Genomic DNA, 115,343 nt, shown 5'->3' on the forward strand with positions numbered 1-115,343 from the left:
CGAAAATATCCAGATGCGCGATTACATTGACTCTAACCGTGCCATCAGCCCCCTGCGCCAGGCTAAAGACGCTATAGTGCTGGACAATACGAACCTGACGCCTGAAGAACAATTAAAGAAATCGCTGAAGCTGGTAAAAGAAAAAACGGGGTAGCAGTACAGTAGCAAGGTGCTGAACGCGGAGAAGACGACCGCACATCTGCTATGTTTTAAAATCAGTTGCTATGCATACACGTCGTAAATTTATCCGGGAAATGAGCTTATCGGCTTTAGGGCTTTATACGGTTAACAATTGGCCGGCAACTGCTTCACCTTTTTCAGTTGTGAATAATGAAGGGCCTGTTCTTAAAGTAGCGTTGATGGGGCTGGGAGGATATGCCACAAGGGTTGCTGAAGCAATGCAGCAATGCAAACGGGCAAAGATCACCGGTTTGGTAAGCGGTACCCCGGAAAAATTAAAGAGCTGGGGAGAAAAATACGCAGTTCCTGAAAAGAATCGCTATAACTATGAGAATGCTGACGCCATAAAAAATAATCCGGATATTGATGCTGTATATGTAATAACACCGAACGCCCTGCATCACGACCTGGTGATCCGGATGGCCGGTGCCGGTAAACATGTCATTTGCGAAAAACCCATGGGCCTGAACGCCCGGGAAGGGAAGGAAATGGTTGCCGCCTGTAAAAAGGCAGGTAAAAAGCTGCTGGTTGGCTACCGGATGCATTTTGAGCCGGCAACACTGGAAGTCATACGGATGCGGAATGCGGGGGAGTTCGGCACCCTGCGTTTTTTTCAGGGATTATGCGGTTTCAGGATCGGTGATCCTACGCAATGGAGGCTCAACAAGGCACTGGCAGGAGGCGGGGCTTTGATGGATATTGGCATCTATGCGCTGAACGGCGCCCGGTATATGGTAGGCGAAGAACCGGTTTGGGTTACGGCCCAGGAAACAAAAACAGATCCCGTAAAATTTAAAGAGGGCGTTGATGAAACCATTACGTTCCAACTGGGTTTCCCCGGTGGCATCATGGCTTCCTGCCTGTCTACCTACAATATGAACAATCTTGACCGTTTTTTCCTGGATGGGGATAATGGTTTTGCAGAGCTGCAGCCGGCCGCAGGGTACGGCCCTGTTAAAGGACGTACCCATAAAGGGCCTTTGCAGGTGCAAGCAACGCTGCCCCAGCAAACCATTCAAATGGATGCAATGGCGGCTATCCTGCTCGATGGCACTGATCCGGTAGTTCCGGTGGATGGAGAAGAGGCCGTCAGGGACCTGGTCATTATTGATGCTATTTACCAGGCAGCAAAGACCGGCGAAAAGATAAAGCTGGGTTGATGATTGTGTCTTGCAGCAGGTATGCAACAGGAGCACCTGCAGCTATTCTTTGCCTTGTTCCAGATCAAATATCCCCGCTCAATGTTCGGTTCTCAATTCTGAAAACTCAAAATTGCTGCTCTTATTTCCCTGCTCCATATTATTTTTATACAAAATTTTAACCGATGCCTATACGAATGACAGATGATCCCAACAGCGGGAATGATGATTTTAATGATGACCAGGGTGGTGGAAGCGGGCCCGGCGGAGGCGGGGGCGGTGGTCTTTTAGGCCTTTTACCCTTGTTGCTTGGCCTTTTCAGGGGCAAGGGCATCATTGTATTGATCGTTATTGCCGCCGCTGCTTATTTTCTGGGAGGCCGTGGAGGCTGTGGAAATATCGGCGGTGGCATTTCGGATGCCGCAAAGCAGTTGTTTTCACAAAGCGGGTACAGTTATAACCCTGCCGAGTTTGATAAGGCAAAGATCTATGAAGGGCTGGCTGATAATAACACCAAAAACCCTTTGCCGGAAGCAGTGTCGCTTTTGCGGTTTGCGCCCAGGGCGGGCGACCAGGGGCAGCAGGGCAGTTGTGTGGCATGGAGCAGTGCCTATGCGGCTCAAACCATTCTTACTGCTGCGGCAACCGGGCAGGATCCCAATGCCATAGCCTTTAGTCCTTCTTATTTGTATAACCAGATCCGGCTGGGCAATGATTGCCAGGGCTCTTATGTGCAAAGGGCTATGGAGGCTATGAAAGCCAATGGAGGAGTACCTTTACGTGATTATCCTTATAACGACCAGGATTGCAGCCGGACACCCGGCAGTGCAGCCATCCAGGAAGGCCGGCAGCATGTGATCCACGGTTTTACCCGTTTAACGCAGGGCGATAACCTGAACCAGATCAGCATACGGGCCATTAAAGAGCATCTGGCAAAGGATGCGCCCGTGGTCATTGGCATGATGGTGGGGCAGAGCTTTATGCAGGATATGATGGGCCAGGAGCTTTGGCGGCCACAGGGAATGGACCAGGCACAAATGGGTATGGGCGGGCATGCCATGTGCGTGATCGGGTATGATGACCGTAAGTATGGGGGCGCCTTCCAGATCCTGAACAGCTGGACGCCTCAATGGGGAAAGAACGGCGTGGCCTGGGTGCGCTACAGCGACTTTCAGAATTATGTGCGCGAAGCGTATGGGATAGACCCGCTGCCAAAGGCGGCAAACATCGCTGCCATGCCTTTGGAGTGCACCATAGGCCTGGTAGATAACACTACAAAACAATATATTAAATTAAAATCAGCCGGCAGCAATACCTTCCAGACAGTAACCCCCATAAAAGCGGGCACCCGTTTTAAAATGGAAGTCAGGAATACTACCGAATGCTATATTTATATTTTCGGGCAGGAAACTGATGGCAGCAGCTATGTATTGTTTCCCTATTTAAAGCCGGGGCAAACCGTATCCAAGCATTCTCCCTATTGCGGTATTACCGGGTACCGGTTGTTTCCCAAAGACCAGTCTATGGAAGCCGATAACCAGGGCGCCAAAGACCAGATTGCTGTTATTGCCAGTAAAAAGGAGCTCAATTATAACGATGTTAATAACGCTATTAATAATAGTGCACAAGCTACTTTTGCCGGTAAGGTCAATGATGCTGTCCGGTCCATACTGGCGCCGGGCGCAGCTTATAACAGTTCTCCTGATGGCCGTATGTATTTTAAGGCAACAGCCAATGCCGGCCAGGCGGTAGCAACAGTGGTGGCGTTTGATAAAGTACCTTAACAGGAAAAACACTCTGAGCTTATATTGTTACGGCTGCACTGCCTTTATTGTTACCGGAAACGGATGAACGGGCCTGTACTAAGGAAGGTACGTTTAAATCCAGATTCTTTCCAGAATTTAATAGCACTTTTACAGCTTATTTTAAATTCGGGGTATGAAAGTGTTAATCATCGAAGATGAAACGGAACTGCAGGGGGTTATTCAGCATTCCCTGGCTGAAGAAGGCTATTTAATGGAAACGGCCGGTAATTTTGACCAGGCGCTTGATAAGATCATCTCCTATGAATATGATTGCATCCTGTTACATTATGCTGCCGGGAGGCAATGGTCTGGAATTGCTTTCTGAAATTAAAAAGAACAAAAAGAAAGAAGCAGTCATTATTATTTCGGCAAAAGATGCTGTAGATGATAAGGTCAATGGCCTGGAAAAGGGAGCAGATGATTACCTGGCAAAACCCTTCCACCTTGCTGAATTAAATGCCCGTGTAAAATCTGCCATCTGAAGAAAAAACCAGAGTGGAGCCGACAAAATACAGTGGCGCAACATCATCCCCGATCCGGATAACAGAACTGTTCTGATCAATAAAGCAGCAATCAGCCTCAACAGAAAGGAATTTGACCTGTTGTATTATTTTGTCACCAACCCTCAAAGGCTTATTAATAAAACCGCAATAGCCGAATAGGTATGGGGCGACTATATGGAACAGGCATCCAGCCCTGATTTTGTATATTCCCAGAACAGGAACAATGCATTATCAATTATTAATGAGTTTTTTTAAGGTTCGTGGAACAATGGGGGAGCAAATTTTTAAGTTTTACTCACTTTTGGACCATTATCTATCCCTTATAATAAAAGGATGCTTATTTTAAAGGTGAAACAGCGTCCTGTAAATGATGCTTATGAGGTTAGTTCGTTTATGGTAAGGGCAAAATAATCCTGCTCTGTAACCGCCCGGCTCTCAGTCGGCAATATGTCTTAATGAGGCATACCCCGAAATATTGGATTATTGATGCTCCGTCTTCGTTTTGCAATAGTGATGAATTTTTAAACATTCAGGAACAGATAACGGCTGCTACGCAGACGAGGATGTGGCCACGGTTAGTTTTCATATATCAAGTTCTCAACCCACATTGGAATTTCTATATTATCAATATTAGTTATTGTCTTTTTTGTATTATCTATATATTGAATTGTTGTTTATTTTATAATAATCTACAATATCAGCAGGCCACACATATTCAAATTCGTATGATCCTGTTTCGTCTGGCGCAACTGGCCCGCAGATTTTTGAAATCAGATAGCCCCGGAGGCCATTTTTACCAGCATAAGCGGGCATTTTCAGGCAATCGCCTGCTTTTTCGCCAGTTGTTGGATCATACAAAGGGCAACGATGTTTATACTTACAGTTCTTACAGCTATTGGGGTCACTTTCTTTCAACTGCTGTGCTTTATAGGCAACCCTGTTAGTTAATCTTACTGTTTCATAAGCTAATTGCTGCGCTTCCTCCAATTCCTTCAACGGACGGGCCGGGTTGCCTTACTGGCCTTGTAAAAACGGGCGCAAAACAGGCCCGCTGCTTCTGGCGTTCCTTTTAACCATTTTCCGTTGCCTTTTATTTCATTCAAAGAAGTAAGGCGCTGAAAATACCGTCACTGGCGTGATTGTTGAAGGGGTAGCTATTGATACGGTACGCATTGCGGATCGGATATTCAAAAGGATCAGCGTAGCTTTTTATAAGTTACATTGTTCTTAGCTTAAAAACTGATGAACCATGAACATTCTTAGTGTTGCAGCCCATCCGGATGATACAGAAATCCTTTGTGCAGGTACACTTATAAGATATGCCCGGGAAGGCCACCGGGTAACGATAGCTGCTTTTACAAACGGAAGTATGGGAGACCTGGTCATTAAGCCGGAGGAGATGGGCGCTATCCGGAAAAAAGAGGCACAGGCTGCGGCAGACCTGATCGGCGCAAAATTAATCTGGCCGGCGGTTGCCGATGAGCAGGTTTTTCCTGATCAGCAGCACCGGGCCATTATGGTGGATATACTCCGTGAAGCCGATCCGGATATTATATTCACCCATTCCCCCAATGATTATCACCCGGATCATCGCTATGTAAGCCAGCTGGTATTTGATGCCTATTCCCAGAAAGGGCTGCCGTTTATACCCCATCAATCCTTACCGCCCTGCCGTTTGGACAATGCGCAGATCTATTATATGGACAATGTATGCGGCATCCGTTTCATGCCTTCAGAGTATGTGGATATATCGGATACTTTTGAGCTGAAGAAACAGATGCTGTGCTGTCATAAGAGCCAGCTCAAAGACATGAAGGATGAGGCAAATACGGATGTGCTGGAGCTGATTGAAACGCAGGCAAGGTTCAGGGGCCTGGCAGCGGGCTGTAAATATGCAGAAGGATTTAACCGGCTGGAGGCCTACCAGCGGGGTTTAACAAAGCGCGTTTTGCCTTAAAGAGCACGTAAAGCAGCTGTAACTGGGGCGGCCGGTAATAATATTGCCCGCACCCTGGTTGTTCCGGTCGCCCGAATCGCTTAAACTGTTTCTTTAACCCTTCCTGCTATTATTTCTGGATCTTTTTATATATTTAACCACCTAAAATTGACTATAATGAAACAACCCCTGAAGATCCTTATGCAGGCAGGTAAGAAAATAATTTTCTGGACTTCACTCATTTTAATATTCATTTTTATTATAGCGCCTTTTGTTATACGGTTTACACCATTGGAGTTTACCAGTAATAATTCCCTGGATTCATTTGAAGAATTTCGTTTTTCCGGACTCCCTGCAACAATCTTGCTGACACTTTTTGGCACATTAAAAAAAAGACCCGGTTGAAACGAAGGCAACCAAAATCATCTGGACAATCTGTATTTCCCTTTTTTCAGTTTTTATTCTTTTTATAACGGTGTTTACAGGCATGTGCCGCTGGGCAAATAACAAAATTCTTTTTGAAAATATAAAGGATAAAACAGCAAAAATAGTTTTGCGGGACTTTGGATGCGGGGCAACAGACAGTGGAAGCCCCGCGTATAAAATCTGCAAAATAAAAAATATTTCGTCATTGTTCATTTGGGTAACAAATGTTGATACAACAAAAATTGACAGGCAGATCTGGCAGCGGTAGAGCGCAAACACTGAAGAGCGGCATTAGGCCACTGCCAATGATGTGAACTTCTTTAAAAGCCGGAAATAATGAAGCGCAATTAACAGCACTTTATAAAAAAGCTTCTATAGTTATTCACATCTTTAAACTAAAATACAATCTGCATTACTAATACGCTGCTCATTTGTTTAAGCCTGATTAACATAAATAGTTGTTTTATGATCAAAAACAGGATGCAGTATTTAACTGCAACAGGATTAATCCTTATAGCCTTAACTATAAAAGCTCAAAATAAAATGCGGGCGATTGACGACCTGATAAATAAAACAGATCCCGGTTGGGCACTTGTAGACGGGTGGATCAAATCAGCTAAAAATAAAGTTGAAATTTTAGCAGCAGATAGCCTGCAAGTAAAAGAGGCTTTATACAAAATTCAGATAACCACCCGCTCACCAATGGGGGCCATTGTATACATGACTGGCGGGCTTTTAATTGATGATGGCTGGATCAGGGTCCTTGGTTCCGGAAACCCCAAACTTAACCGGACACTTCCGGACTGGAATAAAGGAAGAACATTCAAAGAGTTTGGAGATGCTTCGCCCTTCTTATTGATTGCTGACGATGCTATTGGCGGCTTTTATTTGCTAAATGGAGGAGGGCTTGGAAAAGACTTGGGGAAAGTATATTATTTTTCACCGGATAATCTAGAATACGAACCGCTTGGCCTGACCTATACTGAGTTTTTACATTTTTGCTTCAACAGCGACCTGGATAAATTCTATAAAGCTAAGCGGTGGAAAAACTGGCGGGAGGAAGTTTCCAAACTGGATGGTAATAAAGTTTTCAATTTTTACCCTTTTCTTTGGACAAAAGAAGGAAAAGACATAAACAAAATTTCAAGAAAAATTATTTCCATTGAAGAACAATATAATCTGAACCTGGCTTTCCGGAAACAACCGGGTCCTGATCATTGAAACCACTGGTAACAGGTGCCTCGTGTAAAGCGCCCTGGCCGGCCTCTTAACTATATTATAACCTGGTTGCAATAACCGTTTCCTGTTCTTTAAAATCAATAAAAAATAATTAAATTGCCCGGTAATTTCTTATGAACTGCTATAGTGGAAATGACAGGCCGGAACGCTTATAGTAGTTGAAGAGGAGAATTTTTAAAGATAAAATCAGATCCCGGTTTTGCCGGCAAAAGCACTTGCAAATACCAGGATTAAAAGGAACATATGAGGAAAATTATATTGTCATTAGCGGTAAGTTTAGACGGTTATATTGCTAAGCCGGACGGGGATGTGGCATGGCTGAAAAAAGTACCCAACCCCGATAAATTAGACTATGGATTTAGTGAGTTTTACAGGACGATCGACACAACGATCATGGGAAACAATACCTATAAGGAAATTTTAGGGTTTAATATCCCGTTCCCGTTTCAGGACAGGCAGAACTTCGTGATAAGCCGGGCAGCCCTCCCTGATGCAGCATTTGTGCATTTCACGTCTGATGTTGATCATCTTGTGAAAGATCTAAAATCAAAAAAAGGAAAAGATATCTGGCTGATTGGCGGCGGGCAGATAAATACCCTGTTTTTAAATAAAGGGTTTATCGACGAGCTGCTGATACGGATCGTGCCCGTTGTAATCGGAGCAGGGCTGCCGTTATTTGCAAACAAGCCCGGTGAAACGCTTTTTGAGCTGATAAGAACGGAAACATTCAGCACTGGGGTAACCCAGCTCACTTACCGGCCATTAATAAATACATGAATGCACCGCCAACTGCTGTGCGCAAAATACGGCAGGGGCGGTGTTTGTTAAACCTAACCCGGGGAGGAGATCGTTGACTGGTGAAAAAAACGAATGGGTTGAACCAACTCCGAGCAACAACTATTCTTCCATTATAGCACCTGCCAGCTGAAGGGAATGCTCTGATCATTAAGTTTAAAAATAACAAGAGGTTCCGGCTGCCCCGGCACACAGTTTATTACAGGGAATATCAAAAACCAAATGATATTACAGGTATCCACAAGGGAACAATAAAGATTAGGCAAAAAAAAACTTTTGCAAACAGGATTTGTAAGACCGGATAGCTTTGGGGAATTAAGCCTGGTACCCTGCTTGCGGATAAAAAACAGCAATATTATTTTCGTTGTTAAAGTTTTTAGGCGCTCAGGTCATCGCACTCAATTCTGCATACCGGATTTTCAAACCCGGATATGCACGCGGCGCAGGCTTATTCTATACTGCCTGAATATTGCGCTTTATCTTCTGCCGCCAAAGATGCTGTTTGCTTTTTATGCTGAAACAGCCCTTTATATTTATTACTGCGTCCGAGTATCAGGTCACAAATAATTTTAGAGCCCAAAGCAGCCAGTATCATCCCGTCCGGGTTATAACCGGCAGATATATAAAGATTTTCGTATTCGCTTTTAATTTGCTCGATCACCGGTGAACCGTATTGTGATTTATAATATACATAAGACCACTTGGCAAGGACCACGTCAATAGTATAGTTTTCTTTTAATAGTTTTGTCAGTTTCTGAAAATAGTCTTCCCGTACCTTACCTTTTACCACCCGGTGATCTTCGCCACGTATCACCATAAAATCCGCTCCTCTATGCCTGTTAGATATAAACCGGTGACAGGGCTCCTGCAAATCATATGATATGGCTAATTCATTTGCATTGGTTACCAGTTTGGAGGATACGGAGTAATGGATATAAGGAATAAATTTATAAGGAGACAAATTCAGTAAACGGGAGGTCTGTGGTGTATACAGTATTTTTTCACCAGAGATTTTGCCTCTGGAAGTAAGCAGCTGGTTTATTTTACCAAATTCAATTTTCAGAACCCGGCATCTTTCAATAACAAGCCCCCCCGCTTTCCTGAACTGCTCAAGCAGCCCCAGGATGTATTTTACGGCATTGATGGTATGCTGGTTACTGATCGCTGCAATTTTCGTGGTCTGGAATTTAAAGGGAGAGGCAGCTGTCAGTTTTGCCGGCAGGTTTACGCGGTTACAGGACTCGATGATTTTTTCCAATAGTTTGTCCTCATCTCCGTTTGTTGAATAAATATAACTTTTTGCTTCTTCTAATTCACATTCCAGTCCGAATCTGTTGATATTATCTTTTATCTGCGTCAGCGCTTCCAATCCTCCTTTTGAATACAGGTCCAGATCCCGGGCAGAAAATGTTTGTATAATGTCATTGTTCAATGCATCAAAATAGGTATTCAGGTGCGTTGTATAACATCCCGATGTCAGAAACCCGATCTCGCTATATTCCAGTAATGCCACGTTCAGCCCGTTCTGCTGCAGCGTGAGCGCAGTTGTTACTCCCGTTATACAACCTCCAATGATAATTACATCATAAACCGCCTTGGTTTTCCTGGTTTTTAATTTCCCGTTTACACCTTCTTTTTTTTCCATAAATCACAAAATTATGGGTTGTAACAGAATTGAATCGTTTTATTACTACCCATTTAATAGGGCACACTTATGGTCAAAATGATTTATATGACCTGATATTTTATTGAAAATCAATAGATAAAAAGTGCTTGATTTCTTAATGCCCGTTTTCTGGCTTCAGAATTGCCTTTTGATGGTATCCTTTGTTTGTAAGTTTTGATAAACATGCGGATCACTTATAATCATTTTTTAAATGCTGTTGATATATGAAAAATGGGTTTAATAACAAATCTTTATTAAAAGTGCTGTTTCAGAATGTTGAGCTGACCGGGGCTCCCAATATCAGTTTTACAGGGGATGCCATAGCTCATTGCGGGCCTTATTTAAAGGACGCCACTCATCTGAATCTTGACGAATGGGAATGGTATAAAGAGATGCGTGGAGGCGAAGAATTTTACATCATAACCAATTTAAAGCGGGCAATGCATTAATCCGATCAGGAACAGGTGCTGTTGCAGTTAAATCCTTTCATTAGGGTGGGCACGGGACGGCTTTCTTATGTTATTGATTATGGAATGCTTCAGAATACATGCAATTCCCGGCCCGGCATTTTAAAAATCCGGTGTAACTTTATTAAGACAGATTATGCAATTCCTAATTTAAAAACAACCAACATGGCTAAACGTTCTTCAAAAAAAGATCTGAAAACGGCAGATCTGCAGTCGTATACCACTGATGCTGCCAACCAGTTCATGACCACAGACCAGGGGCTAAAAATGAATGACGACCACAATTCCCTTAAGGCAGGAGACCGGGGAGGTACCCTCCTGGAAGACATCATCCTGCGGGAGAAGATTACGCATTTTGATCATGAGCGCATCCCTGAACGTATTGTTCATGCACGGGGCAGTGGCGCGCACGGTGTGTTCAGGTTAACCAAATCATTAAAACAGTATACAAAGGCTGCGTTTTTAACTGATACCACACAGGAAACCCCCGTGTTTGTCCGTTTTTCAACAGTAGCAGGCTCCCGCGGGTCTACAGATCTGGCCCGTGATGTACGGGGTTTTGCAGTCAAATTCTATACTACGGAAGGGAATTATGACCTGGTAGGAAATAATATTCCGGTGTTCTTTATTCAGGATGCTATGAAATTCCCGGACCTGGTGCATGCCGTAAAACCGGAACCCGATAATGAGATCCCCCAGGCGGCTTCTGCTCATGATACTTTCTGGGATTTTATTTCCCTTATGCCGGAAAGCACGCATATGATCCTGTGGGTCATGAGCGACCGGGCCATTCCGCGCAGCCTCCGGATGATGGAAGGATTCGGGGTGCACACTTTCCGGCTGATCAATGAAAAAGGAGCGGCGTGTTTTGTAAAGTTTCACTGGAAGCCGGTATTGGGCGTACATTCAGTAGCCTGGGACGAAGCGCAGAAAATCTCCGGCAAAGACTCCGATTTTCACCGGCGCGATCTTTGGGAAGCTATTGAAGAAGGCCGCTTTCCGGAATGGGACCTGGGCGTACAGATCATCCCGGAAAAAGAGGAGCACAGATTTGAATTTGACCTGCTGGACCCTACCAAGCTGGTGCCCGAAGAACTGGTACCGGTACAGATCATTGGCAGGATGACGCTGAACCGGAACCCGGACAACTTTTTTGCAGAGACAGAGCAGGTCATGTTCAGCCCTGCGCACCTGGTGCCGGGTATTGATTTTAGTAATGACCCGCTGCTGCAGGGGCGACTGTTTTCCTATACCGATACACAACTCTCGCGCCTGGGTGGGCCTAATTTTCACCAGATCCCCGTCAACCGGTCGGTGAACACGATTTATAATAATCAACGTGACGGGCACATGCAGATGCAGATTAACAAAGGGAAAGCGGCTTATTCGCCAAACAGTATTGGTGGCGGCTGCCCCTTCCTCTCCAGGGAAGCTGAAGGAGGGTTTACCAGTTATGCAGAGCGGATCGATGCCCGCAAAATAAGAGGCCGCAGCAAAAGCTTTCTGGATCATTTCAGCCAGGCGATCCTGTTTTATAACAGCCAGAGCGCCCCGGAGCAGCAGCACATAAAGGATGCCTTTAGTTTTGAATTATCCAGGGTAACCATTCCGGAAATACGGCAGCGGATGGTAAACACGCTCACCAATGTAAATAGGGAGCTGGCGCAATATGTAGCATCCAGATTAGGTTTGCCGGTTCCTAAAAAAGTAATGCCCGTTACAAATGGTGCGATACCGGCAGATGGGCTTCCGAAAGATTATAACCCTGTAAAGAAAAATCCGCCTGTTAAAAAATCAGCGGCTTTAAGTATGGCACAGGTAAAAAGCGGCACCATTGCTACCCGTTGTATTGCGGTACTGGCTGCCGATGGCACAGATGCGGCTATGGTGATGGAATTAAAAAAGAAAGCGGGAGCGAAAGGAGCTAAAATTAAAGTGATCGCGCCCCGTCTCGGCGCATTAAAAGCGTCTGATCATTCCATAATAAATGCAGATGAAACACTGTTTAACACGGCATCGGTTTTGTTTGATGCCGTTTATATACCCGGGGGAGCAAAAGCCATCGAAGCGCTCCTGGCTGAACCGGATGCCATTCATTTTGTCAATGAGCAATTCCGTCATTGCAAGGCAATCGGCGCCGCACCGGATGCGGCCCCGTTTATACAAAATACATTTGTAAAAGAGGGGGCCGGTATATCACTGAACGGAAATGTTGACCGGTTTTTAAAAGATCTTGGGCTGCACCGGTTCTGGGAGCGGGAAATGGAACGGAAAGTGCCGGCTTAAAACCGGCACATAATACAACAACTATTTTATGAACCAGATATAAATTCATCATTATGGCTAAAAAAACAAGCACTGCCGGAAAAGTGCCCGCAAAAAAAGAGGCAGCAGAAGCATTACAGGATTTTTTTGCAGATGGGCTTAAAGACATTTACTGGGCAGAAAAAGCACTGGTAAAAGCACTTCCTGAAATGCAGAAAAATGCATCTTCCGGAAAATTAAAAACAGCAATCGGGGATCATCTGGAAGAAACAAAGGGACAGGTGGCCCGGCTGGAAGAAGTGTTCCGGCTGATCGGGAAAAAGGCACAGGCCGCAAAATGCGACGCTATGGACGGCTTATTAAAGGAAGGCGATAGTATATTAAAAGAAACAAAACCAGGTGCCGTAAGGGATGCGGGTATCATTGCCGCCAGCCAGAAAGTGGAGCATTATGAAATAGCCACTTATGGAACACTGGCCACTTTTGCTGTTCAGCTGGGCCATAAGGAAGCGGCCAGATTGCTGCAGGATACCTTAAAGCAGGAAAAGAACTGCGACATCCTGCTTTCAAAGCTGGCAAAATCAGAAATAAACTTAAAAGCAAAATGATTCAATCCCCATGCCTTTGAAACAGAAAGCAACTGATCCGGCCGTATAGGCATTTTAAACCTTTGCCCGGTTGATAATTCAGGAATGTATGGGGTTGTGATAAAAGAGGCAGCCTATCTGTTAGGGTTGAGTACGCATACCGTTAAAAGTTATTATAAAAACATAATAAAAAAATTTAACGTAAACAGAACAGCCGACCTTATTGTATTTGCTATAAAAATGGATTCTATAGCTTCTCAAAATAACAGGGAGCCTTTCAACCACAACTTCATATGCTCTGCTGGCTGCCGCACCTGCCGGTAACTGGAATGAAAAAAGTAATCACCAGCAATTTAGCCCCGTACCGGATGTATTGCTGGTGAATCCGGCGTATATGATCTTACCGGTAAAAAAACTGGCTGGATCCGGTATCTGATTTCCCCCTCAGACTGTCGCAATCTGCCACCCTGCAAATCTGCCATGCCGCATACCTTTGAAAGTATAAATGTGTACAGAAGGCAAAGGAGTCCTGCTCAAAAGGGGAAAAAATAGCGGCAAAGATTACCGCACTATACCTGAAAATTTCTGCGAAGGAAAAAAACTTAAAAATAAAGCCATGGCACTTCAATCCACACATCAACTTCAACGGAAATGCCGAAGAAGCGTTCAATTTTTACAAATCAGTATTTGGCGGAGTGTTCACAAAGATTATCCGCTTCAAGGATTTATCAAATACGGAACATCCATTGGCAGAAAATGAAGCAAATAAGATAATGCACATTGCTTTACCAATTGGTAACAGCAGTTTAATGGGCAACGATGTTCCGGAATTTATGGGCCGGGTAAATGAAAATGAAAACAGGTCTAAAATATTTGTTAGTACAGAAAGTCGTGAAGAAGCAGATAAATTATTTAATGGGCTTTCAGCAGGCGGAACTGTTGAAATGCCAATTGGTGACAGCCCGTGGGGCTCCTATTTTGCTATGTTCAGAGACAAATTCGGTATTGAATGGATGGTAGAGTTTGCCCAAATATAGGAAACAACCGGCCTGTTTCAGGGAGGGTATTCTTATCTGTTTGCCGGAGCACATAAAATACTGTTGCCGCGGCAATGAATTGTTTGCGGGTACCCGGGCTTCCGGGCGGCATGCGCCTGATCAGTTTCCATAATAAAAAATGATAAGAACTGCCGGCTTCTGGTCATATAGCCGGCATTCAAAACCTGCAAAACAACTAAATCGGGCCAGGTATGATTAATAAAAGAATTGCTCGGAAATGATTTTTCCGTCCTTTACCTCGTATAATGCAATTTCATTCATCTGCATGCGGCCTTGTCCTTTTAAGGTAGCATCAAGCCCCATGGCGCAGGCAAAAAAGTTCCGCGCAACAATGGGAGGGGTGGTGTGCCCGCCATGCATCTCCTCAATCGCTTCATTGAAATTCTTTCCTTTTTCGCGTATGGCGTCCACGCCCTGAACAGAATTCCACGGGCTGTGCGCCGGCTCAATGCTTTTGGCATCAGCGGCGTATAACTCCGAATAAATAGTTTGGGAATCATGCTTTGAATCCAGTTCGTAAAAGCGATCGGCAATTTGTTGTGTTGTCATTGTAATATGTTTTAAACTGTTTTATAGTTCAAAATTAGCAGTGCATGGTGACAACGGTGTGTCAGGAGCCATAAGCAGGTTCGTTTGTAAAAAACAAGCAGCTTTCAATCCGGAAACCGTTTGTGCCTCAGCCGGGAACTATAAGTATTCTTGAAAAATAATTGTTTATAGAGGTCGTGCGCCCAATAAGTGTATTTTTAAAGGCAGTCCCATTCCCCGTGCTTTTTTACAGGGAATACAAATCTGAATGGATTTTCCGGGCTTTTGATGGCATATAAATGGTGGATAGTGCTTTGGACTGAATAATAATATGCAAGTGAAATTTATTATAGACCTATACAAAGCGTTACGGCTAAGTTGCCGGGCATTAAAAATTCCTAAAAGCGGATTGGATCTATTTTAGGATATAGCATTCCTGATACCCCCGGATTTCCAGGCAGCACCAAAAAGAAAGGGCCCGTGCCATTCAATGCTTCCGCAGAATTCGCAGAACAGCGCAGGCACCGTCCATCTGTGCTTCCGCCAATGGCGGAAGTCTGCGTTCCGAAGGTTCGGAACAGCGGGACGTAACACGACCAACAAAAAATCGTTGGTCTTCGGGAAACTTTTCGGTCTGATTAAAATGTCATTTCCGTATAAGATGGCGCTTTATTAAAAAATGGGTCAAAACAACGTCAGCTGTCCCAGCGTGAGCGGAACGCTGGAATGAGGCGCCTTATTACCTGAAACCCTGTACACCGGTGTTTCTTCGTACCGCGAGGCAATTACAATATGGGTAGTTGTTGCCTGCTTATGAAAAAGGTCATGAACCAGATCCGGGTGGTTATTGTCCGCAGAAAGATGGGAGAGGAACAGGTGGCTCATATGCGCCGGTCTGCAGGAAAGAAAAAGATCCAGTGCTTCTTTATTGGATAAATGCCCCAGGCCGCCGCGGATTCTTTTTTTAAGGTAATAGGGATACCGGCCCTTCTCAAGCATCTCCTCATCATAGTTGGCTTCCAGGAAAGCCGCATGACATCTTTTGAAATGAGCACTGATCTTTTCGCAAACTTTCCCGATATCTGTAAAAATGCCGATACAGGTATGATGATCCTCTACCGTAAAGCTGTGCGGGTCTGCGGCATCATGATATTTCAGGAAGGCACTGACCACGAGCGCGCCGATGTGGACGGGTGTTCCTGCGCACAGTGGCCGTACCAGGTCCGGGTCCAGCTGCAAGCCTGCCTGACGCAGCGTTCCCGGAGAAATGTATACGGGGAGCTGGTGCTTACGGGATAGCACTTCCAGGCCCCTGATATGGTCGCTGTGCTCGTGCGATATGAATATCGCTTTTACTTTTTTCATCGCCAGCCCCAGCCGGTACATTCTTTTCTCTGTTTCCCGGCAGGATAAGCCGGCATCAATCAATACCGCCTCCTCATCGTTACCAATATAATAACAGTTGCCATTGCTGCCGGAATTAAGCGCCGTAATATAAAGGCTGGTCATGCTGCAAAATACGCTGTTTTAGTTAAACAGCTGCAACCTTGCCTGACCCAATAATACCATTCAGACTTTTAAATGGCGCCAGGTGAAGGCATGTCAGGCTGAGATACTCAAAAGAGCGTTGGGGCGACAATTTTTTCAATCGTCATCCCGGGCGTAGCCCGCGATAACGGGAGAAGCCGGTGGAATCTCTGTATTACCAGAGAGATTCCACCGTTCCATCCGGCCGGAATAACGTTCCTTATGTAGAGTCATTTCCAACAACTTCCAATACTTGTCATTAACAGCCTGACGAAGCCTGATCACCCTTCGTCAATCCCGATAGATCCGGGACCGGGTAACCGTGTTCTTTTAATGTCGAAATAGTATAACATTTCAATTAAACAAAAAAAAGATGGCGATACCTCTTTTTAATAAGGCCAAGGCTGCAAATGCCGGCCTCCCGCACTTATCCACCCATTCACATGGGAAGTAAAAAAAGTAAACCCGGAATAGATTCCTCATAATGAGAACCTGTTGTTCATAAAATGCACGGCTACCAGCTTTTGCAGAAAAGTTGCATTGCTGCGAAGACCGGAATGCTGTCGGGGCACATTACCGGATGAATGTTGCTGCTTAATGATCCGGATACTTTTGCTTCCATTCGCTCAGGAGTTGTTCTGCTTTTTCCGGCTCCAGTTTGCGAATAATATAATCCAGCTTTTCTTCTTTGCGCTCATCTCCTTCTTTCGATTGCGGCGACCCGCAATACCATAAAAATGAGAGCCCTGCTACCTGCCAGATCAGTTGCAGAAACTCTGATTGCCAGTTTTCCATGGTATCTCTTATCATTTCAACAACGTATCCGCTTATCTCCGGCTGCCGGCCATGCTCCATCTGGTCACTTATATACGCTTTCCAGCCAAATCCCCAATGAAGGGCTAATGAAAGAATAAATAGTGCAAGCGTTACCCACAGGTAACCTTTGCGTTTCAGGACCGGATATCTTTTATTTGTTACCATATTTGTTTATTGATTCGTTTTAAAAGCTTTGACGACGGTCCGATATCAAATCGGCATCAGGAAACAGCTACCGGCGGCCTGGTATTTTCTGGGCCTTTTCCTTCTTCATTCTTTCCCGGATATCTGTTTCGACCTGCGTTGGTGGCAGGGATTGAAACAGATTTCCGGGTGAAGGCGGCATTGCAGGCGCTTCCTTCATTTGGTATTTGTATACAATATTGGCCGAAATTCTGTGAGCAAGCGCCGGGAATAATTGATGAACAGCATAAGCAACCTTTGTTTTCCACCCCACGGCTATATCCCGGCTTCGGGATGATACGGCAGCCTGCAGTACCACATTTACCACTTTGGGAACCCTGTCCAGTAAACCCATACGGGGCGCATGCCCGCTATAGCTGGCTGCATGATCCCAGATGGGTGTGTTCAATGCCCAGGGATCTATAGATAGTACCTGAATCTTTTGCAACCCGGCCAGGCGCAACTCCTGGCGCAGACCAATGTCCATGTTTTTTATGCCTGCCTTTGCAGCAACGTATGCCGCCTGGTAAGGCGTTGGCAATACACTTTCTGCTGATGCTATATTTATCAGCTTTCCATAGCCCTGCAGCCGGAATTGCTGTATAGCTTCATAACTGCAGTACAGCGTGCCTTTCAGATTTACATCGATGATGCGGCTATGGTCCTTTAGGGGAACATCCCAGAGGCACCCGATGGCTGTAACGCCAGCATTGTTTACCCAAACATCGATCTTTTTCCAACGGGCAACGGTGCCGGCCCGTAACTGCCTGACGGCTGTGGTATCACTGATATCTGTTGGCGCTACCCATGCCTCACCGCCATAACTCCTGATCTGCGTGGCCACCGCTTCCAGATCTTCCCGGCTGCGGGCGGCAAGTACCACCCGCGCTTTATATTTAGCTGCTTCCACGGCTATTCCCCGCCCCAGGCCGCCTGAAGCTCCAGTAATTACCCATACCTGATTGTCAACCCTGCGTTGTTTAGAACGGCTTAAACGATGCGTCATACAACCTGTTGAAAGGGAATACGCAAAAAAGAGCATTATTAAGATATGGTATCTGTTAAGTGGCATATATCAACCTGCAGGCGAGCCTTTGCAGAAGATTTAAATGAAACATCTAAATAACTGGCTGATGAGTAACATCTCTGCTGCTTTTGCTGATACTCTGTATAGTTAAGTAAAGCCTGAAATTGTCATCTGTTTAACTGCCGTAATTTTTTTTGAGACGGTCCGTTCAATACCGCGCCTGTACTATCAAAACGGGATCCGTGGCAGGGACAATCCCAGCTCCGCTCTGCATTGTTCCACTGCACCAGGCAGCCGGCATGTGGACATACAGGGTCCAATGCAAAGATGTTGCCTTCTTCATTTTTGTAAACGGCGATCGGTTGACCTCCCTGTTTGACCACACGCCCTTCCCCGATGCCAAGCCCTGCAAATGCTTCCGGTACTTCCACAGATAAGCGGTCTCCTATAAAATGCCGCACCACGTCCGCGTTTTCTTTAATAAAATTGCTGAAGCCCGCCACTGGCTTAATGCGGGATGGAGCCAGCAAGGTCTTATAAGGGTTGTCATTGCCGGTAATAAGATTGCAAAGAATGCGGCCGGCCAGCGTGCCAAAGATCATCCCGTTCCCGCTATAGCCGGTTGCTGTATACAGGTGATCGTTGTTCCCGGGCAACCGGCCGATATAAGGCAACCCGTCGGCAGGTTCATAATACTGTGACGACCACCGGTAGGGGATAGATGCTATCCGGAAAAACTTTGCAGCATAGGCTTCCAGTTCACGAAAGAGCTGTCCGGTATTGTCCGCATGCCCGGTTTTATGGTCGCAGCCGCCCACAATCAACAGCGGCGCTCCCTGGTGCCGGGCCGTTCTGAAATAATGATAGGGATCTTCTATATCATAGACCAGCGCATCGGGGTAGGAATGATCTGCAAGCCGGATTCCCAGAACATAGGAGCGGTAAGGGGCACACCGGAAATGCAGCAGGTTGATGCCCGGAGGAATATGGGTAGCGTATACGACGTCTGCCGCGCTATACCTGCCGTTCGCAGAATATACTTCCTGGATTCCTTCCTTTTGCACAACTTTCTGAACCGGGGCTCCCGTTCTTATTGCTCCTCCCGCCTCCAGGAATTGATGCAATAAGGCCTTTAAATATTTTAAAGGATGCAACTGCGCCTGCCCCGGAAATTGTATAGCTGTTGTAAAAGGTACCGGTAACGGGATTGAAGAGCCGGGCGCTGCTTCGATCCCTGCCGTGCGCATCCCTTCCAGCATTTTTCCCAGCTCATCATCTTCCTTTTCGTTTTGCGCATATAAATAACCCTTTTTTTCTTCAAAATCACAATCGATCTCGTATGCTTTTATATGTTCTTTAATCAGGCCAATAGCCTCTTTAGCGCCTTGTGCCACCAGCCGGGAGCTCGCTGTTCCGAATTTTTTAATAAGCTCCGGATAGGAGGTGTCCAGAACGGTATTCAGATGTGCTGTGGTAGCGGAAGAAGTGCCAAAGCAAACCGTATGCGCTTCAAGGATCAGGCATTTTTTTCCGGCCTGTTGTAAGAATAAACCCGTTGTAATGCCCGTGATCCCTGCGCCAGCAATAATGACGTCGAATGGCGCTTTTGTATCCGGGCTTTGAGGAATACGGATCTCGAAATTGTCCTGCCAGGGGGTGGTGGTAAAAGCGTCTCTGTCCATAACATAATGATTAAAGGATTAGAGGAAAAAAGCAGTTCAGGAAAGCATCCCTGCTGTCAGAGAACGGCCGGTAAAATACCTCTAATAGTAATGTCCGGGTTCATTAAAATTTTTCAAACATTATACCATAACTGAACCGGCCGGCGATGTGCCTGTAATGGACAGAAACAAACGGCGCTGATTCACGTATTGTAGAAAACGTTTCCCATTTATTGGCTTTACCGGCCCCAATGATCCGCAGGTTCCGTTAAAACCTGCTGTAAACAGCCTTGAATAATCCGGGTATGGTAATTGCCTGTACCGTTATGTATTCCGGGGTTAAAAATCATTCAACAAAAAAGATATGAAAATTGTCATAAAGTCGCTGGTCACGGACCCAGGAGTAAAAGCGTTCGGTAAAATGATGGGAACAGACCATTCAGAGCCCAATAACGAATTGAACAGGATTGCAGCAGGTCTTTCTTCAAAGAGCGGAGCCGGTTTGGGCAGGCCCTGTATAAAACAAATGGCCGGAAGTCATGAAAAAAAGGTCCGGCTTTTGAAAATGCCCGACAGCAGGTACAGGATAGCGCTGCCGGGGCATTTGTAATAAATACACTGCCCGTATTACGATCTCATTGTAACATGCCCGGGGCTGCAAAAGGCAAAGTAATTCCGGGTGTTGAACCTTTTATTTTATTGTGTAAAACCTGTTCTGATGAAGCGGATACTAATGGTAGTAACCTCTCATGCCAAAATGGAAAATACAAAAAGCACCACCGGCGTTTGGCTGGGGGAATTTACTGACCCGTATTACGAATTTACCGATGCGGGGTGGGAGGTAAGGCTGTGCAGCCCGGCAGGCGGACGCCCGCCGGTTGACCCGCTCAGTACACTGACCGGAAATATTACAGCGTCTAACCGGCGCTTCAGTGATGATCCGGAGGCAAGGCTTGCCTTTGAAAATACTTATATGCTCGATGAAATTGACCCTACACAATATGACGCCGTTTTTTATCCGGGCGGCCATGGCCCGCTGTGGGACCTGGCATCTAATGAACTCAGCGGGCGTTTGATTTTATCTTACCTGAAAGCAGGTAAACCTGTGGCCGCTGTTTGTCATGGCCCTGCGGCTTTGATTATGGCTGCGGAATTACAACCCGGACTGTTAAAAGGAAAAAAAATCGCAGCTTTTACCAATGAAGAGGAGGTGCTGACATTCCGGGTAAATCACATACCTTATAAATTGGAAAACAGGCTTAGAGAGCTGGGTGCTGATTTTAGCAGTGCTGCTTTGCCGTTTGCCGGTCATGTGGTGATGGATGGGTTATTGATCACCGGCCAGAACCCGCTTTCAGCAGCGCCCGCTGCCCGCCGGCTCATCAACCTGATGAGCGACCGGGCTGCATATGTGCAGCATCAGGTATAAATACAACTTTCGTTCTGTATCAGAATAAGTAATAGTTGTTCCCGGATCCGGCCGGCGAAGTGAGGGCTGCAGGTTGGTGGCGTATCAGTAATGAGGGCTTCAGCAGGCGCGCCTGCTACAGGCCGGTTGCGCTGGCACATACGGTTTATCTGCGCTTCCGCCAGAGGCGGGAGAGCTGCATTGTCAGCGGGCTGTTCGTGATCATGGTATTAACAGTGCCCGCATTACTGGTGCAGCGGCCATCGTTCTTTTTGAGCGCACGTTAATAGATAAACAGATCTTTTGTGTTTTCACAGCTGACTGACCGCATAATTACTGCAACGACCGGGCACCTGAGCTGCAAAAACGCTTGCAGCTATTTATCAGTGCCTGCACATTCTATGTTGCAAAATGCAGTGCCGGAGGCACATTTGTGAATTAGCGGCAGTTAAACAGCAAGCCCGGATTAAGAGCTCAGTTGAAAATAAAGCAGCGCAATGATTGCCAGGGTCATTATAATGAATGTAAGAATACCCATCACATTAGAGAACGTGCCGTTGGTATATGCTTTCATAATCTTCCTGTTGTTGCAGATATGCACAATCACTGCAATCATAACCGGCGCTGTGATCCCGTATAGCACGGCAGTATATACCAGCATTTTTAAGGGGCTTATTCCTGTCAGGTCAATGGCCAGGCCAACAAGGAGTGAAAAAATCACCACCAGGTAAAACCCCGGGGCCTGATAAAACTTTTTATCCAGCCCTTGCTTCCAACCAAAGGTTTCTGCCACAATATAAGACAGGGAGCCGGAGAGTATGGGTATTGCAAGGAAACCGGTGCCGATAACGCCAACCGCAAATATGATATAGGACATGCTCCCTGCCAGTGGCTCCAGGGCTTTGGCAGCCTGTTCTACTGTATCAATTTGTTTAATATGACCGTGCAGCACCATGCCCGTTGTAAGTATAATAAAGAACATGACCAGGTTGGAGGCAAACATACCGGTTCTTACGTCCTGCTTCATATCGCTGATTACCTGTTTGTTAACGAAGATTTTTGATGCCGTTTTTTTCTTGTCTTCTGCCTCCATAGTGGCCTGCCAGAAAAATAAATAGGGTGAGATCGTGGTGCCCAGAATGGCAACAAATATTTCCAGGAAGTCTTTATCAAACCGGATGGCCGGTACAAAAGTGTGTTTTATTACGTCCATCCAGTCAGGTTTTAGCAGGAAAGGAACAATAATATACAGCAGCATACTCAGGCAGAGCCATTTCAGGATATTTGCTATTCTTTGATACGAAAATTTTACAATGGCGAATAATAATAAAGCCGTAAACAGAATACAGAATACAAAGGAAGGGATAAAAGGAAACAATAAATGGCTTACTGCGCCCATGCCTGCAATATCGGAACCAATATTCAATACCGTAGCCGGCACACTGAATATGAGCATCATGTACAGAATAAATTTTGGGTAATGCTTCTTCAGGGTGGTGGTTAGCCCGGCAGAGGTAACGATCCCGATTTTTGCGCACATTGCCTGTACTGATGCCATGAGCGGGAACGTGATTAACGCTGTCCAAAGCGTTTGAAACCCGAAAAGCGTACCAGCCTGGGAATAGGTTGCAATTCCTGACGGGTCATCGTCTCCGGCGCCGGTTACAAGGCCCGGGCCTAAAATTTTAATAAAATGCCTGAAACGCGATTTTTTTTCCTGATCCTTTTTTTTCTGCTGCATATTTAAATAGTTGACATGATAACGCCTACTAAAAAAGCACCCTGTTTCAAAGGTGCTTTTTAACGAACCGGTACCTGATTTCAGCTGTTCATTTTTGTTTTAATTATTTCTGCTCTCACCTGTTTGGGTAATGATCAGTTTGGGAAAAAGCCGGTCAGTTACTCCCGGAATGCGCTTTGGTTTTTTAGTTTTTCCTGTAATAATTATTCCGGATCAAAGCGGCTGATCCCGCCTTTCAATTCATGAGCCGGCAGGCACCGGATCCTATTCCCCGGCTTTACTGTTGCGGCCCATAAAAAAGGAAATAAGCAGGAGAACAATAAATATATAAAATACGATTTTTGCAATACCCGCAAAAGCGCTGGCAATTCCGGTAAAACCCAGAACGGCTGCAATAAGCGCAATAATGAGGAAGGTAATTGTCCAGCGTAGCATAAGGAATCATTTAAGGTAAAAGAATTTGCTGTTATAAGATCAACAATCATACCATTATATAATCATTTAAGTATAGATGCCGGCTTCCGTTTGCCTGATTGATGCTGGCAGCATTTTTGTTTTTCTGTTCAACAAAACAGGTTAAAATTTTTACTGTGGCCGGGTATTCAAAAAAAGCAGGCGATGAGGTAGAGAAAGCGATGCATGAAAAAAAGAAGGAAAGTTACCAGCCGTAAACAGGCCATCGCAATGGAATGGCCCGAAGCCAGAAAAGCAGGTGCCCAAAAATCAAAAGAATGATAAACCGGCAATACCTGGTTCAATTCAGGAGATCTTTTCTTATTATTTCAAACAACCATAATTTGAACAATCTGTCTCCGGTTTTCCCAATAGTGTCATAAGTTATTGGCGTAAACAATCTACAATCGGGGAAATAATTCCTCATTTTAGAAATGTTTTTAAATAAAGGCCGGGCGTAATATTTTAAGTAAACTCTAAATTAGCCTGCTCTAAACACAAAAGAGGTTATCCGTTTTCTGGATGACCTCTGCTTTTTAACTTTTAAATTAACCAGGCCGGTACCCCTCTGTATTTAAGCATACACCCTTAACCACTTCACCACCATTTACATGGATCACCTTGCCGGTGATAAAGAAGCGTCATCTGATGCCAGGAAAACACAGGCGGGGCCTAATTCTGAAGGTTGGCCGGCACGTTTCATGGCCGTTTCACTTCCAGATTCCTTTATCTTTTTGCTGTCGAATGATGAAACGATGAGCGGTGCCCACACCGGCCCCGGCGCCACTCCGTTTACCCTTATTTTCTTTTGGCTCAGATTGTTGCCAATGAGCGGGTAAACTATGCTAAGGCGGACAGGGAGCAAGGCTTCCCGCTGCAGGAAAAGATCAGCTGTTTACGTGCAACGGTTTCTGTTTTACTGCATTTGTGCGTAGTATTTTTCACCTTTCTTTCTTCATATGGTCCCTGTTTTCCGGGGCAATGGGATTGATAAGGGGCTTTAAAAATATTTTCAGTGAAAGGCCCCCGCAAAATTCTGTAAAGTATAACCTTTTTTATAAGGAATCCCTAAACCTGGATTTTCATAAAAACAGCCAAAGGGGCAGCGGAGAGCTCTGCAGTAACCAGTGCAGGAAAAATTTGCAGATTTAAATAGGGGCGCTATTTTTAATGAGGCGCTGACAGCACGTGGAATATTTTTTGCGCCAAATATCAGCGTAGGTAAGAATAGCTTCGTCGGTTTGGATATCCGTTGCAGGTTATGCGCAGGCCTCCGGCTGTCATATAGATTTTTATAAAATGCATATTCAAAATTCTGTTTTATTGGCTGAAGAAAAGCAGGCCCTCCTGGCGGCGATTGTATCCTCGTCTCAGGACGCCATCATAAGCAAAACGCTGAAAGGCATTGTTACCAGCTGGAATCCTGCTGCTGAACGCCTGTTCGGCTATCAGGAATATGAAGCGCTGGGAAAGCATATCTCACTGATTATACCGGAAGACCACATACATGAAGAAGATTTTATTCTGCAGCAAATATCCAAAGGGTTGCGTATAGAGCATTTTGAAACAATACGGATAACAAAGGATGGTAAGCGCATCCCCATCTCGTTAACTGTATCGCCGGTACTTAACCAGCGCGGGGAAATTACCGGGGCGTCTAAAATTGCGCGCGATATCTCCGGGGATATTGCTGCCAAACAGGAAAAAGAGCAGCTTTATGAGGAGATTAAAATGCTCAATAAAAAGAAAGATGAATTTATTGCATTGGCCACTCATGAGTTAAAAACGCCTATAACCTCTTTGCGCGGATTTTTGGAACTGTTGCAGCTAAACGTTGCCCGGAACAGTACCACCGCAGGTTTGCTTGAAAGATGTGCACGGCAGGTAAATAAATTAAACATATTGCTGAATGATCTGTTAGATGTTTCCCGGCTCCAGCTCGGGAAATTGCAGCTTCGGTATGAATATTTTGATATTGTTGCAATGGCAGGGGAAGTGCTTTCCGGCTTCCATCATTTTAACAAACATACATTCAGCTTTAAGAGCCAAAAGCTGGTAATTGTTTATGCGGACCGGATCCGACTGGAACAGGTGCTTACCAACCTACTTGGTAATGCAGTAAAATATGCCCCGAAGGGAGGGAAAGTTCAGGTAAAAATATGGGAATCGGGCAGTAATGTTTATGTATCAGTCAGCGACGAAGGAATTGGTATTGACCGTGAGCATTTGGCTGGGATTTTTGACCGGTTTTACCGCGCTGTTAATTCCCGTTCCAATATTTCCGGGTTAGGTATCGGCTTATACATCAGCAGAGAAATCGTGGTGCGGCATGGGGGAACTATAGAAGTAGAAAGTCAAAAAGGCATTGGATCTGTTTTTACTTTTTCGATTCCTCAAAAACGCCGTTAAAAGTAGTTTCAGCAAATAATTTATACGTGTGAAAAAAGATGTTTTAATTATAGAGGACGATAATGATACAGGCTATCTGGTAGCGTATGTCCTGAAAGGTGCACACTACGAGGTCAGGAGGGGGGCTTCTGCCAGTGACCTGGAGTTTGAACTTTCTGCAAAGCTCCCTGATGTTATTCTGCTGGACATCATGCTTCCGGACGGCAATGGTATTGATCTGTGCAGGAAGATAAAAAAGAGCAAATTAACCAGCCATATACCGGTGATCATCATGTCGGCACACCAGTCCGGTAATTTGGAAGCGGCCCGGGCCGACGGGTTTATTAATAAGACGTTTCGTATCATGGAAGTTATCGCATCTGTTAAAAGGGTTTGTTAAGGAAGGATGCACTTTATGTGTGCCTATGGCGGTAAAGGGTTTATAGCAGCGTTGAATGCCACGGCAATGGTTGCAGCAAGTGACGCACCTGCATCCTGCGCCCTCCCGCTATAGTAGCAAAGCCGGGCTAAAGTAAACTTGTATGCCTCTGTTGATTTTTGTATTTTTAATTTTACGGAAGTATAAGAAATTCCGTTTCATCCCCTGGCGATGAGAAGATTTATAGATATTGATCAATGATACAACAGGAATTTGCAACTAAGGCGAAGACAATTTTAGAGAAGGATGCCACTGTTCTTGGTTTGGCTGTTGGCGGCTCCTGGCTGACAAATGAAATGGATGCGTTCTCTGACCTGGACCTGATTCTTGTAACCCGTGAGAACGTTTCAGGCAATAAGGAGCTAATGCTTGATTATGCAAAAAGATTAGGGAGCTTTTTGTCTGGGTTTACCGGTGAACATGTGGGGGAACCCGGCCTTTTAATTTGCCTTTACGACCAGCCCCTTTTGCACGTTGACCTGAAATTTGTAACACCTGAAGCCTTTCGGACACGTATTGAGACGCCGGCCCTGCTATTGGACAAGGAGGGGCAACTTAAAAAGGCGATTAACCATTCACGCGCAACGTTTCCATATCCGGACTATCAATGGATTGAAGACAGGTTTTGGATCTGGATCCACTATGCCTTACTAAAAATCGGGCGCGGCGAGTATCTTGAAGCATATGACTTTTTGGGATTTCTGCGGAGAGTGGTTTTCGGGCCTTTGCTTCATATAAAAAATAAAAACCTGCCCCGTGGTGTCAGAAAAGTGGAAACAGGGTTAAGTACCGGGGATTTAGCCAAACTAAAGCGCACCCTTCCTATATACGACAGGCAATCCCTGTTAAACAGTTTCCGGAACGCTGTGTCCTTATACAGGCAATTAAGAATTGCGCTCTATGACAACAGTATAAATTTACAGGACAATACAGACAAAAAAGTGATGGAATATTTTGAAGCCATTGAAAACCGGAAATAGACAAAGTGCGCCGGTTATTGGAATCCGGCTTTATTGAATGGCTGAGTGAAGGATAAAGGCAACTGCGGCCCACAATGACCTGAACCTGGCAAAGCCTGTTTATTCTGAGCAGGAACACTGATTAATTGATATATGAAGTGTTGTTACTTAAAATTATACCGTTTAGGCTTTTAAATGGTTCAACAAGCTGTTAATGACAAGTGTTGTAAGTTATTGGAAATGAATCTACATAAGGAACGTCATTCCGAATGGAGCAGAGCGGAATGAGCGGAGGAATCTCTCTGAGAATACAGAGATCCCTCGGCTGCGCTGCCAATGACATATTATTTAATTCATTGTATTTCAATGATCTTTAATCCGTGTTTTAAAGCCAGTTTTTGTAAATAGTTTTGTTCACGCTGTTTTAATTGCTGTTCATATTTTGCAATACCCTGTTCCACGTATTGCGTTCCCTTTGTTAGCAGGTTATAAAAGGCTTCCGCTATTTTTCTGGCACCTGCTTTGATCGCTATTCGTGCATTCTTTCTGCTCTTAAGTTTTCTGATAAAAGCTCCTATTGCCACATACTTACTATTGAGTAATGCCTGGGCTATTTCCCGGAAGGTCTGACCGGCATTAGAATGATTGTTCATTTTCGATTTTCTGCTTTTTAAACCACTTTGGTTATGGCCCGGACAAAGGCCACACCAACTTACAAAATGTTTTGCCGTTGGGAATCGGCTCATGTCTGCTCCCACTTCTCCCAACAATTTCAGCAGTGTATAATCGGTGATACCAGGAATACAATTGGCATCTGCACCATAAATATTTAGTAATTTCTGATGCAGGCCGGTTATCATGGGCTTGTGATGCCGTATTGGCTTGGCTTTGTGTTCACTTGTAATGAACTGTTTGCCATGCTCAAGATTACACAACAAGCCTTCGATATGTTTATCAATAAGCAACAGTTGTTGCTGATGAACCTTCCAAAGATTTAAGCTTTGTTCTAATAGAAACAACCAGCTTTCATTATAATGGCCTTCCAGCGCATTGATTACCTGCTGTGCTTTCTTTTCACGGATGCTTACGTGACACAGAGACAGCAGCTTTTCTTTATTGCGTTCTCCGTTTAAGATGGCTTCGATCATCCGGATCCCGCTTGTCCCATTTATCTGACAAATCACTTCTGTGAGTTTTATATTCATTAACTCCAATGCTTTTTGCATCTTATTTACATAGGTACTTCCCATACTAATAAGATCTTCCCGCTCCCGGATCATCATGCGCAACTCCTTTAACTTTCCTGAGGGTATATAGCTTTGCCGTACCAGGCCTGCACTAAACATTTTTTGCATCCAGCACGCATCTTTTACATCGGTTTTTCTACCCTTTACCTGTTTTACTTCTTTAGGATTTACAAGGCAGACTTCCATGCCTGCTTCCTCCAGCATCTGGTGTAAGGCTATCCAGTAAATACCCGTTGCTTCCATACAAACCCGTTTTATTTTCTGTTGCAGGAGCGCTTCAATGCATTGCCGATAGCCAGTCGTAAATGTATCATAGCTTTTTACCGTAACCCCGTCAGTGGAAACGAAAATCTTTTTGGAGCCGATATCTATGGCTGCTGCATCTGGATTTTGTTGCTCAAACTCAATTACCTTTGACATAACAACTTTTTAAGAGTTAATAAAAAGCAGGCTACAGCCCAAAGAGGTTCTTAAAAAGGCAAGCTGCCAAACGGGAATACTGCCTGATACAGTATCACCAAACATTGATGGACCATTCTTTGAAGCAATGCTCAGGGTCAGGTACTAAGACACTAAGTTTATTACTGCTACACTGCTGTAGCCTGCTTCTTCAAAGTTATTACATGTCATCGCCTCATTGATTTGGGCCACCAATAGTTTACTCGGGATGACGATTAAAAAAAATTTGTCATCCGAATGAACTTAAATGCAATGTTTTTATGGTTGCCTCATCACGACATTGCTTATTGAACGGATTTTAATCTAAAGGTATTAATTCCGGGCTGCCGGATCAACTATTGCATACAAGCCAAAAAACCGGCAATAGCACCGGTCTGATACGTTTTTTCTGTCTATATACAACAGATAAATTTTAATGTTTACTTTCCAAACTCCTGATAAAAGCAATAATCTCCTTTTTTTCTTTTTCAGTGAGCCGAAGCTTTTCATCAGGAAGTGTCTGGTTCGGAAGATTGAGCCCCAGGCCCGCGCCTCCTCCATTATTATAGAATTCCATAACCTGATCCAGGGTCTGATATACGCCATTATGCATATAAGGGGCTGTTTTATCAATATTCCGGACAGTAGGGACCTTAAAGGCATATTTATAGGCATCAACACCAATAATATCATAATAGCCCCTATCCGGATCCGGCGTGGTGTCTGTCAGGGACCTGGGAACACCTAATACTTCCGTTTCGCTTGCAACATACTTGGGTGGAGTGGCTCCGTTAAACAAAGGTATAAAATGGCAGGTGGCACATTTTGCTTTTCCCATAAACAGATTAAATCCTTTCAGTTCCTGTGTTGACAGGGCCTGCTCATTGCCCTGCATATATTCATCAAACCGGCTGTTGAGCCGGGTCAGGCTGCGGATATAGGCAGCAAGGGCATTTGTGACTTCATCTGCACGAATGCTATTTTCAGTCTTTTCAGGAAAAGACTTTGACGGATAAGTACTCGGAGAAAAACTATCCGGTGAATAAGTATTTGCAGAAAAAGTATTTGCCGGAATACCTTCCGGAAACGCTTTGGCGAATAAGGACTGATACGTTTTATCTGCCGAAACATATTTTATGATTGCCTCCATCGAACCATCCATCTCGGCTTTGTTACTGATCACATCCCACACCTGCTCCTCCAGCGTTAACGCCCGCATATCGTAAAAATAATTAGACTGTAAAGCCGCATTGAGCAACGTGGGCACATTCCGCTTTAATAATTTTGCCGGATCATGGATCTCCGTAGGTTTAGCCAGCCCGTCCGTAAATGCTAACTCGGGGCGGTGGCAGGAGGCACAGCTTCTTGTACCGGTACCGGATAGCGCTGCATCATAAAAAAGTTTTTCCCCTAATGCCACTTTAGCGGCTGTAATATGAAATTCAGGGCCTGGTGAAAATGCATCCACATTGAATGCATCCGGATCAAACAGGGTCTTTGCTTCCTGTTTCAGCATCCGGTTGTACCTGATTTTTGGGCCGGGTATATTTTGCTCCAATTGCGCTATACCCGTGCTGATCTTATTGGCAAAACGGGTAATAAATACCGCTCTGTCAAAGGTGGCAAAGTCCGGATGTACATGCAGGTACCTGATGGCTGTATCCAGCTCCTGCAATAAGGGAGTTTGCCGGTTTTTACCGGTATAGTAACTGAGCACCTTCCGCAGGCTTTTTAAAGACGCAGCCGATTCCTCCATACTGTTCAGCGAAAGCGCATTGTCGAACCCGGTAATACCCAACGTAATGATCCTGAAAACCTCCAATTTGGCAGCGTCCAGGATCCGCCAGTCGGCAAGCTGATGATCAGCAAAATAAGCCATCAGGTACTCCGTATTTTTTATTAGGTGGGCCACTTCACGGATCAGTTCCTTTTTACCGGCAGTATCATATTTTGGGTAGATCAGCGGCTCAATCACCTGCAGGCCCATTGGGTCAATGGCCCGGACCAGGGAGGAGTCCTGTAAGTCTGCATTCTCAACTTCCTGAACAGGAGGGCCATTTAACCGCTCCGTCAGCTCCGAATCAAAATATGCGGCAGCCCATTCAAATTCCTTAAACAGCAACCTGGATCTTAGAAAGGCCTGCCGGACCCTTTGTGTGTCTATATTTCCATTACGGATATCTGAAAAAAAGGAGTCCTTTACATAGTCATGAAAGGTTACGATCTGGCTGAAGACCTTTTTCTGAATGCTTAGTTCCCGTTTACGGGATTTCGTTTGCGCTCCATGATCCGTATAAAAGGGAGTAAAGCTTGCAATAAATAGCCCCGTAAACAAAATGGCCACTATCCACATCTTCTTATGCATAACACATCTCCCTGCTGTTCAACAGCAATTATTTAAATATCAGCGCATTCCGGAAGGGGCTTGCATTTTTATCCCTTTCAGCCAGTGGTTTTATTCCCCACCGGTGCTCTATAAACGAAAGAATACTCACTGTTTCATATTGGGTATGATCAACATATCCCTTTTTTGCAAACGGCCCGATAACAATGGCAGGAATACGGCTGCCCGGCCCCCATCTGTCAATAACCGGTGGGGGCACATGATCAAAAAAGCCACCAAATTCATCATAGGTCAGAACAACCAGTGCATCTTTTGCATTGGGCCCTTCCAGCACTGCATTAATCAGGCTCACTGCCAGTTGTTCAGAAGAATACACTGCAGATGCGCCCGGATGCTCATCATTTCCTCCGCCGGGTTTTACAAAGGACACACTGGGCAGCGTACCTTCCTTTGCTGCTTTAATAAAATCATTTTGGTCTTTCATATGTTCCCTGCCAGGTGTTCCTTCCTGGTATTGGGTAAAATACAAAAAGGGCTCATGGTTATAGGCAAAATTATTTTTTCTTCCCGCCACTGCATCGTCCCAGCCTTCAGAATACCAGGCCCAGGATATATTTTTTTCACTCAGCCGGTCGCCGATGGTTGGCATTGTCTGCGAGGGCAATAATCCGGAGGTATCCGATTTTGCAGGGTATGGTTTATTCCGGGAAAGAACATGGTTCACGGCATAGCCGTCAGGAGTAACGATGCCATCTTTTATCATTCTGCCATTATCATCCAGCTTTGCGATCAGTGATTGCGGGGCATCCGGCCAGACAGGCACGGCAGCAGATATCAGAAAAACGTGGTTAAAATAAGAACCGCCAAAAACGCTTTGAAAAAAGTTGTCGCATAAAGTGTATTTTGCGGCAAACGGATACAAAGGAAGCTTTTGAGTAGTGTAATAGCCCATTGCCAGCCCTTTAGACTCATTATATGCCGCAAATTTGTCCATTTTTCCCCCGTTAATCTGTAGCTGGTTGTGAAAAAAACGGTGTGTGACATCAGGCGTTCTTTTATCAGATGTAACATATTGGTCTATGTTAAAAAGTTGATTCGGCAGGTTAGCAGGGAAAGAGTTGTTCCTCGGGATCTCCGGCAGGTACTTATAGGGCGTTCCTTTTTCGTCAACCTGTATAAAGTTTCCTTTCCGGGCGTTTTTAATCCCGTTCGCTCCCTTGAACGCTCCATAGAGGTTGTCAAAACTGCGGTTTTCCATGTAAATAACCACCAGGTGCTTGATCCGGTGGATGCCCTCATCAAACGCTACTTCCTGCCGCTGTGCCTTTTTACCGGTTCCACAACTGCTGGCCACCAGACTAATAAGAAGGATAAAAAAAAGTCGCTGCACAATCATTCTGTATTTTTTAAATTCAATTATAAATAAAACCGTTAACCAGGAGGGGCTTATCAAAACCGGGTTCATTAAAAACGGGTATTCAGGCATTGACAGGCAGTATTGCAATACCCTCTTATTAAGGTTCTTGCTACATCACTTAAATTTCTGAATATTTCATAATCGCTCTTCCAACCGCAGTCTCCGCTATCCGTTACAAACTTACCATATTTTGTTATAAACAACCGTTAGTAATCAATCGAATCAGCGTATCAGTAAAAAATTTTTAATTGAGAAGCATACAGGAGGTAAAGAAAAGGAATCGTATATCCGTATACAGGTACAAAATATTTTAAAGCCCTGTAATTATGACATCAGCCCAGCCGATTTTAATTTTTCAAGCAAAGCATTGAAATCTGTCTGCAATGTGGCTATATCAGTAGCTGTACTATTTGCCTGTGAAGTGGTCCTGTAATCAACCCATGCGGAACCGTTCCAGAATACATGCTTGTCTATAGTTGTATCATAATACAATGCTCCAAACTGTGTACTTGTTAGGGTAGTAGGACGTTGAGCGGTAGTGCCTGTTTTAAGATAATTAACCAGCTCATATTCAGCGGCAATAAACGTAACTGTCGCCGTAGTAGGGCTGGTAATTAAGTTAGTTTGTACATTTATTGTCAAAGCTGTAGTGTCCATGGATTTAATCTTGTAGACAGTACTATCTCCAGCTATAGTGAACTCCGCACCTTCAATAAATTTTGTCATATCACCAGCATTAACAGTAAGTGTTGATGTACCACTTGTACCTGTAACTGTTAGGCCTGAATATTGTAATCCAACGCCTGATTTTGTAATTCTATATAGCTGGTCTGTGCTTGTTATATAATATTTATCCTCTTTTTCCCAGTTAGTAACTATAGTATTAGGTAACCCACTAAAATACCAATAGGCATCGTTAGGCCTTACTCTGCCTTTAAAAGATATTTTATGCATTTTCTTAAATGACAGCCTTTGTACCTGTATTTTTATTGCATTATCAGGATCAATAGTATTATGGCAGAAAAATATATATTTAGCGGTTGGTATGGTTAATATATTTACCTGTTGATAGCTTGTTGCTGCATCCCCACCTGATCTGATTAAACAGTTATTAATGACTGTAAATGTGATTCCAGTGCGTACTATATTATCTATTTGCGATGTAAGTAATCCATCATTATTGGTAATAATATTCATGTTCTCATCGCAAATTCCAAAAAAGATCCTGCCATTTGCATATACACGTATTGAGACCTGTTCATCTAATTTATAAAGATGCATTGGGAAATAGGAACTAAAACTGGTAGTGCTGTTAAATAGCCCTGTATTACTTCTATAATGAAATGAATCCATATTTTTAATAAGATATATAGCGCCTGCTTTTTTTAGATTATTAGCAATGGAGCCGGTATCTAATAGAAAAGCATCGGCAGCGGTATTAATATTCTTACAACCATTGGTGAATGTCAGTGTGTTACTATTAACATCACCAATTGCGAACATAAAATCTACCTGGACATCAGCATAAGAATCGGATGTATTGCATAGGATACCAAGCCTCATAGTGTTATCATGAGCTTCATATCTTATATCTCTAAATCTCCATCCCCGGATTAATGAATTGGAACAGTTAATACATTCAATATGGGAATTATTAGCTAAACTGCCGCCTTCAAACTGGCAACCATAAAATGTCCATGCATTAGAATGATATTTTCCGTCACTTATGGCTTTCACAAAAGACATTATATTGCTGTTCAGTCCTGTTATATCATTGGAAGAATAGCCAAATGATCCACCATATACAAGATTGGCGTTTGGCCAGCCATTATTTACCGAACTTACAACGAAATAATCGATAGCTCCCCACATTTGGTTTAACCAGATATTATTCCATGCAAAGGATTGACTTAATTGCCCATCTGCCTCACAAACGATTAACGTTTTAAATCGTGCAGCTATATTGATTTTAATATTGGACCACATAACAGACCGGAATATTATACCGGTGACTGGTGTCAGTTGAAGCATTTACTGCTGAATTACCAATAACAGAAATGGTAAAATCAGAGTTGCTGTAATTTTCAAAAACGATACAGGGCCGATCTTTTACGCCATTGTAAAAAAGCTGACTGGTGTTGTTAAAACAAATAGACCTGCCACCTACAGGAGGTTTAAAATATATAGTATCGGTAATTACGTATCCGTGCGCACTGCAGGCATTTAATTTTGGTACTGCGTGGGAGTGTATAAATCCGGGCGATGGTATTGTTTGCAAAAACGATGCAGCCGCCTGAAATGCTGTAGTATCATCAGTAACACCATCTCCTTTAGCGCCAAACCAGCTTACTTCAAATGCGCCTGAAATTATTCTTTTCCACCGACCTGTAGCTGTTCCTGTTTTCTGAAATATCGTTCCTCCATTTTCGTTGTCAGTTGATGTGGAATCCCAGTAAAATTCTCCACCACCACCATCTCCTGTAGAATGATATCCTAATACATTTGCGTAATTTTCGGTTGGCAGGGCAGCTGATTTTAAATCAGCTATTGTATTTACTATCATAGGATTATTTTTGTATAGATAAAGATAGATTATTTATAAAGGTCTTTATTGGGTGAAGTATCCTTTCCTGCCTTCCGGAAATTTTCAGTTAAAGTATTAATCAGATTTCCTGTTTTTCTTCCGCCGGGCATATAATATCCTCATTATAGCAGTCAATTTAAGATAGGAAGTACAATTTTAGCATTCAGTAACATCAAAAGGCCATAGAAAATACCAATCGATATAATTCCGTATCCGGTCAGGGACGGAAGTAAGAGAACGTTGTGTAAAAACAATTAATATAATAAGCCCGTCCTGGAAAAGACAGGCTGTTGCTAACCTATGAAAAACACCATTGCTAATTTACAATATTTATTGCGCATCATAAAATATATGTTTTGGCAGAAAAACAAGGCAGGAGTACTGGTCGGTTTATGATTGTTTTAGATCACAATCTTAAATAAATTTACCTTTATGTTTAAAACACAATATCTGTGACTATAGATGATTTGATAAATAATGCATTAAAGGGTAAGGGCGGAGCTCTTGATGCTTCGGGGTTATATGCTTTGGTGGCAATATTTTTACGCAGGAACTGTTTGTACTGAACCTGCAGGATTTTTTTGTTGATAATTTAGGATATTTCCGGGATGGAGAAAAAAGCGAAGTTATTTTAATCGGGGTTTACCAAACAGAAGAGGCCGCACAGGACGCAGCAAACTATGTGATGGAAGATAATAACCTTGGCCCTGAGCTGGTAGTAGCGCCGGAATGGCATATTCTCCTAGGTAACACCACTGAAAACCGGTTATTTGTTTTGCCTTTATCGGAATATTATGTTGGGTATCTTGGCTTTTTCCGGTATAAAGTCAACTCCGGTAATGTGGTATTAAGTATTTTTAATAGTATGGATGCAGCGGAAGAAGCCATTGATATTATCCGGTATAGGGTTAAAGATGAAAAAGGAAATATCCTTTAAGAATGATATAGAATAGGCCATTCACGAAACAATCCACAACATAAAATGGTTAATAATCTTTCCAGGGTGGGCGTAAAACTTTTGTTGATTGTATGCACAACGTGTAGTATGCAATACCAACGAATGAGGGACTGTCATCGCCATTGGCTTTTTCTGATCAAAGAGGGATACTGTTTAATTTTTAATAAGGTATTACCAGACGACTGGGTGGCTTCCTCACGAAACCATTCTCCAGGAAATTGGCTTACCCATGAGTCTCCGTTACCATTTTCGGCCGCTGTAATTATATACTTGCCATCTAATGTATTTGTTATAGAATTAAAAAAGCGATAATAATGATATGCAATGGGCGTTTGGCTATTCGTAAAATCAAGCACTTCAACATACCCGTTCCACGATCTGAATCCAACTATTTTATTTTTTTGACCATAATCAAAATCAAAACGCGCTGCATCAAGCGCATCCAATGTTGCATTTGTGTTTGAGCCCGTTTCAATATTTACAACAGACTGATAGTATACCTGCTGAAAATAAACATTTGCATCTTTCCTGGAAGCTACAGTAATATCACCCTGATTCCATGTGTTTTTACTATATACTTTATTGAAAGCCATTGTTTTAGAATCGAATACAGTGAAGTATTGTAAGCTATAATTTGTGAAAATAATTTTAGACTGATCATAGTTCACATCCATAGTATAGGGATACCATTCCATTTCCTCTGCATTTGTATACCATGTTTTATGCCCATGAGCCGCATCAATAAACCAAAAACGGGAATTACCAACGTCTCCGTTATAGGATAAAGATAAAAGACCAATACCAGACTTTGTAAAAACTAAATTTACAGGATATAATTCCGGGGTTAGTTCTTCGTATTGGTTGTATTTTAACCTTGTTGAATCTAGTTTTATAGGAATAGTTTTATAAGTGAAATCCGGATTCAAAATATATAATGCTGCTACTCCCGAATATCCGATGTAAATCTTATCATTATAAGGGTTAACAGTAATCATTCGGGCATTAGTGAATAATGGATACTCTTTTATTATTTTCAAGCTGCGCATATCAATCTTATAAAGAATATCCGGATTTTCCATTAATAGCCAAAAACTATTATCCTTGTCATTCACAAAATGAGTAACTATATTTCCTTTAAAGTGAAGTTGTTGTAAATAAAAGCCCACATTAATTGTTTCTGCAAAAGTATCTCCAATTGTATTCTTTACAGAGATGCTGAAAGGATATTCTCCCCCTAGTTCGCCACAACTATAGTTAAATGATAATATATTACTGTCAACCACAGGTTGTAATGGTGTGCCACTTATACAGTAATAGTACAGAGACTGAAGATTATTTAAAATAACCGGCTGATTAAACTCAATTTTTATTGAACTGGGGGTTTGGGTCATTACATTGCCTGGTATTCCTATAGTTTTTTTTATACGGATGGGTGGGTATTGAGTAATAACTACTTGCTGCTCATGATCTCCTGCCAATATTTTAATAGTTGAACTCCGGATGGAATCGGACAGGTTTGCCTTTGTCTGAACGTAAAATTCATCATCACCAAATGCTTCCGCTTTTGAAATTTCAATCCAATCAGATGTGTCTTTGGTAATCCATTTGGTATTACTTTGTATTTTTACAATACTGGATAATGAAGAGGATGGAAGCCTTAAAATTGAATCAGAGTTGAGTTTTAAATAAGCCTCACCGGCTTTTAGCACTATCTGCATTTCTTTAAGTTCATCTGCATTTAACTGAATTTTTTCTGTAAAATCAATGAAGCCGGTTTTATTTATCGTTAATGTATAGCCCCCCGCTTCATAAGAGGCCGTATAAATATCGCTTTCGCTAACTTTCGATATTGATCGCGATCCGGTTTTTAACGATATCGTAAATCCTGAAACAGGTTGTTTGTATTGATTAGTAACAGTAACTTTCAGTTTACTATATTGCTTAACTTCAGCTACCTCTCCTTTTTTACAGGAATAAAAAGCAAATAGGATTGTTGGTAAAGTAATATAAAGTAGCAGTTTCATAAGTGATTTTGGTTTAAGTTGATTCTTTGAAAAACTTTTTTTAATAGAATTGTATTCTTATTGTGTATTTCTTAAAATGAGCCTTCAGGATCGGTTTTTATAATAACTATTTGAGGATTATTACCAACAATACCTACAGCGCTGTTTCCTGCCACCATAAAACCACCATCATTTTGCGATAAAATGGCATTTGTTCTTAAAAAAGTAGCAACTTTATTGTAAGATTTCTGCCACAAAAGACTTCCATTTCTATCGAGCTTTGATAAACCCCAATAATCAAATGTCGTTTTAACGTCAATACTGCCTGTTGCCATAAAACCGGAATCCTTCGTTTCACAAATTGAAGTAATAGATAGCTCAGGTACATCTTCACTCCAGATTTCATTGCCATTCGCAGGATTAATTTTAAAAACCCTTCCATCACTATGATCTCTGTATCCCCAGCTGTAACCTGCAAATAGCAGATTTCCATCGCTTGTTGGAATTATTTGCCTGGCAAAATCATATCTTTCATCTCCATACCTCTTATTCCAAATTTCATTGCCATCCCCATTTGTCTTCAAGAGCCAAAAGTCATCTCTTTGGTTAATTTCAATCGTGCCCAGAATAAAAAGAGTATTGTTTTTGTCAATATACAAATCATTGAAGAAGCTGCGATAAGAATATTTGAATACTTTTTCCCAGATAATATTGCCACTTTTATCGAGCATCGTTAATGCCGACTCCTGTGCTATATCAGGATCGGGCGAACCTCTTCCGCCAACCAAATAAATATTACCTTTTGAATCTTCCCGGATCGATTTTATTTCTGACGATGCATCTCCATTATCATAGTTGACTATCGTTTTGTACCAAATGATGCTGCCATTTTGGTCCAGTTTTAATACATGATGACTACCCACTAATAATAACCCGTCTTTAGACGCTGTTATCTTAAAATTCCATGAGTCTCCCAATTGGTAGCCATAGGCTCTTTTCCAAAGTTCTTTCCCTGTAGAATCGACCTTTAAAACAACAAATTGATATCCATCTCCATTAAAGCTTGTAGAACCTGCAATAGCATAATTATTATCTGCCGTTTTTATCATTGAATAAATACTTCCTGCAGGATACGAGGATGGCGGAAAATTATAGCCTTTGATATATTTCAGATAATATTTTGGTGTAGTAACAGAAAGCGTCGCTATTTTTTCATTTTGCTTACTATCTCTTGCTATTACTTTAACACTATATGTGGTTTGTTCTTGAAGACTTGTAAGCTCATATTTTTGACCAGGCACATTTTCTTTAATAAGAAGGGTGTCAATATATACAGAATAAGTAACAGAATCTCCGTCGGGATCTTTTGCTGCGGACCAGGAAATAATTACTTCATTACTTAAAAGTTGTTCGATAGAGATTACAAAATCTTCAGGTGGATGATTGATTTCAGTTTCAGGCGTTTTTTCCTGATTTTGCGGGTCCTTTTTTCTGCAGCTAATAAGCAGGATTATGCAGGTTATGGTTAGTATAAAACAGTTGGTTTTCATACAGTTGATCATTTAAGGAAATGATTTGTTCAGCAAAAATAGTAACAAAAAAGATTGTACAAACACCTTTCACATGAAAAAGAAAAATATTCCTTTTCATAGATTCCTCTATCCTTAAAAGTTTTCTGCCACTTTTGGTGTTTTCTCCTGTAGGTAACCCAATGCGGTATTATATGTATGCTGGATCAGACCATGGCCATTTTCCGGCAAAAGCATCTGATAAAATAAAAACAGCTTTTTATTGTTTTTATGGTTTCCCGTAAAGACAATTTTTTCAGATGTTTATTTTTACGCAAAAAACCTCAAGTAAATTTATTAATCTTTTTATATATTTATTGCACCAAACAAATTTAACGATGCAACCCATAACTGCATATAACCCATTAGTCAATATTTTTATCTTATATAGAAATTATGAATGATAATAAGATTACGGATTTTCTACATAAGCTTCAAAATGATTATATAAATCTTGAGCTTCCTTACAAATTAAATATTCTTTGGTCACACATTCATTGGAGTAGATTTTATTGGAGTCTAAATGAGGAAAAATATGCTATTTTGAACAAAGGCCTGATAAATTGTGCTTTGTTGGAATCATCTATTTTATTTGGACGACTGTTATTAGAATTCATAGGAATAAAGCATAACAAACATGGTTTTGTTACGATGAGCAAAAAATATAAAGATGATATTTTGATTAATGATGTTTTTCCAACAATAAATTTATGTAGTACCGAAGAAGTCTCGCTTTTAAATAATAGAGGTCATATCCTTTATCTGTTAATGATTTCAAGCAAACGTGTTGCTCACAATACTTTTAATGATTTTGGAAAAACCGAAATTGATCGAATTCATAGTGCACAAGAATTAATTCACCAAATTATTGAAAAAATGTTACCTGATATTTCAAGAGAAAATTTATTGAAATATAATGAACTTGCAAATATGACAACTTGATGGATTATTTCATTAATATATTTCGCCAATTATTACTGCATAAGTACAATATAAAAATATAAGCGAAGAAGCAGAGGCAAAAAATCCTATCAATGGATTTTTTTGCAGTAGAAAAAGCTTCTGTGAAATTCCTAATCTTTTATATATTTGTTCACTACAAAATAAATGTACCCATAATTACTTACAACCTGCTAATGAATTGTTTTGTAACATATAGGAAATATGATAGTGCTGTTCAAAAAGTTAAAGTTTTGCAGAAACTAAGCCATTAAATAAAAAATTGTCAATGATGAATCCTTATAAGAAATGTCTTGATAAGTACTTTGAAACAATTACGGATTTCAAACATTCATTAAACCGGTTAAATCAAGTTCTATTAAACGATGTTGCGAAATATACAGAAGTGGACGCAACGTATTTTTTGGGAACAGCTCTCATAATTGGCGATTGGACAGGCCCAACAGATAATGGCTGGAAAACTAATTTTCATACAGGTGTTCGGAAAACAACACTTAAAGAAAATTACACTAATTAAATTGAAAAAGTGCTTTCTATAGAGTTTGGGTTAGCATATTCTCAATGTTATAAGGCGCTTGAAACGTTATTAAAAGATTTAATACATTTAAAAATTGAATCTGATAAAACTTTTAAATGCTTATGGCTTGATGATAAAGAATATTCAAGGGAACATTTGAAAGGGGGTGAGGAAATATTTAAATTAGTTAAAAAGGCTGGTGGAGATAGATTTAAAAAGTACTCAAAGGAAAATGCCCCTAATTTTAGATTTAAAGAAATGTTTAAAGTCTTCTCGGAAGTACGGCACTCTATTATTCACTCAAAAGGCGTTTTCAAAACCTCTAGACTCCCCGGAAATGAATATTACAAGATGCTTTTTGAATTCTTGCTGCCACTAAATAAGTTTGAAGGAGAATTTATTCCGTTAAAATTTGAATATAAAGTTGTCGATCGTATCTTAATGTATCTAGCAGAATTTGGATATCAAATATTTAAAATACTTAGTGAAGAAGATAATTATGAATGGAATTATAAAAAGCTTCAACCAAAATTCGAAATTTGAGAGTGTAAAATAAGTTGTGTAAACAAATGTAGTAACTGTCTTTAGAGCCGGCATCTGTTGTCAAAGATAGTTAAGAACTGATGGAGTATGAACCCCCAATTTTGGATGGGCATACTCCGTTTTTTTTCGATATTGGTAATAGCCATATAAACTGCTTTCAATGCGGCCTGATCATCGGGGAACTGTACTTTTGTTTTTGTATATTTTCGGATGCCCCGGTTCAGGTTTTCGATGGTATTGGTGGTATAAATGATTTTGCGGATTTCCAGCGGAAAGTCAAAATAGCTGGTAAGGCAGTCCCAATTGTTGCGCCAGGACTCAATGGCGTGGCGGTACTTATGCCCCCATTTTTCGGATAATTTTTCCAAAGCAGCTTCTGCCGCATCCCGGTTTACAGCCCCATAAACGTCCTTTAAATCAGCGCAGAAGGGCTTTCTGTCTTTCCATACCACATACTTGCAGGAGTTACGGATCTGGTGTACCACACAGAGCTGGGTTACCGTATCAGGGAATACCCCTTTGATGGCATCTGTAAAACCTTTAAGATTATCAGTGCAGGCGATCAGGATATCTTCCACGCCCCGGGCTTTTAAATCGGTCAGTACGCTCATCCAGAAAGAAGCTGATTCTGTTTCAGCCATCCACATGCCTAAAACTTCTTTCAGTCCATCGTTTTTCAGGCCAATAACCAGGTAAATGCACTTGTTGATATACTTGCCATTCTGCTTTACTTTCAGTACAATACCGTCCATCCAGACCGTATAATACACCACTTCCAGTGGCCGTTGCTGCCATTCTTTGATGTGCTCTATGATACGATTGGTGACATTAGAAATGGTGCCTTCACTAACATCCACACCATATACCTGCTTTACCTGTTCAACGATATCGGAAGTTGTCATTCCCCGGCTATACATGCCGATAATGGACTCTTCAAGCTTATCGCTCATGCGCTGACCTTTGGGGATCAACTGCGGCTCAAACTCGCTGTTACGGTCTCTGGGAATGTTGAGCACCATGTCACCCAGAGACTGGGTTTTTACCTTTTTGGGGTAGGTACCGTTACGGCTATTGCCGGTATTGTTGCCATCTTTGGCATGCTTCTCATAACCGAGGTGGCTATCAAGTTCGGCTTGTAACATCTGCTCTACGCCCTGTTTGTAGAGCTCGCTAAAAAATGATTGGAAATCTTCTTTACTGGTAAATTGCTTGAAGAAATCTTTGGGTAATTTGTTGTCCTGTTCCATAAAACTGTATTTAAAGTTAAAAAATCCGGGCCAAAGCGCCGGCCGCAACCCGGGCAGGTTCGCTTCGTTCGGCTCCGCTACGCTCCGCCTCACTTCGCTTCACCTGCCCGGGGGTTAACTCTCGAATACAGTTACTTAATATTTATTTACACAAAAAAATAGTATAAGCAATCTTTTGTTTCGTGTTATATAACTTAGAGACCGCTTCTTGCAGCTAAGGCCTTCTTAGTTCATTGAACATTAGTTCATCACAAAGTCTGGTTCCGTAGCCAATTATGTTTCAAATTGGGACAATTTATTGAGCCCGCATAGTAGAGTAAATATAGACAGGCGATCGGGCAAGGAGCTTTCATTAAATAAACAAAAATTATGAACAAACAAGACAAAAAGAAAGCAAAGAAAAAATTAACCCCATCTGATATGGTCCGTATGCCAATAGTCAATAGCGATGCAGCAGGCATTGATATATCGGCAACCATTCATGCGGTAGCTGTTCCTATAGATCGGGATGAGGAGAGTGTAAGATTGTTTGGAGGATTTACGGAAGACTTGAAGGCTATTGCCGAGTGGTTAAGACAATGTAGTATCACAAGTGTTGCTATGGAAAGTACAGGCGTTTATTGGAAACCTTTGTATATGATTTTAATAGAGAATGGATTTGAGGTATTACTGGTAAATGCTAAACATGTAAAAAACGTAACGGGTCGCAAAACAGATGAAGAAGACGCTCGCTGGATACAAAAACTACATTCTTGTGGGTTGTTAAAAAGTAGCTTTATACCTGATAATGCTACAGAGCAGCTACGTACGTTGGTTCGACATAGGAAGAGACTTTTAGAAGATAGCAGCAAATATGTGCAGAGAATGCAAAAGGCCCTAGAATTAATGAATATTAAAATACACTGTGTCATTAGCGATTTGATGGGAAAGACCGGTACAGCGATTATAGAAGCCATACTTGCAGGGGAACGAATGCCTAAAAATTTTTTAATTCATGTTGACGGCAGAATAAAGGCTGACTCAGAAAAAATTACCCAATCCCTAACTGGTAACTGGCGAGAAGAACAATTGTTTTTACTGGAAGAAAATTATAGTCTTTATCAGTATATCCAACAACGAATAATATCATGCGAATCAAAAATAGAAAAATATTTTAAAAGCGTTATCACCAACAGTGAGGGCATACACCAGAAACAAATTTCTACTGAACGACAGACTAGGAAAAGCAGACAAAAAAAGAAAAATGATCCCCTATTCGACGTTAGGGGGTATTTATATAGAATACATGGTGTGGATGTGACTGAGATATTTGGAATAAGCGAAACGTCCGCGTTAGAAATACTGGCAGAGACTGGGACCGATTTATCAAAATGGGAAGATGAGAAGAAGTTTGTCAGTTGGCTCAATCTTTGTCCAAATAATAAAATATCTGGGGGAAAATTGATTAGCAGCATGGTAATGAGTAAAAAATCAGGTTATGTAGCACAATCCTTTCGAGCTGCAGCCAATGGTTTACAAAGAAGCGACCATTGGTTAGGAGATTATTTTAGGCGTATGAAGACTAAAGGCGGCAACAAATATGCAATTATAGCAACTGCCAGGAAATTGGCCATCATTTATTATAAAATGGTTCGTTACAAACAAGAGTTTAACCCCATTGATGCGGAAACATACCGTCAAAAATATAAGGCCGTCAAAATCGCTTGGCTAGAAAAGCAATTATCCAGATTAAAGGTAGCTTAAGTGAAAGTTATATAGTAGAACTAAACACTACCCGAAATTTCGAATAGCTTATAAGCTTAATTTTCCCCAAGTTCCTGGTAACGGAATATACCTGAATTCACTGTTTATGAATGTAACACAAGTTTTAGCCTACTGGGGAGCTGGTTTATCAACGATAACTGCTATTATTAACGGATCATTATTTCGATACTGTAGATTCTAATGACGACATAATTGTTGTAACGGGTATTTCATTGGCTTCAATAAAGTACCCTGGTTCAAGCTTACCTGTTTGATGAAGATTTAGTGCTTTTCCTGTTTACCGCATCTCCCTTTTAGTGCTACTTCTGCAATCTTACTTTGCAAGATATACTGGCGGCTGGGTGCGTCTGAACCAATACTGTTTTTACAGAGCAGTAAAAATAAGCATAACCTATTGTCTAAGATTTTTAGGGATTTTATAACACCTGTTTCGTATCAGATTTGACTATTATGGGGAATTTAGAATAGTAAAACTAATATACAATGAATTCACTATTAATTAAGAACACTATGCAGGAATTGAGAACGCTTTCTGCAAGTGAAATCAACAACTTAAAAAACAACGTATACACGGGAATACTTCTTCTTGGCTATTATCAAAAAGGTGATACCCCCTTAGCTATTCAGAAAAACAGCACTGCCGCTCCCGGATAAAACATAACCTGTATCTGCCAGCCTTTATTTTCAGTCAAAACCCGATGCTATGCTACATGTTCAAAAACGCTTCTGCCTGGTACTGTATAGCCCCCATAACGCCGGTACAACTGCTATAACCTGTCTGATGCTTTAACAATACCGGGCAGATGCGGGTAACCTGCGCAAAACACTGTGACAATTTTTTAGTGACAAAAAAAAACGGGCACCTAAAAAATGACACCAACCTATTTTTTCTGCATACCAAAATGTAATCATATGAAGAAGATCAGAAAAGCCCTCAACCTGAGCCAGCAGGAGCTGGCCCTGCTGCTGAATGTATCGCGCAGCACCATTGCCATGTATGAAAAAGGCCTGCGCAGCCTGCCTTCCAAAGCCTCGGAAATATGGTGCCGCGTGCAGCTGCTCTGGCAGCAAAGCCTTATTCGAACAGTGCCGGCAGCTGCCATGGCAAACAGCCATCACCTCCAGCAACAGCAGCAGGCCCTTTCACAGCTGAACGCCCGTGTACAAAGGGCTGCAGCCCGCAGGGTACGGCTTACGCAACAGCTGACCTATATGGAAGAGCAGCACCAGCGCCTGGGTTTTAAGCTCTATGTGCTGCGCCACCTGATGGAGGATGCCCTGCCCGGCAGCCGGCAGTTGCAGTTGCTGAAAAACCGGGAGCTGATGACCCTTATCCGCCTGGCGGGATGCTGCTCCTCCCGCCGGCAGTTGCTGGCCTTTCAACTACAGGTATTAGCTACTGAACAAAAGGCGGCGCTCTCCGGCATTATTACCCTCGGGCAGGAGGGAGCTTTGTTAAAGATTCCGGAAACTGCGGCTCCCGCCTTGCAAACAGGGGGTACGGGGGGCTAAGTTTGGCCTATTGTTTCACTTTTAAAATTTTAATTATGCCAAATTATTCAGTAGACAAGCTCACAACCACATTTGATTGTGATGCCGTATTAACCATTGCTGCCAGCGAGCAAAAAAACCTGGAATGGAAAAAACTGTCCCTGGAACGCCAGGAAGAACAGTATGAAAAAAACGCGGTGGGCATCGCCGCGGAGCTGGTGGGCAAGCAGGCGGAAAAGGCCGCTTTGGACACGGTGATTGACAACCTGCCGGACGGCCCCACCAAAAATGACAACATCATAAAACGCACCAAGGTGGAGTACAGCATTTTCCTGCTGGAAAACCGTAAGGCCAATTATGGTGATGTGGCCCTCCTGGAAAAGGAGCTGGAGCTGCAGCGCGCCGGCAAGGAGCTGGAGGAAATAGCCACCTTCATTGCTGAAGTGGAAGCCCGCAAAGCAGCCATCTGAGCCTGCCTCTTAACCCCTGCTGTCATATGGAGGCAGGGGTTTTTTCCGGAAGAGAAAGGATAGCAGCCGGTGAACGGTGAGCAATAACAAACAGGGAAGATTTTCACCCAACCCCCGGGTGCCCGTGCCGGCCCCAATATTCCCTTTCTTATTCCTTATTTCTAATTTTTTATTTTCTCTTTCTTATTTAAAATTTCATAAAATGAACCACTTTATTCAATACCGGCCCAATGCGCCTTTGCTGGTATGGCTGTTGGTGGTTTTTATACTGGATTTTATTTTCGGCCTTTCCAAAGCCATCTTCAGCAAACTGCCCCGTACCTCCAACAACCTGCGTAAAAGCATTACCAAGTTCCTCCAATACGGAGGCTGTATCATCGTATCCATGGTGATCCTTAATATTGTGTCTGCCTCTAATGAAACATTTGGCCGCTCCTTTGCCTGGTTTTTTGGCGATGTAATGTTATATATCATGATCTATACAGAGGTGGTTTCGGTATTTGAGAACATGGAAGCCATGGCGCCTGGCAGCACTTTTGTAAAAGTTTTTGTTCGGCCGGTGCGGAAGGTAATCACTTTTCAGCTGAAGCAGCTGTTCCGGGAAGACCGGGCGGCCCCGGATGGTACGGGTGGAACCGATAATGAAATAAGCAGCAGCTGTTCTGCCAGGGATCAGTGCCGGAATTAAAGTTTGAGCATTGAGATCTCAGGCAGTCCGGTAGTAAGTTATCAGTGCATTATGACTTCGGTCTCCCGTCTTTCACTTCCCGGCTATTGAACATCTGTCTTCTCCTTTCTTATTCCTTATTTAAAATTTCTTATTTTTTATTCCCTGTTTCCAAAGATCAGTCGCGATAGATCGGATCAGTCTCCGGTCTTTCAACTCCCGACTTCCAGCTCTTTTCTCCCGACTTCCCAACTATTAAACATCCGTCAGGACATCCGCAACAAAACATTGCCCCGTATCATTCCGGACTTGTTCCGTGTCATCCCGGACTTGTTCCGGGATCTATTAGCAGTATTCATTCCAACAGATGCTGAAACAAGCAGATGCTGAAACAAGCAGATGCTGAAACAGGCAGATGCTGAAACAAGTTCAGCAGGACATTGTAAAAATAGCAAAATACTCTTTACACAAAATGTCACCTTTTCCCAATCATGCTGGAATGTTGCTAAGAATGTCACTCTGCCCCGAATGTTCGGGGTGTTTCGGGGTCTGGTCTTATCCAGAAGCCTTGTGTCTATAGATGCTGAAACAAGCAGATGCTGATCCGCCAGCCGGCGGACAGCACGACATCCGTAACGAAATGTCATCCCGGACTTGTTCCGTATCATCCCGGACTTGTTCCGTGTCATCCCGGACTTGTTCCGGGATCTAAAAATTCAAATCACCATGCCCATATTCAGCACAAGAAGCAGCAATAACCTTAAGGGAATCCATCCCCGCCTGGTAAGGGTATTGAATGCCGCCATAAAAACCACACCTGTTGATTTTATCATTGTTGAGGGCGTACGATCGCTGAGCCGCCAGCAGCAACTTTATGCGCAGGGAAGAACAAAGCCCGGCCCGGTGGTGACCTATGCAGATGGTATTAAAAGCAGATCCAATCACCAGGTGCATAAGGATGGTTACGGCTATGCCGTGGATCTATACCCGTTTATAAACGGCAGGGTGGAACTAAACGCCGATAAGGAACTGAAAATAATAGCCGCTCATATAAAACAAACGGCTGCGGGAATGGATATTAAAATTACCTGGGGCGGCGACTGGAAACGCCCCTTTGACCCACCCCACTTTGAGCTTATGGAAGAGGGCTGATAGTGTTCTGTGAGAGTATCTTGCACCTTTATTGGTGTTGCGCAGGGACTTCGCAACGATGGCGGAACACCAACAAACACTGCTATGTCGTTAGTGCCCTCCCGTATAACTGTGCACAACACCAACAGTGGCAGTGAGATTCTGAAAACTAACAACTGAAAACTGATATCTTAATCCTGACGTCTCGGACCTGCAGGGCTGAACGCAACACTAACAACAGCGAGGGCGGCGAAAAAATTTGCGGGCCGCTTGGCCTTTTAATTTATATTGTGATAAACCGATTACAGGAATTACTCTTTTAATCGAGCATTGTTGCATTGAAACTGGATACAACCATATGTCTGGACAGAAATACCTGGTGTTGCATGAAAAAGGATGGAAGCGGATCGTTGCCATTGCTGTTTTTGGAATCTTCGTCATGTTTGCCGGTTTTTCTTTTTGGTGTCACCCGCAGGCGGATGATTTTATAGGCGCTGTTTTAAACAGGAAATATGATTTCCGGGGTTTTCAAAGCTATGTTTACCAAACAAATTCCGGGCGGTATGTGGCCAGCTTCCTGGCGGATTTTTTTTTTCGTAACGGATTTCTTTTCAGGCATTATTACCTGTCTCCGCTTTTATTCATTGCGGGCACAATAGCCGCGCTTTGCTATCTTTTAAAAACCATCGCTTATACGTTATCTTTTCAAAAGATTCCCTTTCTTCAATTGTTATTTGCTGCTTTCTGTATTGGGGTAGTGGTATTGTCTGTAATGCCTGAGCCGGTCAGTGCCTTTTTCTGGTTTTCAGGCGCAGCTACCTATCAGACAGGCAATATCCTGTTCCTGGTTTTCCTGTCGCAATTATTACGAACAGCACCGCCCGGCAGGAAACAGCTTTGGAACAAAGAGGTACTGCTATTGATGGTCATAACGGTTTTACTATGCGGCTGTAATGAGCCGGTCGCGCTTTTGGCGTTTTGTTGTACACTGATCATCATCAGCCCCTTACTTTTTAAATCCGGCTATCCTCCATTATTTGTTGGAGTATTATCAGGTGTATTTATACTTGCAATCATTATTTTGCTGGGAGCGCCCGGTGTCAGGAACCGCGCAGGAGCATTGCATTTCAATTTTTTCCATATTTTAAAGGCCGGAGCCTATACCATTTACTGGATGGCCCGGGCACTGTGGTACCTGTTTAAAACGCCCCTGTTCTGGTTTTTTGAATTGGGCGTATTTATTTTTGCCGGCAGCATTGGCAGTAATACCGCCTTATGGCAATGGTTCAAAAAAGTATCTGTTGCCCGTCTTTTTTGGAGTCTGCTGCTGGTGAACATCGTTGCGCTGTATCCTGTTCTGTTCGCCTCCAATGGCAGCTTCCCGTACCGGGCATTAAATACGGTGGTCTTTGTAAATTTTATACTGCTTTCTTTTTTTACCGGCAGAGTAGGGGTGGAATACCCGGGCATAGTAAAGCTGTCTTTTTATGAGCATATCCGTTACCCTGTTTTTTTCCTCCTGATCTTTTGCAATGGGTTTATGACCGGGCTGCTGCAGACGGCTTTGTCTGGTTATTTTTACAACAGTGTAATGAAGCAGCAGGAAACAGCACTTCAACGGGCTGCAACAACGGGTGTGCGGCAGCTTAACATGGATAGTTATGAACAGGAGCGTGTAACAGTAAGGCAGCTGCTGTTGCAGCAACCTGAATTCCTCTATTTTAAACCTCTTGAGGATGATAAAACCTATCAATACATGCTGGAATATTATCATATGGATACGCTCAGGGAGGGGAACAGGTTGTATTATAAATAGCTGCCAATGACAGATTACATTATATGTTGAGACCAATCCTGCTTTAGTCATGGTGTCCCGATAGCTATTAAACTTTTTGTAAGCCTGGTTGATTTTACACAGCATATTGAATCTTAAATGTAAAAGGAGGGCAAGCGGGAAGAATCGGATTATCTCAATTCTCAACCCTCAACTCTCAAATCTCTCTTCAAATTGCACCTTGTTAGGTGTTGCGCAGGGGCTTCGCAGCGATGGCGGAATACCAACAAACACTTCTATGCCGTTGGTGCTTTTACCTCGCGCATAGTTTTCGGTTTTCAATTTTCAGTCTTCAGTTCTCAATTCTCAATTCAACCCATAACCAGGAAGCACAACAGTAAGATCCATTGTAAGCCGATTGTATACTTATAATAAATGCCTTTTCTTTTCAAAACAGAGCACTGTGCAAGCGTTGCCGCACCTATAAAGAGCGCATTGATCCATGTGATCTGCTGCATGGACAAGGGGTATAGCAGATGGACGGTCCAAAACGTTGCGGCCATCAGCAGTACGATCATTGCCAGCACTTTTACATAAGCGCCCAAAAGATTCTCCCGGTACAGGACCAGGTCCATCAATGCAAAGCCGGTCCAGAGCACTGCCTGGAAAAGTACGGTATGCCATAACGCACGGTTGTGCAAAATGGTTACTATTAGCGGGTAACGGGCTCCTTTTAATAACTCCGGCAAAAAATAGCCTGCCGCTGCAAAAAACAGCACTGCTGCCAATACGATGGCAAAGAGCCGGTCCAATCGCTGATGGGGGCTGGTGTAAATATGGGTATAGAAAAGCGTCTGGATCACCCGGTGAAAAATAATAATGACAGAAGCAATACGGATCAGGTAAGAGTATACACCGATCTGTTCCAGGCTGGTAAAAAATTCCGCGAAAATGCGGGTGCTGGTGGTGAGCAGGGAAACCAGTAACAGCACCACGGTGGAATAAACCCCGTACCGGAACACCGGCTTCCAGTCCTGCCGCGTTAACCGGCGAACGCCTTTTATTTGGCGGAAATGAAAACGGAAATTCATTAACAGCAGGTAGGCTAATACGAAGACGGTCCACCGGCTGTACCGGTAATCCAGGATACCCGAATAGATCAATGCCGTAAAAAGGAACAGGAGCAGGTAAATGCCGGTATCGGCAATGGTAGCTTTAATATTCTGATGCTGCAGTTTATAAAAGGTTACGGCAAACAATTGCTGCGCAAAAGCAAAGCCGATGATGATACTGCCGGTAAAGGTATTTTCCAGCAGTGCCGGTACTGCCAGTACCAGCAGTAATAACAGCAGCGGCGGCACCAGGTATACCAGGTGCAGCAGGGGTTTCAGCTGCTGTTTTTTTTGTTTGTATATAAAAAAAGTGTAGGCCCCGTGCATGCCCAGGCCCGCCACCGTGGCAAGGGTCTGCCCTAAATTGAGCGAATATTCAAAAGCGCCAAAAGCAGCGGTATCCTTAAGCGTGCTATATAAAAAAAGCGGGGCAAAATAAATGATGGATTTGGTAACGCCATAAATGAAAAACAGTCCTATATAGGCCCTTATATAGGAGCGATACCGGTTGGCCGGTAGTTGTTTTATTTTTGCAATCCATTTCAATGTCACGGATACACGAATCCTGTTTTGCCGGACGGTTTTAAAATTTGTGAAATGATTATCTCAACGGAATTGAAAATACAAATTCTATGGGATCCTGCAAGCTTTTTAAATACTACCTATATTGATATCATTAAACGGGCTCTACTACTTTTTTAGATAAATGAAGCTTAGAGGTTTTTCATTATCTCATAAACTGAACTGCTTTTCCGGAACATAACTGCAAGTGCTATATCCAGCCGACTTCGTAGCGCCTCTTTTGGTAGCTCCCGGCGGGCAGGCTCGAATAATGTCTGTAACTTATTGCATCAACATGCGCTGTACAGCTGAATCCGGAAAAATGGCCGGCAGCGGATCAAATGGTCAATACCTGCTCCAGGGTTTCTTTCCAGATCTGTTCCTGGTGAAAATATTCCTGTACAAAACGCCTTCCTTCCTGCCCGTGCTGCACGCGAAGATGGTGATTTTTATAGTAAAAGTCCATTTTAGCCGCTATTTCTTCAGGGGCTGTTGTTGTAAAAATGCCCGTTTTGTTTTCAAGGATAGCATCCACACAACCGGTAGCCCGGGTAGTAATAACGGGCAGCTCCATTGCTGCGGCTTCCAGTAATACCGTGGGCAGGCCCTCCCGGTGAGAGGGGAGAATAAACACATCCAGCAGTGAATAGTAGGAAACCATATCTTCCAGCTCGCCCAGTAGGGTTACAGAAGGCTCCTTTTCGAGGTACCGCCGCGTAGCCTGGGGAAGCGCATCCCGTTGCTCATAGCTGCCAGCCACCAGGAGCCTTGCTTTTTTACCGTCTTTTATAAACAGCTGCCAGGCTGCGGCCAGTTCATTTAAACCCTTATCATTCACCAGCCGGCCGGCAAAGCCAAAAATCACTTCGGGGTCTTTTATACGGGCACGTTCCCTTAAGGCGCTGACTGCTTCCGGGATCTGTTTTGACCGGTCAAACTTTATAGCGTTGATACCATTAAAAGATCCTCTCGGGCCGATCAGTTTATTTTTTCCGGGCCGGTTCAGCCGGTAACGGATGCTTTGCTCCAGCACCGAAGGGCTGATGCAAATAACTTCTGTAGCACAGGCTGCCGTTAATTTTTCAATAGCGATCAGTAATTTCCTTTTCAATCCTTTTGCCGTTTCAAAGAGCAGCCCATGGCGGTAATATACCCGCTTGGGCACACCAGCCAGGCGGGCGGCGATCATGCCGATCATGCCACCCTTGGGGGTGTGAGCAATAGCGATATCAAAATGTTTATTGCGCATAGCCTTTATAAGTCTTACAATAGCAGCCAGGTCCTTCAGGGGCGTTATTTTTCGCAGGATATCAACCGGCAGGGGTATATAACCAGATTTTGCGGCATCATTCAACAATCGTTCATCCTGGGTACAGGCCATGGTCCAGTATACGTTTTTTTTTCTAAAATAAAGCAATTGCTCTTCTAAGAAGTCTCTTAAAAATTTGCTGGTGGAGAATATTTGTATGATTTGCATCTGGAGGCAAAGTATTCATGTTTAATATTTAAATCCTGCTAAAATAACACAAATAATATATAGTGAAGCTAATTTCTACATGTTAAGAAATATTCACCTTATATTCTTAACATCTAACAGTAACAATACTTCGGCATTTTTATAGTCCGGAAAAATGTGGATAAAGTAAAATTTTCTTGATTTTGTAGGGATTTATTCACAGGCGGTGAAAGAGAAGAAAAAAGACGGTTGAATATTTATTGTGTGAAGAATAAGACCACCGTCCTTAATAAAGCGATAAGCTTTATTAGTGCAAGAATAAATCAAGTTTGTGAATTGACCAAGCCTTATAAGAAGTTTCTGTGTTGGGTCTTTGAAAAATGGATCATGTTGCCTGTACGGCATAATTTTCTGAACTGTTTCGGGTATTCGGGTGGTCAATATGCTGAGAAAAGCATTGGAATCAGTTTAGTCGGAAGATGAATTTTCAGTCTTTGTTTGATGTTTCTTTCGAGAATCCTAGACGAAAAGTGTGTGATCTTAAAACGAGCAAAAGTGGTATACCGTAGAAACAAACAGGGAACTGGGCATACCGTATTCTTAAGTACAGACACAAATATTGTATCTACAACAAAGCGTATATAAAATATTGAATATCAATTTATAAAAAATAAATGTATCTAATCTAGAAATTTATTTATAATTTACAAATTATTTAACACAAAATCTATTACCATGAAAAATCTACTTCGCTCTAATGTTTTGCTGTTGCTTCTTCTTTTGATAGCTTGCCAAAAAGAACATCAAAATCAGTCGTACAATACAGTCAATAATAGCCAAAAGAATATGGTTACGCTCAGTGTTTTTAATGATAAGAAGAACCACCTTTCAAGTGATTCTCTGAAACAATTTTTAAGTTTAATTGGCTTATATATAAAGCCTCTTTCTGCTTCTAATAATTATTATCCATACCAATACCAAGACAGTAATTCTGCAAATTTTGGAACATTTACTGATTCTCTTCCGGAGGGAACCTATAAAGCCTATTTCTATGCGTTTGGTCGTGACGCAAAATTGTATCCGGCATTCCTCAATCCAGATGCAGGGTACCAATTGCTTGATTACTTGCCAAATATAAATTTCCTTTTAAGGTATTCCTTAGATTATTATGATATTTCTAACTCTGATTGTTTTGTGGGCGATAGTGTTATTTTTACAGTAGGCAGCTCTGGAGAGCAGGTATGTAAACAAACAAATATGCGAAGAATTGTGGGGCTTTTGAAAGTTAAAATTCAGGATGCGGATCCTAGTACAAAATTTAGGGTAAAAACTTCAAGAGGATTAGTGGCAGGGACATACACTTATTCTCTTGATCAATATGATACTATTCATGTAGACGAATCTATTCCCTATTATCTTGGGGGAGGGTTTCAGAATTTAGGGAATGGAGAATTTCAGTTATACATGCCATATGTTGCGGGAAATTTTCCAATAATAATTGAGCAGCTTGCTGCAGATAGCGCTACAGTTCTAAGTTCAAAAACAATAAATAATGTTTTCTGTCAAAGAAATAAAATCACCTTGGTTTCAGGGAACTTCTTTGGAAAAGGCTCTTCTGCTAACACTTCCCATAGTTTGTCCACTGTAAATTCAAAAAATACGAAGAGCCTTAGTTCAAATATCAATACGTCACTTTCCTTAAACTTCAATCCTCAATGGAATGCTGATACTATCCGGATTAACTTTTAGAAATCTTTGTATATCTGAGATATTGAGGTATAAAAGAGTTACGAAATTTGCTTAAAACCTGTTCTAAAAATGTGTGGGTAGAGATTTTGAGAAAATCAGTATAGGCGAATATTAGGTATACATTCCATTATTTAAATACTGAATTTCACATGACTATCGAAGATGTGGCAGGCTATAGTTCGGGCTTAATCTGGACCAAACCTGAGATACAGATATAATTAGAATAAATTTTTAGGTACTATTGCACAAGTATGCTTCATTTTGATGTATAGCCAAAAAGTCAGGCATATTGGTTTTTATTTTCAGGATTTCCTGAAACCTGTTTTTTCAAAGAGCATTTAAATGTTCTTACAGTTTAAATGTAATGAAATGTTTATATATCAGACAAATCCTTCTGTGGTAATCCGTTAAAAACTTTGTGTGGTAGTTTTGTATCCGGATTAATGATCGACCAGGCCGTCAAGAAAATGATCCAGAAATCTACCCGGAGGCTTTTATTTTTATTGTACCACATTTCCAGCTCGCCTTTATAAGGCGCGATCACTTTTTCATAGTATTCTGTCCGGTCCATTTTTGTATTGGTAAGCAGGTCTTCTTCATCCCTGAAAATAATGGAACCGATCCCTGTAATTCCCGGAACTGAATCATATATCTTGTTTCTGATTGCTTCAGGATAGGCATTAAAGGTCTTGTCTACCAACGGGCGGGGCCCCACAATGCTCATGTCTCCTTTAATAACATTTAAAATCTGTGGCAGTTCATTGATCTTGGTCATTCGTAAAAAACCGCCAATAGGCAGCAGGCGCGGATCCTTCCGTATCGTGATCAGCCCTGTGCCCATATTGGGGCTGTTCTTGAGCATGGTGGCAAACTTGATGATATTGAAATACCGGTTCTTGTAGCCGATCCTTTTCTGCAGATAAAATACATAATGTTCCCCTGTTAATAATAATATGATTACAATGGGAAGCATAAAAGGCAACAGGATACAAAGGACGATCAATGACACAAAAAGATCGATGAGGCGTTTGAAAAATGGATACACGGTTTTAGAATTGAGATTTGAGTATTGAGATTTGAGTATTGAGAACAGCCAACTACATCTTCTGATCCAGGTTCATGCCGGTTTCAATGTGCTCAAAGCCCGGGATCATGGTGTTTAGCACTGACACAATGTCCTTCTTGGTGGCCTGATGGTTTGTAAATACCTGTTTGAGGCCGTCGATCACTTTATCCAGTTCATCCAGTGATCTCCGTTCTGCATTTTTTACAATACCAAAGGATTGATAACTTTCGAGGTCCAGATCCTCCGCCTCCGTATAGAACTCTTCGTATAATTTTTCCCCGCTGGTATTACTGCTGAAAAAGTATACCGGGTATTTGCCACCGGGTATACCAGTAACTGCAGCTCTCGCCTCATCTTCTGAAGCACAGGTATTTACTTCGTAGCCCATTTCCTTTAAAAAGGGGGCTACCACATCTGCAAATTTTACCATGGTTTCTTCTGCGAGTTTCGGAAAGAAGATATCGCCGGAAGTTCCCAGGATGCATGCGGATAGACAGATCTGTCCGGATTCATCCGGCGATACAAAGAAGCGTTTTACATCAGAAGGGCAGGAGAGCGGCTGCTGTTTGATCAGGCGCTCAATAAAGCCCGCCAGCAAACTGCCATTAGAGAAGGCCACGTTGGCAAAACGGGCAGTGGTGATCTTTATTTTCTGGGAATAAGCCAGGATCACCTCCTCCATCAGTTTTTTGCTGGCTCCCATTACATTTACCGGGTTGGCAGCCTTATCTGTAGAAACACAGAAAAAATGCCTGGGCGAATGCTCCAGCAACAGGTCCAGTAATTTCTTGGCGCGGATCACGTTATTGTCAATCATCGCTTCAATCGAAAAGATATCTTTTTCTGAGCGTACATGCTTATGCGCGGCAAAATTGGCTACGATATCAAAAGGGCCTTCCTGTTTAAGGATCTTTTCAAAGACGGCATCATTAAAATTAATAGGGTAGGTCTTAAAATCAGCCGGCAGTTTCAGATCGCTCCGGCTCCGGCAGTCGCGTACTAATTCAGTTAATCCGTTCTCGTTAATATCCACTACGATCAGTTTTGCCGGCTGGTATCTGACCAATGCGCGGATAAAAGAAGATCCGATGGTTCCTGCTCCGCCAATTACCAATGCGGTTTTACCCTTTATTTCCTGCTCAAAGAGTTGGCTATGCTTTTCCATATCCGGCAGGAACAAACTTTGCCGGCGGTGGGTAATGTGCTCCCCTATAAATTTTTCAATATTAAAGTTTAATGACATAGTTTTACTTATTTTGAAAGCTTTTAATTGTTTTTTGAAGACCTTCCACAGAACTAACCGGAAGCCTTTCTATATTGAGCTCTTTTTTGATTTTTTGATTGGATACAACATAGCTCTCTGTTAATTTTTTTAAGCGCTCTGAATTCAGTGGCATAAACCGAAGCGTATCTCCAATTTTTGCCAGACCATTTATAAGACCAGGAGGAATGGCCCAAAGACGAGGCCGCTTGTCCTCAAGTTTAGCGATCAGCGTGATTAACTCATTTGTTGATAACGGTATATCATCTGCAAGATTATATATCCCGGACCTGATTTCAGGATTATTGAGCATCTGTATAACCAAATAGCATAGATTATCAATACTCAGAAATGACCTTTTATTTTCAAAAGCGGCTAAGGGCCACGGTACCCCTTTTTTTGCAAGTTTATAAAGTAGATTCAGATTACCTTTATTTCCTGGCCCGTGGATCATACAAGGGCGAAGAATAAAAAGTCGCTTATCTTTAGGGAGATTTTGTGCTGTTAAATAGTTTTCAGCGGCTAGTTTCGATTTCCCATACGGAGTAAGAGGACTCGGTATGTTTTCTTCTGAAAGGGATTGATCTACCGTATCTGCCACAGCTTTAACAGAGCTAAAAAAAAAGAAATCTGTAATATTTGAATCAAGGAATTGCTTAAAAATCCTGATTGTAAGATCACGATTAACATGAAAATATTCTTCTTCTTTATGCGACCTGTTAGTAGTATCGTGTGCCTTCCCTGCAAGATGGATTATAGCGTCTCCATCTTTTGGAATTTGATTTTTCCAGTCAACATTGCGTAAAGATACTGGTTTAACAGCTTTACCTGAGCGCTGTAAAGACTGCACAAGATTATTGCCTACAAATCCAGAAGCCCCTGTTATTATTATTGTCATTTAATTTAGAAGTTGCTGTACAAGTTGAATATATTGTTGAGAGACAGCTTCTTTTGAATAATTTTTTTGAACTTCATTAAAACCATTTTCTCCCATTTTTTTTAGCTCATCTTTAGATATAGTTTTTAAAAAAGATGTTATCTCATTAATCTTGTTATTATTATCATTTGTAGTAATAAGCTTTGCACAGGTGAATTGACTCAGAAAATTTACGATCGGAGTTTGTTCTCCTGAACAAACGAGTAAAGGCTTTGCGCTGGCCATTATAGTATATACCTTTGAGGGAAACCCATGGTTTTCCATCTCCTTGGACATAAAGATAAATTGAATATCAGAAAAAGCAAGCAGATGAGGCATTAGTTCCCTAGGCTGGTAGGGAAGAACATGTACTTTATTCAGGCTCTTTGTCTTGACCTGGCTGGAAAGATATTCTTTCATTACGCCTTCTCCAATAACATAAAATTCAATCGGATCATCTTTAAGATATAGGGCTGCTTGTATAAGAGGATCCCAATCTTGGGCATGCCCTATATTTCCGGCGTACATTACTTTTAGAGCATTACTATTTTTAAATACGTCCCTGCAGAGTTTAATGGTTTCTTTGGAAAGGGGACGGTAAAGTGCAGTGTCTACAAAGTTTGGAATAATGTGTAACTTTTTTGGGCATACAAATCTGGGAGATATAATATTGTAAAATATTTGGTCAATTGTAGTAACAGCATCCGACTTATTGTAAACAAAGCGCTCCAGCCATTTTAGAAAACGTATAATTATGCCAGATTTGAGATTTCCCTGCTCTATAAGAAAATCCGGGTAAATTTCCTGAACATTATATATTACTTTTGCCTTCTTTAATCGACCAATGATCAAGTTAATAAACCCAATTGATAAAGGAGGGGATGGAGATAAAATAAGATCTATACGTTTTTCTTTTAACCCAAGTATTAATGAAAGTGTATGCCAATAGACAAAACCTAGCATTCGAAGAATTGTAGATTTAAACTTCTTCTGTGTTACGTGCAATACTTTAATACCATTGTACTCACTAGTATAGTATAGTCCTAAAAGATGTTTCGATAACGGTTGCTTCTTAATTACCGCTGGTACTATATTGTAGTGGGGGGTTGTTGTTAATACCACCACTTCATATCCTGCGTTTTTTAATGCTATTGCAATATCATTATAAAGATAGGCGGTTGATACACCGTCGGGACTAAAAGCAATACTATGAATTAATATTTTTTTTTCATTGATTAAATGGCTTCAGACCACACTATCCGTTTTACATAATCAGTGTAACTTAATATAATCCTTACTACTTTTTCTGAAACATTAGGCATACAATAATCCGCTACTTGCCGAAAATTACGATTGATACCTGTTTCCTGTTGTTGCAATTGTACCAGGCCTTGAAGGATACGTTCTGTATTTAACCCTACCATCATTACAGCTGCCTCTTCCATAGCTTCCGGACGTTCATGCGCTTCCCGGATATTCAGTGCCCGGAAATTTAATATGGAAGACTCTTCCGAAATGGTACCGGAATCAGATAGCGTGGCAAAAGAATGTATTTGTAAAGCATTATAATCATGAAAACCGAGCGGTTTCAGAAACTGTATTTCGGGCCGTACCTGAACTTGTTTTTTCTCAATCATGTTTCGCGTGCGGGGATGGGTAGATATAATAACAGGATAGTGGTATTGTTCTGCAATTGCATTCAGCGAATTGATAAGCCCTGAAAAATTCTTGTCCGAATTAATATTCTCTTCTCTATGGGATGATACTACAAAGTACTTATCTGCTTCAAGTCCCAGTTTTGTTAAAATGTTAGATTTTTTAATGTCTGGCAAGTAATGATTCAATACTTCAAACATAGGAGAACCCGTTTTAATGATTCGATCTGCAGGTAATCCTTCACGCAAAAGGTACTCCCTGGCAATATCACTGTAGGTAAGATTAATATCAGATGTATGGTCCACAATACGGCGGTTGGTTTCCTCAGGCACCCGCTGATCAAAACATCGGTTTCCGGCCTCCATATGGAATATAGGGATATGCCGCTTTTTAGCAGGAATAGCACAAAGACAAGAGTTGGTATCTCCTAAAACTAAAAAGGCATCTGGTTTTAATGATTCTAACAGTGGGTCTATTTTTATAAGAATATTACCAACTGTTTCCGTAGCGGTTTTCCCAGCCGCTTCCAAAAAGTGATCAGGCTTGCGAATGCCTAGGTCTTCAAAAAATATTTGATTTAACTCATAGTCGTAATTCTGACCAGTATGAACTAATATGTGATCAATAGCTTGGGAAGCATCCAATGCCACCAAAACTCTGGACAACCGTATTATTTCTGGACGGGTTCCAACAACCGTCATTACTTTTAGTTTCTTCATTTCTTCTGTTAAACTGTTTCAAAATAAGTGTCTGCATCTTTAGGATTATAAGGCTCATTGATCCAAAAGATGGTATATAATTCCTGGTCACCAATGTTTTTAATATTATGCGTATACCAGATCGGCATGTCCACATAAGCGGGCTCGTTGCCATCTAATTGAAAATTCAATACTTCATCTGTACCGATCTTTCTTAGTTGGATCAAGGCTTTTCCCCTGATGACTGCAAATCGCTCAATTTTCCGGGTATGGAAATGATTACCCCTGGTAATGCCGGGCATAGTGGTGGAAAAAGAACACTGCCCACCAATACCTAACCGGATCACCTCTACAAAGGCGCCTCTTGGATCCGTATGTTGTACAAGTTTTACGGGGTAATGATTTTTTATGTCGAAATAGCTACGAAAGGTATTAAAGAGATTCAGTTCAAAACGATCAGTAATAATAGGTATCTCGCCTTTTAAAAAATACAGGTCCTTATATGCGTTCAGCAATTTCAATACGTCCGAAACTTTGCGAGTGGTTGTATAGGGTACTATAAACTCCGGTTGGGTTTCATCTTTCCGGATTTGGTCAATGATAATTTCAGTCAGCTCATCTACATAAATCAGGTTTACATCGGCATCCTGTCTGACTTCAGGAGTTTCACCATGTGTCAATTTATGACAAAAAGTGGCAATAAAGGAGTTATAATTGGGTTTACCAAAGGGACCAAAAACATTTGGAATAAGCAAACCTGTAAACTTTCCACCGGATCGTTCTGCCCATGCATTCAGCAACTCTCGGCCTTCTTTCTTTGATTGCCCATATATATTGTTCAACTGTTCCTGGGAAGAGGATGAAAATAATACATGTGCTTTGGAATTGACAGCTTCTAATGCACCAATTAATTTCTTAACCAGGGATACATTGGTTTCGTATACTACATTAAGATCGGGATGCCGGTTCATGGCTGCCAGATGTACAATAACATCACATTGAGCAACAAATTTTTTTAACTTTTCGATATTCTCAAAATAATTGCGTTCAAATGGAACTAACTCAAACTCTTCCTTATACAAAGCAAGTGTATTAAACAAGTTGGAGCCGGTAAAGCCATTTTGACCAGTAATTCCAATCCTTATCATAAATCGTAAAATATATTTTTAAAGTACTCTAAGTCAAACCCTTATTCGTCTTTTAATCCCCTGAGTAAATAATTGCTCATGACCAACTACTACTTGGTATTAAAGAATGAATACCCGTAATATGGCCCGAAGGTATATGTAATACATCCAATTTTTCCTGTTCTAAGCGAAATTGTTGATGTGCCAGGCTGGGCGGTGGATGTGCCCAGTCGTCAATTGTTATAATATCAATATCAAATGATCCGCTTATTGTAATAAACCATCTTTGCTCTATTTTGTGCTCCTGCCAGCCACGGATGGAATTGCTTTCACTATTTTGAATAGTGTGGATACGTTTTACTGGAGTTGTATCGAAATCATTATTATAGTTTAATATACCTCCACCACCTTTATAACAGGTACCCTCAATAATATTTGGACTTTTGAACATTATACAGGATAATGGATAACATCGATTTCTCCTAAAATATCTTCTCTTATTACAGGTAACTTTTTAAGCAGTTCTTTCATACCTTCCACGTCCAGGCGATGCGTATTATGTGAATGATATTCTTCTATTTGAGCCTCTTCTTTATTACCTTCAGAAAAATACTGTTCATAATTTAGATCCCGGGTATCTGCTGGTATACGATAGTAATTGCCCATATCTTCGGCCTTTAACATATCTTCCCGGTTTACCAGCGTTTCATATACTTTTTCTCCATGCCGGGTACCAATAATTTTTATTTGGCTATCAGATTGGTACATTTCAATCAGTGCTTTTGCGAGGGTTTCAATAGTAGCTCCGGGCGCCTTTTGTACGAATAAATCACCCTGTTTGGCATTTTCAAAAGCATACAGTACCAGATCCACCGCATCTTCCAGCGTCATCATAAAACGGGTCATACCCGGATCTGTAATGGTTAGTGGCTTTCCTGCTTTGATCTGATCAATAAACAGGGGAATAACGGAACCTCGGGAAGCCATCACATTCCCATAACGGGTAGCGCAGAAAATGGTTTTTGAATCATCCAGGTTACGGGATCGAGCTACAGTAACTTTCTCCATCAATGCCTTACTCATGCCCATTGCATTAATCGGATAGGCCGCTTTGTCTGTACTTAATACCACAACCTTTTTCACGCCGAATTTCTCGGCTGCATTCAGCACATTATCGGTACCCAATACATTGGTTTTAACTGCTTCCAGCGGAAAGAATTCGCAGGAGGGCACTTGCTTTAAAGCTGCGGCATGAAAAATGTAATCCACACCATTTACAACAGTTTCAACACTTGAATAGTCGCGCACATCACCAAGATAAAATTTGATCTTGGCATTGTTATAACGTTTCCGCATATCATCCTGTTTTTTCTCATCACGGCTGAAGATACGGATCTCTTTAAAGTGATCTGTATTTAAGAATCGGTTCATAACGGCATTGCCAAATGAACCTGTACCACCTGTGATTAATAGGGCTTTACCTTGTATACGCATAAGATTGTCAATATTTATATTTTTTATTTATTAAGCTGCAATTATCGGAAATGAGTATAAATTGTTAAAAATGGTTAAAAATTATCGCTTTTTATAAGATACATGTTATTCATTACTTTTGTTATTTTTATTAATACTATTAAAGATTTATATTAATATCCGGATTATCGAAGTTTTTAAATCTGCACTAGTCTTATCTGTTGAATAGCCTAATAATAGGAATAAAAGCATAGAAAGGTAAAGTTACCTGACAAACGATTTATACAGTTTAATATTTTTGCTTCTTAACCTAAATGCGATAATCCGTTCTTGTATAAATGGGATACACCAAAATACTTTCCCAAAAAATTCTAAGGTACTTTCTTTTGTTTTAAAAGATTTCTTTAAAGAATTCAATATTGTATTGCCGATAACATACTGTTTATAGATGAATAATATACTGGTTGGTACATTTTTATATTGTCCTTTTTTAATTTTCGAATAAATAATTGATTTAGCATTAAAACGTACCACTGCACGTGAAGCTGCATTTGTTCCACGTTGCCTAACTTTCACTAGAGGTTCTTTCAGAAGTGCTAATGGGTAATAATAAGCAATCCTGGACCATAACGCGGCGTCCTGTGCATATCTCATATCTTCATAAAATGTGAGCTCAGGATGAGCATCAAAACAACGTTTATCAATTACTAAAGAAGGTGTATTAATCCGTAATGAAATAAAACTTTGAAGGTATACATTCCCATAATCCGTTTCATTTTTTGTTAAAACGAATTTATCTAAACTCGGATACCAATTATAGCAGCAAGTGTGAGACCACATGGCGCCAGTTGTTTCCATAAAAGATATCTGCTTTTCTGACTTAAGAGGGAGCCATACGTCATCAGAATCAAGAAACGCTATATAATCTCCTGTTGCACATTTAAGTGCTAAATTACGAGCACTTGCTGGCCCTCCATTTTCTTTGAACTTATAAATTATGTGTCTTTCATATTTTGAGAGAAAAGATGCTATATTTTCTGGAGAACCATCATTGACAACAATTATTTCATGATCGTAATGCGTTTGATCTAACACACTTTGAACAGCTTCTTCTAGCCAATCTACTCCACTATAAAAAGGTATTATGACGCTTATCTTCTTTTTAACTGCCACAATTTTTATTTTATTCGTATTTCTTTTCCACTTTTAAAATCTTTACTCAAACTATTTGTAATAGCAGAGGAAATAAATTGTTTATTGCTGTTTATGTTGGATACTCTAAGCTCAATATTGTTTTTTTTGCTTACCCCGCTTAAAAAACCTGCCTTTTTATTATAGTAATACTCTGTTTTGCTTATTGAAATATACCCGGAATTCTGATTGGGTAATTTGTTTCCGTTTCCTCTATCAGAATATATTTCTAACCCCGTTGGTGAATAATAATCTTTATGATTATTGATGTCTATTGATATTGCTTTTTTGTTAACACCATTTAGGTAGTCCAGTGCTACTAATATTCCTCGAGAGCCATTGTTATAAGTTGTAATGTTTGTTAATTCAATATTTTTAAGTTCATTGTTATTAGCATTTGGCTCAATATCAATCCCTCCTGAGGGGCTAACCCCATTGGTATTTGAAATAAAACAATTCTTGACATAAATTCCATTCCCAGATACTATTGATATTCCGTTTCTTCTATTATCATCCAAAAAGGCATTAGAGATTGTTATATTAGTTGATATCTTATTTTGTTGTTGTCCAATGTAAATGGCATCTCCCCACATTTTCGAAATTATGGGATTATAAATGTTTATGTTATTACTACTCGTAATAAATAATCCCATTCCCCATTGACCTTTCGAAGACAAATGATTGTATTTATCTCCAATCAGTTTAGGGTAATAAATGTCAACATTTTCAATATTATCTATCCATATCACGCCATATTGAGCCAGGTTAGTGGGCTTTAAATTAATCTGAGAATTGGTTTGAAATAAAATACTCGAATTTGATTTTAGTTTTATGCCTTTTGCATTTATTAAAATGGGGAAGTTTGGCATTATCACTTTGCGATTTTCGTCTAACCCTTTCTGAATATATGAGGTATAATCAACATTACCGCTTTTTGAATAATTTGGAGGTAAATATTTAGTTAAATCAACGGCAGTTTTAAAAGTGGTACTTTTAAGTGAATTAATTTTTGACGCATTACTTGTATAATTTGATTTGGTCTCTTGGTTAATATTCTTATATAAAAATTGAGCGTATGTACTGCTACTGCATATTAGAAAGAAGTATAAAAGTCCTTTTTTCATAAATTCCAAAATTTATTTATTAACAGTTATATATTTAATTATTCTCGCTGGATTGCCCGCAACTACTGCATAATCAGGTACATCTTTTGTTACAATTGCTCCAGTGCCAATGACCGCCTTTTTCCCTATTACAGAAACATTGTGAAGAATACAAGAATCTGAACCAATAAACGCGCCTTCTCCAATTTCTAAACTTTTGCCCACCGGCGGATTTTTATAATCATAACCATGGTCGTGAGTAGATATAGAAACTCTATGTGCGATATGAGCATCCTTTTTAATGATTATTCCTCCTGAAAAATCAATGTGGCAGTAGCCTCCAATGCTGACCCCATCTTGGATTAATAAACCTTTGCTCGGAATATTTTCTGCAAAAAATGATGTGTTTTTTCCTATGGTAATATTGCTTTCCATTTCTATATTTTTGGGAAATCTATATGAAATTCCTCTTATGATAGACACATTTTCCCCTGCTTTTTTGATATTTGAGATAAATAAAATTGTTGAAATTTTGTTAAATATTTTTCCAAGAATTATTTCAACTAAAACTAATAGTGTACTAATTAATCCTGATAATTTTCCATTCCAAATCTTATCCATTAGTTAATTCTTTTATTTAATGCCTGAGCATGGGTTAATTTATTTGTGTCTAAAATTCGTTCAATAGTTGTTGTCGCATTTTTTGTATAACCAATAACCTGAGAGTAATTGGTTATTAATCTTTTTACAACATCAACGATGGACTTTGCCGATTGCGGTATTATTTCCAAACAATTAAATTCATTTTTCATTATGGACGGAATTCCTCCCACAAATGTAGTAACAATAGGTGTACCATATACCATTGCTTCATAAAGTGTTCGTGGAAAACCCTCGCTATATGTTGGAAGTATGTAGATATCAGCATTCAAATAATATTTTACGATTAGACGTTGGTCATAACATGGGCCTTCAAATGACACAGTATCCAGCAGATTTAATTGTCGACATGTTTTTTTTAAGCTATTAATTTCATCTCCATCCCCTACAATTTTTAACTGTAAATTAATTCCATCCGATTTTAACTCATTAATGGCCTCTAAAAGCTCATAAAGTCCTTTTTCTTTCGTTATTCGTCCCAGATATAGTAATTTATACTGATGTTTTGCATTATAAACCCTATCCCTAATAATGTCTTTATTGGTTAGAGCTATCATAGGTCTAATTGTTTCTGCTATATTTTTTCCAACTACTTTATTAACATAAGCTGTAAAAAAATTGGAAACTGTAAAAACAGCGTCTGAATTTTTGTATAAAATTCTTGAAAACTTTCCTTTTAAATGGTTCATGCCCCTAATGTATAATCCGTATCTTTTTCTGAGCAGAATTGCTTCTAATCCGGTGAATTTTAATGCATTAGGGTAGAATATGTATATATAATCAGCAGAAAATATGGGTTTTAAGCTTTTTATATATAAACATATATAATTTAATAGTTTATTTTTTTTTCTATCTAAAGAAATAACTTCTATTCCGTTTTCTTTTAGTTTAAATGTATGAATAATTGTATCCACTTTTACTGCTTGCCCAAAAAAAATTACTTTATTTCCTAAATTTTGGAGTTCCAAAGCAAATTTTCCAGTTCTTTCATCTACATAAAAATCTTCCTTAATCTTAGTAAGACCTGAATTAGGAATGATTAATACTTTTTTTTTCTTCATTTCATTTCTTTTAAAGAAATAATAAATTTAACTAATGCATCCGTGTATGTTGCTGCATTAAACTTCTCTTTGGCAGTCCGCATTCCATTTTTTCCTATTATGTTTGCTTCTTTAGGATGCTGGTGCACAAATAAGATATTCTTAGCAACATCATCCAGATCTCCTACCTTGGATAATAGAATATCATAGCCATTTGTAACATAGTCTGATATTTCTCCCGCGTTTGTTGCTACTACAGGAACACTTGAAAGTAGGTATTCTCCTAGTTTAGTTGGAAAACCACCGGACGAAAATTTAGCAGGGGTTGTTAATAGGCAATTTGCGGAGATTAAAATTGTTGGTACTGTATCTATGGGTTGTTTTCCTAATATTTGAACATAATTATCAAGACCATTTTCATGAATATATGTTCTTATTCCCAAACAAGCTGGAAATTTTTCACAGAGTTTCTCAAAATCACCTACTAAGTATAATAAGAATGGGCTATCTTGTATAAGTTTGCAATAGCTGTTATATGCAATTACACTTTCAAACAATCCATCTCTATTATGAGTTCCGAATGTTAAAGCTATATATGGGTAAGGGCTAGGAGTTTTACTAATACCTTGAAATCGATCAGGCGCGATTGTCATGGGTAATAAAAATATACTACTAGAAAACCTTGAATAGAATGTTTTTAACTCTTTGGTGATGACAATAATTCCACTAAATAACCGCAAATTAAAATCGATTATTTTTTTTTGAAGCCATGATTTATTGAAATATCCATATGGATATTCTGTTTTATCAATTATATATGGAACAGACGTAAATGACACAAAGAATTTCAGAAAACAGTTTGTGAGAATATTATCATGATAAGATAAGATGGCGTCAATTTTATTTTTCCTAGTAAATTTTCGAATAAAAAGCAATCCAGATAACCTATAAAAAAATTTGTAAAGTATATTTCTTGTATAATAGCTTTTGGGAGAAATATAATGATAATTGACTCCTTCGAAATTTCCTGATTTTGGTATGTCAGTTAGAGAAGGATAGACAATTAAAACACTGACTTGATGACCAGCCTCTGCCAGTGATTTACAATAGCTATGAATCCTTAGAGAAGATGCATCTCTTATAGGAACATAATGGGATGCTATCATTGCGAATTTCATATATCGCTATAAATTAAATTCGAATTGATTAAAGGGTAATAGGTATAATCAAGTGTGCTATAAGAGAATTGATATATAATAATTAGATAAACAGCAACCAGTATCGTTACTAACATAGATCTATAATTCCGTCTTTGATAAAAGAAAATTAGATATAGAATATAAAATAGATTTATTACAAACAACACCTTAAAGAACCTACTGAAATTAGGAAGAAAAAAGTACAGTGGAATATAGATTAAGGAAATTATGTTAACTTTTGTAAACAAAGTTGTATTTTCTTGAACTTTAGCAGGTAGGGATGATAGATATTTTTTTGAATATGAAATGAAGAATGCTAGTGATGATACGATTAATAAATGCCCTATAGCTGGCCCGATGGGGCTTGCATCAGTATAATAATAAGCTATTTTTGAATTAATGGTGGTGCTACTAATAAAAGAAAGAAAGAAAGTTAGAGAAGTAAAAAGAACCAACACAACGGAAGCGACAATATAAAAGAGCTTTCTGGGCTTAATCTTATCAATAAATACTATCAAAAAAGCAAAATAAACGATAGCAGTGTTATGAAACAGTAATGCTAAACCTAAAAGGAAAAAAGATTTAATTTTTTTCTGTTTTGCCGAACCCATCACAACTCCTAAGAATAATAAAAAGAAAGTATCAGCCATATAGTTGCGCATAAATACGAATTCCATAATAAAAATAAGGAAATAGAGCATTGCGAGAATTGCAGGATATGGCGATCTGGAAATAAATAGATATGTTAATCCCAAAACTATAAAAGAAAAAACACCCATAAAGTTTTGAAAAGACAGCCCAAGATTATAACTTATTTTATTCATGAATGCATAACCTACTTCTATATCACTGCTGGAAATTCCGAACCTTCCAATTGTCTCATAAAGTAGTCTATAGCTATTATAATCACCATTCCAACTATTCCATCCCCAAAGCTGCCACATAAATAAGAAAGCAATAAATGCAATGAATTTGGATTTTGGAAACAAAATACACAAAATAAATAGCGTTATTATTATAAAATTTATAATCATGTATTTGTTTCTCGTTTATAATAGTATAGAATTACGAAAGTATACATTAATCCCGAGACAATTCTTGCAATTGCCGCCCCCTGCCCACCAAATAGTTTAATGAAGGCAACATTTGCAATTAACAAGGTGATTCCTACATAAAATGATGCATTTCTTAATTCTTTTCCTTTTCCTTTTGCTAATAAGAACCTATTATAGTAGTCGCCAATGCCATATAGTACGTAGCCAATTGATAAATATTTTAATATGTCAATTGCATTAATAAAATCTTTTCCAAATACTAATAGGATAACAAATTTTGCTGAGAGGACTATTGCAATAAAAAGAGATAAACTGATACCTAACATTGTTAATGTTAAATTCCTACTAATCTTATTGCTTTTTGAAAAGCTTTTAAATTGCACGGTAGCTATTATATTGGGAACTAATGTTAAAGGCGATGACAAAAAGGTGGCTAATGTATAATAGCCTACCTCAATATTATTAACTCCAAATTGACTTATCAGAATCCCAGATAAGCTTCCACTTCCAGATGCTACTAAAGCGCCAAAATAAATATCAAAACCGAATCGTTTGGTTGCCGAAAAAATTTCTAATAGCCTCCTTTTGAAATTGCTTTTCGTGGGCTTTGTCTTAATAAAAATATAAGCATATGCTAATATAAAAGTAAAATAATTTATTAAGATCATTGAAATTAAGTCAGCCCGCAAGGAACAAAAATAAACAATAGCTAAAGTAAGAGTAAAATAAACCTTTGGAAGAAATCTAGACATTGACAATAAGTTGATTTTATTGTCTCCTTGAAGAAAGCTTTCATTAAGATTTGTTAAAAGATATACCCACGAAAGTGGAATAGAGATCAACAAAATTCCAGTTAAATTACTTTTAGCAATACTTTTTGAGAAATACGCATAAAAAATTAGTGCTATCGACATAATAACAAAAAGTAATAGCACTAAAAAACACCCTGCTAAATAATACCCACGAACTTTCTTGGGATCATTTGTAATTGCAACTAATCGGGATATTGAATGAAATACTCCAAAACTAAAAATTATCTGGCAAAAACTAAAAATATTGAAAATTAGTGCATAATTTCCATATTGTTCCTTTCCTAGAACCCGAGTCAGTAAAGAGGTCGAGATTACTCCTAAAATAATACCCAGTACTGTTGAAATCAGTAAATAAGAGGTCTGAGCAAAAGCTCTGTCCTTAATGTTCTTGCGAAAAGAATATACAGTTTTAATCATTAATAGTCGAATGCTTATTTTAATTTATTTGTAATTACTTTATTATAGTTTCATATCAACGCTTGCATTCTTTAATTGTCCTTTTACATCATAAATTATTCCATTTTTCTTTTTCAATTTTTCTATGTCCATGGTTAAGAACTCTTGATGAGCAACTCCCAGAACAACCGCATCAAAGGATTTCTTAGGTAATTCACTTAAACAATCAATATTATATTCGTGCTTAACTTCTGTAATATTGGCCCAAGGGTCGTGAATTTCCACGTTTATTCCATAGTTGATTAAGGCTTTTATAACATCTACAATTTTTGTATTTCTTACATCCGGGCAGTTTTCTTTAAAAGTAATTCCCAGCATCAAAACGTCTGACCCATTAACGTTAATTCCTTTTTTAATCATCGCTTTTACTACTTGTGAGGCTATATATTCTCCCATAGAATCATTCAAACGACGACCTGCCAGAATAATTTCTGGATGATAACCTTGTTCCTGCGCTTTTTGTGCTAAATAGTAAGGGTCAACCCCTATACAGTGTCCTCCAACGAGCCCAGGTCTGAACGCCAAAAAGTTCCATTTGGTTCCAGCTGCTTCTAATACAGCATGAGTGTCGATATTAAGGAGATTAAAAATTTTTGCTAATTCATTTACAAATGCAATGTTAATATCCCGTTGGGAATTCTCAATTACCTTTGCAGCTTCTGCAACTTTAATCGTGGGAGCAAGGTGTGTTCCGGCGGTAATCACTGATTTATATAGATCATTAACTATAACCCCAATTTCAGGGGTGCTACCAGATGTCACTTTCATTATTTTTTCCACTGTATGTTCTTTATCACCAGGATTGATACGTTCGGGAGAGTAACCTGCGTAGAAATCTTTATTGAATTTTAGACCAGATACTTTTTCCAGCACCGGCACACATTCCTCCTCTGTTACTCCTGGATATACTGTAGATTCATAGATGACTATGTCTCCTTTTTTTAAGACCTTTCCTACTGTTTCACTGGCTTTATAAAGAGGGGTGAGGTCCGGCCGGTTATTTTTATCTACCGGGGTTGGCACAGTGACAATGTAAATATTGGCATCCATAATATCATTCAAGTCAGTAGAGCAATAGAGCCCGGTCTGTTTAAAAGAAGGACTACTCTTTAATACCGATTTTAAAACTGAATCTTCTACCTCTAGGGTATGATCATGGCCATTGTTAAGTTCGCTTATCCGGTTCTTATTGATATCGAATCCCACAACTGGATATTTTGTAGCAAATAAACGAGCTAGAGGGAGACCAACGTATCCTAATCCTATTACTGCAATATTTTTTTTCATATTAAACTATTTTGATTGTATTTGTCTCAACTTATTCATAAAATCCTTTCCAATTCTTTGTGATAGAATTTTAGTACCAAAAAGATTTAAATGATCTCTATCATAATACATTACTGTATCATTTACAAAAGGAATATCATCTCTAAACGCATTATAGTCTAAATCTAAAAAATAGATATTTTTATACTTATTTTTTAAATTTTCAAGCCAGGCCGGAGCCATATTAATCTTTACGTCATAAATATTCTTTTTTCTACTATCCTTTAAATAATTCCTGTTAACTCTAATAGGATCTTTATCTAAAACAGGAAAATCACTTAAAATAATAACTTTTTGATCTTTCCTAAGATTAGTAACTAAAGATTCGAATGAGCCGGGTAAAGAATGTATACGTTCCAGCCATATAGATGCTATTATTATTAAATGCGCATTTTTTAATTCAATTGAAGTTGGTTGGATCAACTTAAGATACTGGTTATAATAACGTACATCAGGAAAATCCTTTTTTTCAATTCCAGGTATATTGGGGTAGGTATTATTCGTTACTGTGCGAAAATTAAATTTATAAAGTTCCCCTATATTATTTAACACACTTTTATATACTAAAGCATGACTATCTCCAATTAATAAAAGAGAGTCGTACGGTTTAGAAGTGTCTCCTAAAAAATCAACCTTCTCAAAATTCTGTGCGTGAGATTTCAAACCGAAGATAGGTCTGGAAAAATTATCAGGGATCTTGATTACCCTTTTATTAATTGGTGGAATAATAAAAAATAAGCCACATAAAAGGGCTGCATTACATGAAACTAGGGTTAAGAATTTTTTTGTTGATGATTTCCTATATGGCTTTTCTATAAAAAGATAGGATAAATAGGATAGGATATAAGTAAGCGATATTATAATTAGGATTTCAAACAGTGTAAAAGTGGTATCATAGTTGTAATACCGAAAGTATGCCATTATAGGCCAATGCCATAAATATATAGAATAGGAAAGTTCTCCAATATGAACAAAAAATTTAGAACTTAATATTTTCTGATTGATAAAACTATTTTGAGATAATAATAATAAAGATGTGGCTATGCATGGTGCTAATACAAGGATTCCAGGAAAATTGCTTTCTTCATTAAATGTAATAGCACAAAAAAGTAAAACTACTATACTTAACAAAGAAGTTAAATTTGAGTTTTTTATTTTTAAACGTAAATATTTTTCATTTACCACAATCAAAGTGCCAATTAAGAATTCAGGTATCCTGGCCAATAAAGAATAATACATTCCATCCTTATTGTTTAAGTATGTGCTATTGTAATATGAATATGCAGTTAAGCTAACTATAAGAAGGAGTACGAATAGTTGAAGATTTGATTTCCTTTTAATTAACATTAAACCCAATGGCAATATAAAATAAAACTGCATTTCAACTGCCAGTGTCCATGTATGTAATAGTGGATTTTCACTACTTGTAGCGCCAAAATAAGTATCTAAAGTCGATAGATAATAGTTAGAATTGAAAATAGCAGCCCAAAAAACATTAAGTCGTAGAGACTGCATATCTCGGTTGAGATATATAATGGCTCCAACACTAAAAATAATCAATAAAAAACAGTAAAATACAGGAACAATCCGCTTAAACCGGCTTAAATAAAAGTCTAAATATTTGAAAGAATGTTTTTGTTTTTTATGTAATATTATCCCTGATATAAGATAACCGGATATAACAAAAAAAATGTCTACACCAATAAACCCCCCAGACAGGAGATGAGGACTAATATGAAACAGAAATACTAAAAGGACTGCGAAAGCTCTAATACCTTGGATATCTTCCCTAAATTTCATTACACATTACATATATGGAATTAAAGATTGTTCCAATACCATTCTACTGCTAATTTTAAACCATCTGCAAAATGGTGAGAAGGTGCATAACTTAATAAAGATTTAGCTTTTTCAATGCTAGCTTGCGAATGAGGAATATCGCCTGCCCGCTCCGGGCCGCGGATGACGGCTACCTGGCTGATGGCTGGATCATAGGCTGACAGGTATTCTTTTAAAAGCGCTACCAGTTGATTCAATGTGGTACGGTCGCCCACGGCAGTATTATATATGGTATTTACTGCTTCCGGGCTCTCAGTCAGCATGGCCCGTTCATTCATCTGGATCACATTGTCGATATAAGTGAAATCCCTTGAGTAATCGCCGGTACCATTGATCACCGGGCTTTCATGATTCATCAGTTTCTTTACAAAAAGCGGGATCACCGCGGCATAGGCCCCGTTAGGGTCCTGCCGGCGGCCAAATACATTAAAATAGCGCAGGCCAATGGTGGGCAGCCCATAGGTACGGCTGAAAATATCGGCATAAAGCTCGTTTACATACTTGGTTATGGCATAGGGAGAAAGCGGCTTCCCGATTTTGTCCTCTACCTTGGGGAGAGATGCCGAATCGCCATAGGTAGAAGAACTGGCGGCGTATACAAAACGCTGCACGCCCGCATCCCGGGCCGCTACCAGCATATTCAGGAACCCGGAAATATTGACCTCATTGGTAGTGATCGGGTCTTTGATGGAACGAGGTACGGAGCCCAGGGCGGCCTGGTGCAGCACATAATGACAGCCCTTTACCGCCTGCTGGCAGGTATCCGGGTTCCGGATATCACCTTCCAGCAATTCAAAATCGGGGTTGGTTAAAAAAGGCTCAATATTGAGACGGTGACCGGTGGAAAAATTATCCAATACCCGTACGGTATACCCCCTCTTATTTAAGAAATACTCGGTTAGATTAGAGCCAATAAATCCAGCGCCACCGGTGACTAAAATTTGTTTTTTACTCATACTTGTTCTGCCTTATTTATTGCTTAAATAGCTTTTTAATTCTTTGTTTCAAGGTTCTCTTTTTGAGACTATCACTAGCGTATCCATATCCATATCCGTATCCATACCCATACCCGTAAGAATTTTTAGGCTTAGCATCATTGAGCACGATCATGAGGTTATTGAGTTTTTTGTTGGTATAAATATCCTGCACAATATTCAACTGCTCTTTAAAGGTATAATTATAACGCACTACATAAGCGCTGATATCAGCAAAGGCGCCCAGGGTAAAGGCATCTGACACCTGGCCCACAGGAGGACAGTCTATAATAATATGATCATATTCCTGTTTAAGGCTGTTGATCAGTTCCCCGATCCGGTCGCTTAACAGCAATTCGGAAGGATTGGGAGGAATAGGTCCGGCACCGATGACATACATACCATTAAGCTCCTTTACCGGCTGCACCAGGTCTGCAGGTCTCAGATTTTTGTCAATTACGAAGTTCGAAATGCCCTTAGCAGCGGTGATATGCAAACCTTTTAATAATTTTGGTTTGCGGAGATCAAATTCCAGCAGCACTACTTTTTTACCGCTCAAAACTAAGCTAGCCCCCAGGTTGGTACAGAAAAAGGTCTTGCCCTCGCCGCTCATACTGGAAGTGGTCAGAATGACTTTATCCTCCTTACCTGATGTGGCAAATTTGAGATTGCTGCGGATCAGCCGGAACATTTCAGAAATCGGAGTGCGGGTGTTCTCTTTTACCACCAGTTCCTCATCGGACTGAGCATGCATAATTTCACCCAGTATGGGGATATTGGTACGGGAAAGAATATCTTTTTGTAAGCGAACTTTATCATTTAGTAAGTCTATTATATACATAATACCAAAGGGAATCAGTAGTCCAGCAACCAGGGCTCCCAAGTATACCAGCATTCTTTTAGGTGATACCGGTTTATCATCAGCAGCAGTATCATCAATAATCCGGGAATTGGATACCGTAGCAGCCAGGGAGATCAGTGATTCCTCTTTTTTCTGCAACAGATACTGGTAAATGGTTTGCTTGATGCCCTGTTCCCGCTGTATCTCCAGCAATTGCCGTTCCACCGCCGGAACGGTTTTGATCTTTGACTGGAACTGCCCATAATCCTGGTTGATCAGCCCCTGGGTCACATTCACCCCCTTTTGCAGGTTGCGGATATTCTCGGAAATGCTTTTGCGCACGGTATTGATGCTTTTGTCAATATTCTGCACCAGGATATTATCCGGCTCCACCGTGGCCAGGGTTTGCTGGCGTTTTAACTGCAGGTCGTTAAAACTCTGGATGAGTCCATTCAGAGTTGGGTCCTGGATGCCGAGGGAGGTAGGTACCAAGGTATGCTCATTGCCAGGCTTGCTGATATAGGTCTGCAGGGAGCTGAGTATATTGGCCTGCAGCTTGGCGTCTTCCAGTTTCTGGTAGAGCCCCTGGGTCTGGGTCATATAGGCGTTGATATCTGAAGTAACATCGGTGATTTGGTTCTTTTCTTTAAACTCCGATACTTTTTTTTCCACTCCGGAAAGTTCGCCCACGAGCGTACGCAACCGGTCATCGATAAAGGCTACCGTATTTCGTGAAACAATATTTTTATCATCAATGGCATCCTGGTTATACACCTCGATCAACTTGTTAATAATATCAATAGCCTTCTGTGAAACGGGATCTTTGACAGTGATAATAATGGTACTGGTTTGTTGATCACTTACATCGATAGACATATTTTTAGCATAATCTGCCGCATATTCCTTAATATTATTGAAGCGGAGTAGGATCTCGTCCCCAGAAAACCGGAACCGTGGATTAGGATTGATGCTAAAACTGCCAAAAAGTGTTTGTATTTTTTGCCCGAATCGGAAATATTGGGTCTTATTATCGATTTCTTGCGTTAATGTAAATCCTGTATGCTCTTTATTTACAGAAATAGTATAGTTTCCAACTCCTTTTTTTAAAAGTGAATCTTCATATAATGTATCGATCTGGATTATAAAAGGCCTATTTTCTCCATAAGCCTCAGAAGTACGTATATTCCCTTGAACCAGCTGGGTAGGTTGTAAACCTGGTAATTGCCGCATTGCTCTTTGCAACAGGCTTTTACTTTTTAAGACCCGTACTTCATTATCCACGCTCTTGGTAGTATTAAAAATATCCAGGTCCTGGAACATCTGCATGGCATCCGCAGCACCACCACCTCCTTTTTTATCATCTTTGACCAGCAACTCGGCACTTGTCTGGTATACCGGAGTCGTATAACGCAAATATAAAAAAGCCAGGATAAGGCAAATCAGTACCCCTAGTGCAAACCAGTACCAGTTGCGGGTATAACGGGTGAGCTCTGCCCGTAAATTTAATTCCTTCGGTTGTTCATTAGAGATAATCGATTCTTCGTTCATTATAAAGCTCAATTTAATGTTTATGGTTTGTTGCTCGTAATTACTTATTTATCGTTGTAACTACTTAAGTGCGATCTGAAGTTATATAAATTTAATTTCGAAGCAAGGCGGCCAAAAGCACAGCAACTGCTGAAATACCGGCCGTTGCAATCGGAATCCAGCGGTAATTACTGGCGTCTGCCTGGCGGGCTTTTAGTTTGTTTTCGGGCTGTACATAGACCACATCATTCTGCTGAAGGTAGAAATACGGAGATTGAAATACGTTCTTATCCGTGAGGTTTAAACGTTCCATAGTACGGGCGCCGTTTTTTTCCCGGATGACCAGCACATTTTCCCGGATGGCATAAGGAGTCATATCGCCCGCCATGCCCAGGGCTTCCAGCACATTCACCCGGTCGTCCGGTATGGTAAAGGAGCCGGGGCGGGCTACTTCCCCGATCACGGTTACTTTATAGTTGAGGAATTTTACATTGACAATAGGTTCTTTGGCGGTTTTGGCTACTTCCGCAGTGATCTTGTCCTGTGCTTCCTTACGGGTAAGCCCTGCCACATCCACCTTGCCCAATATGGGCAGGTTTACCTGGCCGTTCTCATCTACGGGGTAGCCATTACGGGTAGCGTCAAAATTGGCATTATTAAACGTGTTTACCGTATTAGGAGTGGTGCCCTGAACGGTGGCCAGGTTCTGGTTTACGGCGCCGGAGCTGAACAATTGATTGTATTCCGGGTTTAAGGTCGTAATGGAAATACCCAGGATATCGCCTTTTTCAATTCTGGGCGTCATTTTATTAACGATCTCGCTGGTATCGCCATCCTTTGGCAGGTTGCTGAAATAGACCAGGTTTCGCGGCGTACTACAGGAGGCCATTAATAAAATGGCAAAAAGAAAGGGCGCAAAAACCCCTTTCTGGAAGGCCCGGATGGGGACGGACGTATGTATTTTCATAAAAATCAATGGTTTCGAGAATAAATGTCTGCAAAGATACGCTGCAAGATTAAGAAAAGATTTTGAATTTATTAAAAGGCTACTATTTTATTTATCCTGATTACAACAGATCCCGGGCTAAAGGCCAATGACAGATGTGTTATTGTTTTGAAAATCAATCTTTCTTTTGTCATGCCGTTCCGATAGTTCGGAATTGTTTCGGCATCTGTTGGAACGCATATCTGCCGCCTCACTTTAAAACAGATCCCGGAACAGGTCCGGGATGACATTCCGTTACGGATGTCGTGCTGAACTTGTTTCAGCATCTACTTGCTTCAGCATCTACTTGTTTCAGCATCTATTGGAACTTATTTCAGCATCTATTCCCGCCCGGACAACCCGGTCAGACAGATTTTCCGCCACTACTTTTCAACGTTTTATTTCCAAACGCACCCATCTATTTAATAAATGCTTAATTTCGACCCGTAATAAGAAAAAATTATGCCACAAGACCCGGTTAGACAGTTTTTAGATTTTGAGAAGCCCATTAAGGACCTGATCGAAGAGATTGAATTGACAAAGGAGCGCGCGGGGAAGACCCAGATCGACCTTTCCGGCCAGGTGGAGCAACTGGAACAAAAAGTTGTGGAGACCCGGAGGGATATTACCCGGCACCTTACAGACTGGCAGCGCGTGCAGCTGAGCCGCCACCCGGACCGGCCCTATACCCATAAATACATAGAGCTGATGACTGAGAATTACGTGGAGCTCTATGGCGACCGGAACGTGCGGGATGATAAGGCAATGGTGGGCGGTTTTGCTACATTAGGCGGACAAACCGTAATGATCATTGGCCAGCAGAAGGGCTCTAATACCAAAAAACGGCAACTGCGCAATTTTGGTATGGCCAACCCGGAGGGGTACCGGAAGGCGCTGCGCCTGATGAAGCTGGCGGAAAAATTTAACAAACCGGTTATTACCTTAATTGATACCCCGGGGGCTTACCCCGGCCTGGAAGCGGAGGAGAGAGGACAGGGAGAGGCCATTGCACGGAATATTTATGAAATGATCCGCCTGAAGGTGCCGGTGATCTGCGTGATCATTGGGGAAGGCGCCAGTGGCGGCGCTCTGGGAATAGGCGTGGGCGACCGGGTATTTATGATGGAAAATACCTGGTATACCGTTATTTCGCCGGAGAACTGTTCTACGATCCTGTGGAGAAGCTGGGATTATAAGATGAAGGCGGCCGAGCAGCTAAAGCTGACTTCCGCTAAAATGAAGGAATTCGGCCTGATCGATGGCATTATACCGGAGCCGGACGGTGGCGCGCACTGGGATTATAAAGTTGCCGCGGAAAACCTGAAGCGGCAATTGATCGCCACCCTGAACGAACTGAAACCCCTGGACCCTCAAAAACGCATTAACGACCGTATTGAGAAATTTTCCAAAATGGGGTTCTGGCAGGAATATAAATAGGGAGCAGGGAGTAGCAAGCAGGGAATAGGGGGATACAACCCATACGTCTGCGGCCAATGTTGGTCAATAGTGAAAAATGAATAGGAAATAAACGCTGGTGCCCTCTGATTTTGACTGATCAACTGATTCCTGACCACTCAATACTGATAGCTGAAAACTGATATCTCAACTCTGAAATCTCAAACATAAATGTCACTTCAACAAAAATTTACAGGAACGGGGATTGCGATTGTAACGCCGTTTCATGAGGACCGTTCTATTGACTGGGCCAGCTTTGAAAATTTAATTAATTTCTGGATTGAAAATAAGGTGGAATACCTGGTGGCTGTGGGCACTACCGGCGAAAGCGCCACGCAAACGCGTGAGGAAGAGCAGGAGGTGTTTGATTTTGTAAAGAAGGCCACTGCGGGCCGGGTGCCCCTGGTGGCAGGGGTTGGTGGAAACGATACCGCCGAGGTGCTGGAAGCTTTTAAAAAGATGCGGCTGGATGGCTTTGATGCGCTCCTATCCGTGTCGCCGTATTATAATAAGCCCCGGCAGGAGGGCATTTACCAGCATTATAAGGCGCTGAATGACGCCGCACCGCTTCCCATTATTATGTATAATGTACCGGGGCGTACCGGCATGAGCGTTTCTGTGGAAACGACCCTGCGCATTGCGCACGACTGTAAAAATATTTTTGCCACCAAAGAAGCTTCCGGCAGTTTTGAGCAGATCAACCGGATCATGAAAAACAAACCGGATGATTTTATGCTGATCAGTGGTGATGATGCCATTACCCTGCCCATGATTGCCTGCGGGGCAAAAGGCCTGATCTCCGTAATTGCGAACGCTTACCCGAAAGACTATTCGGATATGGTGCGTCTTTGCCTGGCCGGAAAATTTGAAGAGGCATTGCCCATTCATTTAAAATACCTGGATATGGTGGATGCGCTGTTTAAGGAAGGCAGCCCTTCCGGTGTAAAATACGTGCTGAGCAAAATGGGCTATTGCAAAAATACCATGCGGTTGCCTGTAGTGCCGGTAAGCCCGGCGCACGAAGCGCGGCTTGATGAGCTGATGGCGGGGCTCTGACCCTGAAGCAGACCCTGCCCCGAACATTCGGGGCAGGGTGACATTCCGTTACGGATGTCCTGCTGAACTTGTTTCAGCATCTACTTGTTTCAGCATCTGTTGGAGCTTGTTTCAGCATCTGCCTGTTTCAGCATCTATTGGAACGCATATCTGCCGCCTCATTTTAAAACAGATCCCGGAACAAGTCCGGGATGACACGGAACAAGTCCGGGATGACACGGAACAAGCCCGGGATGACACGGAACAGGTCCGGGGTGACATTCCGTTACGGATGTCGTGCTGAACTTGTTTCAGCATCTACTTGTTTCAGCATCTGTTGGAACTTGTTTCAGCACTGCCTGTTTCAGCAGATGAATTCGTACATTTGCAGTGCCTGTTAATAAACCATATGAATGAACACCATTATACTGTTTACATCGTTTCCAATTACTTAAGAACCGTTTTGTACACCGGTGTTACTAACGATATTGTACGCAGGATGAGCGAGCACAAAAGTGGAGAGCAGAAGGGATTTACTTCCCGCTACCGATGTTATTACCTGGTATATTTTGAAGAATTTTCTGATATCAGAAATGCGATAGCACGTGAAAAACAACTAAAAAGATGGCACAGGGAGTGGAAGCTAAACCTGATCAAAACGCAGAATCCTGATATGAAGGACCTTTCTGACGAATGGTTTGTGTGATCCCGAGACGAGTCCGGGATGACATTCCGTTACGGATGTCGTGCTGAACTTGTTTCAGCATCTACTTGTTTCAGCATCTATGGGAATGAATACAGCTAACAGATCCCGGAACACGTCCGGGATGACACGGAACAGGCCCGGGATGACACGGAACAGGTCCGGGATGACGTCCAGAGTGAGCTCTGAGAACAGACCCGGGGTGACGTCTTCAGTGAGATATAGGCTCAGGATACCAGCGCCACCTTATACCACCAGTCGATCTTACCGCCGGCGTCTTCATGGCTGTAATTGCCTTCTCCGTTACCGGCTCCGCCGCCTCTCATTCCTCCTCCATGCATGCCGCCACCCCGCATGCCATGCATTCCTCCTCCCATGCCACCACCCCGCATGCCACCGCCTCCTGCGCTGACGCGGGTATGCGCTGTTCCATGCACGGCGGATTCCCCGCCGGGTCTTTTCAGCTCGGCAATGCTGATGCCGATAACCGTATTGTTCTTATTAACGGCCAGCAGGCTTCTGGGAATAGTGACCACGTACCTGAAGAAGCCACTGGCATCGCTGGTGGCCGAAAAATGAAGGGAGCCGGGAGCCGTGCTGTTTACATCCAGCAACTGTGCTTTTCCATTGTCAGTAAGCGCTGCCTGTTTGTAGAACGAAGTATAATTGCGCTCGTCATCCGGCTGTTGCTGATAGAACGGGCGCCTGCCGCCTGTGGTTGTATCGCCGGGATGCCCCGGCAGGCTGCCACGGTCCCGATGGCTGTCGGAACGATCAGGATTGTTATACGGGTACTGAACATACCTTGTGGCATCTTTTGAGCCCGAAGGGCTGAAATAGACTTTCACCCCTTCCCGCAATATCCGCATCTTTGCAGCGGCATTATCCGTTTCCAGTATCACGTAAAGGTTTTTATCATCATTCCGGAAATCGTACCGGATATGCGTTTTGTCGTCATAAAACCGGGAGGGATAAGCCTGTGTGGTGGCTGCATCCATATGCAGCGCTTCCGCGGGCATTATCTTTTTACTGCCGGAACATGCGGCAAGCATTATAGCCAGTACTACTGCGGGAATCCATTGTTGGGCCATATATATAAACCTGTTTTACAGTATGACTCTTTTTGTAAAAAATAATTGCAGGCAGCAACAGTTAATTAGTTTTAACAGGCATATAATTGTGCAGCACTGTAACCAGTGCTCAGCCCGATGGCCATCAGTACAGGGCAGCATTTTTGACAGGGGGCTCACAGGAGCCAAGAGCCGTGCTGTTTAAAAGCAGCCATGCTGCACAGGATTTTTTCCCGGTAGCTGAAGTTCGGAAAGCCCCGTTTGATGGTTTCTTAAGCACCGGGGCAGGCGGTATGCACTATTTTCCTGAAATGGGCCAATACAGGCGGAACAAAGGTTGCGCGGCGGCTATGCAGGTATCAACTCCCGGGTTGCTGGTAATCATCCATAAAGCGGGTATTTTATTGCTGCTGCTGTATATGAAACTGTTCGGGAATAAAGGCGGGCGTCTGCACTTTCTGCTGGTGCATTTCCACTTCGTTATTGTCTTCAATGGTATGACCGTCTTCATACCCTACGCTAACATACACGTTCATGCTTTGATTGGCAATGCCCTTAAAGGACCCTTTTACTGGAGAGCAATCATTAAAATGCCTTCCTACGGCCAGCTTTACATGTGCATCCGCCACCCACATATTATTGGTAGGGTCAATGCCATGCCAGCCATATTCATCCACCCAGGCTTCCACCCAGGCATGGGTGGCGCCCTGGCCGCGCATGCCGTTCCGGTTGGGGCAAATATAGCCGCTTACATACCGGCAGGTAATGCCCAGCGTTCTTAAAAGGTGCAGCAGCAGGTGCGCAAAGTCCTGGCATACCCCGCGCTGGTGCTGCAGGATTTCATCAATGGTGGTTTCTATAGTGGTAACCCCTTTTTCGTATTTAAAATGATGATAGACATACTGGCTGCACCATTCTACCAGGGTACGCTTGTGCGCATTTACCGGTGCGCGGGACAGGATATCGTTAATGATATCATTGGAGCCGATCAGGAAGGGTTGGGTATAATCCAGCCGCATTATTTCCGGCAGCGGCTTCATCAGCCGCAGCGATGGCAATTCTGTATGCACCACTATTTTACTGTCTATTTTTACGGTATAATGCGGCTCTGTTATAGTAAATACAGCTACCCGGTTGCCCCAGTAATCAATGAATAAATTCAGCGGAGGATCGCCTGTAATGGCAACTTCCTGCTGAATAACGTTCTGATCGTTCCCGTGAAAGGGATAAATTTTTACCTGGGTTACACTGTCAATAACAGGTGCGTCATACAGGTACTGGGTAATATGTCTTATATTATATGTAGGCATTTACAACGTGTTCTGGATTTAATAATAAGAAAAGAAACTTTGCCCTATGAGCTGGCTTAACTGGTAAAGATCGGATTTCAGTTCTTCAATAAAGGCGAGTACTCCTTTTTCCCGGATGCCCTGCAGATCTGTATAGGCAATTTTTGAAAACAGCGCACCGGTCTTCCGCTCTATTAAGGGGTTATTAGGATGGTTATTCTCTTTTAAGATATTCCTTATATACAGCTGTATTTTACCAAAGCTATAGGTAATGCTTCTTGGAAAAATATTCTTCAGGAAAATCATGTCTGTAATGTTCTGCATGTGGTTTTCACCGCGATAGCTTTTCAGGTAAAGCTCATACCCGCTCAGGTTCAGCAGCAGGTTTTTCCAGTAAAGGATGCTCAGGCATTCCGGGTCGTTGTTGTTGAAGGCGGCAAACTTTGCTTCCGCAAAATTCAGCGTCTGCATACTGCGCTCCACAAATCTGCCGAGGTTCATAAAATTCCATCCCTGCCCGCGGGGCATCGTGTTTTCAAAAACACCGTAATAGATCAGGCTTTCATCAATTTTATGTAAAATAAGGTTCATCTGGTCGCCATCGGCAATCACTTTTTCAATGTTGATGTGCACTGTTGAATGATAGGTTTCATTAATGGACTCCCACACTTCCTTGGTGAGGTGCTCCTGTGCGCCTCTTGCATTTTCCCTTGCTTTTAAAACCAGTTCCTTTAATGAATTGTTCTTATCACGGATCAGCAGTTCCCGCAGCACGTTGTCTGAGCTGGCTGCAATGGCTTCAATTTCCTCATCCGTGCGGTAACAAAAGATCTTTACCAGGGCACTCCAGTTAAAGACCTGGCGGCTGCTTATATCATAGCTGGCGTAAAATCCATTGGCCAGCGTTCTTGAAACAATATCAGCGCGTTCCATATAACGGCTCATCCAGTACAAACTATCGGCGGTCCTTGCTAACATATCCTCTAAAAAATTATGATCAGTTATTCTTCACTTAAAACCCAGGTATCCTTACTGCCACCTCCCTGGGAGGAGTTGACTACTTTGCTGCCGGCTCTTAGTGCCACGCGGGTAAGGCCGCCGGGCACTATTTCTATGCCTTGCGGCCCGCAAAGGGCATAGGGCCGGAGGTCTACATGACGTGCCTGCAATTGCCCGTCTATAAAGCAGGGCGCCGTGCTCAGGGAAATGATCGGCTGGGCGATGAAGTTTCTCGGGCTTTCGGTAACGGCGGCTGTAATATCCGCAATTTCCGCATCGGTGGCCTTATCGCCCATCATCAGCCCGTACCCGCCGCTTTCATTGGTTTTCTTGATCACCATACGGGTGATATTGGAAAGGGTATATGCCCTTTCTTCTTCATTTTCCATGCTGTACGTAGGCACATTTTGTAAGACCGGTTCTTCATTCAGGTAATACCGGATCATTTGGGGAACATAATTGTAAACGGCCTTGTCGTCTGCCACCCCGTTTCCTATGGCATTGGCAATGCTTACATTGCCTTTCCTGTAAACGCTCGTCAGACCGGCTACGCCAAGGGTGCTGTCCGGCCGGAAGATCAGCGGGTCCAGGAAATCATCGTCCACCCTGCGGTAAATCACATCCACCTGTTTTAAACCGCTTGTGGATTTCATGTACACATGGTCATTTTTTACCACAAGGTCCCTTCCTTCCACCAGCTCTATTCCCATATACTTGGCAAGGAAGGTATGCTCATAGTAAGCGCTGTTGTAAATGCCCGGGGTCAGCAGCACAATGGTGGGATTACTGATATTGTGCGGAGCAACATCCGCCAGTACCTTATGCAGCAGGATCGGGTAGTCTGAAATGCTTTTTACTTTATTTCCGGAAAGCAGGTCCGGGAAGATGCGTTTGGTGATCTCCCGGTTTTCCAGCATATAACTGACACCGCTGGGGGTGCGCAGGTTATCTTCCAGTACATAAAATGTTCCATTGGTATCGCGGATGAGGTCGATACCGGAAATGTGCACATAAATGTCGTGCGGCACATGGATACCGTAAATATCCCTGTTATAATGCGGGCAACTGGCAATGAGGGTGGCCGGAATGATGCCATCGTTCAGTATCTGCTGATCATGATATATATCTTTCAGGAAACAATTCAGTGCTTTTAACCGCTGGCGGATGCCCTGTTCAATAATGGCCCATTCGGAAGAAGTGATGATCCTTGGAATGATGTCAAAAGGGAATATCCGCTCAATGCCCTCTTTTTCGCTGTATACCGTAAAAGTAATGCCACGGTTCAGGAACAGGTCTCCTGCTATTTTTTCTTTTTCCCGGAAGGCGCCGGCATTGAATTTTTTGATATAATCGTTCACTTTTTCATAGGGCACCCTTACAGAGCCGTCTTCGAGGTGCATTTCATCGTAAGAACGGGAAGCAGAAAGATAATGGTCACTCCAGTGCGGCATAATATTAATCTTTATGGGAAGATATAGAAAAAGAATAATATTATGAAAAATAAAAGAACAGGTTCGGAAAACCTGTTCTTGTTTAAAAAAATACAATTATTTTTTATGATTGGCCAAATAAGTTGGCAACTGCTCCTTCCAGCATCGGAAATTTTTCTACAATATATTTTTTTACAGTTTCCAGTGCTTTCTGTGCCTGCTCATCGCTAAGGCCTGCTTCATTTTTCAGCTGATCAATCAATTCCTGCATACGGTTTCAAATTTAATATATAATGGCTTTTTCTTATGCTGCTTTGACCAGCCCCATTTTGCTTTTTTCAAATTTCCGGCGGGCATAATCTTTTGTAAGCACAAATCTTGTTTCAGGGGAGGAGGGCAGCTCATACATAGCATCTGTAAGGATGCTTTCACAAATACTGCGCAGGCCCCGGGCGCCTAATTTATATTCCACTGCTTTTTCCACCATAAAATCGAGCACCTCCGGCTCTACCACCAGGTCGATGCCTTCCAGTTCAAACAGTTTTTTATATTGCTTCATCAGGGCATTCTTGGGCTCGGTAAGGATGGCGCGCAATGTGGGCGCATCCAAAGGATCCAGGTGGGTAACTACCGGCAAACGGCCCAATAACTCCGGTATCAATCCGAATGTTTTCAGATCCTGCGCATTTACAAAACGCAGCAGGTTTTTCTTCATGTCTTCCTGTTCTTCTTTGTCTACATTAAACCCGATGGTATTGGTTTGCACCCTGCGGGCAATGATCTTATCCACCCCGTCAAAGGCACCGCCGCAAATGAACAGGATGTTCTGCGTATTTACTTTAATCAGCTTCTGATCGGGGTGCTTCCGCCCGCCCTGCGGGGGTACCAGCACATCAGTTCCTTCCAGCAGTTTCAGCAATCCCTGCTGTACGCCTTCGCCGCTTACATCGCGGGTAATGCTGGGATTATCACTTTTGCGGGCTATTTTATCCAGCTCATCAATATAAACTATACCGCGTTCTGCTGCTTCCACATCATAGTTGCATACCTGCAGGAGCCGGGTAAGAATGCTTTCCACATCTTCACCCACATAACCTGCTTCTGTAAAAACGGTGGCATCTACAATTGCAAACGGAACATTCAGCATTTTGGCAATGCTTCTTGCCAGCAGGGTTTTTCCGGTACCGGTTTCACCCACCATAATAATGTTGCTCTTTTCAATTTCAACCTCATTATGATTGTCAATTTCCCTGCTTCTTTGCTGCAGCCTTTTATAATGATTATAAACGGCTACCGCCAGCACTTTTTTGGCATCTTTCTGTCCGATCACATATTCGTCCAGGAAAGATTTGATTTCCATAGGCTTTTTTACGGCCTGGTTAAAGCCGCCGGAAACCCGGGCATCTTCCTTATAATGGAGCTCCTGGTTAATGATCTCCTGTGCATGCTCTACACAGTTTTCACAGATATGCCCATCCTGACCGGCGATCAGTATTTCAACCTCGTCCCGGCTTCTGCCACAAAATGAACATTTTAATACGTTATCTGGCATAGTAATTTCTTAAAAATTTAAGATACAAATATAAAAAATCGCTGCCAAAACAGCGATTTTTGAAGTTTAAAGAATATTAAAATTATGATGATGATCTGCGGCCTTACAACTTATCAACAATCTTATCTGCAATGCCATAGGCTACCGCTTCTTTGGCATCCATCCAGTAATCGCGGTCAAAATCGCGCATGATCTCTTCTGTTGTTTTTCCACAATTTGCTGCAAGTATCTGGGCGCCAATCTGTTTTACCCGCTGGGTTTGTTTGGCCTGTATTTCCAGGTCGGTGCTTACCCCGCGTATAAAACCACCCAGGGAGGGCTGGTGGATCATTACCTCGCCGTGTGGAAAAATACAGCGGCTGCCTTTTTTACCACCGCTCAGTAAAATACTGCCCATAGAGGCTGCAAGACCCATACAAATAGTGCTTACCGGGCTTTTGATCATTTTCATGGTATCATAGATCACCATCCCGCTGGTAACCACACCTCCCGGGCTGTTGATGTAGAACTTGATGGTTTCTCCCGGCTTGTCCGCATCCAGCAATAACAGTTTGGTGGTTACTTCACGCGCGCTTTTATCATCCACAACGCCCCACAGGTACACTGCCCGCTGATCAAAAAACATCTTTTCCAGGCGCTTATTCAGCATCATCAGGTCATCTCTTTTATCCGGGGTTTCCTGGGGCTCCTCTTCTTCACCCTCCCCATCGAAACGGAGGGGATTCAGCCATTTATCTGAATTTAAATTAGCTATCATAGTATTCATTTAGTTTGTAATTAACAATTACGCTTTTTTCTGTTTTTTGTTGTTCACCAGCAATACCTCATCTACAAAACCATATTCCTTTGCTTCGCTTGCGGTCATCCATTTATCGCGGTCAAAGTCTTTTTCGATCTGGTCAATGGGCCTGTCTGTATGTATATTTACAATTTCATACAATTCCTTTTTCAGCTTGCGGATCTCATTCACCGTAATTTCAATATCGCTGGCCTGACCGCCGATACCGCCGCTGGGCTGGTGCATCATAATGCGCGCATGTTTCAGCGCAGCCCGCTTGCCGTGAGTGCCGGCACCTAGGAGCACGCAGGACATTGAGGCGGCCATACCAATACAAATAGTGGCCACATCCGGGGTTACATATTGCATCGTATCATAAACGCCCAATCCGGCATACACGCTGCCGCCGGGGCTGTTAATATACATATTGATGTCTCTTGTGCGGTCTGTACTGTCCAGGAACAGCAGCTGGGCGGTAACAATATTGGCTACTTCATCATTAATAGGGTAGCCCAAAAAAATGATGCGATCCATCATTAACCGGCTGTACACATCCATTACAGCAACATTCATAGGTCTTTCTTCTATGATGTTGGGCGTTAAAGCCGTTACCAGGTGGTTGCCATAGCTGTGCAGCGTATTGCTGGAAATACCTTTATGCTTTACCGCGTACTTTTCAAATTCTGAGTTATATGTCATAATCAATGAATTAATAATTATCGGATTAAAAGTAATCAAATATTTATCCATTTACAAAATAGGAGGCTTTAATGCCAAGTTGACTGTTTTTGTCCGGCAAAATCGTCATCCGGGCATTTTTTCTTAACGATTTCATGATCTGCAGGCGGTTTTTCTTTCAGGAGATGTTATAATTTTAGCTGAAATACTGTTTTTATGAACCGGAAAGATTTTCTGAAGGGCGCGGTTCCCGCATTTTTATTACTGGCAAACGGCAGGCTCCTGCAGGCGCAGGAGCATCTGGGCCCTGTCTGCAACAGGAAAAGACGGCTGCGCTTTGCGATAGCTTCAGATATTCATTACGGACAGGAAAAAACGGAGTTTGACCGTTTTTTGAGCACAGCGATCCATAAAATAAACGGGGCGCATGCTGAAGAAGCGTTTGATTTTTGTGTACTGAACGGGGATATTGTGCATAATGATCCGGCGCACTATCCTGCTGCAAAGGCATTGATTGAACAGCTGAACATGAAATGGTACGTAACACCGGGAAACCATGACAGGGTTACGGCAGCGCAATGGGAGGCGATCTGGAACAGCCCGGTGAACTATGATTTTGTGGTAAACGGAACCGTGTTCCTTGCTGCTGCCACTTCTGATGAAAAAGGCGGATATATTTGTCCGGACCTGGCGTGGATGGAACAGCAACTGCAGCAATACAGGGCTTCAGAGAACGTGTTCATTATTATTCATATCAACCCGGCAAAGCTTACAAAGTTTGGTATTGACTGCCCTGATTTTATCAGCCTGCTGAAACGCTACAGGAATGTAAGGGCGGTTTTTAACGGGCACGACCATGATGAGGATGGCATTAAAAAGCGGGACGGGATCCCTTTTATTTTTGATGCGCATGTTGGCGGCGACTGGGGCACAGATTATAAAGGCTTCCGGGTGGTGGAACTGCTGGACGATAACAGCCTGCTTACCTATATCATGAACCCGGATGTGAAAATGAATAGCGCTGTTTTATAGGGGCTGTTTGTTGAATGCCCGCAGATTCTCGGAACGCCGCTGATGATGAAAGATGTCTGCGCATTTAGCGTATTCAGCGGGGAAAACCCCGTTCTGGATGGGGTTTCCGCAAAGTTTTTGCCGGAGGTATTTATTTTGTAATTTATCCGGATCTGAATTCCGGAAAGCAGCTATATATTCACAGCAATACTGTTCTGCAAAGAACAATGATACCCAGGCTGTATCAAAAGTCATTATTGTCATACCGGGCTTGATCCGGTATCTAAAAATCACATATAATTATCAATAGATTCTGAAACAACTTCAGAACGACATTCCGCTGTTAAAGCAACTTTTGATACAGCCCCTGTTTGCTGCAACATCTAAACATGGTTACAATAATAAAATGAATTATGGCGGTATTATTGAAGAAATGATTTGATGAAAAAAGAAAAGGGGGAATGCGCTTTCATTTTTAAAATCACAGAAATACAACCCCCCATTTTAGTATGGATAAAGAATTCGTCTGAAGCATTCAGCAGCATGCTGTTTCTTACAGAAAATTGTTTTACTTTTAGTAATCAACCAAAGGTAAATAAAGGACGGCTTTTATTATGGATGGGATTTATATTTTATCAGGGATCGGCATTGGTATCATTACCGGCTATTTCATTGCCCGGTGGAAACTGATGAGCGGGTTTGTTACCTGCGAAGAGGCAGAGCAATTGCGAAAACAGGTAAGCAGCTTAATGCAACAGAATGCTTCCAAACTTTCAAAAGAAGAGGTGCAGGATGCTTATGTGCCCAGGGAACTGGCAGCGCACTACCTGGGTACTATTGAAAAGCTGCAGGAACGCCTGAGGGAGCAGGAGCAGGCAAGCCACCGGCAACAGGAGGAACTGCTGCAGCTAACAAGGGAAGCGGAACAGAAGATTCCCAAAACAGTGGTCGATGCCAAAGACGCGCTGATCCTGGAATTAAAAACAGCGCTTACGGCAGGTGCGGAAAAAGAGCGGGCAATGGCCGAAAAGATGGAATGGTTCCGGAGCGAAGTAGAGCAGTTGCACCGGTTTGCTCAGGAACAGTTCAAAACGCTGGCGGGTGAAGTGCTGGAAGAAAAGAAAAAGCTGTTTGTAACTGAAAATAAGAAGGAAATGACCACGCTTCTTGACCCTCTGAAAACAGATCTGAACCAGTTCAGGGAAAAGGTGGAAGCTACCAGGAAGGAGGATATACGGGAAGTTACATCTTTAAAAAAAGAGATCGAATCCCTGCAAAAGCTGAATGCACAGCTGAGTGATGACGCCAGGAACCTGGCAACAGCGCTGAAGGCCGAAGTAAAAATGCAGGGCAATTGGGGCGAAGACCGTCTGAACCTGATCCTGGAAACAGAAGGGCTGCAAAAATACATTGATTATACCCGGGAAGAGGTATTCCGGGACCAGGAGGCAGACAGGAGCCTGCGCCCTGATTTTATCTTAAGGCTGCCGAACGGTAAACATATTATCATTGACAGTAAGGTTTCTCTCACAGCCTATGTGGGCTATTTTAATACAGATAGCCCGGAACAAAAGCAGGCTTTTTTAAAACAGCATGTAAAAAGCATTGCAGATCATATTGAAAAGCTGGCCGACAAAAACTACCAGTCGCTGGCCGGGCTGAACGCTCCGGATTATGTTTTCCTTTTTGCACCGGTGGAAGGAGCACTTACGCTGGCGCTGAACCAGCGCCCCGATCTGTTTAACCAGGCCTTAAAAAGAAAAATTGTGTTAATAACCCCTACCACCCTGGTGGCTACGCTGAAAATTGTAAAGCTGCTCTGGCAAAAAGAGAACCAGGTCAAAAACGTGGAAGAGATATTCAGGCAATGCGGGGAGCTGTATGATAAATTTGTGCGGTTTATTAGTGAAATGGACCGGGTGGAAGAAGCATTGCAGCAGGCTGCAGGGGCGCATCGCGATGCCATGAATCATTTAAAAGACGGGACCCGGAAAGGCAACACGATCATCGGCCGTTTTGAACGGATCAGGAGCCTGGAAGCCAAAGTGAATAAAAGCATCCCGGAAAAATACCTAGCCGAACTGGAACTGCTGCCTGATGACAATGAAAAAGAGCGGGAAGCTGATACTTCCGGAATGTACAACCTGCAGGACAATGAATGAATTGTTTGAGTTTAGGGCAAAGATCTGTAAACCGGGCATTAACGGGCGTATTGATGTGCCGGACCGGGTTGTAAAAAAATAAAAAAAGAAAAAGGATATATCCGTATAAAAGGAACCAGTAATGGCTTTGCATTCTTTAAAAGCCTGATACCTGTAAAAGGTGGCGCCTGCAGGTTGTTTGTAAACGGAATAATGATGAAAGGAGCCCATACAACTGCTGGTAAGGGGCTGTTTTCCATATCCGGCCTGATGAAACAAAAGTAGAAAAGCAGTTCCCGCTCCCTTCAAAGCTGAAAAGCATTTTGACGGAAACGGAGCTGATGTTCGCATTTAAAATGCTCAGCGTGTCAAAGGCAAAAGGACATTTTAAAGTACCTGAGCTATATAAAGACGGAAGAAACATTTATAAAGAATATGCAAAAGCTGGCCGCACAGCTCCGGTCTGACAAAAAGATGTACGGATCCCCTGATTTTACAGGGTATTTTGTTTGCCCGGATTCTTATAGTTTTCTTATTTTTGTAAGAAGCCAGTGAGCGTTGAAGAACTGGATGACAGAGCCCTTTAAATTTTTATCAGTATGGCTATCAGCTTATGACTGTCCGGGACAGGTTGCCGGTATTGCCTTATGTTGGTTGATGGTAAGAGGCCGTCAGCCTTTATTTTTACAATGGATTGGCAGGGCGCACAGAAAAGCAATGGCTCCTGATGATGTAAGTATTTATCAAAAAAAATAATATGAAATGACTGTAGCAACGACCGCTTAAAAAAAACAGGTGATTTGTTCTGCCCGTTGCCCGGAACCGGCGGAATTTTTATTTTGAAATGGCTAATATTGCAGCCGCAACTAAAATCTTTAGATCAGAAAAATTGGGCCGGCAGTTTTATTGCCTGCCGGATAAAACAAGGGGTGTTCATTTGGAAACTGCAAACATATATAAGGCAATATTTGAAAATGACAGGGACGGTTTTGCAGTGGTAGATAATATTACCGGCTTTTTTGTAGACGTTAATAAAACATTTTGCAGCATTACAGGTAAGGAAAAGGCATTTCTTTTGTCGCAGAAAGGCATGGCAGAAGTGGTGCCCTCCCGTATTCTTAAATCGGATAACAATAAATACCAGCAGGTGCTTAAAGGAGCAAGCAATGGCTTTGAGAAGATTTACTGGTACCGGAAAAAAGAGGGAGAGCCGGGCTGTATTAAGGTGCGTGTTGCCCCGCTTAAACCCGAATGGGGAAGCTATTCGCTCATTGTGATCGAAGACATCACCGAAATTCAGTTTTCAAAGAGAAAATGGAAAGAGTCAGAAATGCATTTCCGGCATTTGTTTGATTCTTCTCCCGTGGGCTTGTGGGAAGAAGACTTTTCTGATGTGGTTGACTTCCTGGAAAGCCGGCACCTGATCGGGCAGCAGCGCAGCCAGGTAAAGCAGTACCTGGACGCGCATCCGGATGTTGTTCATAAATGCCTTTCACTTGTAAAAATCATTGATGTGAACCAGGCGGTACTGGACCAGTATAAGATCGCTGATAAAGTTTATTTTCTCAAAAACATCAATACCATCCTGGCATCACAAAAGGGATTTGCAGCCGCCCAGAGCTTTTTAACCGCCATCTGTGTCAACGCAGATTCTGATATGCACGAGTCTGAAGGGGTTACAGCTACAGGTGAAAAGATTGATTTTCAGCTTAAATGGCATGTAACTCCCGGCATAGGCCGGCGTAGGTACCAGCGTGTAATTTTAGCCAGCATTGACATAACCGGGATGAAAAAAGTGAACAGGGCGCTGGAAGACGCTTCATCACGTATTGCTACAATTATTAACACTATCGACGGGATCGTCTGGACCGCAGATCCGCTAACCTGCCGGGTGAATTTCATGAGCGAAAAGATCCAGGAAATAACCGGCTATCCCAAAGAAGCTTTTGTTGGCCGGGAACTGTTTACCACCACCCCGGGGTTTTATGTGAACCCGGAATTAATGAGCGTTTTCCGGCAGAAGGTATCCATGGGCATGCCCGACATACTGGAATACCAGATCATTAATAAGAACGGGCAGGTCTGCTGGCTGCGCAACAGCATCAGCTTTATAAAGGAAGGAGAAAAGGTTCAGCTTATACTGGGAATTGCTATAGATATTACCGCAATTAAAAAATCAAGAATGGAGCTGAGCCGGTCTATGGAAGTGCTCCGTAAGCAGAATAAACGGCTGATGAATTTTTCTTACATTGTTTCCCATAACCTGCGGGCGCATTCCAGTAATATCCTTTCCCTTTGCGAGCTGATCCTGCATACCAAAGATGAAACAGAACGGCAAGAGCTGATCAGTCTTCTGGAAGAAGTGGCCCAGCAACTGCACAATACCATGCAGGGCCTGAACGAGGTAACCAATATTCATACTGCTGAACGTATTCCACTGGAAAAGCTGAATCTGTACGACTATATTAATAACTGTTTTGATGTACTGGAAGATCGTGCGGCGGAAAAAGAGATCATTTTTTTAAATAAGGTTGATCCGTCTGTAACCGTAGAATATAATAAAGCATATCTGGAGAGTGTATTGCTGAACATCCTCTCTAATGCAATCAAATACAGCCATACAGACCGTGTGCTGCAAATAAATATTGAATTTTCCTGTGCCCCGGATGAACGGGTGCTGACAATAGCTGATAACGGGGTGGGAATGGACCTGGAACGGGAAGGAAGCAGGCTGTTTGGTTTATTTAAAACGTTTTCAGCGAACCGGAAATCAAGAGGCATCGGCCTGTATATTACCAGGAACCAGGTAGAGGCCATGGGGGGGCGTATTGAAGTGGAGAGTGAGCCGGGTAAAGGAAGTATTTTTAAAATTTATTTTAAATAAGTTGACCGATGCGTGTGTTTGTAGTGGATGACGATCCGGTATATAAAATGATTGTACAGCGGATGCTGGCAGAACATGAATCCAATCCCGGGGTCTCCCTTTTTGAAAACGGCCGGGATGCATTCAATAATTTACGCGATGCGCCGGGAACGGCATTGCCGGACATTATCCTGCTGGATATAGAAATGCCGGTGCTGGACGGCTGGGGATTTATGGATGCGTTCCGCAGGCTGTCGGAAGAAAAAAGAAAAGGCATTAAAATTTACATTGTAACATCGTCCGTAGCCAATGAGGATGTATACAAGGCAAGGGCATACCCGGAAATCACCGCTTATATTTCCAAACCCGTTACACGATCAAAAATAAACAGTATTCTTACCGGAACTGTTTAGTAAAGCAGTTTACACAAGGGTAGCTGAAATGTGCGGGTGAGTGAAATTGCATATTCCGCAAACAACTGAGTATCCGGTGCCGTTTTAATTTTCCGTTTCATTCAGCTACAAAACAGTGTGGATTTTTGCACGAGGCTGTATCAAAAGTCATTTCAGAACGTAATGTCGTTCTGGACTGGTTCAGAATCTATTGAGAATCATATTTAGATGCTGAAATAAATTCAGCAAGACAATAGCGGACTTTTGATACAGCCCCACTCCCTACATATGCAAAACTAATAAAGGTACATCGCAGCGCCACGCCAGGCTTTTGGTAACACTTTTGTGAAACAGGCCGGCAATAAAGCCCCGCATTTTGTGTATGGATATAACGAGGGAAGGACTGTTATTGCTGGCGTATTCATTGATGGCAGCGGGCAGGTCCTTTACATCTTTTATAATCTGAAGCGGGCAGTTATAATGCTGTAACTGCAACTGTAATTCATTAGCTATTTTTGATTCCTTTTCATTGAGCGCCCCTTTTATACAACGGTGTATGGCCGTTACTTTGCCATTAAAACGATATAAGAATTTATGAAGTTTTATCTGGATCGCTCTTGTTAACGGTTCCCGGAAGGGCGCAGCCAGGATCACGTTTTGAGGAACGGCAATAGAAGCGCACCGGGGTATTAGCAGAACCGGGTAATGGATGCGGTCTACGGCTTTCCGGATATTACTCCCGAGGATCAGCGTTTCCAGGTCGTCCTGACGTTTGATTCCGATGATCACCAGGTCAATATCTTCCTCTCTGCAAACCTGGTTCACCGCATCGGGCAGGGCATCATTGATGATCAATGGAACGAGCACTGTTGTTGTATGCAACTGATGCGCAAGGTGCTGTTTGAGCAGTTGAAATGATTCGATACGCGATTGCTCCAGCTCATCCGCTTCCTGCATGGACAGGGCCAGGGAACCCGCTTCACCGGAATCATAGATGGGAATATTTTCATAGGTGTTCAATAAGAAAAGATGCTCAATGTTTAATTTATTAGCCAGGTTGCAGGCATAATCCACGGCATGATCCGCTACATCCGAAAAGTCGGTAACAACCAGGATCTTTTTCATGTTCAACCGTTTTTACGGCTCCTAATTTACAAAAAAAACTGGTTTCAAAAAAATAGCCCTGCTGCTGTAAGCCGTGCCGGTATTGGGCTGCCGCTACCGGTGAAGATACCGGCTGCGGCAGCCGGAATGCATCTGCAGGGGCTGCAGCCATCAGCAACTGAACGCCTTTCCGTACATTTGCCAAAACCTTTCGGAGGTATACCGGTTTTAAAGTTGTGAAATTCAGTTATTACCCGTTCAGTTTAAGATTCAGGCATCCTTTTACCATTTCAAAAGGAACAAAGACCCATCAGCCAACATTGATAGTAGAGCTGGAGCACCTGGGCATTAAAGGGTATGGTGAGGCTCCGGCCATTACCTATTATCATATTACTGTTGAAGATATGATCCGTGACCTGGAAGCAAAAAGAGTCCTGCTGGAGCGTTTTGCTTTTACAGAGCCGGAGCGCTACTGGCATTTCCTGCATCATTTATTGCCCGGGAACCCTTTCCTGGTATGTGCGCTGGATATGGCCGCCTGGGATATATGGGGCAGGTTGAACGGGCAACCGCTTTATAAAATATGGAAGGGGGACCCTTCAAAAAATCCCACAGGCGATTTTACCATCGGGATTGACACCGTTGATAAAATGGTGGCAAAATTAAAAGAACAACCCTGGCCCATTTACAAGGTGAAGGTGGGCACTGCTGACGATATAGCTATTGTAAAAGCCCTGAGAGCCGCTACCGACGCCCCTTTAAGGGTAGATGCCAATGCCGGCTGGGATCTGGAAACCGCTTTACAGCTTATTCCGCAATTAAAAGAGCTGGGCGTGGAGTATGTGGAGCAGCCGCTGGCAAAAGATAACTGGGAGGGCATGAAAGTGCTGTTTGAACAATCGGCCCTGCCTTTATACGCAGACGAAGCCTGTGTGTTTGAACAGGACGTGGCCAGATGCGCCGGTCATTTCCATGGCATTAATATAAAGCTTACCAAGTGCAGCGGCATTACACCTGCCCTGCGCATGATCGGTCATGCCCGTGAACTGGGATTAAAGATCATGGTAGGCTGTATGAATGAAAGCACAGTGGGGTCTGCCGCTATTGCGCATCTGGCGCCGTTTATTGACCACCTGGACGTAGATGGCCCGCTGCTGCTGGCAGAAGATGTGGCCACCGGACTGGGCTTTGACTACGGCAAACTAATTTACAGTAATGAACCGGGGCTGGGCATTGAATATAAAGGGTTGTTTGAAAAATAAGGAATAAGAAATAAGAATTGATGGCATATAAGAATCAACAGGAATTTATCGCTGCAATTGAACAGGCAGGCGAACTGGTACGTGTAAAAGCTTATGTGAATCCAAAGCTGGAGATGGCGGAGATCACGGACCGGGTGAGCAAAGAGCCCGGTGGCGGCAGGGCCATCCTGTTTGAGAACACGGGTTATGATTTTCCCGTTTTAATGAATGCCTATGGCAGTGAAAAGCGGATGTGTCTTGCTTTAGGCGTAAACCGGCTGGATGACGTGGCAAAGGATATTGAGCAACTGTTCCGGTTACTTTCAGCGCCTAAAGAAGGAATCATTGATAAACTGAAGCTGCTTCCCCGATTGAGCGAGTTTGCTTCCTGGATGCCAAAGGTCAGGAAGGGGAGAGGCGCCTGCCAGGAAGTGGTAATTACCGGTAATCCGGATATTACAAAACTGCCGGTAATTACCTGCTGGCCGCAGGACGGAGGGCCTTTTATTACACTGCCGGTTATTAATACAAAGGATCCCGTTACCCAGGTGCGCAATGTAGGCATGTACCGGATGCAGGTCTTTGGCCCGCAACTGACCGCCATGCACTGGCATAAGCACAAAGTATCTGCCAAACATTTTAATGAATACAAAAAACTGAATAAACGGATGCCCGTGGCCGTAGCATTAGGAGGCGACCCGGTCTACGCTTATTCGGCAACGGCTCCGCTGCCGGAAAATGTAGATGAGTATATGCTGGCAGGTTTTCTCCGCAAAAAGAAAGTGGAGCTGGTAAAATGCATTACACAGCCGGAAATAGAAGTACCGGCTGATGCCGATTTTGTAATTGAGGGATATGTGGATCCCAATGACGAACTGCTCTGGGAAGGACCGTTTGGCGATCATACAGGATATTATTCATTACCCGACTGGTATCCGAAATTCCACATTACGGCCATTACCCATAAAAGGAACCCGGTATACCCGGCAACCATTGTAGGTATTCCGCCCCAGGAAGATGCCTGGCTGGGCAAGGCAACGGAGCGGATCTTTTTAGCGCCCATAAAAATGACGCTCGTACCGGAGATTGAAGACATGGAAATGCCGGTAGAAGGTGTGTTCCACAACCTGGTCATTACAAAGATTCAAAAAGATTATGCCGGCCAGGGGCAAAAAGTAATGAATGCCATGTGGGGAGCGGGCCAGATGATGTTTAACAAGATACTGGTGCTGGCCTCCCAGTCAAAAGATGGAAAGTCCATTCCGTTGAGCAACTATAAAGCCTGTGCCCGTGAAGTATTTAAGAACCTGAACCCTGCCACAGATATCTGTTTCAGCCAGGGACCTATGGACGTGCTGGATCACAGTTGCAGCAAGATGGGCTTTGGCGGTAAAATGTGCATTGACGGCACGCTGAAGTTTGAGGAAGAGCAACAGGACGGTTATTTATACGGGCTGACCGGGGGAAGTGATACCGGTTGGATCGCTGCCGTTCCAACCCGCTTTGCAGAGGTATGCCAGGTAAATGCGTCTTTATTAAAAGACCAGATCCCGGTTCTGATCCTTTCCGTTAAAAAGAACCGTAAAGGGCATATCCGGGAACTGCATGAGCAGATAGCCGGGCTGCCCGGTATGGAAACTGTAAAAATGATTTTATATGTTGAGCATACCGTTAATGCCAATGATCTGGCCCTGGCCTTATGGCGTTTTTGCAATAACCTGGACCCGGTGCGGGATCATTTCCTTTCAGCTACTTTGAAAGAAGGTGCTTATTGCATGGGGTTGGATGGCACCATTAAAACAAAGGAATTTGATAATTTTCAGCGCGACTGGCCCAATATTATTGTGGCGGATGATGCTACCATAAAAAGCGTGGATGAAAAATGGGCATCCTTGCAGATCGGGCAATTCATTCCTTCCCCATCCCTGAAATATAAGGATCAGCTCTACGGGCAAAAAGCGGTCGCGGCTGTTTAACCGGCTGTGATATGCACAAATCATTTCCTGATGCGGTAATAATTTTCAGCAGTTCCGAGGCTTTGCATAGCCGCCCGTTTAGGGGCGGAAGCACGGTTTTTGAGTATTGCTATCCGAAACACTTCCCGGTGCCAAAGAAATGCATCGTGCCGGTGGCACTCAAAGTTCTATAGGGATTTTTTGGGGCTGACCAAAAGTAAGCCTGAGCCCGCCCGTTTTCTCCGGTCGGACGGGCTTGATGAAGGCTAACCCCCTGATTGCCTGTATTTCAACAGACTGCCCATGACAGATTATATGATATGTTGAAACCAATCCTGTTTTAGTTGGGGCTGACCAAAAAGCCCTTTTTGTCATGCTGAATTTATTTCAGCATCTAAAATGGCGTCTGATTGTAAATAGATTCTGAAACAAGTTCAGAACGACAATCTACTATAAACAGACTTTTTGGTCAGTCTCCTGTGTATGGTACCGCTCAACAGGCCCTGAAACAAAAACCCGGAACAGGTCCGGGATGACATCTTCAGGGTAACCCCTGAGAAGGATCGACATAGCCTTATTGATTTTGTTTTTGCAAATGGAAAACTCAGGGTGACGGTAAAAAAGAGGGCCATTTTAAAGAATTTAATTCTTTTTATCTGAGACTCAATATGACAATCAGGGAGCCTTGGTAGTCATCCCCGTTCCATGAACCAGGCCGATGGCCTTTGGGCCTGGAAAGAGCTGCAGCGCATTGTTTAGGAATTGCTATAATGATGCGTACAGAGGTGCAGCCTCGACCGGATGTGTTAACAAAGAACTTCACTTCAGCTCGTTGTTAAAGTGACGGTAATAAAAACGGAGAGCTGTAGGCTCGGGCCATAAGCTGACAGCAATATGAGGCTTTGAAACGCGGACAATGCTAACAACAGAACCATCAGCGCATTCTGCATATTTTTAGGGAGCCTCCAAACGAAATGTTATACCAGATAAATTTCCCGCAGCTCCGAAGAAGTTTCGGAACGCAGACAACGCTGAAGACAGAACTATCAGCGGATTCCGGGGCCTCGGAACTGTACGTTACTACCCGCTGCTAAAGATCACAAAAGAAGCTGTTTTCCCTGTCCGGGAAACAGAAAATGCATCTTCAGCGGGTTGTTTTTTAAAAGCTGCTCTCTTATAGCAGCCTCGTGGTTGCCTTCCGGCTTTATATGGGTAATGATGACCGGAACCCGGCTGAGCATTCCGGGTTGGCAACGGGCATTCAGCACTGCTAATTCATTGTTCAGCAATCGGGGGGTAAGGTGGCCAAATAGTGCATTATCCGGCTGTTCATCAGGAAAGGATGTCTCAATCAAAATGCCTTTTAACTGCTTTTTATTTACCAGTGGCGCAATATGCTGCCAAAGGTTTTTCAGGCGGTCCGTTTTTTCAACGGCATCGCTTCCTGTATCACCCAGGTATAATACATACCCGTTATTATGCCGGATGAGGAATGCAGTGCTTACATAAGGGTTTACATGGCTCAGCCGGAATGCCGTTACCTGCATGCCGGTATTTAACAGGGGCACTTCCCTGGCTGTATCCAGCAGGGTAAAAGTGTATTTGCTCAGATGAGGCGTTTCCCCTTCATTCGTAAAATTAGCCCAGCTTTTCCAGGAAAAATACCTGTCTGTAAGAATCTTTGCCACATCGGGCAGCGCATAGATATATTTTGAAGTGTCATCCGGGCTGTTCAGCACCATCCCCGCCAGGTGGTCCAGGTGCCCGTGGGAGATCAGGTAACCTTTTATATTCCGGCGAAGCACCTGCACGTCTGTTTGACCCGGGAACAGCTTGTTTTCAATTGCCTTCCGGATCCCTGCCCGGACGGTGCCGGCATCCAGGCAAACATAATCAGATGAATTTGCAGGAGCGATCATGTAGCTGGAAAGATTGCTTTCTATACCACCACCAAAAACGCCCAGGGGAACAATTTTAAAAACGGGTTGCTGGCCGTAACCGGTCAGACAGCTTGTAAGCAATAACAAAAATGTGCAAAAATGACGCATAGGCCTGTGGTAACAGATATTGAACAAAACTGCAAATTTAATGGTTTTAAGAATTGAGGTTTGAGTATCCAGTTATCAGTTATAAGACATACCCGCTATTGACTATTCACCATTCACTGTTCGCTGCCTCTTTTTACATTCTGTATTCCTTATTTTTTATTCCTTATTCCTTATTCCAACGCTCCCGGCAGCTATCTCAAACGTTATCGTTGTTTTTGTACAGCAGATGTGCGATCGCATTTTTCCTTTTCGTACCTTAGTTCCTATTCACCTTCTATGACTGAACAATTTGCCATTATGAAGCGTCTGTTTTTATTGCCCTTTTATTTATTGCCCGTTCTGCTGATCACGGGCCTGCCGGTAACAGGTATGGCCCAGTCTGCTGATAAGATCGGGAATGAATTCACTGCTGCGATCAGCCAGTTTCAATTGCTTTCAAAGAACCTCCCGCCGGATAAACTGGCGCAGTATTCTGACCACGGACAGGTAAAAGCCTGCGGCCCCGGCAGCTGGGTGGCCGGTTTTTATCCGGGATCCCTGTTTTATTTGTATTCAGAAACAAAAAACTCCTGGACATTGGAAGAAGGGTTGCGGCGCGTAAAGCTGATGGAGCCGGAACAGTATAACACCGGAACCCACGACCTGGGCTTTATGATGTATTGCAGCTATGGCAACCTGTATAAAATAAAACCGGGTGAAGCCGTAAAGCAGGTGTTGGTTAACTCCGCCACGTCTCTTTCAAAACGGTTCAATCCGGCAGTGGGCTGCATCCGCTCCTGGGGCAAAATAAGTGACACGACTGAATTCCGGGTGATCATTGACAATATGATGAACCTGGAACTGTTGTTCTGGGCAGCCAAGGCAACCGGCAACCGGCAGTTCTATGATATTGCGGTAAAGCATGCCAACACCACCATGCAGCAGCATTTCCGGCCGGATTACAGTTCTTACCACGTGGTAGTGTATAACCCCAAAACAGGAGCTGTTATTAAAAAGCAAACGGCACAGGGGGCATCAGATGCATCTGCGTGGGCCAGGGGGCAGGCCTGGGGGCTTTATGGGTTTACGATGTGCTACCGCGAAACAAAGGACCGGAAATACCTGCGCCAGGCGCAGCATATTGCCTCTTTTATTTTAAATAATCCCAACCTGCCCAAAGACAAGATCCCTTACTGGGATTTTAACGCTCCCGGCATTCCCAATACCGATCGTGACGCTTCGGCAGGGGCTATCATGGCTTCAGCGCTGATAGAGCTTTCTTCATATGTGGATAAAAAGCTATCAGCAACCTACTTGAACGCGGCAAAGGAAATGCTGAACAGCCTGTCCGGGCCGGCGTATAAGGCAGCGCCGGGGCAGAACGGCGGCTTTCTGCTGATGCACAGTGTGGGCAGCCATCCTGCGAATGCTGAAGTTGATGTGGCGCTTTCTTATGCCGATTATTATTACATTGAAGCACTGAAGCGGTTAAAAGATGCCGGCGGACGGCTTTAGGATTGAGACTCCGTCAACAAACAGAAACAGTATTGTTCAACTTAAAAGGTTCTATGAAAAAAAGAAGGCTGTCAACATATGGTGTTAAACAAATGCTTTTTTGCAGTTTGCTTTTTTATAGTGTATGCTCCGTAAAAGCCCAAAATCGTATTCAGGAGGAAGGTCAAAAAGAACGGGCTTATCTGGTGGCGGCCCTTTGTAAGATCGCAGACCCTGTATTAACCAATCTGGCTCAAAATACATTGCATAAAAATATGCCTGTTGAAAGCAACGGTAAGGACAGGGCGCAGTTCAGCCACCTGGAAGCATTTGGCCGATTGCTTGCGGGGATGGCGCCCTGGCTGGAATTAGGCCCTGATGCCACGGCTGAAGGAAAGCTGCGGGCAAAATATATTTTACTGGCAGGAAAGGCGCTGGCCAATGCGGTTAACCCTGCCGCCGCGGATTTTTTAAATTTTCATAAGGGCGCACAGGCCCTGGTAGATGCGGCATTTATGGCACAGGGGCTGATCAGGGCTCCGAAACAATTATGGGAGCCCTTACCGGCGCAAACAAAAAAGCAGGTCATTGATGCATTAAAGTCAAGCCGGGTTATAAAGCCCGGGCAAAATAACTGGCTGTTGTTTAGTGCCATGGTGGAAGCTGCCATCCTGAAATTTGGCGGCGATCAAAAAAAGGAGCCCGTTACCGTGGCTATTCAGAAACACCTGGAATGGTATAAAGGGGATGGCACATACGGAGACGGTCCTCATTACCACTGGGATTATTATAACAGCTTTGTGATTCACCCGATGTTCCTGGAAGTGCTGGAAACAATGAAAGAGAAAACGCCTTCTTCTTATATTGATTCTGTGTATCAGCTTGAGTTGAAGCGTGCCCGGCGTTATGCGGCAGTGCAGGAACGGATGATTTCACCGGAAGGGACCTACCCGGTTACCGGAAGGTCGCTGGCGTATCGCTTCGGGGCATTCCAGGCGCTTTCCCTGATGGCATTAAAAAAAGAGCTGGATGCGTCTGTAGCGCCACAGCAGGTACGCGCGGCTTTATATACGGTTGTAAAACGGCAAATGGAAGCGCCCGGTACTTTTGACCCCAATGGCTGGCTGCAGACCGGCATCATGGGAAAGCAATCCATACTGGGCGAAGGATATATTTCTACCGGCAGTTTATACCTGTGTGCTGAAGGGCTGGTATTCCTGGGTTTGCCGCCTTCAGACCCTTTATGGAACGGAAAAGATGAAGACTGGACCGCAAAAAAAATCTGGAAGGGGATGGAAGCTCCTATTGATCATGCAGAAGATTAGTTGTATCTTTGCTTTATAAACAGGAAATGGTGTCTTCCTGAACCAACCGTTCACGCCTTTTGCGGGATCTGATGGCGCCTACAAATTTTAAACGCGGTCCTGGTGATTGCTCAAAATGAATTTGTAGAAAATGACAAGACACAAGAAAAAGCGCCTCCTTAAGACTTCCTTTGAACACGTATTTATTCTTTCGTATTTATTGAAATGGACAGTACTGGCCGTACCGATGTCCATAGCGGTCGGTTCCCTGATCGCCTTCTTTTTATGGCTGCTGGATAAAGCCATTCATTTCCGGTTCGGGCATCCCTGGCTGTTATTCTTACTGCCCGCTGCCGGGGTGCTGATCTATGGGCTTTACACGTACCTGGGCAAGAACTCCGACAAAGGCAATAATTTAATTATGGATGAGATCCATGAGCCCGGTGGAGGTGTTCCTTTCCGTATGGCGCCGCTGGTGCTGATCACTACCGTAATTACGCACCTTTTTGGCGGTTCGGCCGGACGTGAAGGTACGGCTGTGCAAATAGGGGGAAGCATTGCCCAGTTCTTTGCAAAAAAATTAAAGCTCTCGCAGGAAGATGTAAAGACCTTCCTGATGACGGGTATTGCAGCAGGCTTTGGTGCTGTATTTGGCACCCCCATTACCGGGGCCATATTTGCCCTGGAAGTGCTGGCGCTTGGGCGCATCAAGCACGATGCCCTGTTACCCTGTTTTATAGCAAGTGTGGTGGCAGATATTACCTGCGCTGCCTGGGGCATACACCATACGCATTATGCTATCCGCTTTGCTGAAGAAGGAAAAGTATTCTTTGGCATCTTTCATCTTGATATTGTTTTGTTATTAAAAGTGATCCTGGGCGGCGTGCTGTTCGGGCTGGCAGGGTATATTTTTGCAGAGCTTTCACATACCATTAAAAATTACAGCAACCGGTTCATCAGGATCAAATGGCTGATCCCTTTTATTGGAGGCTGCATCGTTATTGCGCTGACCTGTATTATAGGCACACAGGATTATTTAAGTCTCGGCGTTTCCAATCCGGATCCGGATGCAGTGTCTATCCTTTCCTGTTTCAAAGCAGGTGGCGCTACGGATTTCAGCTGGTTCTGGAAGCTGTTGTTCACGGCTGTTACATTAGGAATGGGTTTTAAAGGCGGTGAGGTAACGCCCCTGTTCTTTGTAGGCGCCGCGCTGGGCAATACCATTGCTGCGCATACCGGCGCGCCGGCAGACCTGATGGCCGGCCTGGGCTTTATTGCCGTATTTGCCAGCGCTACCAATACGCCTATTGCCTGCACGTTTATGGGGATAGAATTGTTTGGTGCAGACAATGTATTGTATTATGCGGTAGCCTGTTTTACGGCTTATTATTTCAGCGGCCATGCAGGTATTTATCATGCGCAGCGGATTGCCGTATCTAAAGTGCATCATCTGAACCATCACAATAATGCCACCCTGCACGAGGTGAGGGAAAAACGAATTAAAAGCAGAAAGAAATGGCGCATCACAAAGTAAAGAACCATGTATTAGGCAACCTGCGTATTTATATAGAACCCGCGCATAAGGTAAGGCACGGTGAGCGTTCCTTATTCAGGAAGATTTTTCCGAGATCCGCCTACCTGCACATCCTTGAAGAAGCCAGGAAGGACGGCATCATCAATGCAACAGTGCACAATACGCAAACCAGCTATACTGCTGATGGAAAAATCGTTACTTTTAATGCAGAAGGAAATAATTCACAACTGGCAATGGTGGTGGAACTGATCGATAAGCGGGAGCGGCTGGAAACCTTTTTCCTGAAGCACAGAGAGTTGCTTTTGGGTAAAGTAGTTATTTATAAAGAGGTGGAATTCTGGGACATTGAATAATTAAATATGAAACCGATACTTATAATAGGACTGGGTGGCGGTTTGGGTAGCATGCTTCGTTACCTGGTACAGGTGGGTGTAAGTAAGCTGATCACTGTTACTTTCCCCGCAGGTACTTTCCTGATCAATATTACCGGTTGTTTTGTGATCGGCTTGTTATATGGCCTTTCCAATAAGTATACGGCGCTAACGCTGGAATGGAGGCTGTTCCTGATCACGGGGCTTTGTGGCGGTTATACCACCTTTTCCAGCTTTTCCTATGAAAGCATCAGCTTGTTCCGGCAGGGCAGCTATCTCTATTTTGTTTTATATATAGGGTTAAGTGTGAATATCGGATTGCTCTTAACATTCTTAGGTTTAAGCGTTACCAGGTAAGTAAACAAAGATCATGGAATATAAAAAAATACTGATAGCCATCGACAGCAGTTCCTATTCTATGAAGGCAGCAAAAGCCGGCTTTGCATTAGCCCACCAGCTAAATGCAGCTGTAGGGATCATCTACGTGGTGAACAGGGCAAAAGAAATTGTGAATGCGGATCTGGGCATTACAACAGGAGAGAGCGAAACCCTTTTGCTGAACGAGGCAGAAAATACAATCGGCCAGTACCTGCGGTTATACGATGGCATCGGGCAGGTAGAAAAGTTTACACCGGAAGGGCTGCCGGAAGATGAGATCATCAACATTGCGGAACAATGGGGTGCGGACATGATCGTTATGGGAACACATGGGCGTTCAGGGATCGGGCGCATTTTAACCGGGTCGCTGGCAGAATACATTATCCGCCATGCCACCATTCCCGTACTGGTAGCCCCTCCGAGAATGGAGTAATTGGATCCTGCAATGCAGAGGCGCTGGTGAGGCTAATTTCATACTTGTTTATAAAGGAAATGTTCCTGCTTTATACTAACCTGCGGTATTCTATAGCTATATAATTTCGTTCGTGTTCAACATTTGTTTATGTTGTTCCAGAATATGCTGGTTGAAATCGCTGGGCGCAACACCAAAATATTTTTTAAATTCTTTACTAAAGTATTTGCGGTCTTCATATCCAACAGCATAAGATATTTCATTAATGGTCAGGCCCTTTTGCAACAACAGTGCTGCGGCTTTTTTAAAGCGGCGGGTTTTTATAAATTCGTTTACAGACAGGTTTGTGAGCGCCCGGATCTTTTTATAAAGCACAGGCGGGCTCATTGCTACTTTACGTGACAATTGTTCTACTACAAAACCCGGGTCTTCCAGGTGCTCATCAATGATTGTAGTAACTGCTGCCAGAAAATCGCTGTCCATTTTGTGTTGCGGGTCTTCTGTGCTTACGGATTGCGTGCTTGCAGCAAAAAATCTCAGCTCCCGCATATTTTTTTCCTGTAATCTTTTATGGGCCTGCAGAAGGTTATTTACATGCAGCTCCAGGATCTTTGTGCTGAAGGGTTTGGTCAGATAAATATCGGCTCCGTTTTCCAACCCTTTTACCTGATCATGCTGCGTGCTTTTTGCGGTCAATAACAGTACGGGAATATGACAGGTGCGCTGGTCGGTCTTTAACCGGTTGCACAACATAATGCCATCCATACCCGGCATCATAATATCGCTGATGATCAGATCCGGAAGGTGCTCTTTTGCATTTTCCCAGGCATCCGCACCATCTGCAGATTCATGCACAAGATAGTAAGGTTCTAACTGCTGTTTAATAAGCGCCCGTAATTCAGGATTGTCTTCCGCAATTAATATTGTTTGCCGTTTGATGCGAATACCGGCCGGTGCAACCGGCGCTGGCTTTTCCCGGATAGGAATACTTTGCCGGGTAGCAGGCGGGAATGGCTTCCTGCCTGGCAGTATGGTAACATGCGCATTTCCTTCGAAGTGCTTTTTACCCGGCAGGAGTCGTACAAAGAAAGAAGTGCGCCCCTCAGTTGTGGCAGTTGCGGGGGTACTTTCCACCCGGATACTTCCATGGTGTAATTCGGTAATTTTTCTGGACAATGCCAGCCCGAGACCATAGCCCGTATTTTGCATCCCATGATCGGCTACCTGATAATAATTGGTAAATAGTTTACCCAGGTATTTGGCCGCAATTCCCCTGCCGGAGTCGGAGACGATTATTTCGGTAAAGCCGGGCTGTGTGTTCACCGTTACGCTGATATGGCCACCTTCGGGGGTAAACTTAAACGCATTGGCCAGTAAATTAAAGAAGACCTTTTCCAGTTGCTCCTCGTCAAAGTATAAAAAGACCTGGTTTGAGTTGTGTGTAAAAGCGATCCGTATATTTTTTGCCAGGGATAATTCACGGAAGCTGGTATAAATGTCCTGTAGAAAGGAAATGAGGTCCTGTTTGCTGACGCGCAGATCCAGATGATTGGATTCTGCCTTGCGGAAGTCCATCAACTCGCTTACCAGCTTAAGCAGCCGGTTAGAATTATTCTTTATCTGCATGAGCTGCTGGGACGTAAAAGGATCCTTGTGGTTGATATCGATTAATTTTTCAACGGGGGCCATGATCAGTGAGAGATGTGTGCGCAGCTCATGGGAAACGTTGGTAAAGAAATTGAGCTTTACCTGATGCAGTTCTTCTTCTTTTTTAAACAATGCGCGTAGAAAAAAGAAGCGTATAACCAAAAAAAGAACACCTGCAAGAAGAAATGTATAAATAGCATAAGCCCACCAGGTTCGCCACACCGGGGGGAGTACTTTTATTTTTACCATGATTGGTTCCGTCCATATACCGTCATTATTGGCGCCCTTAACAAAAAACTGATAATCGCCTGGAGGCAGATTGGTATACGTAGCCGCGGGGTTATGTACCTGCTTCCAGTCCCTGTCAAAACCCGACAACTTATAGGCATACCGGTTTTTATCGCTTTTGATAAAATTAAGCAGTGCAAAATTTATGGTAAATAGATTCTGATTCGGCCGGAACGTGAGCTGATCAGAATGGCTGATGTTCTTTTTTAAAAGCCCGTCCGGTGCATTTATCTGAACCTGCCTGTTGCCCAGCCACAGGTTGGTAAATACCAGGGGGGCTTTGTAAGGATTCACTTCTATATCAGCCGGCAGAAAATAAGTGATCCCATGGTATCCGCCAAAATAAAAAAAACCGTTATGATCTTTAAGATGTGAATTATAATTGAATTCCCCTCCAGCAAGCCCGTCAGATACAGAGTATGAAAGCGTGGTTTTGCTGACGGGGTTATACCGGAAAAGCCCTTCGTCAGAACTCAGCCATAGCCAGCCGTTAGGATCTTCCAGGATGCCCAGGATGTTTGCCGATGGCGCACCGGGATGATTGTACCGCGTCAATTGACTGGAAACAGGGTTCCACGATGCTATACCTCCTGTTCGCAGGCCGATCCATATCATCCCTTTACGATCTTCAAAAATGGTATTAACAGATAAGGTTGTACTGATGGTTTTAAGGACGTAGTGCTTTATTACATGTAAACCTGAGGAGGTACCAATCCAGACCTGGCCTTTCCTGTCAGTGTATAATGTACTGGCAATAAAGCCGCTTAACTTGTTATTGATCTGTTTTAACGGAAGCTCATTCAGTTGGAGGCCTTTTCTTTGAAATACCCGTAACCCCCTGCTGGTACCTACCCAAAAAAGGCCCTCTCCTCCCTCAGTAAGAGTCAGTATTTCCAGGTTGGCATTTTCAGCATCACCCGGCAGGTATAGATAATGAAGGAACTTTCCGGTAGCTTTGTTCAGAACATTCAGTCCGCCACCGTGTGTGCCACACCATATATTACCGTCTTTATCAATATAGGCCACCTTTACCAGGTTGGATGCAATGCTGAACGGATCAGAGATCTCGTTCTTAAAAACCTGGTATTTTTGGTTCTTCCGGTTATAAAAGATCAGCCCCGCACCTTCAGTGCCCATCCACAGGTTATTATTATTGTCTTCCAGAATGGTGCTCACTACATTGTTAGCAAGGGTATTGCTGCTTCCATTATTGCGGATTACTTTAAAGCCGGTGGAAAAAGCATCTACACGGTTAACGCCACCAAAATAAGTGCCTACCCACATAGAACCGTTTGAATCCTTATATAAACTGTAGATTGAGTTTTGACTAAGGCTTTTCACATTGTCGCCTTCATTCTGATAGGAAGTAAGTACACCATTATTAATATCCATAACACTAAGGCCTTCCTGGGTACCGATCCACAGCTCATTGTTATTGCGCGCCACCAGGCTGCGGATATTATTATGGATAGGGCCCCGGTTACCGTTACCGGCCATAAATCGCCGGAAGGTTTTGTTCGCCGGACGGTAAAGATTAAGACCGGAGTTCTGGGTACCGATCCATAAATGATTCTGCGGATCTTCATAGATGACGGAAATATTATTGCTGCTCAGGCTTTCCGGTCTGGATGGATCATAAAAGAAATTTTCAGAGAAATACTGTTGCCTTTCCTTCCACATCCGTATCAGCCCGTTGCTGGTACCAATCCACAGGTTCCCCTGGTGATCTTCGAAAATAGTCCTTACCACTCCAGTGGTCACCGGGGCACCACGCGGAGTTGTAAACTGAAGCCGTTGACGTTTGGTTCCATTGGTTAAGAAGGCAAATATTCCTTTACTGGAGCCTATCCATAACGTGCCCTGGTGGTCTTCGTAAAGGCAATTGATGGCAGCAGTTCCTATTGCAGGCAACCGGATCCGCTCAAAATTGTCCTTTTGCTCATCGTATCTGTTAAGGCCGGTGTTCGTACCAATCCATATGGCGCTCTTTGAATCGCGTAAAAGAGAAAGGATGCCTGCCGACCAGAGGCTCTGGCTGCTGTTACTATCGGGTGTATATACTTTTATTTTTGATCCGTCATACCTGTTGAGCCCAGCTGATGTTCCCAGCCAGATAAACCCCCTGCTGTCCTGTACGATGGACAGGACTGAATTGTTCGATAACCCGTTTTCCACAGTGAGGTGATTAAACTCCGGAGGCTGTGCTGCTGCAGACACCGCCATAAATAATATAATATTACTTATAACAAACAACCTGGTAACATAAAAATCTCTAACAGTCATTTTGAGATTACGCCATTTTTGAAAATAAAAAAGCAATGTAGACTGTAATGTTAAAAAAAACAAAAAAAAGTCTATTGGCAATCAAATAGTTACATAAACCTTTAAAAAAACCACCCTAATTGTTTGCAGAATTCACCCTCCCCGGGATGAAGATGATAGCATATTGCTTCCTGAAATTGTAAGGCTGCCCATTTTATAAAGCTTGCAACTCGTACCAAATTAATAATTGTACTTCAAAAAAAAAGACCGCTATGCTATTTCAAAAAAAGATTCCTGTTTGGAACAGGGCAGGGTGTTGTTCCCTGTTACTATTTATTTTTTTACTTCCTGTTTTTGTATCGGCCCAAAACAACAGGGTCGAAGGCTTGGTAACTGATGATCAGGGAAAGCCCATACCAGGGGCCTCTGTTGTTATTAAAAATACAATAACAGGAACAACAACAGATGAGAAAGGAAAATTCATTATCAATGCAAACCAGGGAACCACATTGGTGATATCTGCTGTCGGATACGAAGCTCAGGAAGCAATCATTACAGACCGGAACAGCCTTACGATTTCCCTGAAAACGGCACCCGGATCACTGGAAGACGTGGTAGTTGTAGGATACGGCACCCAGAAAAAAGTGAATCTGACCGGTTCGGTATCAACTGTAGGTGCAGATAAGTTAACCAACCGCCCGATCATGAACCTGGCGGCTGCTTTAGGTGGTACTGCTCCCGGGGTTCGGGTAACCCAGGGAAATGGAAACCCCGGCAGTGAAAGCGTGTCTATACGAATACGCGGTACCGGATCGTTTAACAATAGTGATCCCTTGATTTTAGTGGATGGAGTAGTAGCGGATATGGTGCCCTTAAATACGGATGATATAGAAAGCATTTCTATTTTGAAAGATGCATCTTCAGCTGCTATTTACGGGTCCAGAGCTGCTAATGGTGTTATTTTGGTAACTACCAAAAAAGGAAGAAAGAACCAGGCGCCTAAAGTAACTTTCACCAGCCTGTTTGCCCGCGAAAAGCCGGTTACCGACCTTAAATTTATGTCGAGTACTGCTGATTGGATGGAGCTGCATAATATAGCCAAGCTGAATGCAAACCCAACAGCTACTTCACCGGATTATGCCTATGCTACTATTGATGAATGGCGCGCGGCGAATGCTGATCCCAATGGCACATATACCAATCCGATAACCGGGCAAACGATCCCTAACTGGCTGGCATTTCCAAATACAGACTGGGCACAGATCCTTTTTCAACCTGAATATTATCAGCGATACGGCGCTGCTGTTTCCGGCGGTAGCAAAAACTCAACTTATCTGATGTCGCTTGGATATCAGAACAATCCCGGTACATTAAAGAATACCGGCATGCAACGTTATAATATGCGTATAAATCTTGAGACAAAGATTGCCAACCTCATCAATTTTGGAACCCAAACCTATGCCACTAAAGAATTTAAACAACCCGGTAGTACATCAATGACCTATTTGCTCCAGGCTTTCCCGGGAATGACGCCTATTTATGATGGTAAGTATGGAGCCAGTGAAGACCCAAATACCACGCAAAAAGATAATATTCTTCAGGGCGTGGCTTCTAACGGGGGAATGAACAACTTTACCCGGATCAACACGTCCTGGTATGCGAACGCAGATCTTTGGCGAGGAATTGTTGCTGAAGCGCGGTTTAATTACAGCGAATATATGCGCGAAGACGAAAATTATTCTCAAAATCTGCCGAGGTATAGTTTCCGGGAAAGCTTTGATACTCCTAAAGAAGGAATTGGTAATTTAGACCAGGCAACTACGTATCGGTATTCTTATAAATCATACAGCTATACAGCAGATCTGTTGCTGCGGTATTCACATTCCTTTGGAAAGCATGATGTAAGCGGATTGTTGGGCTATGAACAGTATCAGTCAGAGAATAGTGGGTTCAGTGCAACTAAAAAAGGGTTACTGGATTGGAACATTACGGATATTACTTCTGGTGCCAATATGGAGTCAATAGGAGGCTCTGCAAAAGAAGAGTATGCGATGCTGTCTTATTTTGGCCGGGCAAATTATGCATACGACAGGAAATATTTGTTTGAAGCCAACTTCCGTTCCGATGCTTCCTCTAAATTTGCTCCGGGCCATCGCTCGGGTTTGTTTCCTTCATTTTCTGCCGGCTGGGTGATCAGCAATGAACCGTTTTTTGCATCGAATGCTGTTAATTATTTAAAACTGAGGGCCTCTTATGGCACATTGGGAAATACTGTAAGCGGTAATTACGACTGGCAGACCTTATATCAGAAAGTAAATAACGTATTTAATGAGCAGGTGGCAAACGGAGTGATACAGCAAACCATTCAAAACCTGGCTTTATCCTGGGAAAAGCTAACGACTTACAACCTGGGCCTGGAAGCCAGATTCTTAAAGCAACGGTTGAATACAGAGCTGGATTTTTATTACCGGCACACTTCAGATATTCTTACTCCGGCCATCATTTATCTTACAATGGGCAATATCAGCGCGCCTATGTCCAATACAGCATCCCTGGGAAATAAAGGGGTAGAGCTGACTTTGGGCTGGAACGACAACGTAGGCGAGTTCAAGTACGGAATCAGCGGTAATGTGAACTATAATGATAATAAGATTACCAATTTTAAAGGCGCGTTAAGATATGAGCAGGATCCCTCCACTCCTGATACCTGGGGCAATCCTACCTGGCGTTATACCAACCTGGCTGATGTTTCTACCGGTGGAGATACCCGTCGTGTGGAAGGCCACATGATCGATGAATGGTTTTTGCGCAGGCCTTACTCAGGAAACGGAACGTATTTGAATGCTGATGGATCAGTGAATCCGAACGGCGGGCCTAAAGATGGAATGATACGCACGAAAGCAGATCTGGAATGGGTAAAATCTATGATTGCGGCAGGATATTCTTTCAATAATAACACCGTAGGACCCGGCGCTGCTAATATCTGGTACGGTCAAATGATCATGGCCGATGTTAATGGCGATGGAAAATATGGGAATGATGATGACCGCGAGTTTACAGGGAAGTCAGCCACCCCGAAATTTACGTTTGGTTTAAATATGACGGCAGCCTGGAGAGGCTTTGACCTTAATATACTTTGGGCCGGACGCGTAGGATCATACCATTATATTAATGAGCGGGGAGCCAACGGTTCTATTTTGGCAAATACAGGAGACGGAATTCCTGCTGATGCCTGGACCAAATATTACTTTTATGATGCGGTAAAAGCAAATACGGATTATGATAATTACGACCCCGCCACCGATCCGAATGCGAATATTAATGCCAAGTTTCCCCGCTTATTATCTTCAAGTTCTATCATGACCTCCAATACCTTTTACTTATATAACTCGTCTTATTTAAAACTGAAGTCACTACAGGTTGGATATACTTTTCCTAAAAGTTGGATGAGCCGGGCAAAGATCAATGACTTGCGTGTTTTTATATCGGGAGAAAACCTGTTAACCATCAAAAACAAAAATTTTGAAG

The 115,343-nt window shown here is 42.5% G+C and carries 100 protein-coding genes and 1 riboswitch (2 of these 101 cut by a window edge); of the genes, 49 read left to right on the top strand and 51 right to left on the bottom strand.

The window, feature by feature from the left end; translation table 11 throughout:
* The 5 genes from cmk to A8C56_RS24840 form a co-directional block, all read left to right on the top strand.
* Positions 1 to 154, top strand: the end of a protein-coding gene (gene cmk / locus A8C56_RS07695) for a (d)CMP kinase (protein WP_067754117.1). The gene continues 524 nt to the left of window position 1, outside the view; 154 of the gene's 678 nt are visible here — the last part of the coding sequence; its start codon lies beyond the left edge, outside the window; its stop codon occupies positions 152 to 154.
* A 70-nt stretch (positions 155 to 224) separates the two neighbouring features.
* On the top strand, positions 225 to 1,340 hold the full coding sequence (locus A8C56_RS07700; RefSeq protein WP_067754120.1) for a Gfo/Idh/MocA family protein: 1,116 nt from the start codon (positions 225 to 227) through the stop codon (positions 1,338 to 1,340).
* A gap of 164 nt (positions 1,341 to 1,504) precedes the next feature.
* Positions 1,505 to 3,103: a C1 family peptidase gene (locus A8C56_RS07705; RefSeq protein ID WP_067754123.1), complete on the top strand. Its 1,599-nt coding sequence runs from the start codon at positions 1,505 to 1,507 to the stop codon at positions 3,101 to 3,103.
* Between the two features lie 154 nt (positions 3,104 to 3,257).
* On the top strand, positions 3,258 to 3,449 hold the full coding sequence (locus tag A8C56_RS24835) for a response regulator transcription factor (RefSeq protein WP_067754126.1): 192 nt from the start codon (positions 3,258 to 3,260) through the stop codon (positions 3,447 to 3,449).
* On the top strand, positions 3,385 to 3,606 hold the full coding sequence (locus A8C56_RS24840) for a response regulator (protein ID WP_218917264.1): 222 nt from the start codon (positions 3,385 to 3,387) through the stop codon (positions 3,604 to 3,606). The genes A8C56_RS24835 and A8C56_RS24840 overlap by 65 nt, the downstream gene beginning before the upstream one ends.
* A 672-nt stretch (positions 3,607 to 4,278) precedes the next feature.
* Here the strand turns inward: A8C56_RS24840 and A8C56_RS07715 are convergent.
* Positions 4,279 to 4,614, bottom strand: a complete 336-nt coding sequence (locus A8C56_RS07715; protein WP_157097912.1) for a hypothetical protein — start codon at positions 4,612 to 4,614, stop codon at positions 4,279 to 4,281.
* Between the two features lie 262 nt (positions 4,615 to 4,876).
* Between A8C56_RS07715 and A8C56_RS07720 the strand changes: the two genes are divergently transcribed.
* From A8C56_RS07720 to A8C56_RS07740, 4 genes are all read left to right on the top strand, one after another.
* Complete coding sequence (locus tag A8C56_RS07720; RefSeq protein WP_067754132.1) at positions 4,877 to 5,584, top strand: PIG-L deacetylase family protein; 708 nt, start codon at positions 4,877 to 4,879, stop codon at positions 5,582 to 5,584.
* Between the two features lie 156 nt (positions 5,585 to 5,740).
* Positions 5,741 to 5,968: a hypothetical protein gene (locus tag A8C56_RS07725; protein WP_067754135.1), complete on the top strand. Its 228-nt coding sequence runs from the start codon at positions 5,741 to 5,743 to the stop codon at positions 5,966 to 5,968.
* Positions 5,969 to 6,454: 486 nt separating this feature from the next.
* On the top strand, positions 6,455 to 7,210 hold the full coding sequence (locus A8C56_RS07735) for a DUF2625 domain-containing protein (protein ID WP_218917265.1): 756 nt from the start codon (positions 6,455 to 6,457) through the stop codon (positions 7,208 to 7,210).
* Positions 7,211 to 7,471: 261 nt separating this feature from the next.
* Positions 7,472 to 8,005, top strand: coding sequence for a dihydrofolate reductase family protein (locus A8C56_RS07740; RefSeq protein ID WP_067754141.1), 534 nt, complete (start codon positions 7,472 to 7,474; stop codon positions 8,003 to 8,005).
* Between the two features lie 466 nt (positions 8,006 to 8,471).
* Here the strand turns inward: A8C56_RS07740 and A8C56_RS07750 are convergent, their stop codons facing one another.
* The gene (locus A8C56_RS07750) at positions 8,472 to 9,668 is read right to left on the bottom strand and encodes an NAD(P)/FAD-dependent oxidoreductase (RefSeq protein ID WP_067754145.1); all 1,197 of its coding nucleotides are present in this window, start codon (positions 9,666 to 9,668) and stop codon (positions 8,472 to 8,474) included.
* Between the two features lie 245 nt (positions 9,669 to 9,913).
* On the opposite strand from A8C56_RS07750, the gene A8C56_RS07755 reads away from it, so the two are divergent.
* From A8C56_RS07755 to A8C56_RS07780, 5 genes are all read left to right on the top strand, one after another.
* On the top strand, positions 9,914 to 10,138 hold the full coding sequence (locus tag A8C56_RS07755) for a hypothetical protein (RefSeq protein ID WP_067754148.1): 225 nt from the start codon (positions 9,914 to 9,916) through the stop codon (positions 10,136 to 10,138).
* 183 nt (positions 10,139 to 10,321) lie between these two features.
* The gene (locus A8C56_RS07760; protein ID WP_067761748.1) at positions 10,322 to 12,442 is read left to right on the top strand and encodes a catalase; all 2,121 of its coding nucleotides are present in this window, start codon (positions 10,322 to 10,324) and stop codon (positions 12,440 to 12,442) included.
* 53 nt (positions 12,443 to 12,495) lie between these two features.
* Positions 12,496 to 13,029, top strand: coding sequence for a YciE/YciF ferroxidase family protein (locus tag A8C56_RS07765; RefSeq protein WP_067754151.1), 534 nt, complete (start codon positions 12,496 to 12,498; stop codon positions 13,027 to 13,029).
* 84 nt (positions 13,030 to 13,113) lie between these two features.
* The gene (locus A8C56_RS25465) at positions 13,114 to 13,332 is read left to right on the top strand and encodes a LuxR C-terminal-related transcriptional regulator (protein ID WP_067754153.1); all 219 of its coding nucleotides are present in this window, start codon (positions 13,114 to 13,116) and stop codon (positions 13,330 to 13,332) included.
* Positions 13,333 to 13,643: 311 nt separating this feature from the next.
* Positions 13,644 to 14,045, top strand: a complete 402-nt coding sequence (locus A8C56_RS07780) for a VOC family protein (RefSeq protein ID WP_245645888.1) — start codon at positions 13,644 to 13,646, stop codon at positions 14,043 to 14,045.
* 216 nt (positions 14,046 to 14,261) lie between these two features.
* Here the strand turns inward: A8C56_RS07780 and A8C56_RS07785 are convergent, their stop codons facing one another.
* From A8C56_RS07785 to A8C56_RS07805, 5 genes are all read right to left on the bottom strand, one after another.
* Entirely contained in the window at positions 14,262 to 14,615 is a 354-nt protein-coding gene (locus A8C56_RS07785; protein WP_067754161.1) for a nuclear transport factor 2 family protein, read from the bottom strand.
* A 663-nt stretch (positions 14,616 to 15,278) separates the two neighbouring features.
* Entirely contained in the window at positions 15,279 to 16,103 is an 825-nt protein-coding gene (locus A8C56_RS07790; protein ID WP_067754163.1) for an MBL fold metallo-hydrolase, read from the bottom strand.
* Between the two features lie 612 nt (positions 16,104 to 16,715).
* The gene (locus A8C56_RS07795; protein ID WP_067754165.1) at positions 16,716 to 17,102 is read right to left on the bottom strand and encodes a DUF6766 family protein; all 387 of its coding nucleotides are present in this window, start codon (positions 17,100 to 17,102) and stop codon (positions 16,716 to 16,718) included.
* Positions 17,103 to 17,169: 67 nt separating this feature from the next.
* Entirely contained in the window at positions 17,170 to 18,126 is a 957-nt protein-coding gene (locus A8C56_RS07800; protein WP_169818754.1) for an SDR family NAD(P)-dependent oxidoreductase, read from the bottom strand.
* Positions 18,127 to 18,314: 188 nt separating this feature from the next.
* Positions 18,315 to 19,829, bottom strand: a complete 1,515-nt coding sequence (locus A8C56_RS07805) for an FAD-dependent oxidoreductase (RefSeq protein WP_067754168.1) — start codon at positions 19,827 to 19,829, stop codon at positions 18,315 to 18,317.
* A 343-nt stretch (positions 19,830 to 20,172) separates the two neighbouring features.
* Here A8C56_RS07805 and A8C56_RS07810 point away from each other — a divergent pair, with 343 nt between their 5' ends.
* The 3 genes from A8C56_RS07810 (at position 20,173) to A8C56_RS07820 (ending at position 21,503) form a co-directional block, all read left to right on the top strand.
* Positions 20,173 to 20,418, top strand: coding sequence for a DUF305 domain-containing protein (locus tag A8C56_RS07810; protein WP_067754173.1), 246 nt, complete (start codon positions 20,173 to 20,175; stop codon positions 20,416 to 20,418).
* A gap of 108 nt (positions 20,419 to 20,526) precedes the next feature.
* Positions 20,527 to 21,237, top strand: coding sequence for a type 1 glutamine amidotransferase domain-containing protein (locus A8C56_RS07815; RefSeq protein ID WP_067754178.1), 711 nt, complete (start codon positions 20,527 to 20,529; stop codon positions 21,235 to 21,237).
* A 35-nt stretch (positions 21,238 to 21,272) separates the two neighbouring features.
* Positions 21,273 to 21,503 (top strand): hypothetical protein, encoded by a 231-nt coding sequence (locus A8C56_RS07820; protein ID WP_067754180.1) that lies wholly within the window; start codon positions 21,273 to 21,275, stop codon positions 21,501 to 21,503.
* Positions 21,504 to 21,682: 179 nt separating this feature from the next.
* On the opposite strand, the gene A8C56_RS07825 is transcribed toward A8C56_RS07820, so the two are convergent.
* On the bottom strand, positions 21,683 to 22,957 hold the full coding sequence (locus tag A8C56_RS07825; protein WP_067754183.1) for an NRAMP family divalent metal transporter: 1,275 nt from the start codon (positions 22,955 to 22,957) through the stop codon (positions 21,683 to 21,685).
* Between the two features lie 264 nt (positions 22,958 to 23,221).
* Positions 23,222 to 23,392, bottom strand: coding sequence for a DUF1328 domain-containing protein (locus A8C56_RS07830; protein WP_067754186.1), 171 nt, complete (start codon positions 23,390 to 23,392; stop codon positions 23,222 to 23,224).
* 204 nt (positions 23,393 to 23,596) lie between these two features.
* Between A8C56_RS07830 and A8C56_RS24995 the strand changes: the two genes are divergently transcribed.
* Complete coding sequence (locus tag A8C56_RS24995) at positions 23,597 to 23,692, top strand: DUF6496 domain-containing protein (RefSeq protein ID WP_245645795.1); 96 nt, start codon at positions 23,597 to 23,599, stop codon at positions 23,690 to 23,692.
* Between the two features lie 334 nt (positions 23,693 to 24,026).
* On the opposite strand, the gene A8C56_RS25470 is transcribed toward A8C56_RS24995, so the two are convergent.
* Positions 24,027 to 24,197, bottom strand: coding sequence for a hypothetical protein (locus A8C56_RS25470; RefSeq protein WP_394330814.1), 171 nt, complete (start codon positions 24,195 to 24,197; stop codon positions 24,027 to 24,029).
* A gap of 512 nt (positions 24,198 to 24,709) precedes the next feature.
* Here A8C56_RS25470 and A8C56_RS07840 point away from each other — a divergent pair.
* From A8C56_RS07840 to A8C56_RS07850, 3 genes are all read left to right on the top strand, one after another.
* The gene (locus A8C56_RS07840; RefSeq protein WP_067754191.1) at positions 24,710 to 25,819 is read left to right on the top strand and encodes a sensor histidine kinase; all 1,110 of its coding nucleotides are present in this window, start codon (positions 24,710 to 24,712) and stop codon (positions 25,817 to 25,819) included.
* A gap of 28 nt (positions 25,820 to 25,847) precedes the next feature.
* Complete coding sequence (locus A8C56_RS07845) at positions 25,848 to 26,198, top strand: response regulator transcription factor (RefSeq protein ID WP_067754194.1); 351 nt, start codon at positions 25,848 to 25,850, stop codon at positions 26,196 to 26,198.
* A gap of 236 nt (positions 26,199 to 26,434) precedes the next feature.
* The gene (locus tag A8C56_RS07850) at positions 26,435 to 27,217 is read left to right on the top strand and encodes a hypothetical protein (RefSeq protein ID WP_067754197.1); all 783 of its coding nucleotides are present in this window, start codon (positions 26,435 to 26,437) and stop codon (positions 27,215 to 27,217) included.
* Between the two features lie 332 nt (positions 27,218 to 27,549).
* Here A8C56_RS07850 and A8C56_RS07855 read toward each other — a convergent pair whose 3' ends face one another.
* From A8C56_RS07855 to A8C56_RS07875, 5 genes are all read right to left on the bottom strand, one after another.
* Positions 27,550 to 28,863 (bottom strand): IS110 family RNA-guided transposase, encoded by a 1,314-nt coding sequence (locus A8C56_RS07855; RefSeq protein WP_067754200.1) that lies wholly within the window; start codon positions 28,861 to 28,863, stop codon positions 27,550 to 27,552.
* Positions 28,864 to 29,314: 451 nt separating this feature from the next.
* Positions 29,315 to 31,246, bottom strand: a complete 1,932-nt coding sequence (locus tag A8C56_RS07860; protein ID WP_067754201.1) for a cytochrome-c peroxidase — start codon at positions 31,244 to 31,246, stop codon at positions 29,315 to 29,317.
* A 28-nt stretch (positions 31,247 to 31,274) separates the two neighbouring features.
* Positions 31,275 to 32,621: an alkaline phosphatase family protein gene (locus tag A8C56_RS07865; RefSeq protein ID WP_067761750.1), complete on the bottom strand. Its 1,347-nt coding sequence runs from the start codon at positions 32,619 to 32,621 to the stop codon at positions 31,275 to 31,277.
* Between the two features lie 345 nt (positions 32,622 to 32,966).
* Positions 32,967 to 34,628, bottom strand: a complete 1,662-nt coding sequence (locus A8C56_RS07870) for a hypothetical protein (protein ID WP_067754204.1) — start codon at positions 34,626 to 34,628, stop codon at positions 32,967 to 32,969.
* Positions 34,612 to 35,205, bottom strand: a complete 594-nt coding sequence (locus tag A8C56_RS07875) for a hypothetical protein (RefSeq protein ID WP_067754208.1) — start codon at positions 35,203 to 35,205, stop codon at positions 34,612 to 34,614. The genes A8C56_RS07870 and A8C56_RS07875 overlap by 17 nt, the downstream gene beginning before the upstream one ends.
* 706 nt (positions 35,206 to 35,911) lie before the next feature.
* Here A8C56_RS07875 and A8C56_RS07880 point away from each other — a divergent pair.
* Positions 35,912 to 36,163, top strand: coding sequence for a hypothetical protein (locus A8C56_RS07880; RefSeq protein ID WP_067754210.1), 252 nt, complete (start codon positions 35,912 to 35,914; stop codon positions 36,161 to 36,163).
* A 134-nt stretch (positions 36,164 to 36,297) separates the two neighbouring features.
* Here the strand turns inward: A8C56_RS07880 and A8C56_RS07885 are convergent, their stop codons facing one another.
* Together A8C56_RS07885 and A8C56_RS07890 are read right to left on the bottom strand one after the other, a co-directional pair.
* Positions 36,298 to 38,208: a BACON domain-containing protein gene (locus A8C56_RS07885; RefSeq protein ID WP_067754213.1), complete on the bottom strand. Its 1,911-nt coding sequence runs from the start codon at positions 38,206 to 38,208 to the stop codon at positions 36,298 to 36,300.
* Positions 38,209 to 38,279: 71 nt separating this feature from the next.
* Complete coding sequence (locus tag A8C56_RS07890; protein WP_067754216.1) at positions 38,280 to 39,737, bottom strand: outer membrane protein assembly factor BamB family protein; 1,458 nt, start codon at positions 39,735 to 39,737, stop codon at positions 38,280 to 38,282.
* Between the two features lie 414 nt (positions 39,738 to 40,151).
* Here A8C56_RS07890 and A8C56_RS07895 point away from each other — a divergent pair, with 414 nt between their 5' ends.
* The 3 genes from A8C56_RS07895 to A8C56_RS07905 all read left to right on the top strand — a co-directional run bounded on the left by A8C56_RS07895 (position 40,152) and on the right by A8C56_RS07905 (position 41,775).
* Complete coding sequence (locus tag A8C56_RS07895) at positions 40,152 to 40,697, top strand: hypothetical protein (RefSeq protein ID WP_067754219.1); 546 nt, start codon at positions 40,152 to 40,154, stop codon at positions 40,695 to 40,697.
* A 286-nt stretch (positions 40,698 to 40,983) separates the two neighbouring features.
* A complete protein-coding gene (locus tag A8C56_RS07900) occupies positions 40,984 to 41,232 on the top strand; it encodes a hypothetical protein (protein WP_067754224.1) in 249 nt (82 codons plus the stop codon).
* 9 nt (positions 41,233 to 41,241) lie between these two features.
* Positions 41,242 to 41,775, top strand: coding sequence for a hypothetical protein (locus A8C56_RS07905; RefSeq protein ID WP_067754226.1), 534 nt, complete (start codon positions 41,242 to 41,244; stop codon positions 41,773 to 41,775).
* A 41-nt stretch (positions 41,776 to 41,816) separates the two neighbouring features.
* Here the strand turns inward: A8C56_RS07905 and A8C56_RS07910 are convergent, their stop codons facing one another.
* Entirely contained in the window at positions 41,817 to 43,022 is a 1,206-nt protein-coding gene (locus A8C56_RS07910; protein ID WP_067761751.1) for an IS256 family transposase, read from the bottom strand.
* Between the two features lie 369 nt (positions 43,023 to 43,391).
* Between A8C56_RS07910 and A8C56_RS07915 the strand changes: the two genes are divergently transcribed.
* The 7 genes from A8C56_RS07915 to A8C56_RS07940 all read left to right on the top strand — a co-directional run bounded on the left by A8C56_RS07915 (position 43,392) and on the right by A8C56_RS07940 (position 50,361).
* Positions 43,392 to 44,765: an IS110 family RNA-guided transposase gene (locus tag A8C56_RS07915; protein ID WP_084490097.1), complete on the top strand. Its 1,374-nt coding sequence runs from the start codon at positions 43,392 to 43,394 to the stop codon at positions 44,763 to 44,765.
* Between the two features lie 504 nt (positions 44,766 to 45,269).
* Entirely contained in the window at positions 45,270 to 45,440 is a 171-nt protein-coding gene (locus A8C56_RS24395; RefSeq protein WP_157097914.1) for a hypothetical protein, read from the top strand.
* Positions 45,441 to 45,698: 258 nt separating this feature from the next.
* Positions 45,699 to 46,298, top strand: a complete 600-nt coding sequence (locus A8C56_RS07920; protein WP_067754228.1) for a helix-turn-helix transcriptional regulator — start codon at positions 45,699 to 45,701, stop codon at positions 46,296 to 46,298.
* A gap of 35 nt (positions 46,299 to 46,333) precedes the next feature.
* Positions 46,334 to 46,747: a hypothetical protein gene (locus A8C56_RS07925; RefSeq protein WP_157097915.1), complete on the top strand. Its 414-nt coding sequence runs from the start codon at positions 46,334 to 46,336 to the stop codon at positions 46,745 to 46,747.
* A 202-nt stretch (positions 46,748 to 46,949) separates the two neighbouring features.
* A complete protein-coding gene (locus A8C56_RS07930; RefSeq protein WP_157097916.1) occupies positions 46,950 to 47,435 on the top strand; it encodes a phage holin family protein in 486 nt (161 codons plus the stop codon).
* A 705-nt stretch (positions 47,436 to 48,140) separates the two neighbouring features.
* Positions 48,141 to 48,566, top strand: coding sequence for a M15 family metallopeptidase (locus A8C56_RS07935; protein WP_067754239.1), 426 nt, complete (start codon positions 48,141 to 48,143; stop codon positions 48,564 to 48,566).
* A gap of 337 nt (positions 48,567 to 48,903) precedes the next feature.
* A complete protein-coding gene (locus A8C56_RS07940) occupies positions 48,904 to 50,361 on the top strand; it encodes a DUF6056 family protein (RefSeq protein ID WP_067754242.1) in 1,458 nt (485 codons plus the stop codon).
* A 329-nt stretch (positions 50,362 to 50,690) separates the two neighbouring features.
* Here A8C56_RS07940 and A8C56_RS07945 read toward each other — a convergent pair whose 3' ends face one another.
* Entirely contained in the window at positions 50,691 to 51,983 is a 1,293-nt protein-coding gene (locus A8C56_RS07945; RefSeq protein ID WP_157097917.1) for a hypothetical protein, read from the bottom strand.
* A gap of 346 nt (positions 51,984 to 52,329) precedes the next feature.
* A complete protein-coding gene (locus tag A8C56_RS07950; RefSeq protein ID WP_067754249.1) occupies positions 52,330 to 53,469 on the bottom strand; it encodes a glycosyltransferase family 4 protein in 1,140 nt (379 codons plus the stop codon).
* A gap of 714 nt (positions 53,470 to 54,183) precedes the next feature.
* Here A8C56_RS07950 and A8C56_RS07955 point away from each other — a divergent pair.
* Positions 54,184 to 55,197 carry a hypothetical protein gene (locus tag A8C56_RS07955; RefSeq protein ID WP_157097918.1) on the top strand — a complete coding sequence of 338 codons (1,014 nt, stop codon included), beginning with the start codon at positions 54,184 to 54,186 and terminating at the stop codon, positions 55,195 to 55,197.
* Between the two features lie 373 nt (positions 55,198 to 55,570).
* Here A8C56_RS07955 and A8C56_RS07960 read toward each other — a convergent pair whose 3' ends face one another.
* The 20 genes from A8C56_RS07960 to A8C56_RS08055 form a co-directional block, all read right to left on the bottom strand.
* The gene (locus A8C56_RS07960) at positions 55,571 to 56,242 is read right to left on the bottom strand and encodes a sugar transferase (RefSeq protein ID WP_067754255.1); all 672 of its coding nucleotides are present in this window, start codon (positions 56,240 to 56,242) and stop codon (positions 55,571 to 55,573) included.
* Between the two features lie 52 nt (positions 56,243 to 56,294).
* Positions 56,295 to 57,506 carry a UDP-N-acetylglucosamine 4,6-dehydratase gene (locus A8C56_RS07965; RefSeq protein WP_067754258.1) on the bottom strand — a complete coding sequence of 404 codons (1,212 nt, stop codon included), beginning with the start codon at positions 57,504 to 57,506 and terminating at the stop codon, positions 56,295 to 56,297.
* A 4-nt stretch (positions 57,507 to 57,510) separates the two neighbouring features.
* The gene (locus A8C56_RS07970) at positions 57,511 to 58,422 is read right to left on the bottom strand and encodes an NAD-dependent epimerase/dehydratase family protein (protein WP_067754261.1); all 912 of its coding nucleotides are present in this window, start codon (positions 58,420 to 58,422) and stop codon (positions 57,511 to 57,513) included.
* Positions 58,423 to 59,565: a glycosyltransferase family 4 protein gene (locus A8C56_RS07975; protein WP_218917267.1), complete on the bottom strand. Its 1,143-nt coding sequence runs from the start codon at positions 59,563 to 59,565 to the stop codon at positions 58,423 to 58,425.
* Between the two features lie 110 nt (positions 59,566 to 59,675).
* Positions 59,676 to 60,815: a non-hydrolyzing UDP-N-acetylglucosamine 2-epimerase gene (gene wecB / locus A8C56_RS07980; RefSeq protein WP_067754268.1), complete on the bottom strand. Its 1,140-nt coding sequence runs from the start codon at positions 60,813 to 60,815 to the stop codon at positions 59,676 to 59,678.
* Between the two features lie 8 nt (positions 60,816 to 60,823).
* Positions 60,824 to 61,942, bottom strand: coding sequence for a polysaccharide biosynthesis C-terminal domain-containing protein (locus tag A8C56_RS07985; RefSeq protein ID WP_067754269.1), 1,119 nt, complete (start codon positions 61,940 to 61,942; stop codon positions 60,824 to 60,826).
* 76 nt (positions 61,943 to 62,018) lie between these two features.
* Complete coding sequence (locus tag A8C56_RS07990) at positions 62,019 to 62,372, bottom strand: hypothetical protein (protein ID WP_067754276.1); 354 nt, start codon at positions 62,370 to 62,372, stop codon at positions 62,019 to 62,021.
* Entirely contained in the window at positions 62,372 to 63,415 is a 1,044-nt protein-coding gene (locus A8C56_RS07995) for a polysaccharide biosynthesis protein (protein WP_067754279.1), read from the bottom strand. The genes A8C56_RS07990 and A8C56_RS07995 overlap by 1 nt, the downstream gene beginning before the upstream one ends.
* Before the next feature lie 243 nt (positions 63,416 to 63,658).
* Positions 63,659 to 64,567, bottom strand: coding sequence for a glycosyltransferase family 2 protein (locus tag A8C56_RS08000; protein ID WP_067754281.1), 909 nt, complete (start codon positions 64,565 to 64,567; stop codon positions 63,659 to 63,661).
* A gap of 5 nt (positions 64,568 to 64,572) precedes the next feature.
* The gene (locus A8C56_RS08005) at positions 64,573 to 65,709 is read right to left on the bottom strand and encodes a right-handed parallel beta-helix repeat-containing protein (protein ID WP_067754284.1); all 1,137 of its coding nucleotides are present in this window, start codon (positions 65,707 to 65,709) and stop codon (positions 64,573 to 64,575) included.
* Between the two features lie 12 nt (positions 65,710 to 65,721).
* Positions 65,722 to 66,309, bottom strand: a complete 588-nt coding sequence (locus A8C56_RS08010; protein WP_067754287.1) for an acyltransferase — start codon at positions 66,307 to 66,309, stop codon at positions 65,722 to 65,724.
* A complete protein-coding gene (locus A8C56_RS08015; protein WP_067754289.1) occupies positions 66,309 to 67,409 on the bottom strand; it encodes a glycosyltransferase family 4 protein in 1,101 nt (366 codons plus the stop codon). Before A8C56_RS08015 ends, A8C56_RS08010 begins: the two co-directional genes overlap by 1 nt.
* Positions 67,406 to 68,566: a glycosyltransferase gene (locus A8C56_RS08020; RefSeq protein ID WP_067754292.1), complete on the bottom strand. Its 1,161-nt coding sequence runs from the start codon at positions 68,564 to 68,566 to the stop codon at positions 67,406 to 67,408. The genes A8C56_RS08015 and A8C56_RS08020 overlap by 4 nt, the downstream gene beginning before the upstream one ends.
* Positions 68,563 to 69,621, bottom strand: coding sequence for an EpsG family protein (locus A8C56_RS25475; RefSeq protein ID WP_067754295.1), 1,059 nt, complete (start codon positions 69,619 to 69,621; stop codon positions 68,563 to 68,565). The genes A8C56_RS08020 and A8C56_RS25475 overlap by 4 nt, the downstream gene beginning before the upstream one ends.
* The gene (locus A8C56_RS08030; protein ID WP_067754296.1) at positions 69,618 to 70,871 is read right to left on the bottom strand and encodes an oligosaccharide flippase family protein; all 1,254 of its coding nucleotides are present in this window, start codon (positions 70,869 to 70,871) and stop codon (positions 69,618 to 69,620) included. Before A8C56_RS08030 ends, A8C56_RS25475 begins: the two co-directional genes overlap by 4 nt.
* Before the next feature lie 42 nt (positions 70,872 to 70,913).
* Positions 70,914 to 72,197 (bottom strand): nucleotide sugar dehydrogenase, encoded by a 1,284-nt coding sequence (locus A8C56_RS08035; RefSeq protein WP_067754298.1) that lies wholly within the window; start codon positions 72,195 to 72,197, stop codon positions 70,914 to 70,916.
* Positions 72,198 to 72,203: 6 nt separating this feature from the next.
* Positions 72,204 to 74,036, bottom strand: a complete 1,833-nt coding sequence (locus A8C56_RS08040) for an acyltransferase family protein (RefSeq protein ID WP_067754301.1) — start codon at positions 74,034 to 74,036, stop codon at positions 72,204 to 72,206.
* A gap of 20 nt (positions 74,037 to 74,056) precedes the next feature.
* Positions 74,057 to 75,031 carry an SDR family oxidoreductase gene (locus A8C56_RS08045; protein WP_067754303.1) on the bottom strand — a complete coding sequence of 325 codons (975 nt, stop codon included), beginning with the start codon at positions 75,029 to 75,031 and terminating at the stop codon, positions 74,057 to 74,059.
* 16 nt (positions 75,032 to 75,047) lie between these two features.
* The gene (locus A8C56_RS08050) at positions 75,048 to 77,438 is read right to left on the bottom strand and encodes a GumC family protein (RefSeq protein ID WP_067754306.1); all 2,391 of its coding nucleotides are present in this window, start codon (positions 77,436 to 77,438) and stop codon (positions 75,048 to 75,050) included.
* Positions 77,439 to 77,529: 91 nt separating this feature from the next.
* Complete coding sequence (locus A8C56_RS08055) at positions 77,530 to 78,384, bottom strand: polysaccharide biosynthesis/export family protein (protein ID WP_067754309.1); 855 nt, start codon at positions 78,382 to 78,384, stop codon at positions 77,530 to 77,532.
* Positions 78,385 to 78,864: 480 nt separating this feature from the next.
* Here A8C56_RS08055 and A8C56_RS08060 point away from each other — a divergent pair, with 480 nt between their 5' ends.
* The 3 genes from A8C56_RS08060 to A8C56_RS08070 all read left to right on the top strand — a co-directional run bounded on the left by A8C56_RS08060 (position 78,865) and on the right by A8C56_RS08070 (position 81,598).
* Positions 78,865 to 79,839: an acetyl-CoA carboxylase carboxyltransferase subunit alpha gene (locus A8C56_RS08060; RefSeq protein ID WP_067754312.1), complete on the top strand. Its 975-nt coding sequence runs from the start codon at positions 78,865 to 78,867 to the stop codon at positions 79,837 to 79,839.
* 189 nt (positions 79,840 to 80,028) lie between these two features.
* Positions 80,029 to 80,913: a 4-hydroxy-tetrahydrodipicolinate synthase gene (gene dapA / locus A8C56_RS08065; protein ID WP_067754314.1), complete on the top strand. Its 885-nt coding sequence runs from the start codon at positions 80,029 to 80,031 to the stop codon at positions 80,911 to 80,913.
* Positions 80,914 to 81,301: 388 nt separating this feature from the next.
* A complete protein-coding gene (locus A8C56_RS08070) occupies positions 81,302 to 81,598 on the top strand; it encodes a GIY-YIG nuclease family protein (protein ID WP_067761754.1) in 297 nt (98 codons plus the stop codon).
* A gap of 224 nt (positions 81,599 to 81,822) precedes the next feature.
* On the opposite strand, the gene A8C56_RS08075 is transcribed toward A8C56_RS08070, so the two are convergent.
* The 8 genes from A8C56_RS08075 to A8C56_RS08105 all read right to left on the bottom strand — a co-directional run bounded on the left by A8C56_RS08075 (position 81,823) and on the right by A8C56_RS08105 (position 89,412).
* Positions 81,823 to 82,686: a hypothetical protein gene (locus A8C56_RS08075; RefSeq protein ID WP_067754316.1), complete on the bottom strand. Its 864-nt coding sequence runs from the start codon at positions 82,684 to 82,686 to the stop codon at positions 81,823 to 81,825.
* A gap of 380 nt (positions 82,687 to 83,066) precedes the next feature.
* On the bottom strand, positions 83,067 to 83,975 hold the full coding sequence (locus A8C56_RS08080) for a transglutaminase family protein (protein ID WP_067754317.1): 909 nt from the start codon (positions 83,973 to 83,975) through the stop codon (positions 83,067 to 83,069).
* Between the two features lie 18 nt (positions 83,976 to 83,993).
* Positions 83,994 to 84,932 (bottom strand): alpha-E domain-containing protein, encoded by a 939-nt coding sequence (locus tag A8C56_RS08085; protein ID WP_071609330.1) that lies wholly within the window; start codon positions 84,930 to 84,932, stop codon positions 83,994 to 83,996.
* 23 nt (positions 84,933 to 84,955) lie between these two features.
* Positions 84,956 to 86,404, bottom strand: a complete 1,449-nt coding sequence (locus A8C56_RS08090; RefSeq protein WP_067761756.1) for a circularly permuted type 2 ATP-grasp protein — start codon at positions 86,402 to 86,404, stop codon at positions 84,956 to 84,958.
* Positions 86,405 to 86,507: 103 nt separating this feature from the next.
* Entirely contained in the window at positions 86,508 to 86,654 is a 147-nt protein-coding gene (locus tag A8C56_RS24655) for a hypothetical protein (protein ID WP_169818755.1), read from the bottom strand.
* A gap of 33 nt (positions 86,655 to 86,687) precedes the next feature.
* A complete protein-coding gene (gene clpX / locus A8C56_RS08095; RefSeq protein ID WP_067754321.1) occupies positions 86,688 to 87,935 on the bottom strand; it encodes an ATP-dependent Clp protease ATP-binding subunit ClpX in 1,248 nt (415 codons plus the stop codon).
* 103 nt (positions 87,936 to 88,038) lie between these two features.
* Entirely contained in the window at positions 88,039 to 88,692 is a 654-nt protein-coding gene (locus A8C56_RS08100; RefSeq protein WP_071609368.1) for a ClpP family protease, read from the bottom strand.
* A gap of 27 nt (positions 88,693 to 88,719) precedes the next feature.
* Complete coding sequence (locus tag A8C56_RS08105; protein WP_067761761.1) at positions 88,720 to 89,412, bottom strand: ClpP family protease; 693 nt, start codon at positions 89,410 to 89,412, stop codon at positions 88,720 to 88,722.
* A gap of 195 nt (positions 89,413 to 89,607) precedes the next feature.
* Here A8C56_RS08105 and A8C56_RS08110 point away from each other — a divergent pair, with 195 nt between their 5' ends.
* From A8C56_RS08110 to A8C56_RS08140, 4 genes are all read left to right on the top strand, one after another.
* Positions 89,608 to 90,423, top strand: coding sequence for a metallophosphoesterase family protein (locus tag A8C56_RS08110; protein ID WP_067754324.1), 816 nt, complete (start codon positions 89,608 to 89,610; stop codon positions 90,421 to 90,423).
* A 593-nt stretch (positions 90,424 to 91,016) separates the two neighbouring features.
* On the top strand, positions 91,017 to 92,564 hold the full coding sequence (rmuC, locus tag A8C56_RS08120) for a DNA recombination protein RmuC (protein ID WP_067754329.1): 1,548 nt from the start codon (positions 91,017 to 91,019) through the stop codon (positions 92,562 to 92,564).
* Positions 92,565 to 93,480: 916 nt separating this feature from the next.
* Complete coding sequence (locus A8C56_RS08135) at positions 93,481 to 95,427, top strand: PAS domain-containing sensor histidine kinase (RefSeq protein ID WP_169818756.1); 1,947 nt, start codon at positions 93,481 to 93,483, stop codon at positions 95,425 to 95,427.
* Between the two features lie 8 nt (positions 95,428 to 95,435).
* Positions 95,436 to 95,819, top strand: a complete 384-nt coding sequence (locus tag A8C56_RS08140) for a response regulator (protein WP_067754337.1) — start codon at positions 95,436 to 95,438, stop codon at positions 95,817 to 95,819.
* A 261-nt stretch (positions 95,820 to 96,080) separates the two neighbouring features.
* Here A8C56_RS08140 and A8C56_RS08145 read toward each other — a convergent pair whose 3' ends face one another.
* Positions 96,081 to 96,923: a universal stress protein gene (locus tag A8C56_RS08145; protein WP_067754340.1), complete on the bottom strand. Its 843-nt coding sequence runs from the start codon at positions 96,921 to 96,923 to the stop codon at positions 96,081 to 96,083.
* A gap of 215 nt (positions 96,924 to 97,138) precedes the next feature.
* Between A8C56_RS08145 and A8C56_RS08155 the strand changes: the two genes are divergently transcribed.
* Together A8C56_RS08155 and A8C56_RS08160 are read left to right on the top strand one after the other, a co-directional pair.
* Positions 97,139 to 98,164: a dipeptide epimerase gene (locus tag A8C56_RS08155; RefSeq protein WP_067754346.1), complete on the top strand. Its 1,026-nt coding sequence runs from the start codon at positions 97,139 to 97,141 to the stop codon at positions 98,162 to 98,164.
* Between the two features lie 20 nt (positions 98,165 to 98,184).
* Positions 98,185 to 100,119, top strand: coding sequence for a menaquinone biosynthesis decarboxylase (locus tag A8C56_RS08160; protein ID WP_067754349.1), 1,935 nt, complete (start codon positions 98,185 to 98,187; stop codon positions 100,117 to 100,119).
* A gap of 1,076 nt (positions 100,120 to 101,195) precedes the next feature.
* On the opposite strand, the gene A8C56_RS08165 is transcribed toward A8C56_RS08160, so the two are convergent.
* Positions 101,196 to 102,146: an MBL fold metallo-hydrolase gene (locus A8C56_RS08165; RefSeq protein ID WP_067754352.1), complete on the bottom strand. Its 951-nt coding sequence runs from the start codon at positions 102,144 to 102,146 to the stop codon at positions 101,196 to 101,198.
* Positions 102,147 to 102,443: 297 nt separating this feature from the next.
* Here A8C56_RS08165 and A8C56_RS08170 point away from each other — a divergent pair, with 297 nt between their 5' ends.
* The 6 genes from A8C56_RS08170 to A8C56_RS08195 all read left to right on the top strand — a co-directional run bounded on the left by A8C56_RS08170 (position 102,444) and on the right by A8C56_RS08195 (position 107,639).
* Positions 102,444 to 103,640, top strand: coding sequence for a glycoside hydrolase family 88 protein (locus A8C56_RS08170; protein WP_067761762.1), 1,197 nt, complete (start codon positions 102,444 to 102,446; stop codon positions 103,638 to 103,640).
* A 53-nt stretch (positions 103,641 to 103,693) separates the two neighbouring features.
* On the top strand, positions 103,694 to 104,944 hold the full coding sequence (locus tag A8C56_RS08175) for a DUF2264 domain-containing protein (protein ID WP_084490103.1): 1,251 nt from the start codon (positions 103,694 to 103,696) through the stop codon (positions 104,942 to 104,944).
* 13 nt (positions 104,945 to 104,957) lie between these two features.
* A riboswitch (Fluoride riboswitch) is annotated at positions 104,958 to 105,032 on the top strand.
* A 42-nt stretch (positions 105,033 to 105,074) separates the two neighbouring features.
* Positions 105,075 to 106,457 (top strand): voltage-gated chloride channel family protein, encoded by a 1,383-nt coding sequence (locus tag A8C56_RS08180; protein ID WP_067754355.1) that lies wholly within the window; start codon positions 105,075 to 105,077, stop codon positions 106,455 to 106,457.
* Positions 106,439 to 106,810: a DUF190 domain-containing protein gene (locus A8C56_RS08185; RefSeq protein WP_067754358.1), complete on the top strand. Its 372-nt coding sequence runs from the start codon at positions 106,439 to 106,441 to the stop codon at positions 106,808 to 106,810. Before A8C56_RS08180 ends, A8C56_RS08185 begins: the two co-directional genes overlap by 19 nt.
* 6 nt (positions 106,811 to 106,816) lie before the next feature.
* A complete protein-coding gene (gene crcB, locus A8C56_RS08190) occupies positions 106,817 to 107,185 on the top strand; it encodes a fluoride efflux transporter CrcB (protein ID WP_067754361.1) in 369 nt (122 codons plus the stop codon).
* A 13-nt stretch (positions 107,186 to 107,198) separates the two neighbouring features.
* Positions 107,199 to 107,639: a universal stress protein gene (locus A8C56_RS08195; RefSeq protein WP_067754364.1), complete on the top strand. Its 441-nt coding sequence runs from the start codon at positions 107,199 to 107,201 to the stop codon at positions 107,637 to 107,639.
* 96 nt (positions 107,640 to 107,735) lie between these two features.
* Here the strand turns inward: A8C56_RS08195 and A8C56_RS08200 are convergent, their stop codons facing one another.
* The gene (locus A8C56_RS08200) at positions 107,736 to 111,776 is read right to left on the bottom strand and encodes a hybrid sensor histidine kinase/response regulator transcription factor (protein ID WP_067761766.1); all 4,041 of its coding nucleotides are present in this window, start codon (positions 111,774 to 111,776) and stop codon (positions 107,736 to 107,738) included.
* 311 nt (positions 111,777 to 112,087) lie between these two features.
* Between A8C56_RS08200 and A8C56_RS08205 the strand changes: the two genes are divergently transcribed.
* Positions 112,088 to 115,343, top strand: partial view of a SusC/RagA family TonB-linked outer membrane protein gene (locus tag A8C56_RS08205; RefSeq protein ID WP_084490105.1) — the 5' portion only. It continues 83 nt past the right edge of the window; the window shows 3,256 of its 3,339 coding nt (coding positions 1–3,256); it begins with the start codon at positions 112,088 to 112,090; the stop codon falls past the right edge of the window.

The sequence above is a fragment of the Niabella ginsenosidivorans genome (assembly GCF_001654455.1).
In the GTDB taxonomy this organism is placed as follows: Bacteria; Bacteroidota; Bacteroidia; order Chitinophagales; family Chitinophagaceae; genus Niabella; species Niabella ginsenosidivorans.

What these genes read in the sequence shown, in the direction of transcription:
- A8C56_RS07700 (WP_067754120.1), top strand. Translation starts at nt 225, where the DNA reads ATGCATACACGTCGTAAATTTATCCGGGAAATGAGCTTATCGGCTTTA.
- A8C56_RS07705 (WP_067754123.1), top strand. Translation starts at nt 1,505, where the DNA reads ATGCCTATACGAATGACAGATGATCCCAACAGCGGGAATGATGATTTT.
- A8C56_RS24835 (WP_067754126.1), top strand. Translation starts at nt 3,258, where the DNA reads ATGAAAGTGTTAATCATCGAAGATGAAACGGAACTGCAGGGGGTTATT.
- A8C56_RS24840 (WP_218917264.1), top strand. Translation starts at nt 3,385, where the DNA reads ATGAATATGATTGCATCCTGTTACATTATGCTGCCGGGAGGCAATGGT.
- A8C56_RS07720 (WP_067754132.1), top strand. Translation starts at nt 4,877, where the DNA reads ATGAACATTCTTAGTGTTGCAGCCCATCCGGATGATACAGAAATCCTT.
- A8C56_RS07725 (WP_067754135.1), top strand. Translation starts at nt 5,741, where the DNA reads ATGAAACAACCCCTGAAGATCCTTATGCAGGCAGGTAAGAAAATAATT.
- A8C56_RS07735 (WP_218917265.1), top strand. Translation starts at nt 6,455, where the DNA reads ATGATCAAAAACAGGATGCAGTATTTAACTGCAACAGGATTAATCCTT.
- A8C56_RS07740 (WP_067754141.1), top strand. Translation starts at nt 7,472, where the DNA reads ATGAGGAAAATTATATTGTCATTAGCGGTAAGTTTAGACGGTTATATT.
- A8C56_RS07750 (WP_067754145.1), bottom strand. Translation starts at nt 9,668, where the DNA reads ATGGAAAAAAAAGAAGGTGTAAACGGGAAATTAAAAACCAGGAAAACC.
- A8C56_RS07755 (WP_067754148.1), top strand. Translation starts at nt 9,914, where the DNA reads ATGAAAAATGGGTTTAATAACAAATCTTTATTAAAAGTGCTGTTTCAG.
- A8C56_RS07760 (WP_067761748.1), top strand. Translation starts at nt 10,322, where the DNA reads ATGGCTAAACGTTCTTCAAAAAAAGATCTGAAAACGGCAGATCTGCAG.
- A8C56_RS07765 (WP_067754151.1), top strand. Translation starts at nt 12,496, where the DNA reads ATGGCTAAAAAAACAAGCACTGCCGGAAAAGTGCCCGCAAAAAAAGAG.
- A8C56_RS25465 (WP_067754153.1), top strand. Translation starts at nt 13,114, where the DNA reads ATGTATGGGGTTGTGATAAAAGAGGCAGCCTATCTGTTAGGGTTGAGT.
- A8C56_RS07785 (WP_067754161.1), bottom strand. Translation starts at nt 14,615, where the DNA reads ATGACAACACAACAAATTGCCGATCGCTTTTACGAACTGGATTCAAAG.
- A8C56_RS07790 (WP_067754163.1), bottom strand. Translation starts at nt 16,103, where the DNA reads ATGACCAGCCTTTATATTACGGCGCTTAATTCCGGCAGCAATGGCAAC.
- A8C56_RS07795 (WP_067754165.1), bottom strand. Translation starts at nt 17,102, where the DNA reads ATGGTAACAAATAAAAGATATCCGGTCCTGAAACGCAAAGGTTACCTG.
- A8C56_RS07800 (WP_169818754.1), bottom strand. Translation starts at nt 18,126, where the DNA reads ATGACGCATCGTTTAAGCCGTTCTAAACAACGCAGGGTTGACAATCAG.
- A8C56_RS07805 (WP_067754168.1), bottom strand. Translation starts at nt 19,829, where the DNA reads ATGGACAGAGACGCTTTTACCACCACCCCCTGGCAGGACAATTTCGAG.
- A8C56_RS07810 (WP_067754173.1), top strand. Translation starts at nt 20,173, where the DNA reads ATGAAAATTGTCATAAAGTCGCTGGTCACGGACCCAGGAGTAAAAGCG.
- A8C56_RS07815 (WP_067754178.1), top strand. Translation starts at nt 20,527, where the DNA reads ATGAAGCGGATACTAATGGTAGTAACCTCTCATGCCAAAATGGAAAAT.
- A8C56_RS07825 (WP_067754183.1), bottom strand. Translation starts at nt 22,957, where the DNA reads ATGCAGCAGAAAAAAAAGGATCAGGAAAAAAAATCGCGTTTCAGGCAT.
- A8C56_RS07830 (WP_067754186.1), bottom strand. Translation starts at nt 23,392, where the DNA reads ATGCTACGCTGGACAATTACCTTCCTCATTATTGCGCTTATTGCAGCC.
- A8C56_RS24995 (WP_245645795.1), top strand. Translation starts at nt 23,597, where the DNA reads ATGAAAAAAAGAAGGAAAGTTACCAGCCGTAAACAGGCCATCGCAATG.
- A8C56_RS07840 (WP_067754191.1), top strand. Translation starts at nt 24,710, where the DNA reads ATGCATATTCAAAATTCTGTTTTATTGGCTGAAGAAAAGCAGGCCCTC.
- A8C56_RS07850 (WP_067754197.1), top strand. Translation starts at nt 26,435, where the DNA reads ATGATACAACAGGAATTTGCAACTAAGGCGAAGACAATTTTAGAGAAG.
- A8C56_RS07855 (WP_067754200.1), bottom strand. Translation starts at nt 28,863, where the DNA reads ATGTCAAAGGTAATTGAGTTTGAGCAACAAAATCCAGATGCAGCAGCC.
- A8C56_RS07860 (WP_067754201.1), bottom strand. Translation starts at nt 31,246, where the DNA reads ATGCATAAGAAGATGTGGATAGTGGCCATTTTGTTTACGGGGCTATTT.
- A8C56_RS07865 (WP_067761750.1), bottom strand. Translation starts at nt 32,621, where the DNA reads ATGATTGTGCAGCGACTTTTTTTTATCCTTCTTATTAGTCTGGTGGCC.
- A8C56_RS07870 (WP_067754204.1), bottom strand. Translation starts at nt 34,628, where the DNA reads ATGTGGTCCAATATTAAAATCAATATAGCTGCACGATTTAAAACGTTA.
- A8C56_RS07875 (WP_067754208.1), bottom strand. Translation starts at nt 35,205, where the DNA reads ATGATAGTAAATACAATAGCTGATTTAAAATCAGCTGCCCTGCCAACC.
- A8C56_RS07880 (WP_067754210.1), top strand. Translation starts at nt 35,912, where the DNA reads ATGGAAGATAATAACCTTGGCCCTGAGCTGGTAGTAGCGCCGGAATGG.
- A8C56_RS07885 (WP_067754213.1), bottom strand. Translation starts at nt 38,208, where the DNA reads ATGAAACTGCTACTTTATATTACTTTACCAACAATCCTATTTGCTTTT.
- A8C56_RS07890 (WP_067754216.1), bottom strand. Translation starts at nt 39,737, where the DNA reads ATGAAAACCAACTGTTTTATACTAACCATAACCTGCATAATCCTGCTT.
- A8C56_RS07895 (WP_067754219.1), top strand. Translation starts at nt 40,152, where the DNA reads ATGAATGATAATAAGATTACGGATTTTCTACATAAGCTTCAAAATGAT.
- A8C56_RS07900 (WP_067754224.1), top strand. Translation starts at nt 40,984, where the DNA reads ATGATGAATCCTTATAAGAAATGTCTTGATAAGTACTTTGAAACAATT.
- A8C56_RS07910 (WP_067761751.1), bottom strand. Translation starts at nt 43,022, where the DNA reads ATGGAACAGGACAACAAATTACCCAAAGATTTCTTCAAGCAATTTACC.
- A8C56_RS07915 (WP_084490097.1), top strand. Translation starts at nt 43,392, where the DNA reads ATGAACAAACAAGACAAAAAGAAAGCAAAGAAAAAATTAACCCCATCT.
- A8C56_RS24395 (WP_157097914.1), top strand. Translation starts at nt 45,270, where the DNA reads ATGAATTCACTATTAATTAAGAACACTATGCAGGAATTGAGAACGCTT.
- A8C56_RS07920 (WP_067754228.1), top strand. Translation starts at nt 45,699, where the DNA reads ATGAAGAAGATCAGAAAAGCCCTCAACCTGAGCCAGCAGGAGCTGGCC.
- A8C56_RS07925 (WP_157097915.1), top strand. Translation starts at nt 46,334, where the DNA reads ATGCCAAATTATTCAGTAGACAAGCTCACAACCACATTTGATTGTGAT.
- A8C56_RS07930 (WP_157097916.1), top strand. Translation starts at nt 46,950, where the DNA reads ATGAACCACTTTATTCAATACCGGCCCAATGCGCCTTTGCTGGTATGG.
- A8C56_RS07935 (WP_067754239.1), top strand. Translation starts at nt 48,141, where the DNA reads ATGCCCATATTCAGCACAAGAAGCAGCAATAACCTTAAGGGAATCCAT.
- A8C56_RS07940 (WP_067754242.1), top strand. Translation starts at nt 48,904, where the DNA reads ATGTCTGGACAGAAATACCTGGTGTTGCATGAAAAAGGATGGAAGCGG.
- A8C56_RS07950 (WP_067754249.1), bottom strand. Translation starts at nt 53,469, where the DNA reads ATGCAAATCATACAAATATTCTCCACCAGCAAATTTTTAAGAGACTTC.
- A8C56_RS07955 (WP_157097918.1), top strand. Translation starts at nt 54,184, where the DNA reads ATGAAAAATCTACTTCGCTCTAATGTTTTGCTGTTGCTTCTTCTTTTG.
- A8C56_RS07965 (WP_067754258.1), bottom strand. Translation starts at nt 57,506, where the DNA reads ATGTCATTAAACTTTAATATTGAAAAATTTATAGGGGAGCACATTACC.
- A8C56_RS07970 (WP_067754261.1), bottom strand. Translation starts at nt 58,422, where the DNA reads ATGACAATAATAATAACAGGGGCTTCTGGATTTGTAGGCAATAATCTT.
- wecB (WP_067754268.1), bottom strand. Translation starts at nt 60,815, where the DNA reads ATGAAGAAACTAAAAGTAATGACGGTTGTTGGAACCCGTCCAGAAATA.
- A8C56_RS07985 (WP_067754269.1), bottom strand. Translation starts at nt 61,942, where the DNA reads ATGATAAGGATTGGAATTACTGGTCAAAATGGCTTTACCGGCTCCAAC.
- A8C56_RS07990 (WP_067754276.1), bottom strand. Translation starts at nt 62,372, where the DNA reads ATGTTCAAAAGTCCAAATATTATTGAGGGTACCTGTTATAAAGGTGGT.
- A8C56_RS07995 (WP_067754279.1), bottom strand. Translation starts at nt 63,415, where the DNA reads ATGCGTATACAAGGTAAAGCCCTATTAATCACAGGTGGTACAGGTTCA.
- A8C56_RS08005 (WP_067754284.1), bottom strand. Translation starts at nt 65,709, where the DNA reads ATGAAAAAAGGACTTTTATACTTCTTTCTAATATGCAGTAGCAGTACA.
- A8C56_RS08010 (WP_067754287.1), bottom strand. Translation starts at nt 66,309, where the DNA reads ATGGATAAGATTTGGAATGGAAAATTATCAGGATTAATTAGTACACTA.
- A8C56_RS08015 (WP_067754289.1), bottom strand. Translation starts at nt 67,409, where the DNA reads ATGAAGAAAAAAAAAGTATTAATCATTCCTAATTCAGGTCTTACTAAG.
- A8C56_RS08020 (WP_067754292.1), bottom strand. Translation starts at nt 68,566, where the DNA reads ATGAAATTCGCAATGATAGCATCCCATTATGTTCCTATAAGAGATGCA.
- A8C56_RS25475 (WP_067754295.1), bottom strand. Translation starts at nt 69,621, where the DNA reads ATGATTATAAATTTTATAATAATAACGCTATTTATTTTGTGTATTTTG.
- A8C56_RS08030 (WP_067754296.1), bottom strand. Translation starts at nt 70,871, where the DNA reads ATGATTAAAACTGTATATTCTTTTCGCAAGAACATTAAGGACAGAGCT.
- A8C56_RS08035 (WP_067754298.1), bottom strand. Translation starts at nt 72,197, where the DNA reads ATGAAAAAAAATATTGCAGTAATAGGATTAGGATACGTTGGTCTCCCT.
- A8C56_RS08040 (WP_067754301.1), bottom strand. Translation starts at nt 74,036, where the DNA reads ATGAAATTTAGGGAAGATATCCAAGGTATTAGAGCTTTCGCAGTCCTT.
- A8C56_RS08045 (WP_067754303.1), bottom strand. Translation starts at nt 75,031, where the DNA reads ATGAGTAAAAAACAAATTTTAGTCACCGGTGGCGCTGGATTTATTGGC.
- A8C56_RS08050 (WP_067754306.1), bottom strand. Translation starts at nt 77,438, where the DNA reads ATGAACGAAGAATCGATTATCTCTAATGAACAACCGAAGGAATTAAAT.
- A8C56_RS08055 (WP_067754309.1), bottom strand. Translation starts at nt 78,384, where the DNA reads ATGAAAATACATACGTCCGTCCCCATCCGGGCCTTCCAGAAAGGGGTT.
- A8C56_RS08060 (WP_067754312.1), top strand. Translation starts at nt 78,865, where the DNA reads ATGCCACAAGACCCGGTTAGACAGTTTTTAGATTTTGAGAAGCCCATT.
- dapA (WP_067754314.1), top strand. Translation starts at nt 80,029, where the DNA reads ATGTCACTTCAACAAAAATTTACAGGAACGGGGATTGCGATTGTAACG.
- A8C56_RS08070 (WP_067761754.1), top strand. Translation starts at nt 81,302, where the DNA reads ATGAATGAACACCATTATACTGTTTACATCGTTTCCAATTACTTAAGA.
- A8C56_RS08075 (WP_067754316.1), bottom strand. Translation starts at nt 82,686, where the DNA reads ATGGCCCAACAATGGATTCCCGCAGTAGTACTGGCTATAATGCTTGCC.
- A8C56_RS08080 (WP_067754317.1), bottom strand. Translation starts at nt 83,975, where the DNA reads ATGCCTACATATAATATAAGACATATTACCCAGTACCTGTATGACGCA.
- A8C56_RS08085 (WP_071609330.1), bottom strand. Translation starts at nt 84,932, where the DNA reads ATGTTAGCAAGGACCGCCGATAGTTTGTACTGGATGAGCCGTTATATG.
- A8C56_RS08090 (WP_067761756.1), bottom strand. Translation starts at nt 86,404, where the DNA reads ATGCCGCACTGGAGTGACCATTATCTTTCTGCTTCCCGTTCTTACGAT.
- A8C56_RS24655 (WP_169818755.1), bottom strand. Translation starts at nt 86,654, where the DNA reads ATGCAGGAATTGATTGATCAGCTGAAAAATGAAGCAGGCCTTAGCGAT.
- clpX (WP_067754321.1), bottom strand. Translation starts at nt 87,935, where the DNA reads ATGCCAGATAACGTATTAAAATGTTCATTTTGTGGCAGAAGCCGGGAC.
- A8C56_RS08100 (WP_071609368.1), bottom strand. Translation starts at nt 88,692, where the DNA reads ATGATAGCTAATTTAAATTCAGATAAATGGCTGAATCCCCTCCGTTTC.
- A8C56_RS08105 (WP_067761761.1), bottom strand. Translation starts at nt 89,412, where the DNA reads ATGACATATAACTCAGAATTTGAAAAGTACGCGGTAAAGCATAAAGGT.
- A8C56_RS08110 (WP_067754324.1), top strand. Translation starts at nt 89,608, where the DNA reads ATGAACCGGAAAGATTTTCTGAAGGGCGCGGTTCCCGCATTTTTATTA.
- rmuC (WP_067754329.1), top strand. Translation starts at nt 91,017, where the DNA reads ATGGATGGGATTTATATTTTATCAGGGATCGGCATTGGTATCATTACC.
- A8C56_RS08140 (WP_067754337.1), top strand. Translation starts at nt 95,436, where the DNA reads ATGCGTGTGTTTGTAGTGGATGACGATCCGGTATATAAAATGATTGTA.
- A8C56_RS08145 (WP_067754340.1), bottom strand. Translation starts at nt 96,923, where the DNA reads ATGAAAAAGATCCTGGTTGTTACCGACTTTTCGGATGTAGCGGATCAT.
- A8C56_RS08160 (WP_067754349.1), top strand. Translation starts at nt 98,185, where the DNA reads ATGGCATATAAGAATCAACAGGAATTTATCGCTGCAATTGAACAGGCA.
- A8C56_RS08165 (WP_067754352.1), bottom strand. Translation starts at nt 102,146, where the DNA reads ATGCGTCATTTTTGCACATTTTTGTTATTGCTTACAAGCTGTCTGACC.
- A8C56_RS08170 (WP_067761762.1), top strand. Translation starts at nt 102,444, where the DNA reads ATGAAGCGTCTGTTTTTATTGCCCTTTTATTTATTGCCCGTTCTGCTG.
- A8C56_RS08175 (WP_084490103.1), top strand. Translation starts at nt 103,694, where the DNA reads ATGAAAAAAAGAAGGCTGTCAACATATGGTGTTAAACAAATGCTTTTT.
- A8C56_RS08180 (WP_067754355.1), top strand. Translation starts at nt 105,075, where the DNA reads ATGACAAGACACAAGAAAAAGCGCCTCCTTAAGACTTCCTTTGAACAC.
- A8C56_RS08185 (WP_067754358.1), top strand. Translation starts at nt 106,439, where the DNA reads ATGGCGCATCACAAAGTAAAGAACCATGTATTAGGCAACCTGCGTATT.
- crcB (WP_067754361.1), top strand. Translation starts at nt 106,817, where the DNA reads ATGAAACCGATACTTATAATAGGACTGGGTGGCGGTTTGGGTAGCATG.
- A8C56_RS08195 (WP_067754364.1), top strand. Translation starts at nt 107,199, where the DNA reads ATGGAATATAAAAAAATACTGATAGCCATCGACAGCAGTTCCTATTCT.
- A8C56_RS08200 (WP_067761766.1), bottom strand. Translation starts at nt 111,776, where the DNA reads ATGGCGGTGTCTGCAGCAGCACAGCCTCCGGAGTTTAATCACCTCACT.